The organism is Kangiella profundi, assembly GCF_002838765.1.
GTDB classification, from domain to species: Bacteria; Pseudomonadota; Gammaproteobacteria; order Enterobacterales; family Kangiellaceae; genus Kangiella; species Kangiella profundi.
In genome coordinates this window covers 1038086-1153428 of the sequence record NZ_CP025120.1, presented here as the reverse complement: position 1 = coordinate 1153428, position 115343 = coordinate 1038086, and the positions used below count along the sequence as shown (strand labels likewise).

The following is a 115343-nucleotide window of genomic DNA, read 5'->3' as shown; positions in this document are numbered from 1 at the left end:
TGCTGCATATAGGCTGGCGACAACCGTTAATGGATAAGTCAGATACTCCCTGGTTAGCTTATTCAACAGAGGATGCTCCCGAAGAAGCTGGTCTGGATATCTTCAATGGCCTTATTCGCTTCAGCCGCAATCAAGGTTTATTAGTAGAACACAAAGTCACAGGTTTTAAACCTTTAAACCTACCCGATGAATTTATGCAGCCAACGGAAGATCAAAATACTGCCTATGAGTATGACGACGTAGAGTCCTTGGCGGCAACTCCAATTGAGCAGCCAATGGTGGATATGCAAATGCCCGAACAACTCCATGGCTATTTCCTGCTCTCCGAAAATCGTAAAATCAAACTGGATGAGCTGCATTACTTCGACCATCCAAACATGGGAATTTTATTGAAAGTCACGCCATACAAAGCCAGCCTTGAAGAGCAAGAAGCTTTAGACAACCCCAAATAAGTCATTAAAACAAATACAGATTCAGGAAGAGTTATGAGTAATATTTTAGTCATTGGTGGCGGAATGGTCGGAAGCGTTATCGCTCGTGACCTATCCGAGAAATATGACGTTACTGTTGCGGATGTCAGCAACACACGCTTGAAGCTTTTAAAAAAACGTAATCCTTCATTTTCTACTCTTGAGCTAGACGTGCTCAATCTAGAAGAGTTGAAAAGTGCCGTAGATCCCTTTGATATTGTTGTCTGTGGCGTGCCTGGCCATTTGGGCTTCAAGGCACTGAAAAACATCATTGAAGCTGGTAAGAATGTAGTCGATATTTCTTTTTCACCAGAAAACTGTCTTGAGCTTGATTACCTTGCTAAAAAACACAAGGTAACAGCGGTAATCGATGCAGGTGTTGCACCTGGTATGGATAACCTTCTTCTAGGGTTTCACAATACCCGTATGGAAGTTAGCCATTTTGAATGTCTGGTTGGTGGCCTACCTAAAATTCGTAAAAAGCCATTTGAATACAAAGCTGCCTTCTCACCGATTGACGTCATTGAAGAGTACACCCGCCCTGCTCGCTTTTTTGAGCATGGCAGAATGGTTACCCGTGAAGCATTGAGTGATCGCGAGCTTGTTGAATTTGATAGAATTGGTACCCTTGAAGCATTTAATACTGACGGTCTTCGCTCTCTCATGTTCACTATGAATAATGTACCTAACATGAAAGAAAAAACACTACGCTATCCTGGACATGTCGAAGCCATTCGAACGCTTAAGGCCAGCGGTTTTTTCAGTAAAGACAAAGTATCAGTTCGCGGCCTTGAGATTTCGCCTCTAGAAGTAACCTCTGAGATTTTAATCAATGAGTGGAAACTTAAACCAAAAGAAGAAGAATTCACCATTATGCGTGTGACAATTCGCGGGCTAGAAGGCGAAAAGAATAAAGAATATATCTACACCATGTATGATGAATATGACAAGGTTAAGCAAGAAACTTCCATGGCTCGTACTACAGGCTTCACAGCTAATGCGGTTTGCCAATTGCTACTGAAAGAAAAATTTGATAAAAAAGGTGTGTTTGCACCTGAGCATATAGGCGGTCATACCGACTGCTGCAAAACGGTTCTTGACTATCTAGAAGAACGAAAAGTCAGATACCGTTTAGAGGAAACTGTTTTATCAACCTGAGGCCAATGACGGCCTCATTTGTGAGACGACAACATGTCAACTAAAACGCAAAACATGCTTCATCTACGAGTAGAGCTGGAGCACCTAAACCTTCCTGTTTGGCGCGATATTATTATTGACCCGAGCGCAACCCTTGAAGACCTTCATTATGCTATCCAGGCTATTTTTGGCTGGGAAGACTATCAGCAACACGAATTCCAGAAAGATGGTAAACGATATGGTTATATTGATCCGGAAGGTGATGGCGATGAAGAATGGCAAAATGAAGCAAACATTGCCATAACGGATGTGCTAGCCAACAAAGAAGAGAGTATTGAATATACCTATGACTTTGCCGATCACTGGCATCATAAAGTCACTTTGATGGGCTTTAAAGAACCTAAGTCAGATGTATACGTTGAGTGTATTGATGGTAAAAATGCCTGCCCACCTGAAGATGCTGGTGGCGTTGCTGGCTACGAACATTTGCTCAATGTATTACGCTCCCCTAACCACTTTGAGCATGAAGAAGTTAAAGAGTGGTTTGGTGAAGGATTCTCACCCAATCGTTTTAGCGTCGCTGAAGCAAATGCCAGCCTTCAGGACAGTTTCACCTATGAGGATGAATAAGCCACTAAATTCAATCAAGCACCAATAAGAATGGAGACCCAATGAAGCCATTAACTGATCAACATATTCAAGAAGTTAAAGAACATTTTGATTATTTCGATACTGATAACAATGGCCAAATCGATCTCAAAGAATTCGAACGTTTGCTTAAAGTACTATCCCCGGATGCAACCGACGAGCAAGTTAGACGTGGTTTCGATTTAGTCGATAAAAATCACGATACGCATATCGAGTTTGATGAGTTTCTCGAGTGGTGGGAAACCTGTTGGTGGGAATTTTAACTAATCAATTTTTCTCATTTATTTATTCCTTAGTTTAGGGGCGGCAAATTCAAATAGCCGCCCTTTTCATTAATAAATCTAATCAATAAGTTAAAAGCCATAACCCCTGCCCATATAACAGCTCTGACCAGCGCAACCATTGACTAATCTTTAATCAGCAAAACCAAAATTAACTGGCGAAAAATGCCCTCTGGTGGTATGGTAGCGCCGCAAAATTATTAATCGCCAAAGCAATTATAAATCAGTCGCTTTGGTGCAGTTTTAACCGAATTTAGAGGTATTTATGGATTTTTTGAAAGAGCTAGGTATCGAAGCCGTCAACCAATCAGCTAGTTGGGGCCAAGGTTACACCGACACTCAAGATGCAGGCGTAATTGAGTCTATCAACCCTGCAACTGGCGAAGTTATTGCAAAAGTAAACGCCAGTTCTGCAACCGATTACGACAAAGTTATGCAGGAAGCCGAAGCTGCTTTTGAAGAGTGGCGTAAAGTTCCAGCTCCTCTACGCGGTGAGCTTGTTCGCAAAATCGGAAATGCCTTACGTGAGCACAAAGATGCTTTAGGTAGCCTTGTTTCTGCCGAAATGGGCAAAATCAAAGCTGAAGGTGACGGTGAAGTTCAGGAAATGATTGATATGGCCGATTTCGCCGTAGGTCAATCTCGTATGTTGTATGGTAAAACTATGCACTCTGAGCGCCCTGAGCACCGCATGTACGAACAGTGGCATCCGCTAGGTATCACTGGCGTAATGTCAGCTTTCAACTTCCCTGTTGCCGTTTGGTCATGGAACGCTTTCATTGCTGCAATCTGTGGTAATACAGTTGTTTGGAAGCCATCTCCAAAAACTCCTTTAACAGCAATCGCTGTTCAAAACATCTGTAACAAGGTTCTAGAAGAAGAAGGTCTTAAAGGTATCTTCTGTTTATTCATCGATACTGAAGAGAATAAGTTATCACAGCGCTTCATCGAAGACGCTCGCGTTAAGAAAATGTCTTTCACTGGTTCAAGTGAAATTGGCCGTATGGTTGGTGTTAAAGTTGCTGAGCGTATGGGCAAAAGCTTGCTTGAGCTTTCAGGTAACAATGCGCTTATCCTAGATAAAACAGCGGATATGGACATTGCCGTTCCAGCTATCGTATTCGGTGCAGTAGGTACAGCCGGTCAACGTTGTACATCAACTCGTCGCTTAATCGTACACAAAGACGTTGCTGATCAAGTAATTCCAGCAATCGTTAACGCCTACAAGCAAGTTAAAATTGGTAACCCATTAGATACTAATACTTTGATGGGCCCGCTAGTTGATGCTAACGCTGTTAAGAATTTCGAGAATGCGGTAGCTAAAGCTAAAGAAGCTGGCGGTGAAGTTCTTGCGGGTGGTAAAGCGATTGATGGTCCAGGTTTCTTCATCGAGCCTACGGTTATACGCGCAGAAAACCACTGGGATGTTGTTCAGACTGAAACATTCGCTTCAATTCTTTACGTAATGACTTACGAAACAACTGAAGAAGCGATTGCCATGCAGAATCATTCTAAAGCTGGTCTATCTTCAGCAATCTTCACTCGTGATATGAAAGTTGCCGAAAAATTCCTATCAGCGCAAGGCTCTGATTGCGGTATTGCTAACGTCAACATCGGTACTTCTGGTGCTGAAATTGGCGGTGCATTCGGTGGCGAAAAAGAAACTGGCGGCGGTCGTGAAGCCGGTTCTGATGCATGGAAAGCTTACATGCGTCGTCAAACCAACACCATTTTCTGGGGTGACCAACCTACACTAGCTCAGGGCATTAAGTTCGACCTGGGATAATCATTGTTTTTAATTGAAGCCGCAACTGTTGCGGCTTCCCTTGTTTATATCCTTATTAAAGGAGATCTTTATGGCAGTTTTTAATCTACGTGCATACGACGATCACGAACAAATCGTCTTTTGTCGTGATGTTGAATCTGGCTTAAAAGCCATTATTTGTATCCACAACACTAACCTGGGTCCTGCGGTTGGTGGCTGTCGTATGTGGGATTATAACTCTGACGAAGGCGCATTGATTGATGCATTGCGTCTATCTCGCGGTATGACCTATAAAAATGCTATGGCTGGCCTACAAATGGGCGGCGGTAAATCGGTCATTATTGGCAACTCTAAAACTATGAAGTCGGAAGAACTGTTCCGTGCTTTCGGTCGCTTTGTTGAGAAGTTAAGCGGTAAATATATCACTGCGGAAGATGTTGGCATCAACCCAAATGATATGGCTATCGTGAACAAAGAAACCAACTATGTTTTAGGTTTGGAAGGCAAATCTGGTGACCCTTCTCCTGTTACAGCTTATGGTGTTTACAAAGGTATTAAAGCTGCTGTAAAGCATAAACTTGGGCGTGATGACTTAGATGGTCTTAAAGTTGCAGTACAAGGTCTTGGCCACGTTGGTTATTACCTATGCAAACACTTAAACGACGAAGGTGCAAAGCTTGTTGTTACTGACATCAACAAAGAAAACGTTGATCGTGTGGTTAATGAGTTTGGCGCTGTGGCTGTTGATGTAAACGAAATCTATAGCCAGGATGTAGACGTTTATGCTCCTTGTGCTCTTGGCGCAACTATCAACGACACTACTATTCCTCACATCAAAGCATCGATCGTTGCTGGCGCTGCCAACAACCAGCTTGCTGAAGATCGCCACGGTGATATTCTGCTGAGCAAAGGTATTCTGTATGCACCTGATTATGTGATTAATGCTGGTGGCATTATCAACGTATCATTCGAAGAGAACTATAATCGTGATGCTGCGTTGAAAAAAGTTGATGAGATTTATGGCACTTTGACTGAAGTGTTTGAAGCCTCAAAACTAAGCGGTCGCCCAACTAACGTAATTGCTGATGAGCTAGCTCGTCAACGTGTGGCAGCTGCCAAGAATAAATAAGCATTTTATTTGTTCAAAAAAAACGGGCTAAATAGCCCGTTTTTTTATGTCTGAAAATAATTGGATCAATCGATTGCGTACTGGAAATAAATTCGATAAGCCGTTGACCATATCGGATAGTCAACTCTAACCAGATAAGCCGCATAATTCTTGCGATCACATCCTGTCACCGTAAACAGCGTATCAACTAATTCGTTCGCCATGGGGTATTTCAGTTTTTCAGAGAAGTTGGCGTCATGGCTCGAAAGAACCAGATCAGCCTCATCATGAAAACGATCGTACCAAAGTGCATCAGGGCTGGTGATCATGGTTGCCAATTGAGTATTCATCGAATAGATACCGGCGTTGGCAACGCTACGCATAGCATAACTACGCTCAAGGAAACACACCATGTATAAACTTTTAACTGGCGTTCTCACCTGAACGCTAACGCAGCTGGCTTTCTTACCGCCATAAAATGGCCCCAGCTGTTCCTCTGGATAGTTTTTCATGGCGGCGATATTAATACCAGTTTCTTGGTCAGGAGTAGCTGGAATAATGACCGAGCTTTCGCCACGAGTGAACTCATTGATACTTTTCACCACACTGCTACTGGTCAACTCTTCTATTAGCGATAGATTACCTAAGTTGCTGCCTAATTCATCATCCTGAGAAATAAGCTCTGGCTTTTCAAGTTCTAGCTTTTGCTCACAAGGACCAATTGGAATAACCAAAGGACGGGCTGTTTCTGTCTTCTCGCAATTATCGAAGAAAGTTAAAGTATATTGCTGAAGAAATTTATGATCCTGCTCATTTTCTTTCAGGATACAAGCAAAGAACAAATTCTCCATCTGCTCGCCTGTAACCATTCTCGATGCTTCGAAAAGAGCTTTACGCTGATCAGTCTTATTGCCCTGACTTTGCTTACTTTTATCTGACGCCTTTATCAGCGCCTTAAGAGCTGAGTGGCTGCGCGAATATTCATAAATAAGGTTTTCAAACCTTACGACCATGGATCTGGCTTCTTCAACCAGTTTAGCATTTACTTTGTGTTTTTCTGCCAGTTCAATGAAACCTCGAAGGCCAGCTGGCCCGGGCAATGACTGAATGACCTGCAGTCCATCAACTGCCTTGTTGATAGTTTCAACCATACGCTGGCAGGTGGATTTGTTGGCATTAAGCCAATTAGCCATCCCAGTGATTGTCTTGGCATGATTAGGAAAGTCATCAACAAGGTTAGATAGACCATTTTTGATGCGCTCCCCTTCTCTATCGATAAGTGCTAATTCTGAGCGGGATAATGTTTTACTCACAGTACTGCCTTCTAGTAATACTTTGCTTTATGTAATTAGATACATTGTGACACAATGTTCTGTATATCTCATATACAACAAGATACTTGCTGTGCAAATTTACATTATTATCATCATTTGGCAAGTCACAATTGCATCACTGCATTATTTATCCTTAAGAAATCAGTGCAGAAGAATAACATCCTGTTATGCCTAGATGCACTATATCTGCTTATTTAGCAAGCAAAAGTGGCACTTTGGCTTGTGAAGAATATCAATTAAATACAAAAAGATACAGTATTAGATACAGATATGATGCATCTAGGATAGTTTGAGGTAATTGAAAAATCTAACCCGAGCTCTGGCTTCGCCAACGAAACCAGATCCCCAAAATATTAGCGAACAGTATCAATCCCGCTCCAAGCAGCTGAACTGGGGATAGCACCTCATCCAGAAAGACAAAGCTGAATAGCATGGCAATCGGTACATATAAATAGTAAACAACCGATGTGACGACATGATTGAGCTCGGTACTGACTTTGATCCAGAGACTATGCGCTACCAGAGTACAAACTACTCCTAGCACTATAAGCCCTAACCAGCTTTCGCTCGGAATTGCCCAATCTGCCTGCGGTAGACCAAAGCTGAATATCACCATAGCCACAAAAAATTGACCAAAAGTCCGACGCTCACCATTGATATGTCGGTACTTTTGATGCATCAAGGGCAACAAGGCGTAGAGAAAACCGGAAATTACAGCAAGGATTAGACCAATGGTCATTCCATCAGCAAGATTAAAGTCAGGAACTACTAAATAGACGCCCACAAACGCTAGTAAGACACAAAATAGCTCTAGCCAATGCGGTGGCTGGCGATGAACAATCCAACCCAGTAACAACAGGTGTGCGCCAAAAGTCGAAACACCAATAGCGGCAATCGAAGCTGTTGATAATTGAATGCTATAAAAATATGTCAGCCAATGGATTGCGAAGACCAAACCTAATAAAAAGATAAAAATCCAGTTCTCTTTTCGAGCAATCAGCGGTCTTCGAGTTATACCTGCAAGCAGTATTAAACCAACTACGCTAACGGACAGTCTGAAGGCTCCGATTAGCCATGGATCAACCTCAATATACTTGATGATAACCGGTACCATTGCCATCAAAAAGACAGCCAAAACCGCTAGTAAAATGAGCCGCCAAAAGCCTGTATTCATTCTATTAAAATCAATTGGTTAAGTCCGAAACTTGAGAATGAATTTAAATTAATCTCAAGCTATAAAGCCGGCATTCTTTCATAACTGCTTTATAACCGATAGTTTTTTTCATATTTCCAATCGAATTTTCTTGCATTTTTCGCTAAACAAAGTATAAAGCACATTCCATTTTGTGCTGATTGACTATTTTTTGCTCATGCCAGTCCATAACGGACCAACATGACATAATTAGCACGCCTGGTAGGTCTGGGAAGTTTCTATCGTTACGCCCCCAGAAATTTGTAAATAAGCTTGTTTATGGCTTCCCTGTATAGGAGATTAAAGAAGTGTATAAAGACTTCGACTATAACCAAGAGATTGATCCTACTGGCGCAACAGAAACTCAATGGCCTTCTTTTAAGAACGTCAACGAGAACGATGAGCGAAACGATCATTTCATACACAGAAACGGCAAAATCTTTGCGGGTACTCATCTGATCATTGATCTGTGGGGCGCGTCAAAGCTTGATAACCTACAATTGATGGAGCAGGCGTTCCGTGAATCAGTAGTAGAATGTGGCGCTACCCTGCTTCACATTCATATGCACCACTTCACACCAAACGGTGGGATTTCGGGCGTTGCCGTACTTGCTGAATCTCATATCAGTGTGCACACCTGGCCTGAACGCGATTATGCCGCGTTTGACGTCTTTATGTGTGGTGACGCTGAACCTCATAAAGCAGTAGAAATTTTACGCAAAGCCTTCCTTCCTTCAAAAATCGAAGTGAGTGAAATATTGCGTGGACAAGTTGAGAAATAAAGCCTAAGGCAATTAATCGACATGGCAAAAAGATTTATCGAAACCCTGTACAGCACTTACGGGCAGAGCTTCATTGTTGATGAAGTTCTGTTTGAAAGTAAAACCGAACATCAGCATCTGATCATTTTTAACAATGAGCAGTTTGGTCATGTTATGGCGTTGGACGGGGTCATCCAGACCACCAAGAAAGACGAGTTCATCTATCACGAGATGCTGACTCATGTGCCTCTATTTGCACATGGCAATGCAAAACGTGTTTTGATCATTGGCGGTGGCGATGGCGGAATCTTGCGCGAAGTGTTACGTCATCCTGAAGTTGAGCATGTCACCATGGTAGAAATTGATGCTGCGGTTGTAGATATGTGCAAACAATACTTCCCTAAACATTCAGATGGCGCTTTTGATGATCCTCGAGTCAATCTGGTGATTGCTGACGGTGTCGATTTTATTGTTAACAACGCTAACTCAGAGAATGGCGACAAGTTTGATGTCATCATTTCTGACTCGACTGACCCGGAAGGCCCAGGCGAGGTGTTGTTCACATCGCGTTTCTACAAAGGATGCAAGAATAGCCTTAACGAGGGTGGCATTTTAGCAACCCAGAATGGTGTCAGCTTTATGCAAATTGATGAGGTTAAAACAACATTCAACCGTTTTGAAGGCTTATTCAACGATCGTTGGTTTTATGTAACAGCTGTACCCACTTATGTCGGTGGTAACATGACCCTTTCCTGGGGTTCTGATGATGCTTCATTACGCCAGCATTCAGTTGAAACGATTCGTGAACGATTTAGTAAAGCTAATTTTAGTACGAGGTACTATAACCCTGAACTGCACGTCGCCAGCTTTGCCCTGCCCCAATACGTTGTTGAGGCGCTCAAGTAAAGCGTGCAAAAGAACACAAAGGCGAACTTTTACAGTTCGCCTTTTTTGTATCCGGCGTATAGAAATGATAGTTTTATGTTCCTACAAGGTATATAAAGTTTATCTATTTTAATGGTATCGACAGACATCTGTCGGACTTTAAGGAGAACAAAGCCCAATGGCATTAGAGCAACAAGACGATTGGTCAATTGACAAAGCTCGTACACACTACAACCTTCCTTACTGGAGTGAGGGTTATTTTGATTTGAACGAACAGGGGAACTTGGTCGTAAAACCGGATCGTAATCGCCCGGAGTTTAACTTTGAATTGACTGAAATTTGCAAAGAGCTTCAGAAGAAAGGCTTCCAGATGCCTGCTCTTCTTCGTTTTAGCGACATCTTACACAATCGCGTCAACAGCCTTTGCGAAGCTTTTAATCAAGCCATCAAAGAGTATGAGTTCAAGGGCCATTATACTATCTGCTATCCGATTAAAGTTAATCAGCAGCGTCGCGTTGTAGAAGAAATTGTGCAAAGCCAGGCAGCTATCAATGACAACAATAATAAGCAGATTGGTCTTGAGGCGGGCAGCAAGCCCGAATTAATGGCTGTGCTTGCCTTATCCGAGCATACAAACTCGACTATTGTCTGTAATGGTTATAAAGACCGCGAATATATACGCACAGCGCTTATCGGCACTCAGCTTGGCCATAAGGTATACATTGTGGTTGAGAAATTGACCGAGCTACAGTTAGTACTGGAAGAAGCCGAAAGTATGGGCGTTAAGCCAACAATTGGTGTGCGAGCACGACTAGCCTCTAAAGGTGAGTCTAAATGGCAAACCTCGGGCGGTGATCACTCCAAGTTTGGTTTATCTGCCAGCCAGATTTTGCGTTTGGTTGAAACGCTTCAAGCCAGTGACCAGGTGGATATATTTAAATTATTGCACTTCCACTTGGGTTCACAAATCACGTCCATTCGTGACATCCAGAACGCGCTTAAAGAGTGTGCCCGCTTTTATGCCGAGCTGCACGCGCTTGGTGTGCCTGTTGAGACTGTCGATGTAGGTGGCGGTCTTGGCGTGGACTATGAAGGTACCCGCAGTCAAAGCCATTGCTCTATCAATTACAGCTTATCAGAGTACGCAAATAACGTTGTCTGGGCGTTTTATGATGTAGCCAATGAAAATGAGTTGCCGCACCCGAATATTATTACCGAGTCAGGACGGGCATTAACGGCACACCATGCGGTTTTAATCGCCAATGTTATTGACTCTGAAGCGCCCGAGAAAGTTGATTTAGAGGCTCCTTCCGAGGAGGCACCATTAGTCTTACAAAACCTATGGGAAAGCTATCAGGAAGCCATTAACACTAAAGACAACCGCAAACTTATGGAAAGTTTCCATGATGCCGGTTACCTACTAACAGAAGCTCAGGGCATGTTCAGCCACCAGGTTTTATCCTTGGCTGAAAGAGCAATGGCAGAGCGACTGCATCGTATGATTTTGATGCTGGTTAAGGAGAAATTAGTTCCAGAAATTCAGGAACATCAGAATATTCTGGATGAGCTTAATGAAAAATTGGCCAGCAAGTATTTCGTTAACTTTTCGATTTTTCAGTCTCTGCCTGACGCATGGGCAATCGATCAGATTTTCCCGGTCATGCCGCTGCTGGGTCTTAATGAAGAGCCAACCGAAAGCGTTATTATTCAAGATATTACCTGCGACAGTGATGGGGTTTTAGAGCAGTATGTTAATGGTCAGGGCATTACTCCAACCATTCATTTACCGCCCTACAAGCCTGGCGATGAGTATTTGCTCGGATTCTTCATGGTAGGAGCCTATCAGGAGATTCTTGGAGACATGCATAACCTGTTCGGTGATACCCACACTATTGATCTGGTACTGACCGAAAAAGGTGAAATCCAGATTACGGGTACGGACTATGGTTCGGGTGTAGACGAGATGCTTGAGTATGTTGATTTTGATGCCAAATCATTATTGGAATCATACCGTCGTCAACTAAAATCGAGCAACCTGGAGCAGGCGCAGCAACGCCAATACCTAGCGGAATTGCGTGAAGGTATCTATGGTTATAGTTATCTAGAGGATTAATTGGAATGACTCAATTAACAAGACGCTGGCCAGCTGAATGGGAAACGCATAAGGCAACTTGGATGGCCTGGCCGTGCCGCACCGAAATTTGGACAAACGGGCTTGAAAAAGCCCAGCTTGCCTTTGCAGAAGTCGCTAACACAATTGCAGATTATGAGCCGCTGTTTATGTTAGTAAAACCTGAGCACAAGGCATTTGCAACCAAGAAGCTTAGTAGCTCTGTAACACTGGTAGAAATGGCAATTGATGATAGCTGGACACGAGATACGGCCCCCATTTGGATTGAAGAAAATGGGCAGGCTGTAGCTTTAGATTTCCAGTTTAATGCATGGGGAAACAAATTTTCACCCTATGGTAATGATGCCAAAGTGGCTGAAAATATTATCAAATATACCGGTTGCCAATCACGAAAGTTTGACATGGTACTGGAAGGTGGAGCTGTTCATTCAAATGGTAAAGGCATACTCTTAACTACCAAAGAATGTCTCTTAAACCCAAACCGCAATCCGTCATTAACTCAGCAACAAATTGAGGCAGTGTTGTTAGAACAGTTTGGTGCAGAAAGAGTCGTGTGGTTAGACAAAGGGGTTGCCGGAGATGTTGATACCGATGGTCATATAGATAATATTGCCTGCTTCGTTGATGAGGATTTAGTGATTAGCCAAAACTGCGATAAATTGAGCGAAAACTATTCTATCTACGAGGAAAACCGCGCTATTTTGAAGGAACATAATATCAAGCTTGTAGAAATATCAGAGCCAGAAGCACGTTATGAAGATGGTCTTCGCGCGCCACTGTCATACATCAACTTTTATATTGCTAATGATGCAATCATTATGCCGTCTTTTGGCTGCAAGCAGGATGATGAAGCAAAATCCGTTCTGACTGACCTCTTCCCTCGTAGAAGTGTTCATCAGATCGATGCTAATGAAATTTTAGTTGGTGGCGGTGGCATACATTGCATCACCATGCAACAACCCAAGATTTAACAGCTCAAACATTTGAGCAAATTTAGGTGAAACACTATGAGAAATGTAACATTTGCAGCAACTCAATTTGCAGTCAGTTCAAACTTTGATGAGAACATTGCTAAGGGTGAAGCTTTAGTCAAACAAGCTGCTGAACAAGGTGCAAACGCTATTCTTTTGCAGGAACTGTTTGCAGGTTATTACTGGTGCAAAGATCAGGATCCCAAGTATTTTGACTGGGCAGAACCTTATCCTGGAAGTCGTGTTCTACAACACTTTTCGACCGTAGCAAAACAACTGGATGTTGTTTTGCCGATAAGTTATTTCGAAAAAGCCGGTAACGCACATTTTAATTCACTTGCCATGATTGATGCTGATGGCACCATTATGGATAACTATCGCAAAATGCATATCCCTGATGGCCATGGTTATCAGGAGAAATATTACTTCTCGCCCGGCGATAATGGATTTAAAGTATGGGACACAAAATTTGGTCGCATGGGTGCCGCTATTTGCTGGGATCAATGGTTCCCTGAAGCCGCGAGGATTCTTGCACTTCAGGGTGCTGAAGTCATATATTACCCGACCGCTATCGGCTCCGAACCACAAGACCCGAACTGGGATTCGCGTGAGCACTGGCAACGTGTTATGCAAGGCCACAGTGGTGCAAATATGGTGCCTGTTGTGGCATCTAACAGAATAGGTACCGAACAAGGCGAAACCTGTGGCATCACTTTCTATGGCTCGTCATTTATCACCGATCCCTTCGGTGCAAAGGTACAGGAAATGGATAAAACCAGTGAAGGTGTCATCTGTCAGCAATTTGACCTAGACAAGGTCGCAAAACAGCGTGCTAGCTGGGGACTGTTTAGAGATCGTCGTCCTGAATACTACGGACGAATCACTCAGTTCTAACGACGCGTATAAAAAAAGCCCAGCAAATAGCTGGGCTTTTTAATGGCTTGGAACCTCAATTGTTAAGGCATCTGCCATAACTCAATTTTGTTTCCTTCTGGGTCAACAAACCAGGCAAACTTACCAAAGCCGTCTTCTTCGCAAACCTCCCCTATTTGCTGGCCACCATTAGCTATAACCTGCTTTATACAAGCCTCAACATCATCGACCATCAAATTCAGCATAAAATCTTTAGCTGAGGGTGCAAAGTAATCCGTATCTTCCTTGAAAGCTCCCCAAACTGTATAGGCTCCCTCTGGCAAGTCTTTTTTAGGGAAACTGGTGCCACCATAGCTGGGGTCAATATTAAATCCCAAGGCCTTTTCGTACCACTTGCCTAAAGCATCTCTATCATTGCATTTGAAAAAAATTCCACCTATTCCTAATACTTTTCCACTCATTATTAATCCATAAGTTTGTACAGACTTTCTTCATTCACACCATTAATGACATTGGTATAACCCATTGCTTCGAGTTCTGCTTTAGCTTTTCCAGCACGATTACCACTACGGCAATAAACAATGAAAGTTTCGTCTTTTGAAAGTTTAAGCTCTCCAATTCGACTACCGATTTCATCCACGGGTATATGCACTGCACCAGAATAATGACTATTGTTGTACTCACCATCGGTTCTGACATCAATAATGGTAATATCTTCTAATGAACCTTCCTCAGCAACAACCAACCTAGCGGTGAACTCATCAGGGCTTAATATGTTGCCTTCTGATGGCAACGGGTCAAAAGACATTAGTCCAAACTTAATATTTTCAAATGAATGAACAGAATTTTCGGCAGTATCTAAAGTGAATGATTCTGCAGTTGATGGAGTCAAATAAATAAAGCTTAAAGTTGCTGCACCTTCAGTTACGCACTGAACACCTTTAGGACATCTTGAATCATTAACAATTTTCAAAAACTCAATTGAAGAATCCTTAAATCGAACAATATCTCCGGTAGACATTAAATATTCGTTAGCATGAGGTTTCTGAGCAACATCTGACCCACCCTCAACGCTGGGTGCAGATGCACAAGATATCAGCAAATAAGGAATTGATAATAAAAAAATATAGTTTAGAGATTTCATAAGCCCCCACAATCATTATAAATATTCAACCCCATTGTGATACGTGAGCTCATGAGAATCAAGAATGAAATGGCACCCCCGACAGGATTCGAACCTGTTACCTTCCCCTTAGGAGGGGGACGCTCTATCCAGATGAGCTACGGGGGTAGAGCAGATTTGCATTATAATATTTTTTGGAAAAAAAACGCCTCATTTCTGAGGCGTTTTTGTAACACTATTCTTAATTAGAATGTGTAAGTTGCTTCTAGATAAAGTTCTCGTCCTATACCAGCACCGGCATAAACAAAATGGTTATACCATGGATAGTCATAGAATAAGAAAGTTTCATCTTTAGGTGGCTTTGCATTAAACAAGTTTCTTACTCTTAAACCTGTTGAGAAGTCTTCTGTCCAGTTATAGTTAGCCGTAAAGTTATACGTAATGTATGGACGCATACGGTAATCACTATCAGGATCTCTCTGACTTGGACGCCATGCTGTAACACCGCCACGACGGAATGCTGTAAGCGCTAATCGATAATCATCACCACTCCAACTTAAAGTCGTAGTTACACGAGAGCGAGGATCCCAGCCGCCTGAGATTTCGTCATCACGCAAATCGATTTCTTCACTAGTATCACTAGCACGATACTTGTTTGATAGCATATGACTGTAATCAACATCAAAAGCTAGATAGCCTGCATCAAACGGGTGTCCCCAACGAAGATTAGCATCTAGAGAGTCAATTTCCTGCTCAGACACATTCAGAGGAGAAACATTGAAACGTGACACATAAGAAATACCAGTATTTGGATCTGTTTCACGGTCAATACGAGCATCGATGTAGTCACAACGTGACTGACTGACTTCACCACTATTCGTGTAACACTCATACTCTTGACGAAGTAATTGAGAAGCACTTTCCGTCTGAACACGATCTTCTAAATTTACACGATTTAGAGTAGCCATTAATGTAAGGTTTTCTGCAAGCTCGGCAGAGAAGCCAAACCATGCTGAGTAACCTGTTTCATCTTTAAGGGGTTCACCACCTAATTCTTGTGAGCCTACACGGCGAACAAAAGATGAACTTGATGTACATGAGCTTGGATCAAACCCAGCAGAACTTCCATTAATAAACTCATACTCTTGCAAACACTGAACTAAGTCGGTAGTTCCTGTAAAGAAGCCAGTGGTTGTATAAACCTGATTTAAGTCTGGAGCACGGAAACTTTCTGAATAACCACCACGAATTAACAAGTCTTCAATAGGTCTCCACTCAAAACTGATCGAAGGAGTAGTACGAGTGCCGATAGAAGATGAATCACTATCATACTTATCCACACGGGCAGCTAAATTGATATTTAAAGTGTCGTGCATTGGAATCAATAACTCGCCACCTACAGCAACGCGAGAGCGATCACCTTCACCTTGGTAACCAGTTAATTTCCACCATCCAGAACCAGGTAAATTAGGTAGTGGCGGATCCTGGCTAATACGCTCATCAGGAACAAATTTAAAATCCTGCTTTTCGTACTCTAACACAGCAGCATACTGTACTGTTCCTTGCCAGTTGTCGAACCAGTCACCACTAATATTAAACTGAGCACTTGTTGATGATGTTTCGTTACCATAGGTATGGTTACCAATTGCATCATTAACTAGAGCTCTAGTAGTGTCGTCCAATGGTGTGAACAAGTTATCTCTTAAACCTAATGGACCTGTTCCTGACCACCAGTCTGTACCATAAAAACTGGTACCGTAGTAGTCACCAAGGAATAAGCTGATCACATCTTCTGCTTTCCACCAAGGGTTCTTAGACGTATATTCATAGTCCGAGCGATTTAGAGACACTTCCCATTCGTGTTCTCCCCAGAAGCCAGTTGCTCCTACGCTAACATTCAATGAGTCATCTTCAAAAGTAGTATCGAGATTTCTGCCTAACTCTTCTTCAGTGAATAAACGTTGTGCAACAAACCAGTCGTAATAATTACCAATTACGCCAGTATCGACAATATTTGTTGTATCTAAAATCTCTTCTGATACAAAAAGGTAACGACTATTATTGGCTGATTCACTTTGATAATAAAGAATATCTGCAAATAGCTGAACATCATCACTCAGCTGATAGTCGCCATGCAAGAAGATAGAGTGAGACTCCTTCTGATTTCTGAATGTTGTCTCTGCTGCATCATCAGAGCCACAGAAGTACCCTGAATTTGGTCGGAATGAACGAACAGTTCCGTTCCCCATAGCTTCACATGTTCCAGCACCAGGGTCTTGGTAGCCAAGCTCTCCCCTGAATGGAGCCCATCGATTCAAATCTAGAACATATCGAGTTAATACCCCATCACCATATGGATAATCTAAATCTGAGTCATAATCGTCAAACTCACCCGCTTTAATAAGCTCTCTATCGGTATATTGATAAGCTAAAGTAACATTACCATTATCAAAAGATTTGCCAGTAACCAACTTAAACTGTGTATCTAGTGGATTTGAGTCAGACTCTGTTGGAGTGCCCACTATTAAGTTAATTGTTGTTTCGTCTACACTATCTTTCAAAATAATATCGACAACACCAGCTACCGCATCTGAACCATAAATTGCAGAAGCACCCGTACTCAAGACACGAATTTCTTTAACGGCCGCTGCAGGAATTGCACCAAAGTTAAAAACTGAAGTGTCAGATTGATACGCCGCAGGATATGAAGAAATTCTGCGACCATTCAAAAGCATTAAAGTGTTACCAACACCAAAGCCACGCAAATTCAGTGTCTGAACATCTGGTGTGAAGCCGCTAGAAAACTCAGGGCCTTCAAACTGAAAACTACTGTTTTGAGTTAAGTTTGTTAATGCATCAAATACTGTCACATGACCTTGCTTTGCCATATCCTCAGTAGTGATCACGGTAACAGGCTGAGCACCCTCAACGTCTGTTCTCTTGATACGAGAACCTACGATAGTTACCTTTTCTACTTTTTCTTCCTCTGCTTCCTCTTCCTGCTCTTCCGCAGCATTTACTGTGGCAGTCAAAGCCAAAGAGGCAGAAGCAGTTGCTAATAGAGCCATTTTCACAGCTTTAGCAATTAGATTACTTCTTATTGTCATCAGAACCCTCTCTTTATTAATAGTATTAAACTTCCCAAAAAATTTGCGTGGTGACCAAGGTCAGAAAACACACAAACTCGCTAAGTTTATTCAATTACTATGCAAATGTGAAGACAGAATTAGATATTTTGATGATGGCCATTAGATTTTTTAGGAATAAGACCGCAATAACTTGTTTTATATGGGTTTTAATTGAATCTGATCTTGAGATTTGTTGGATAAAATCCGGGGAAATGTAAAAAAGCCCAGCTTAGCTGGGCTTTTAGTGTTGAGGCTTTACCTATCGAAGATAAGTCTTCAAAACTTCTGGAATACTAATAGTTCCATCTTCATTCTGGTAGTTTTCTAAAATGGCTACCAGTGTTCGCCCTACTGCCAAGCCTGAACCGTTTAGAGTGTGTAACAGCTCGGGCTTACCAGTTTCTGGATTACGCCAGCGAGCCTGCATGCGACGCGCCTGGAAATCTGCAGTGTTACTACAAGAAGAAATCTCGCGATAAGTATTCTGGCTTGGTAGCCATACTTCGATATCGTAGGTTTTGGTTGCGCCAAAACCAATATCACCAGAACAAAGTGTTACTACTCGATACGGAAGCTCCAGCAGCTGCAGGACTTTCTCGGCATGGCCAATCAGTCGCTCTAACGCATCCATTGAATCTTCAGGCTTGGTAATATGCACCAACTCAACTTTCTCGAACTGGTGCAAGCGAATAAGACCTCGTACATCCCGCCCGTAAGAGCCTGCTTCGCTACGGAAGCACGGGGTATGTGCAACAAATTGTAGTGGAAGCTGATCAGCTTCAACAATCTCGTCACGAACCAAGTTAGTGACTGGTACTTCTGCAGTTGGGATCAGGTATAGAGGGCGGTCATCCTGATTCTTACCTTGAGCTTTGAAAAGGTCTTCTTCAAACTTCGGTAACTGACCAGTTCCGGTTAAGCTTTCAGCATTAACCATATAAGGAACATAGACTTCTTCGTAACCGTGTTCTTTACCATGTAAATCCAGCATGAACTGAATCAAGGCTCTATGTAGCTTGGCAACCAGACCTTTTTTTACGATAAAACGGCTGGCAGAGATTTTTGCGGCGCTTGCAAAGTCCAGACCATTGAGAGCTTCGCCAACTTCAACGTGATCTTTTGGCTCAAAATCAAATTGACGTGGTTCACCCCAACGGCGGATCTCGACATTCTCGCTTTCGTCTTTTCCCTCTGGGACTGAATCGTCCAGCAGGTTTGGAATACCATAGTGAATATCATCAAGTTGCGCCATAACTTGGTTGAGTCGCTCTTTGGCAGCATCTAGCTTGCTACCTAAATCGGCAACTTGATCCAATAAAGGCTGAATATCTTCACCACGCGCTTTGGCCTGCCCTATAGACTTGGAACTGGAATTACGTTGATTTTGTAATTCCTGTGTTTCAACCTGAATAGCCTTGCGCTCTTCTTCCAGCTTGTTATAAAGCTCTACATCAAGCTCAAAGCCGCGCTTTGCCAAGTTTTTAGCAACTGCGTCAATGTCAGTACGTAATAGTTTAGGGTCAAGCATTGTCTTTTTAGAGTCCGTTATGGTTTGTGGTTAAATTTCAGGCGGCCATTCTACCACCAAGCCATGCGCCAAAAAACACGAAAAGCATGCAAAGTATCAAATTGGCGCTGATATTAAGCCCAGCTTTAAGCCATAACTGTTGCTGCATTAGCTGGAAGGTTTCAACAGAAAAGGTCGAGAAGGTAGTCAAAGCCCCTAGAAAGCCAATAACCACGCCAAAGCGTACGCTATTAGAAACTTGAGCTGCCTGCCAAAAAGTTAATAGGAAGCCTGCAATAAAGCAGCCGATAACATTAGCAATCAAAGTACCCCACAGGTAATGTTCACCAAACGCCCACTCAGCTAGATCTCTACATTTGAATCTCGCAATAGCACCTAGCGCTCCCCCCAGACCAATGCTGGCAATAACTGCAATATTCATAATTAGCCCTTATTAAATTGTTCGCTTTTAGCCTTAAGCCAGGTGAGTTTTTCAGCAATCTTCTTTTCAAGCCCTCTATCCACCGGGTGATAGTACTGGGTTTCCCCTTTTTCATCGGGAAAGTAAGTCTGTCCTGCTGAAAATGCATCCGGCTCATCATGGTCATAGCGGTAACCAGTACCATAATCCAGTTCTTTCATTAATTTGGTAGGGGCATTTCTGATATGCATGGGAACTTCATAAGTCGGTTCATTCTTAACATCGCGCAGTGCATTGTTATAAGCCATGTAGACGGCATTACTTTTTGGCGCGCAGGCGAGATATATAATAGCTTGGGCGATAGCCAGTTCCCCTTCTGGGCTACCCAACCGTTCTTGCACATCCCATGCATTGAGAGCAAGTGTCAGCCCCCTTGGATCAGCATTACCAATGTCCTCACTGGCCATGCGCACCACTCGACGTGCTACATATAAAGGGTCGCAACCACCATCAATCATGCGACAAAACCAATATAGTGCCCCATCAGGATTACTACCACGAACCGATTTGTGCAAGGCTGAAATTTGATCGTAAAAATGCTCACCACCCTTATCAAATCTTCGCAGGGTTTGTGTTAGTGTTTCCTCAAGTACTTCATCATCAATGACAGGAGTATCCTCGTTTTTTGCTAACGCAAGTTCGCTGGCAAGTTCGAGGAAATTTAGTAAGCGACGCCCGTCACCATCAGCCGCATCGATTAAATGTTTACGACTTTCTTCTGCGATGGAAAGATGATACTTACCCAGACCAAGCTCTTCATCGTCCAGTGCCCTGCTAATTAATTTATCCAGCGCACTTTCAGAAAGATCTTTTAAGACAAACACACGCGCTCTGGAAAGCAGTGCGTTATTCAGTTCAAATGAAGGGTTTTCGGTTGTAGCACCAATGAAGGTTAAAGTGCCATCTTCAACATAAGGTAAAAAAGCATCCTGTTGAGCTTTATTAAAACGATGGACCTCATCGACGAATAAAATAGTTGGTTTGCCTTGTGCCTGATATTGCCGAGCCTCATCCACTGCGGCGCGAATATCTTTAACACCGGCCAAAACCGCAGAAATAGTAATAAAATGGGCATTTGAGCTTTGTGCAATTAAACGGGCGAGTGTCGTTTTACCGGTTCCGGGAGGCCCCCAGAAAATTAATGAAAACGGACGCTGAGTATCTATTGCCTGACGAAGTGGTTTGCCGGGAGCTAGCAGATGCTCCTGCCCAACGTAATTTTCCAAAGACGTCGGACGTAGGCGGTCTGCCAACGGAGCATTGAGCGCAGAGTCTGAAAATAAATTAGATTGCCCACTCATGAGATATTAGAAGTCACCTTTCTCTAGAATGTCACTTTTCTCTAGTGCGGCGCCTTCAATTGAGTTTCGGCTATCAATGACATCTATGCCTTCTGGAATAACAAACTCGAAGTGGTCATCTTCAAATTCCGGGTTCATGATAACATTGGTAAAGTCTACCAGTGTTGCTTGGCCAAGATTGTCTTTAACTTGCAAGGCAACCAGATCGGAGCTATGGAATTCTAAAATCAAAACCTCGTACAAGGCATCAGGATCGCGTGGCGTCAGGTGATAGATTAATACGCCATCACCCTCACCTTTAACTGCAGCCACTTCATAATTTTCTGCAACATCTAATTGTGCCTGACTCAATAAAGCTGCTGGCGAATTAGCCAGCGTTTGATCAAGACTTGAAACATTGATTTGCTCAATATCCATATCAAACTGCCAAAGATTAATGCCATCAGCAACGATTTGCTGCTCAAAAGGTTCTTCAACGACCCAGCGGAATAACTGTGGGCGCTTCAGCTCAAAGTGGCCAGATGATTTATCGATTAGAGTGCCGAACTCATCCGTAATAACCTGGCTGAAATCAGCTTTAAAACTATCAATTGCAGTTAATTTCTTTTCCAGTTCCTGAGGCGCATCTGCTTGAGCAGCAATACTCAACCCGATTAAAGCGACAGCTGCAGTTAACTGGCTAAATTGCTTCTTTATACTTTTAATCATTTCGTTACCATAATTCGGTCAAATGTAATCACGTTATAACTGCCCAATACTGAATTAGGCCTTAATAACTAGTCTGTTGCTTCATGCCCTTTTGAGCGTCAACAGTGTTCTCTATCCAACTATTATCAACACTTGGTCACCTATCCAGCGTCAGTGGTACCGCCAAGACACGGCGTACTTAATCATTTAGTGAGGAGTTTACGCTTCTTAAATGACGACACAAAATGATTAAAAAAAACAAAGCTATACTCACCCGCCCCTTTGAGCGTTAATCCAAGTATGATCAACACTTGGACATTTATCCAGCGTCAGTGGTGCCGCCAAGACACGGCGTACTTAATCATTCAGTGAGGAGTTTACGATTTTGTAAATGACGATACTGAATGATTAAGTACAACAAAGTATTGGCAAACAAACTAGCTGTATCAGTCTTTAGGCGGCGGCGGTGCTAATACCTCCCTCGCCCCATTCGAACCCATCTCAGACACAATACCTGCCGCTTCCATAGCCTCGACCATACGGGCTGCTCGGTTATATCCAATTTTTAAGCGACGCTGGATGCCTGAAATAGATGCTCTTCGAGTTTCGGTAACAATGGCGACAGCCTGATCAAATAGCTCATCTTGCTCGCTATCACCGTCTGCTCCATCCATACCCGGTATACCCGGCACCGGTACTTCACTGGTACCACTTATCACTTCATCAAGATACTCTGGTTCACCACGTTTTTTCCAATCTTCTACAACGCGGTGCACTTCATCATCATCAACAAAGGCACCATGGATACGCGTAGGAATATTCGAACCACCAGGAAGATACAACATGTCACCCATACCTAATAGCTGTTCGGCTCCCATCTGATCCAGAATGGTTCTAGAATCAATTTTTGATGACACCTGGAAGGCAATGCGAGATGGGATATTCGCTTTAATCAAACCGGTAATAACATCAACCGAAGGACGCTGAGTAGCCAGAATCAAGTGAATACCCGCGGCACGTGCTTTCTGAGCAATTCGTGCAATCAACTCTTCCACTTTCTTTCCGACAATCATCATCATATCGGCAAGTTCATCAATGACAATAACAATTGAAGGTAGCTTTTCCAGTGTTGGCGGTTCTTCCTCCAATCCGTCCGTGGGCTGCCACAATGGATCTTTAATTGGCTCGCCCGCTTTTATCGCATCCTGCACTTTCTTGTTAAATCCTGCCAAGTTTCGTACACCCATCGCAGACATCAACCGATAACGGCGTTCCATTTCACCTACAGACCATCGCAACGCATTGGCAGCGTCTTTCATGTCAGTCACCACTTCACACAACAGGTGTGGAATGCCTTCATATACGCTTAGCTCAAGCATCTTTGGGTCGATCATGATTAAGCGGAGATCTTCCGGCGTGGCTTTATAAAGCATGCTGATAATCATCGCATTAACACCGACGGACTTACCGGAACCTGTAGTACCGGCTACCAGCAAGTGGGGCATTTTTGCCATATTGACTACGATTGGATTGCCCGCAATATCCTTACCCAGTGCCATACTTAAAGGTGATTTCGATTTTTCAAATTCATCACAGGCCAATACTTCGCGCAGCCTTACAACCTCACGAGACTCATTCGGAATCTCAATGCCGACATAGGTTTTTCCCGGTATCACCTCAACAACTCGAACGGAAATAGTCGAAAGTGAGCGCGCCAAGTCTTTGGCCAAGTTTGAAATTTTGCTAACTTTGACTCCAGGAGCCAACTCAATCTCAAAACGTGTAATCACTGGCCCAGGGTGTACCTCCATGACCTGCGCTTCGACTCCAAAATCTTTTAGCTTTAACTCCACAAGGCGTGACATTGCCTCTAGAGCTTCCTCGGAAAAATGATTTTTTGGTGGCTCTGGTTCATCGAGCAATTCCATGACTGGCATCGGCCCAGTTGGAATATCATCAAACAAGGGCTTTTGCTTTGCCTTTTGCACTGCCTTCGGTGGAGTCGAAGGCTGCATAACCTTAGGCTCTATCTTCACTGGACTGCGCGTTTCTCTTTTTACCTTCTCCTGCTTCAACGCCTCCTGACGTTTCACCACAGACTCTTTTACAGACTTCTGCTCTAACTTGCGATCTTTGAAGTTTTCATACCATTCCAGCAATTTGCCCCATGACTTAATAACCCAGACACCTACTTTGTCCATGGTTCTAAGCCAGGAAATACCGGTGAACAAGGTTAATCCTGAAAGAAACAATGCTAAAAGAATCAAGGTTGTTCCATACAGGCCTAAACCGTCAATAATCAGGCTGATAATGAACTCGCCCAGAATCCCGCCTGAGCTGTAACTGGGCTGGATAGCAGGATCAAAAAAGTGAAGGCTGCAAAGTCCTGCGCCACCGACTACAGCCATTAGCAAACCCAGGCCTTTTACTGCCCAAAAAGCTTTTGGATGCTCATGTTCAATGTTGCGCTCTACGTAAAGCAAATAACCTGAGTAAGCAAAAATAATAGGGATCAGGAAAGCTAAATAGCCAAATAAATGAAGAAAGAAGTCAGCGAACCAGGCACCACCTTTTCCAGCGGCATTTTGGATAGGACCACCGCTACCATTGGTAAATGAACCCGGGTCATTAGGATTATAAGTCAATAAGGCCAGCAAAAAGAACAAAGCCAAGGTAACTAACAGGATCATGCCGCCTTCGCTCAGACGTCTGCGTAGGATCGCTTTAGACTCCAGCGACTGGGGAGACTTTCGAGTAGCAGATTGTTTAGTTTTTGTTTTACTCAAAACACTTTCCTTTCATAGTTTGCAGTTATTCTAAAGCAAGTTTCAGCTATCTCAAGCAGTTAATTGTGGCGAATTCTGAACTGTGAACAAACTTATCGTCTATCAAGATTTATCGGTAATAAATTAGTTTCTTTAACCTCTTCCATCACCATGTAGGAGCGAGAAGCGCTAACACCTGGCAGCATAAGCAGCGTTTCACCTAGCAATTTACGATAGGCTTTCATGTCGGCTACTCGAGCTTTCAACAGATAATCGAAGTCGCCTGACACCAGGTGGCACTCTAAGATCGTAGGAAGCTTGGTTACCGCCTGTTTGAATTCCTCGAAAACATCCGGAGAAGTCCTGGAAAGCCGAATCTCAACAAACACCAGCAATGACGCCGCCAGTTTCATGGGGTTTAGTCGCGCAGAATAGCCTTCGATAAAGCCATTGGCTTCCAGTCTCTTGACGCGCTCAAGACAGGGGGTTGCACTAAGGCCCACTTTCTTCGATAGCTCTACATTTGAAATGCGACCATTTTGTTGCAATTCATTGAGTATCCTGAGGTCAATTCGATCCAGTATTTGCTTGCTGTCACTCTGAACTTTCAAAGCACTTTCCTTGCCAAAATCAAAATTTATTAGTGATTTATACTACAAAAGCCCCAATAACAGCAAATAATTCTTCTTCTTCATCATTATAATAGTGCATCCCTCTTCCGAGGCAAACCTTGATTTATTGGAGCTAGAAATATGTTGATTGGGGTCCCTAAAGAAATTAAAAACCACGAATATCGCGTGGGAATGGTACCGGCAAGTGTTCGTGAAGTAATTGCACATGGGCACGAAGTTATCGTAGAAACCAATGCTGGTATCGGCATCGGTTTTACCGACGAAGATTATCAGGCTGTGGGTGCGACGATTGCGCCATCTGCCGAAGATGTGTTTGCTAAAGCAGACATGATTGTGAAGGTAAAAGAACCTTTAGCCGAAGAGCGCAAGCGTTTACGCGAAGGTCAAATCCTATTTACCTATCTTCACCTTGCTCCAGATATGCCTCAGACCGAAGACTTGGTTAAATCAGGCGCCGTCTGTATTGCTTATGAGACCGTAACCGGGGCTGCTGGCGGCCTACCATTGTTGGCGCCTATGTCTGAAGTTGCTGGCCGTATGTCGATTCAGGCTGGCGCAGAATGCCTGGAGAAATCTAATGGCGGTCGCGGCATGTTGTTAGGTGGCGTACCTGGCGTTCAACCAGCCAAAGTTGTAGTTATCGGTGGCGGCGTGGTTGGTACTAACGCAATTAAAATGGCGGTTGGTATGGGTGCTCGTGTGATCGTGCTTGACCGCAATGTAAACGCTCTGCGTCGTATTGATGCTGAATTCGGCTCTCAGGTTGAAACCGTTTACTCAAGCCATGATTCCCTTGAAAAGCATGTCATATCAGCTGATCTTGTTATCGGCGGCGTACTGATTCCTGGTGCTGCAGCGCCAAAACTGGTCACCGAAGATATGGTTAAGCGTATGCAGCCTGGTGCCGTATTGGTTGATGTGGCAATTGATCAGGGTGGGTGTTTTGAAACTTCAAAAGCAACTACACATGCAGATCCAACTTATATTCTGCATGATGTTGTCCATTACTGTGTTGCAAACATGCCTGGCGCTGTACCTCGCACTTCAACCTTTGCCTTGAACAACGCAACCTTGCCTTTCATTATTAACATCGCCAATAAAGGCTACAAAAAGGCGTTAGCTGATGACCCACATTTGCTAAACGGTCTTAACGTTTATCGCGGTAAAGTAACAGAGCGTTCTGTTGCTGAAAACCTGGGCTTTGATTATGTAGAGCCAACAACAGCTTTAGGTATCAGTACTGATACACTATAACTGCAAAGGTTGATAGACATAGATAAGAAAGCCACTCTATTGAGTGGCTTTTTTTATTTGATGATAGTTAGTCGGTAACGACCGGAACCTGAATAGGAGTAAACCACCATCCGATAATAACCTGAATTGGCACTATAGCTTATGTTTTCGCTCGAGCTTGGACTTTCTGAAACAGCAACCCGCTGCCAGCCATAACCATTCCAACGCTCTAACCGAACATCAAAATCGGCGTTATCCGGGCCAGTTAATTCGGCTGAAATGGTCCCTCCATTATAATAGAACCAACTACCATCTGGCTGGATATGATAAGCACGGTGACTCAAGTAATCACTATAAACTTCTCCTTGCTCTGGAGTTCCTGAGTCCGTAACTCCGTAGTTATAAATATTAGACCACGCACAGTACTTATAGCCATTTCTGGACAACCAGAAGTAGCCGCAGTTGGAGTCATAACTGCTTCGTCCGGTGCGCACTTCATAACCTGAAAGCTTGATGCCATTTAAATGATAAAACTGACCATCTTTTTTAAGTGAGAAATGAAGGTGTGGACCTGATGACTGACCTCCATTGCATAACGCCTGAGTCGTATCATTTGCATAATTGGCAATTCGAGAATTTCTTTGCAGGTTGCTACCTGTCGGATATTGAATATTTTCGATGTGATAATAAGTCGTCGACCAACCATCATCATGGATGATTTCAGAAAAGCACGACGAATGGTTTTTTATAACCCCAGGTGCTGAAGCAGAAACCCAGATATGACTTAAATTATCGCCCCAGTATCCACCAGCATTAAAGTCTAATGATGACTGAGGATAAGTACCACTTCCATGATTGGTATGACTTCCCCCGTTTCTCCATGACTCCCCTACTCGAAAAGGAAGCTGAAAATAATTATTGATGTCAGCAATAGTCAACGATTGCGTCTGCGTAGTGCTTTCCTCTTTTTCCGATTTCTCAAATAAAGTTCTATGAGTTCGACTCACTTTTTTACTTGAGCCTTTGGTACCGCGCTCTCGATTTATTTCAAAAGCCTCTTCAGCCTGCTCAGGAATGATGGCCTCAATTGCACGATAAACATCCTCATCAGTAGTCATGACTTCATTGCTGCCGGTGTCGCTATAGGAATATCCGCTATAAAACTCTTTGGCAAGTCGAGTACTGATATCTTTAACTTGCTCTTCAAAGCCAATTTTTGTCGATAGGTCACCAAAGGGGCGCGTAATCGTTGTTGCGCTTACAGGGCTAGTAATTATTCCTGTCTGTTGCTCCATAATTGCGATAAGCACCTTCGGACTAATCGATGAGTACCCTGCATAGTGGGATATAATTTCGGCATAATCCGCTAGATGCGGAGCCTGTGTCTCTAGATATTCTGCAATGTCGAAATTCAACATCTCATCATAACTATAAACAAACTCTTCTTTGGTAATTAATTCATCTTCGCTAGCTTCTTCCTGCTCAGCCAGAGCAGCTGCAGAAAATAGACTGACATAGAATAAACAGCTTACCCCTAATAACTTTCTAACAGCCCCCCAAATGGTAGACATCGTTCCCCTTCCTTAATTTGATTATATAGAACTGGTAACCGATAAGAGTAAGGTGGACAAAGGGAATCATCAACTGAAAGCAACTAACTTCATGAGTAAAATCAGTGGTGGGTCAAATATGTACCTTTTGATACAGATGAGATAAAACTAGACGGTCAATTATGGTGTTAAAACTTGATGGTGGCTGCAACAAATAATAAGACAATGACAACTGCAATGCAGACATCCCTGACTAAATGACTTTCTGATTGAGCAGGCTCATGATAAACATCCTCATCATCAGCAAATAAGTCCGCCTCATCACTAACAAATTCAGCTGATTGCCAGTCATTAATAATTTCACGGGCAGCTGCATAATCCTCATCATTCACCCAGACCTTTACATTATTCATAGCTGCGGCCTCTCCAACTGCTCCCTGAAGACCTTCGCCACGAACCTGGGCGAAAATACCAGCAGACTCAATCACTCCTTTAACAATATTGGCATCCATCCCGTTTTCTGCGTGATAAACAATTTTCATAAACAACAACCTTGATCATTTTCTATATTGATAAAATCTGTGCATAAAAAAACCGCGCCATTGACGCGGTCTTTTTAGATCTGAATGTACAATTCTATAAATTATACTTTAGTTACGTTAGCAGCTTGAGCGCCTTTAGGGCCTTGCTCGATATCGAACTCAACACGTTGGCCTTCTGCTAAAGTTTTGAAACCGTCACCTTGAATAGCACGGAAGTGTACAAATACATCTTCGCCTTGCTCTTGCTCGATGAAACCAAAACCTTTAGATTCGTTGAACCACTTAACGGTACCAGTGATCTTAGACATAATAAAACTCCAAAGCTAATTTGCTTAAAAAATAAAGTTGTTGCCAAAACGGCGGTCTTACTGAGATAAAATTGACACTAACTTAGGTAACAAATAGCGAGGTACGACTTGAAGTGAATCTATGAAGCTAAGGCCCACTGATTTACTCGGTGTATCATCGAAAATGTATCCATTCGATAGCTGTTATTTTAACCAGCGATGAAAAGAATACTATAACCACCGAATAAGTAAAGTGTTATTTTAGTATTTCATGCAAAAGTAACGCTTCTGTCATAAGTCAAAATATGTAATAGTTTCATGAACCTAGTCCCTACTCTTCGTAATCATTAAGGACAATGCTATGGCCAAAGCTGACAATAAAACTCAACCAACAAAAAAGGATGTAGCAACCTTCCTGCAGCAGGTTGAACCGGCACAAAAACGCCAGGATTGCCAGGCTATCTTAGAGATGATGCAACAAGCCACCAAGGCAGCCCCCAAAATGTGGGGCGATAGTATGATTGGCTTCGGCGAGTATCATTATAAATATGCCAGTGGCCGTGAGGGCGATTGGTTCCTGACTGGCTTTGCTCCTCGCAAACAGAATATCAGCCTATATATCATGGCTGGATTTAAGCGCTACGAGGAACTGATGGGCAAGCTAGGAAAATATAAAACTGGCAAGTCCTGTCTCTATATTAACAAACTGGCCGATGTTGATGAGGCGGTTTTGAAGGAGCTGATTCAGTTATCAGCGAGTTATATCAAAGAAAACCAGTCAGGCTGTTAATGAGCCTGTTGATCTTTGAGTTCGTTGTCAGCGATTTGCTGAAGAAGCGCAGAAAACCAAATCTGCTTAACTCTTTCAGCATCTAAGCCATATAGACTGACATCGCTGGCGATTTGCTTAATAGCGCTATCAATTTCTTTTTCTTCAGTCAGATACTCTTGTGTCATAAGAATCTCCAATGCATAAGCCTATAATTCAGGGTAATGCCAATTTGAAACTTTATCAATGCATATTTGCATCAGAGGAGGCTCAACAGCCTTATAACTAAGCTGCTGCTCTATTGGAGCAATAGATTAAGATTATCGAATAAAGGTTTATTTTTACCCTTTAAATCCCTACAATTTGCCCTTAAAAATCATTAATAGACAAGAATTTAGCGGAGAAACCTAATGAGCGAAACTCGCCATATTAAGTGCTTGATTTTGGGTTCTGGCCCTGCAGGCTACAGCGCTGCTGTTTATGCTGCACGTGCCAATTTGAACCCTGCCATTATTACTGGATTGCAACAAGGTGGTCAGTTAACTACCACCACTGATGTTGATAATTGGCCGGGTGATCATGAAGGTGTTCAAGGCCCAGATTTAATGATTCGCATGCAAAAACATGCCGAACGCTTTGGAACCGAAATAATTTTCGACCATATCCACACTGTTGATCTGAAAAATCGCCCATTCACGCTTACTGGCGATAGCGGTACTTATACTTGTGACGCATTGATAATCTGTACTGGCGCTTCAGCTAAATACCTAGGCCTTCCTTCTGAAGAAGCCTTCATGGGTAAAGGTGTTTCTGCCTGTGCGACTTGTGACGGTTTCTTCTACCGCCAGCAAAAAGTTGCAGTAGTTGGTGGCGGTAACACCGCAGTCGAAGAAGCTTTATATCTTTCAAACATTGCCAGCGAAGTGCACTTAATTCACCGTCGCGAAGAGCTGCGCTCCGAAAAGATTCTACAGGACAAACTGTTTGAAAAAGCCAAAAACGGTAATGTTGTTCTGCACTGGAACCGCACTCTTGAAGAGGTGGTTGGTGACGACATGGGCGTTACTGGCATCCGTATCAAGAGCACTGAAGATGACTCTATTGAAGAGCTGGAATTACAAGGCGTCTTCATTGCTATTGGCCACAAGCCAAACACAGATATTTTTGACGGACAGCTTGAAATGAAAGATGGTTATATCATTGTTAAAAGTGGTTTGGCTGGTAACGCAACGGCTACTTCAGTAGAAGGTGTTTTTGCTGCCGGGGATGTTTCTGACCATGTTTATCGTCAGGCGATTACATCAGCAGGAACAGGCTGTATGGCTGCTTTAGATGCAGAGAAATATCTTGACCAATAATTTGAGTTAAGCATCAGAATAGAAAAAGGCCGCATTTGCGGCCTTTTTTGTTGAGCTCAATTTTAGTGAATTAAGCATACTGCTTTGCTAGTGTCATCCAGGATGCCTTTTGCTCTTCAAAGCGCTTACGTAGCTGATGATAATTTTCCATTAGTCTTGAATGTTCTTGCTCATAGCTTTCAATCAGCTTGTTTTTCTTAGCTTCCAGCCATTGCTTCTGTGCTTCATACACTTCTGCAAGGTGCTGAACCAGCTTTTCATACTCATCATGAAGCATCTGTATGACTTCTTCTGCGTTAGGTAAATGAGCAACTCGGTCTTTAGCTTTCAACAATAATGTTTCTGCTTTAGCTTTTTCAATTTTCTCGACTGGCACCTTCTTCAGGTTCGACGTAATACCAATCCAGCTTAATGACTTTATCCACCATTTTGATGGATCAAAATGCCACCAGCGAATACCGTTTCGATAATCATACTGAAACTTGTGGTGGTAATTATGGTAGCCTTCACCACCGGTCAATACGGCCAATACCAGGTTATCACGGGCTGAGTTTTCTTCAGTATATGGACGAGAACCCCACATATGAGCCAGTGAATTAATGAAAAAGGTCAAATGGTGCGACCAAACAAGACGTAAAACGCCTGCTACCAGCATCATTTCCCAGAACATGCCATAAGCAAGCCCCAGTACCGCAGGAACCAGAATATTAAGACCAATACTTAGTGGCCAGTAAAACTTGTGCTGGAACATCACAATTGGGTCACGCTGAAGATCTTTGCAGCGGTCATATTGCTCATTGTAGCGGCCGTTATCTCGACGCATTAATAGCCAACCAATATGCGAGTGCCAGAAACCTAAGCTGGCTGAATAAGGATCTTTCTCATCGTGATCGACGTGCTTGTGATGAATACGGTGATCTGAAGACCAGTGCAATGCACTGTTTTGCAGAGCCAGACAGCCTCCAATGGCAAGAATTACTCTTAAAACGGGATGCGCCTCATAGGCACGGTGCGACCACAGGCGATGATAGCCCATAGATATTGCTGTACTGGAGAATAGCCACAGCCCTACTCCCCAAGCCCAGCTTGAGAAATGAAAGCCATATTGGATGCCATACCAAGGAACCAGGGTTATTGCGGCTAAAAAGCTTAATCCGAAAAAGATTATGTTTGCCCAGATTGGTTTGGCTTGCGATTGGGTCGAGTCTGTCATGAATTGCCTCTAACTAAAAAACAGCGTACAGTTGTACGCTAAAACTTTGGCTAGTATAACACTGAATAAGACAATTGCAATCCAGCGTACACCTGTACACTTAAGCCATTGCTTTCTATACTGACAAAAATTACTGAGGAGAACAGCATGGCTGGAGCGCGTGCTTTACAGAAAGAAAAGACCCGTCAGGCGATCATTGACGCGGCACTGATGCACCTGTCTGCTGAACACAGTTTTGCCAGTATGAGCTTGCGCGAAGTAGCCCGTGAAGCAGGCATTGCGCCTACCTCTTTTTATCGACATTTCAATGACATGGAAGAGCTTGGTCTGACACTAGTTGATGAGTCAGGTCTGACATTGCGTGAATTGATGCGTAAAGCCCGTCAGCGTATCGAGAAAAATGGTAGCGTGATTAACACCTCAGTGGAAACCTTTATGGAGTTCGTTGAGCGAAACCCTAATATTTTTCGCCTATTGCTACGTGAGCGCAGTGGAACATCGGTTAAATTTCGTGAGGCGGTAGCTCGCGAGATAAGCCACTTCAAAGATGAACTCACCGAGTATTTAATGGCAGAGTCAGATTACTCACAAGAATATGCATTTACTCTAGCTGAAGGCCTAGTTACTTTGGTATTTAATGCGGGCGCAGAAGCTTTGGATCTAAATCCTATTGAGCGTGAGAAGCTTAAAGAGCGAACGATTTTACAGCTACGGTTCATCACGTTTGGCGCAGCCAGTACAAGAGAAAAAGCCTGACAAAAATCTAGCCAGGCTTTCTTGTAATTCGCTGACTTATCAGGCGAAAAAAGCTTTAACCTGCTCTTCGATGTAATCGATATCCGCATCACTAATATTTAAATGCATCACCCAGCGCATGGTTTCAGCTGGAATAATGGTAATACCTTTATCTTTCAGGAACTTTGCCAGCGATTCAGCAGTATCCATTCGCGTTTTAACAAACAGCATATTGGTTTGTACCAAATCCTGATTAATTGAAAGCTCTTCGATACCCTGCAATCGTTGCGCTAACTGCTTGGCATGTCGATGGTCTTCCGCTAAGCGCTTAACGTTATTCTGTAATGCATAGATTCCAGCGGCTGCCAAAATACCTGCCTGACGCATGCCACCGCCAACCATCTTACGCCAGCGACGTGCCCATTTAATTAATTCTTTGCTTCCACATAACACTGAACCAACTGGCGCACCCAGCCCTTTTGACAGACATATCGAAACAGAATCCGCATATTGTGTTAATTCATGAAGTTCACAACCAAGCTCAGTGATCGCATTAAAAGCTCGCGCCCCATCGAGATGCACCGACAAGTCTTTCGACTTTGCAAAATCAAAGGCAGACTTCATGTATTCAAGACTTATCACTTTGCCATTATGGGTATTTTCCAGGCAAAGTAATTTGCTGCGAGCAAAATGATAATCGTCTTTCTTAATAACAGCTTCAATCTTGGCAAAGTCCAGAGTGCCATCTCGTTCTACTGCGATGGGCTGCGGCACTACACTGCCTAACACAGGCGCCCCACCAGCTTCATACAGATAAGTATGATAGCCCTGACCTACTATATACTCTTCGCCACGTTGACAATGTGCGAGTAAAGCCACTAGATTAGACATGGTTCCAGACGGTACAAACAAGGCAGCTTCTTTGCCTGTCATGTCTGCCATCATCGCCTCAAGTCGGTTCACTGTGGGGTCATCATGAAAGACATCATCACCCACCGCAGCGGTCGACATGGCGCGACGCATCTCTTCTGACGGAACTGTCACCGTATCGCTTCGTAAATCAATCATAGAGTTATTATGTTGAGTAAAGATTTATTCATTGTAGATAAATAGATTTTTCTGGCAACAAAAAAGGCGCCCGCAGGCGCCAATCACTCTCAAAAATTTAATAATATTTAAGCCACTTCCCTTTTGTCCATACGAACGCTGTAATCCCTTTGAGTAAATAAGTCCAACCCACACTCCAATTTCGAAATCCAGTCAAGAAACTGTCTAACACTCAGCTCTCCTTTAAATGGCGAGCCATGCTGCGGCACAATCATTTCAACATCCAAATCTGCAATCATATTTGCCCACAGACGACAGGCTTTATTGGCAACCATATAGCGCTGATGGAAGCCTTTCATATACTTGGTATGTTCTGCGAAGTCCTTTACCCCACTAAAGTCATCATCATCAACAATAGATGCGCCCATATCACCTGAGAAAAGGATCTTGCTGACCGGGTCATAGACCTGAAAATTACCAACAGAGTGCAGAAAGTGAGCCGGTACAGCATACAAAAGGTTATCACCTAGTCGTATTGCACCGCCCTCATCCTCTAGTCCAATGATTCGTTTTGATAATTCGGTTTCATTGACCTGGTTATAGAACGATGACGCAAAATGCGGCAGGAAGCGCTCCCATAGCTTAGAGCAGATAACCTTAGCCGGAGTTTGCATCATCCAGCGGCCTATCGAAGCAATAATGTCTGGGTCTTGATGTGACGCGATAATGTAGTTTAATTGATGACTTGGCGACAGCTTTTCAATCTCAAGTTTTAACTTGGCATATGTCAGATCGCCGCCAGGATCAAGTAAGGCAGTTTTGTCACCGTCGATAATCAAAAACTGGTTAGCCTGTACCGCTTCGCCAGTGACCAGGTTATTGAAGGCATAACATTTGTGATGCCCATCGTTGTATAACTCAATCGCCTTACTTTTAAACATATCGTCAACCTTGCTTCTGCCCGATTTTTTTAAGTGCGTTCAATATAATTGAGGGCAACTTTTATGGCTTGATCTGGATCAAGCCTATGATAACTAAGGCAATCTTTTGTATAACTTTTAGACGACGATTAACGGCTGACGCTACGTGTATGGATATGCTAATCTAATCAGGTTAAAAGAACGATTTCCAAGCATGACCATGATCAAATCTGTGAGTAACCATGAGTAAAGTTTCCATCCTTAAGCCGAGCGGCCAATATTCCGACATTCCTTTGTATTCGGGAAAAATATCTGCTGGATTTCCCGGCGTTGTTGATGAGCACATGGAAGATACTCTCAGCCTGGACCAACTGCTTATTCAAAACCCAGCTACTACTTTTTTCGCTAAGGTCGAAGGCGATTCAATGATTGGTGCGGGCATATTTCAAAATGACATTCTGGTAGTTGACCGCTCTTTAACAGCGAAAGACAAAGATGTAGTCGTGGCCATGCTGGATAATGAATTCACCGTGAAACGACTGCGTACCAGCGGTGCTTTGAGACTGCAGGCTGAAAACCCTGCTTATAAGGACATCCCCATTACTGGCGAAAGCGAGCTTGTGATCTGGGGTGTCGTTACCGGATTGGCTCGGAGCTTACGCTGATGAGCAAGCATCAGGCAACCTACGCGTTGTGTGACGTTAACAGCTTTTATGTTTCATGCGAACGTATGTTCCGCCCTGATTTATATGGCAAACCGGTTATCGTTCTGAGTAATAATGATGGCTGTATCATTGCTTTGTCTGATGAAGCTAAGGCGCTCGGCATACAGATGGCCACACCTTATTTCGAAGCACGCTCAATTATTCAGAAACATAAAGTCATCTGTTTTTCCTCCAACTATGGCCTGTATGGTGATATCTCCAAACGCTTTAACTGGGTGCTGGAACAGCATTGCGATCAGGTTGCTTCCTATTCCGTTGATGAGTCATTCATGCGCTTTGAAGGGTTTGATGATGACTTAACGCAGCGGGCGCAAACGATACGCTCGGAACTGTGGCGGACCCTTTCATTGCCAGTCTGTATTGGATTGGGCCCTACAAAAACACTGGCAAAGGTCGCCAACCATTTTGCAAAGAAACATAAAGCCACAACACATGGTGTCGTAGATTTATCGATTCCTAAAATTCGAGAGTGGGCGCTCAAGCAAATAGCGGTACCCAAAATCTGGGGCATTGGTCGACAGCTGTCAAAAAAACTAATCATGCAAGGTATTCATACTGCCTGGGACTTGCATAATGCCGACTACAAAACTTTACAACGACTGTTTTCAGTAAATATGGAGCGCACCATTTTAGAGCTTCGCGGTCAGCCCTGCTTAACGTTTTCTGAACTGCCAGCGCCTAAAAAATCCATCCTTAACTCGCGTTCTTTTGGTAAACCGCTCAGCACTTACTCGGATTTGAAAGAAGCCGTTGCTCACCACACCAGTCGTTGCTGTGAAAAGTTGCGTAACCAGTCATCACTGGCATCATCCATTACCGTATTCCTTTATGGCCAACGCAAAGAACTAGTTTACTACAACCGACCAAGCATCACGCTACAGCTTCCTGAACCAACTGACGATACCAGTATTTTCCTACAGGCCGTAGAACAAGGCTTAAGACGCATTGTGAAACCAGGCGAGTCTTATAAAAAGGCTGGAGTTATGCTTAATGGTATCGTCGATAGTCGTGGTTATCAGCCCGACATTTTCGAGGCAGTACCACAAAGACCAGAACTCATGCAAAGTCTCGATAAAATCAATCGGCGCTATGGACAGGATACTGTTAAATTTGGAAGTCTCGGCTTTGCCAAAAACTGGGCCATGCGAGCGAACTCCTGCTCACCGCACTACACTTCCCGCTGGCAGGATATATTAAAAGTTAGCTAGAACAGATTCTAAATCTCAAACAAAAAAGGCGCCAGATGGCGCCTTTCGTTTTTACAGCGAAATAATCAATTAGATTAATTCCAAAGCACTGTTTAAGGTAGCGCTTGGACGCATCGCCTTAAAGCCAAGATTATCATCAGGCTTGTAGTAGCCGCCGATATCCATTGGTTGGCCTTGAACTTCATTGAGCTCAGTAACGATCTTATCTTCGTTGCTGGTCAATGCTTCAGATACTTTTGCAAAAAGCTCTTTCAACTCGGCATCATCAGTTTGGCTGGCAAGCTCCTGTGCCCAGTACATTGCCAGATAAAAATGACTGCCACGGTTATCAAGCTCTTTCACTTTACGCGAAGGCGATTTACCATTATCTAGGAATTTACCAGTAGCGCGATCCAGTGTATCCGCAAGTACCTGAGCTTTCTTGTTATTGGTTGTCTGAGCCATGTGCTCAAAAGAAACAGCCAAGGCCAGGAACTCGCCCAATGAATCCCAACGCAAGTGATTTTCTTCCATAAACTGCTGTACGTGCTTTGGCGCAGAACCACCAGCACCAGTTTCAAATAAACCACCGCCATTCATTAGCGGAACAATCGACAACATTTTGGCACTGGTACCCAACTCAAGAATTGGGAATAAGTCAGTCAGGTAATCACGCAATACGTTACCTGTAACCGAAATCGTATCTTTACCATCCTTCATGCGCTGAAGCGTAAACTTAGTTGCTTCAACAGGAGACATGATATGAATTTCAAGACCACTGGTGTCATGATCTTTAAGATAAGTTTCAACTTTCTTGATCAGTTGAGCGTCATGAGCACGGTTTTTATCCAACCAGAATACTGCTGGCATGCCACTTAAACGCGAACGGTTAACGGCTAACTTCACCCAATCACGGATCGGGGCATCCTTAACTTGGCACATACGCCAGATATCACCCTCTTCAACCGCATGCTCAAATAGAACATTGCCATCTTTATCAGTAACACGCACATGACCATTACCTGTCATTTCGAAAGTCTTATCATGTGAACCATATTCTTCAGCTTTTTGCGCCATCAGACCAACGTTAGGTACAGTACCCATAGTACGTGGATCGAATGCTCCATGCTCTTTACAGAAGTCAATGGTTGCGCTGTAAACACCTGAATAACTACTATCAGGGATGACTGCCTTTGTATCTTTTGGTTGACCATCCGGTCCCCACATTTGACCAGAGTTGCGAATCATAGCTGGCATGGATGCATCAATGATGACATCACTTGGAACGTGTAAGTTGGTGATACCTTTGTCAGAGTTAACCATGGCTAACTCAGGATTCTTAGCATAAACCGCCTCGATATCAGCCATAATTTCGTCGCGCTTTTCAGCTGGCAAAGTTTCAATGGCGGATAATACATTACCAAAACCATTATTTGGATTAGCGCCAACCTGTGCTAATGCATCGGCGTGCTTTTCAAACACATCTTTGAAGAAAACCTTAACGCCATGACCGAAGATGATAGGATCAGAGACTTTCATCATGGTCGCTTTCATGTGCAATGAGAAAAGCACATCCTGCTGCTTGGCTTCTTCGACCTGCTCAGCTAAAAACTTAACCAGAGCATTTTTGTTCATCACTGTTGCGTCAACAACTTCACCAGCTAATAGCGGTGTTGATTCTTTAAGAACTTCTACTGAACCATCATTACCGAAAAACTCAATTTTCACGTCATTGTCAGAGTCTACGGTTACAGATTTCTCATTTGAGAAAAAGTCACCTGACTGCATGCTAGCAACATGCGACTTAGAGTCTTTGCTCCACTCGCCCATTGAATGAGGATTCTTTTTTGCATAATTTTTAACCGCATTTGGCGCTCGACGATCCGAGTTACCTTCACGCAAAACAGGGTTTACTGCACTACCCTTGATTTTGTCATAACGATTACGAATCTCTTTTTCTTCGTCAGTTGATGGGCTATCAGGATACTCTGGTAGTGCATAGCCCTTTTCTTGCAATTCTTTAATAGTCGCTTTCAGCTGAGGGATTGAAGCACTGATATTAGGAAGCTTGATGATGTTAGCTTCAGGCTTCTTAACAAGCTCGCCCAATTCAGCTAAAGCATCAGGAATGCGTTGTTCTTCTTTAAGATATTCAGGGAAACTGGCTATGACTCGACCGGCCAAGGAAATATCGCTGGTTTCAACTTCGATACCAGCAGCTTTAGCAAAAGCCTCAACAATCGGTAGCAAAGAGTAAGTTGCTAGAGCTGGGGCCTCATCAGTTTTAGTGTAAATAATCTTTGAACTTGTCATGATGCATCCTAATTAGTGTGCGGCTAAAAGTAGCAAGCACGTGATGAATTGAAGTCCCGGGCGCCTTCAATCAAGCACCCTGACGATTGGTGGCGCAAATTATACGCGAAAATTTCATTGCCTGCATGTAGTGTGAGCAAACTTAACATTCAGTTACTGATATTGGTCAATAGAATGGTTACAATCGAATGGCAGCACGGATATTTATCCAACCAACTGGGCAAAATTTAAACAAATCGTATATGAGTAAACTGGTTCTTTTCAACAAGCCATTCAACACTCTCTGTCAATTTACGGGTGAACCTGGGGACAGCACTTTGGCTGACTACATAGATATACCTGATGTCTACCCAGCAGGAAGGCTTGATAAAGATTCAGAAGGATTACTCCTATTAACTGATGATGGTCAACTACAGAACCAGATTGCCAGCCCCAAACATAAAATGGAAAAAACCTATTGGGTGCAAGTTGAAGGCGCCCCTGATGATGATGCGCTTGAGCCTCTAAGACGTGGCGTTAACATTCAAAACTATAAAACCAAACCGGCAAAAGTCAGACTTATATCCTCTCCTGACGTTTGGCCAAGAGATCCTCCAATTAGAGAACGTAAAAATATTCCAACAAGCTGGCTGGAAATTATTATTAGCGAAGGTAAAAACCGACAGGTCCGCCGAATGACTGCGGCAATAGGTTTCCCAACCCTAAGACTTATCAGAGCCCAGATAGGCCCATGGAGACTGGATGATCTCACCGTTGGCCAATATTCGATTATCGACGTCGAAAGTCCAAAACAGGCCGTAAGAACAAAGCATCGACCATCAAAAAGGTTTAGCGAGCGACGTAAATAAGCTAAAATAGCCGCTCATTTCAATCCTGTATCTTAATAGGCTTGCATGCTACCTGTACATGTCACAGTTGCTGCTGTAATCGAGCATAACAACCGCTTTCTGATGGTTGAAGAACGAACCTCCCGAGGAGAGATCGTCTTTAATCAACCTGCTGGCCATCTGGAATCAGAAGAAAGTCTGATCGAGGCAGTTATCAGAGAAGTTAAAGAAGAAACCGGTCTACTGTTCACCCCGACAGAACTAGTTGGAACCTATACACTTAATCCAGCTTCTAACAGTCAGTATTACCAGCGCTTCTGTTTTACTGGCACATTTGAACAGCCCTTCACATTGGCACCTGAAGATGACGATATTATCGCTGCACACTGGATGACGATTGACGAAATATTAGCAAAAGTTCCTCAGCATAGGACCGGGCTTATCGTGCAATGCCTCAAGGATTACATTAAAGGCCAGAGATTCGCACTTGATTCAATCCTATGCAGTCAGGATGAGCTTTCTCTACAAAGAGACGGTATTAACTTTTTAAAGCAGATTGTAAATAAGTAAGTATAGAATGACTGAAAAAGCACCAGAAAACACACACGTAATCGTTGGCATGTCCGGCGGCGTAGATTCCTCTGTATCAGCTTACCTGTTAAAACAACAGGGTTATCAGGTTGAAGGTCTGTTTATGAAAAACTGGGAGGAAGACGATACCGATGAATACTGCTCCGCAGCTGAAGATCTGGCCGATGCACAAGCTGTATGCGACAAACTGGGAATAAAATTAAGAACCGTCAACTTTGCTGCAGAATATTGGGATAGAGTGTTCGAATACTTTCTTGAAGAATACAAAGCTGGGCGAACACCAAATCCAGACATTATGTGTAACAAGGAAATAAAGTTTAAAGCCTTCCTGGATTATGCTCAGTTACTTGGTGCTGATTATATAGCAACTGGGCACTATGTTCGTCGCGGTGAAGCCAATGGCAAAGCAACCTTACTAAGGGGCTTAGACAGTAACAAGGATCAATCATACTTTTTGTATGCGGTAAGCCACGGCAAAATCGAAAAAACATTGTTCCCAGTTGGCGAGATCGAAAAGCCCGAAGTCAGAAAAATTGCAGAAGAACAAGGGTTAGTGACCGCAAAGAAAAAAGATAGCACTGGCATCTGCTTTATTGGTGAGCGTAAGTTTACGGATTTTCTGCAACAGTACCTTCCCGCACAACCGGGTGATATAGAAACTCCTGAAGGTGAAGTGGTAGGTCGACATAATGGACTGATGTATCACACTCTAGGACAACGCAAAGGACTTGGCATCGGTGGAAGACAGGATGCTTCAGAAGAGCCATGGTTCACTCTGGATAAAGATCTTGAAAGAAACGTTCTAATCGTTGGCCAAGGGCATGAGCATCCTTTATTGATGAGCCATAGTCTAGTTGCTAACAAATTGGACTGGGTTGCTGGAGAAGCGCCATCAGACAAGTTTAGATGTACAGCCAAAACACGTTATCGCCAAGATGACGTAGCCTGTACCGTGAAACGCTTGAATGAGTCAGAGTGGCTGGTAGAATTTGACGACAAACAAAGAGCTGTTACTCCTGGACAATCAGTCGTTTTTTACCAAGATGAAGTTTGCCTTGGTGGCGGAATAATTAAAGAAATCAAACGATAATATGAATCAATCAAACTATCCCAATATTGTTCTAGCTCTGGCAGGCATTTGCCAGGCACTAGAATGTGTACGAACAATCGCAAGAACTGGTGAAGCTGATCCAACAGACGTTGAAATCATGCTTGAAAGCGTATTGAAAACAGATGCAGATAAAGCCGAAGATATTTATAAAAATCATAAATATCTACACACTGGATTTAAAGTCCTCATAGAGCAATTATCCGGTAGTAGAGCTGATGCAGACTTCGGCAGGTACCTGGTGGGCGTACTCAATTTAGCAAAGCGATTCCTATCAGATTCTAAGATGAAGGAAGTGATGGCTTCCAGAGTCAAGCAAGCAAACAGACTTCATGAATATCATGAAGGTATTAATCACGACCTGATTGAGCAGTTGGCGAATATTTATAAAGACACCATTTCAACTTATTCAGCAAAAATCCAGGTCACAGGAAATGGGCGATATCTTGAGCAGGCTGCCAATCAGGCAAAAATTCGTGCTTTACTATTAGCTGCAATACGCAGTGCTGTACTTTGGGATCAGGTTGGCGGTAAAAAGCGACAATTTTTATTCAGTAAAAACAAAATCCTTGAAACCGCAAAAGCCTACTTAACTTAAGTAGGCTTTTCTTATATCTAGATTCGAGTGTCTCTAAGGCCGGCACTTAGACTCAGATACTTTCCAAACCACAGGCTCCCAGTAAGCTTCATCGACTAAATTTAGTCTTTTTTCAGGCTCAAACTGGGCAGCTATGTGATAGGTTTTATCAGGTTCAATCATCACCTCAAGAGTTTTTGCTTTCTCTATACCAGCCTTACGACGAGGCAACATATGCTCAGGAATGTATTCATGTACTTTTAGAGTATGTTGGCCAGCAGGAAGCTTAATCGTTTCACGTAAATGAAACCCAGTTTCTCCATCCACTTCAAATACCTTTGCAGGGTATTGATATTGAGTTCCAGGCGGAGTGAAGAATACAGAAACATAGCCACAGCCTGTCATCTGAACACTTGCAGAATTAACTTTTGTAGATGATACCTCAAGAGTCCAGGCAGGAATAATTTTACTCTTAGCCGTAGTATGAAGTGATATTGATTGGTCATTACCGGTTCGGATTACTTCAGCCAAGATTTTATTTCCTGCTTTTAATTGTATTCCTTCAGAAAAATCAGTAATTCTTTCTTCATCGATTTGTAATACTGATATCTTATCACCGACTTTTAGGCCTAAGGCTTCCGCATTCGAGTGAGGACTCACAGAAAGCACTACCTTAGATACAGGATCGAGTACAGCACCTAAGTTGATAAAAGAAAAGCTTGGCTGAGATAATGAGACTGTAAATCCCTCGGCCTCTTCAAGTTGTTCAAGACGACGAATTTCTGCGAGAGTTTGATTAATTTCCCGTTTTAAATTTTCTGCCAGTATCTGAGCTTCCGCGCTTTTAAGTTCAGAAACATTATTGGCGAATGCCTGTATTGGGAGACACAAACAGAAAATTAACACTGTATATTTAATTAACATGATTTGGCTCCTATATATGAGTGACATGGTAGTTATCTGCATTAGTCATAAGGGCTGTTAGTTTAGACAATGTTCTATTTCTCTGATGCCACAGTTGTAATTTCTGTTGCAGATTATCCTGCTCAAGGTAAGCTTCTGCCAAACGATTATTAATTGAGTCTAATTCAGCCTCAAGCTGGAACTTTTGAACGTATACAAACTTATTAAAATCTTTGTTCTTTAGTTTTTCAAAGTCAGCATCCAGCTTATTGGATTGCTCAATAGCTGTAAGCAGAAGTTTATTAGCATTAGACACCTCACCTGCCCCCAAAAACTTCCACGAAATAAAAACAACCAACAGACTTGCAGCAATGGCAGAGAACCATGGCAGGGTAGACGACTTTTCTGGTTGGCGCTTTCTTGCGTGATAATCTTCAAATGCTTGTTGTAGTGAGCTTTGAACCTGCTCATCATTGTCATGCGGAACCGTGCGTTCTTGTGAGCTTCGCCACTTGCTTAAAAACTTTTGTTCAATTGTTTTCTTAGTCATATGAACCTACCTTATTACCACTATAGCGCTCCAACTCTGCTAATTGTGATAACTTTTTTAATGCTCGACTGTATATTTGCTTTGAATTACTTTCGCTGATACTTAACATACTTGCAATTTCCTGATGAGTATATTCCTCAACAGAGAAAAGAATTAACACGCTTCTCTCTCTAGCGTTTAAAGTACTCAAAAGAACGTCTAGATCATAATCATCAAATGAAATATGTTGAGGAGCTAAAAAGTCATCGGCAAAATAATCGTCATTAATACCAAGAGATTCACGGCTGTTAGCTCGGATATAATCAATGACACAATTGTAGGTTATTCTCTTAATCCAAGAGCCAAGCTTTGTGTGATCATTGATATCATCTAACCTCGTCATAACTTTTAAAAACACCTGCTGTAATATATCTGAAGAAGCATCTACATCTTGTAACATTCGATAGGCTAAACTATAAACCGGTTGCTTATAGGTATTATAAATTTGAGCAAAGGCAAACTTGTCTCCTGCCAGAGCCTTTCTAATTACTTTTTTTGGACATAGTGCTACAAATGACACAAATGTAATCCTTCATTAAGTTACCATTTAGACGGGTAAGCTTAGATATAAGTGACAATAAATTACCTTAGCATGAAGAAAATTACATCACATTACTTAGAGTTTTTTTGGTAGATATGAAAAAGGCCACTATGTGGCCTTTGTTTAACTTATACACTGTGTATAGAAGGTCCCGTTCGGCTCTTTCCACCAACTGCTTGACTGGCCGCTACTAAGCGCTTCTTCAACAATAACTCGGTTATTTTTATCAAGTAACCTGCATTTTCGAGTAAAGTTGGCATTGTTTTGAATGCTTACTTTCCAGGTACCACTAGAAAGCTTGCTATAGACAGAGTAGCGAGTTTCACTATAACGATTTTGTAGCTTCGCTGCCCGCTCCCATGCTCGACAAGTTGCTTTTAAATAACCATTATTCATTTGAGCTATAAACTTTTCATCGACAGTTTGTCTAGGGCCAGCAAATACACTATTTACAGGTCTACCATCTAAAGTATGGGAGCACTTTATGGTGAATTCACTGTTATTTTTCAGTGTACCCAGCCATTGATTACAATAGCCTCCAAACTCATAAGTATATCCTTCGCCATATATGGTTTGGTAATCAGCTTCGTACTGACAAGTTCGTTGGCCACCCATACCGGCGTTAAATTCGTCTAATGATCGTAAAAATAAATCCCCACAACCTGAAAGTAATAAAGATAATACAATTAAACTTATATATTTATACATGACCAATGCACCCCCGCTTCTAATATCTAGAATCATAATGTGAAATACATCACGTTTCAATAATTGCTTAGAAGCTTATCTTTTGGCAACTGGTATTAGATAGTAAAGATCTGGGCTAGCAAGGGTAAAAATTATTGGAAATTAAAATTAATTATATGCAGGCAATAAAAAACCCCGACCTTTCGGACGGGGTTTTTGTATAAGCGCTCTCGTGCCCTTTAGGGTATGGCGAGGGTCTGCCCCAAAGGATATGACACCTAAAGGTAGGGTCTAGCCCCCTGGCTATTCCCTCCCGCCTTGTAAAGCAAGGATGTCGGTCGCCTACGACCACCAAGGATGGTGGGAGTACAAGAAAAGCAAGGAGCAGTTTCTGGTCAGGGAGCAAGCTTTCCATGAGACGTTATCTGTAATGCTGTAGTTCTCATCAGCTACCATGTCCTAAACAAATAAAAATTGGTCCTCAAAACCATTGATGCAAAGAAAAAGGGCCCACCTTGCGGTGAGCCCTTTTCTTTGTATAAGCGCTCTCGTGCCCTTTAGGGTATGGCGATGACCTACTCTACTCGTATCATCCGTGATACTCGCCTCTTCGAGGCCGCCCTTCGGGCGTTCAAATTTGCTCCAGGCAAATTTGTCACAGGGGAGTCCTAGGTATGTAAAATAATTATCTCAACCCTATAACAAAAAAGCCCCAGCATTTCTGCTAGGGCTTTTTCATTATAAGCGCTTGGCGATGACCTACTCTCACATGGGGAAGCCCCACACTACCATCGGCGATGAGTCGTTTCACTTCTGAGTTCGGGATGGGATCAGGTGGTTCCAACTCTCTATTGTCGCCAAGCATAAAACGTTGAGTATTTATGCTTGCTACAAGTCTTTCAATTTGGCAGAAGAAGTTAAAATCTGTATGCAGTATTCACCAGTGTTGTGTTTTTCAGTTATTTGCTACATAACAAACCACTTGGGTGTTATATAGTCAAGCCTCTCGAGCAATTAGTATCAGTTAGCTTAACGTCTCACAACGCTTCCACACCTGACCTATCAACGTCGTAGTCTACAACGGCTCTTCAGGAGACTTAAAGTCTCAGGGAGATCTCATCTTGAGGGGGGCTTCCCGCTTAGATGCTTTCAGCGGTTATCCTGTCCGAACATAGCTACCCGGCAATGCCACTGGCGTGACAACCGGAACACCAGAGGTTCGTCCACTCCGGTCCTCTCGTACTAGGAGCAGCTCCTCTCAAATCTCCAACGCCCACGGCAGATAGGGACCGAACTGTCTCACGACGTTCTGAACCCAGCTCGCGTACCTCTTTAAATGGCGAACAGCCATACCCTTGGGACCGGCTACAGCCCCAGGATGAGATGAGCCGACATCGAGGTGCCAAACACTACCGTCGATATGAACTCTTGGGTAGTATCAGCCTGTTATCCCCGGAGTACCTTTTATCCGTTGAGCGATGGCCCTTCCATTCAGAACCACCGGATCACTATGACCTACTTTCGTACCTGCTCGACGTGTCAGTCTCGCAGTTAAGCTGGCTTGTGCCATTACACTAACCTCATGATTTCCGACCATGATTAGCCAACCTTCGTGCTCCTCCGTTACTCTTTGGGAGGAGACCGCCCCAGTCAAACTACCCACCACACACTGTCCTCGATCCGGATAACGGACCTGAGTTAGAACTCAAAACATACCAGGCTGGTATTTCAAGGTCGACTCCACACACACTGGCGTGCATGCTTCAAAGTCTCCCAGCTATCCTACACAAGCAGGTTCTAAGTCCAGTGTGAAGCTGTAGTAAAGGTTCACGGGGTCTTTCCGTCTAGCCGCGGGAACACTGCATCTTCACAGCGAGTTCAATTTCACTGAGTCTCGGGTGGAGACAGTGTGGCCGTCGTTACGCCATTCGTGCAGGTCGGAACTTACCCGACAAGGAATTTCGCTACCTTAGGACCGTTATAGTTACGGCCGCCGTTTACCGGGGCTTCGATCAAGAGCTTCTCCGAAGATAACCCCATCAATTAACCTTCCGGCACCGGGCAGGCGTCACACCCTATACGTCCACTTTCGTGTTTGCAGAGTGCTGTGTTTTTGATAAACAGTCGCAGCCACCTGGTATCTTCGACCAGTCTCAGCTCAAGGAGCAAGTCCTATCACCAAAACCGGCGCACCTTCTCCCGAAGTTACGGTGCCATTTTGCCTAGTTCCTTCACCCGAGTTCTCTCAAGCGCCTTAGTATTCTCTACCTGACCACCAGTGTTGGTTTGGGGTACGGTCGGTGTATATCTGAAGTTTAGAAGATTTTCCTGGAAGCCTGGCATCAACCACTTCAGTCCCGTAGGACCTCGTCGTCAGCTCTCGGCCTTAAGAACCCGGATTTGCCTAAGTTCTCAGCCTACCACCTTAAACGCGGACAACCGTCGCCGCGCTGGCCTAGCCTTCTCCGTCTCTCCATCACAATATACACCGGTACAGGAATATTAACCTGTTTCCCATCGACTACGCATCTCTGCCTCGCCTTAGGGGCCGACTCACCCTGCTCCGATTAACGTCGAACAGGAACCCTTGGTCTTCCGGCGTGCGGGTTTTTCACCCGCATTAACGTTACTCATGTCAGCATTCGCACTTCTGATACCTCCAGCAACCTTCTCAAGTCACCTTCAACGGCTTACAGAACGCTCCTCTACCAATATACTAAAAGTATATTCCGCAGCTTCGGTGTATCGCTTAGCCCCGTTACATCTTCCGCGCAGGCCGACTCGACTAGTGAGCTATTACGCTTTCTTTAAAGGGTGGCTGCTTCTAAGCCAACCTCCTAGCTGTCTAAGCCTTCCCACATCGTTTCCCACTTAGCGATAACTTTGGGACCTTAGCTGGCGGTCTGGGTTGTTTCCCTTTCCACGACGGACGTTAGCACCCGCCGTGTGTCTCCCACGCTGTACTCCTAGGTATTCGGAGTTTGCATCGGGTTGGTAAGTCGGGATGACCCCCTAGCCGAAACAGTGCTCTACCCCCTAGGGTAATACGTGAGGCTCTACCTAAATAGATTTCGAGGAGAACCAGCTATCTCCCGGTTTGATTAGCCTTTCACTCCGATCCACAGTTCATCCCCTCATTTTGCAACATAAGTGGGTTCGGTCCTCCAGTTGGTGTTACCCAACCTTCAACCTGACCATGGATAGATCACCGGGTTTCGGGTCTACCTCCAGCAACTAAGCGCCCTATTAAGACTCGGTTTCCCTACGGCTCCCCTATTCGGTTAACCTTGCTACTGAAGAGTAAGTCGCTGACCCATTATACAAAAGGTACGCAGTCACACGACTAAATCGTGCTTCCACTGCTTGTAAGCATGCGGTTTCAGGGTCTATTTCACTCCCCTCACTGGGGTTCTTTTCGCCTTTCCCTCACGGTACTGGTTCACTATCGGTCGACAGAGAGTATTTAGCCTTGGAGGATGGTCCCCCCATCTTCAGTCAAGATAACACGTGTCCCGACCTACTCGTTTTCACTTCCAATTCGCTTTCGTGTACGGGGCTATCACCCTGTATCGCCAGACTTTCCAGACTGTTCCACTAACTCACTAGAAACTTAAGGGCTAATCCGCGTTCGCTCGCCGCTACTAACGGAATCTCGGTTGATTTCTGTTCCTACGGGTACTTAGATGTTTCAGTTCCCCGCGTTCGCCTCTTACACCTATGAATTCAGTGCAAGATAACCAGCTTATACTGGCTGGGTTTCCCCATTCGGAAATCCTCGGATATAACGTTTGTTGTCAACTCCCCGAGGCTTATCGCAGACTACCACGTCCTTCATCGCCTTCTGTCGCCTAGGCATCCACCGCATGCTCTTAGTCACTTGACTATATAACCCCAAATAGTTTGAAGTCATACAGCACAAACAACTGTTTTTATCGTTATGCGTCCGACTTATGACACATAACGCCAACATGATGAATACAAATTTGCTTACAAATTTTTACTCGCTTCTGCCAAATTGTTAAAGAACTCGTTCTGGTCATAAATACCCAGATGAATAAGTTTTCCTATTCATCTTGATACTTAAACTTGATCGTAAATGGTGGAGCTAAGCGGGATCGAACCGCTGACCTCCTGCGTGCAAGGCAGGCGCTCTCCCAGCTGAGCTATAGCCCCATTTGATATCGGTGATTTCGGCCTCTCAGCCTAATTTGGTAGGTCTGGGCAGACTTGAACTGCCGACCTCACCCTTATCAGGGGTGCGCTCTAACCAGCTGAGCTACAGACCTATTATCTATATCTGTTTTGTTACAGACGCTACTGGCCTGCACAACCGATCAAGTTCCAGTGAAATAAGACAATTTGTGTGAACACTTATGAGACGTGTAATCTTAGTCTGTAAGGAGGTGATCCAGCCGCAGGTTCCCCTACGGCTACCTTGTTACGACTTCACCCCAGTCATTGACCACACCGTGGTAACCGCCCAATGTTAAGCTAGCTACTTCTGGTGCAAACAACTCCCATGGTGTGACGGGCGGTGTGTACAAGGCCCGGGAACGTATTCACCGCAGCATTCTGATCTGCGATTACTAGCGATTCCGACTTCATGTACTCGAGTTGCAGAGTACAATCCGGACTACGAACAGCTTTAAGAGATTAGCTCCCCCTCGCGGGTTGGCAACCCTCTGTACTGCCCATTGTAGCACGTGTGTAGCCCAGGTCGTAAGGGCCATGATGACTTGACGTCGTCCCCACCTTCCTCCGGTTTGTCACCGGCAGTCTCCTTAGAGTTCTCAACTTAATGTTAGCAACTAAGGACAAGGGTTGCGCTCGTTACGGGACTTAACCCAACATCTCACGACACGAGCTGACGACAGCCATGCAGCACCTGTCTCAGAGTTCCCGAAGGCACCAATCCATCTCTGGAAAGTTCTCTGGATGTCAAGACCTGGTAAGGTTCTTCGCGTTGCATCGAATTAAACCACATGCTCCACCGCTTGTGCGGGCCCCCGTCAATTCATTTGAGTTTTAACCTTGCGGCCGTACTCCCCAGGCGGTCTATTTATCGCGTTTGCTGCGCCACTAAGTATCTTAATATACCCAACAGCTAATAGACATCGTTTACGGCGTGGACTACCAGGGTATCTAATCCTGTTCGCTACCCACGCTTTCGCACCTCAGCGTCAGTATCAGCCCAGGGGGTCGCCTTCGCCACTGATGTTCCTCCAGATCTCTACGCATTTCACCGCTACACCTGGAATTCCACCCCCCTCTTCTGTACTCTAGACGACCAGTCTCAAATGCAGTTCCCAGGTTGAGCCCGGGGCTTTCACATCTGACTTAATCATCCGCCTACGCGCGCTTTACGCCCAGTAATTCCGATTAACGCTTGCACCCTCCGTATTACCGCGGCTGCTGGCACGGAGTTAGCCGGTGCTTCTTCTATAGGTAACGTCAATCCAAGCAGGTATTAACTACTTGGCCTTCCTCCCTATTGAAAGTGCTTTACAACCCGAAGGCCTTCTTCACACACGCGGTATTGCTGGATCAGGCTTGCGCCCATTGTCCAATATTCCCCACTGCTGCCTCCCGTAGGAGTCTGGGCCGTGTCTCAGTCCCAGTGTGGCTGATCATCCTCTCAGACCAGCTACAGATCGTTGCCTTGGTAGGCCATTACCCCACCAACAAGCTAATCTGACGCAGGCTCATCGAATAGTGAGAGCTTTCAAGAAGAGGCCCTCTTTACACCGAAGTGCACATGCGGTATTAATCCGGATTTCTCCGGGCTATCCCCCGCTACTCGGTAGATTCCTACGTGTTACTCACCCGTCCGCCACTCGTCATCAAAAAAGCAAGCTTTTTCATGTTACCGTTCGACTTGCATGTGTTAAGCATACCGCCAGCGTTCAATCTGAGCCATGATCAAACTCTTCAGTTTAAAGTTTTTCGAAGACCGAAATCTTCTAAATATCTTGACTCGATGAATCACCAACTTGAATTACATTTTGTTCTATATAGAACGAATTGTCTTTCAGGGTGTTGGTCACTCAATCGATAAATGGATTACATCATCGACATAAGTGCCCACACAAATTGTCTTATCTTCTCTGTTAAAGAACGTCTTGGCGAAGAACCTGCTCCGCTCAAGTGGGCGCACATTATATATCGCCCCAACCTCCTGTCAACATCTTTTGATAATCTTTTTTAACTTTCTGTTAAACAAACAATTATCAACCATTTCGCTTCCTTGAAATGCCTCCGAGTTTCCTCAGAGCCGGCGCGCATTATAGAGCGCCATAACTTCCTGTCAACACCTTTTCAAAAACTTTTTTTAACGCTTCCGAAACCGCCCTTCCTGGACTTTCCTTCCAAGACTTCTGCCTCGAAAGTGGTGCGCATTATAAGCACCATTTCTCACTTCGCAAGCTCTTTTTGAAGGTTTTCAAAAGTTTTTTGCGAGCTGATCATTATAACGCCAAAAAGGATAAATTTTAAACAGGTTTTTGTGGTTTAGATAAGTAGAACTAATGATTTAAGCTGAATTTTATAAGGTTTTACATTTGAGTATTAGCAGAGGCACATGTTTATGCGCCTCTCCCTGCTCAAGAATAGTTATTTCGGGTTATTTTCCTCGGAATCTTCCTTGATTTCGGATTGGTCGGCTTCCTCTAACTTGCGCAACCGCCTTTCTTCTTTAATATCCTTTATACGCCATAAGGTCATAACAGGACCCGATAGAGCATATATGGCGAAACCGCTAAATAGTACCAATGGTGGTTCAGAGGCGACCAATACGAATATGAGCACGATTAACAACACACCAATAAAAGGAATCTTGCCTTTCCAGTCAACCTCTTTGAAGCTCGAATAGCGGAAGTTGCTAACCATTAGCAAACCAACCACCATGGTCATAATAGCTATATATATACCCCAAGGCTTTGAATCCCACTCATAGTCAGATCCTAACCACACTAAACCGGCAATAATCGCAGCGGCTGATGGACTCGCCAATCCCTGAAAATATCGCTTGTCTGCTGTAGCAACCTGAGTATTGAATCGGGCAAGTCTTAATGCAGCACCAACTACATAGACAAATGCAGCAAGCCAACCTATTTTACCCGTGTCATATAAAGCCCAGTTGTAGATAACAAGTGCGGGAGCAATACCGAAAGAGATCATATCGGCCATTGAGTCATATTCAGCGCCAAAGTCACTTTGAGTATTAGTCATGCGCGCAATGCGGCCATCTAGACCATCCATAATCATCGCGATGAAAATAGCGACTGCAGCACTGGCAAAAGCTCCTTGCATTGAAGCCACTACTGCATAAAAGCCAGCGAACAGCCCCGCTGTGGTCAATAAATTAGGAAGAAGATAAATACCGCGTTTATGTGCTACTTGCTTGTTGGCTTTCATTAAAATTGTTACCTAGTGAATCTAAATCGTTGATGTCGTTACATTAACACACACAAGAACAGCTGGAGAAGTGTTTTGTAGAGTGTTACTTTATAGCTTCAAACCCTTTGCATACATATGGGTATATTGACAGCGGCGACGATTCTGTCAATATACGCGCAACTTATCAAGTAAAAGCCAGATATGAGCGAAACGCAAACCAGCAAGCGCTTTATTATTAAAGGAAGAACAGAAACTGGGGAAACATTTAGACCTAGTGACTGGGCCGAGCGAATGTGCGGTAATCTATGCACCTTTCGTAACCGCAGAATGGTTTACTCTCCCCTTTTAAGGCCAGCAGTTATTGATGGCGTTAAGTGTGTGATAATTTCTAACCAGTTATCATTAGAACACCCCAATCTATTCAAACAGTTGCTAGATTTTGCCAAAACGAATAAATTAGTGCTTATTGAAGAAGATGCCTGAGTCATTGATTTCAAGACTCAGCCTTTGTAACCAACATCAAAATGAGAATGGAAAGTTATGGCTAAAATCAAATACATTATTTTGACCGCCATTTTAGGGTTAGGTTTATCTGCTATGGCAAGCGCAAATCAACCCATTTACAAATGGAAAGATGAAAAAGGAAATATCAAGTATACTCAAACTAAGCCGCCCCACGGTGTTAGCTATGAAACCATAAACCAAAGAGTAAGCGACTCAAAACCTGTTTCAGAGCGTGGTAACGAGCAGAGTGCAGAAGCTGCAAACACTATGGCCAGCTCACAAGATGATGTTATTGCCAAGCAAGAAGCCCAAAAGAAAAGCATTGAAGCACAGAATAAAGAAATTGCCCGCAAAAACTGTACAATCGCGAAAAATAATCTGGAAGTATTAGAAAGCAGAACTCGCGTTCAAATAGAAGAAAATGGCGAGCGCAGAATGCTGACTGATACAGAGCGTGAAGAGCGATTGAAGCAGGCTCGTGAAAACGTCACAAAATATTGTGATGAAAAATAATACATAGTTCGTTAGATACAAAAAAGCCCTCAACTTTGAGGGCTTTTTCTTTTCCTGTAGCTAGAAAGGATATGAAGAATACCAGAGAACCCAGGTATATTGAGTTGCTTCTGAACTTGTTCTTCTGCCGTCATCCCAGTAGCCAGTTCTTTTATATTTAACCAACTCATAAGAAACAGAAGTATTACCAGCCTGTGCATGACGAATCTTATCGTCTTCAAGGCGTATTAAGTATGAACGAGAAGCTGCTCCATAAGCTGAACCCACGGAGGAGTTTAGCATTAGAACACCATATAATGGTGTCTGGCGATCTCCGATGTAAATTCTCACTTTTTTCGCACCACAGCTCAGCGCATCTTGCGCCTGAGTTAATAGTGTATTATTTGAGAATCGACGGCAGTAGCCAGTCCAAATATTATTTTGGAATGGTGATGTAAAGCGCTCGCCACCTTTAAGTTCAAAGGAGCCATCTTCTGCAACAATACGAATACCCTCAGCAACTGTTCCCTGCTGGATTGGTACAATTCTCATGTCGGTTGTATCAGTATGGTAGGGTTCAGAACCCATAGCCAATAACAGAAACACCGATAGCACAATTGTGCTAATCAATGACTTTTGCCAAACTTTCATTACTTACTCCTCTGGATTAAAATTTTAAAATTAAAGCGTTATTAGCCCAGCTATAACTACCAAATTGTGACCCTTTATTGATAACTACCTGTTCTGAGCCAGTGAATCCCGATACAACTACTCCATTAATTGAAGCAACTTTTGAACATTTAAATTGACTCACTTGTGAGCCATGTAATCTAGAGTCAGCCTGATCGCCCAGCAACCTTGAGTCAGCCTGATCGCCCAACATCCGCTGGTCAGCTTGATCGCCATGCAATCTTGAATCAGCCTGATCACCGAGCATCCGCTGGTCTGCCTGATCGCCATGCAATCTAGAGTCAGCCTGATCACCGAGCATCCGCTGGTCTGCCTGGTCTCCATGCAACCTCGAGTCAGCCTGATCACCAAGCATCCGCTGATCTGCCTGGTCACCATGCAATCTTGAATCAGCCTGGTCGCCCAACATGCGCTGATCAGCCTGATCGCCATGCAACCTTGAATCGGCCTGATCGCCTAACATCCGCTGGTCAGCCTGATCGCCCAACAACCTTTGGTCGGCCTGATCTCCATGTAGCCTGGTTTGTTGGCAAATATCAGGAAGAAGGTAGTAGGCTTGATTTACTACAAGATATGTTTCATCAATTGCGGGTTTGTTATTGGAAAAAATAAGAGGAGTGGTCCCCTTCGGGGTACTGGAATAAGTGCGCTGAGTTTCAGCCATGAAACATCCGTTCAACAGCAAGCAGCTAAGCGCTAAGCCAGCAAGACTGACATTTTTCATATTTTTAATTTCCTTATTACTTACTGTCTTCTTTGTACTGCAAAGAACCACGCAACAATAAGTAGGTTAATAATGTAGAAACTGCCCCAGCCAATAACGAATAAAGCCAATCAAGATGATCATACGTCCCATTCGTCACCCCAAAAAACTGAAGCGTTTCGTAAAAAATAGCACAGGCCATTCCTAGTGGCAATAATTTTGAAAGTGAGAACTGGTTCGCCCATAAGCCTACTAAAACTGAGGCGCAGGCACTTGACCAGAGAATATCAGGTAAGTGGTGAGCTACCCACCCCTGCTGGTATAACAATGGAAGTCGCTGGGCTGCATCAGTCAGCAAAGACATTACCCCAGGCAAATGTTTTGCAAGCATGGCAAAGGCTACCAACTCATTACCTGACTGGAGGTAGATAAGTACACCGATGAAAAGTTGAAGGGCAATAAAAAGCAGCCAGAGACTATAACGGACGATCATATACATTCGATTTATGTTTTTTATCATTGTATCCATGATCTTGATTCTTGAAAGGATAATTTAAACAAATAAAGATGTATTTTTTTTACTTCTTTAATTTATAATAGAGATGAGAGTAACAATCCATCTACGAGAATTCTTCAATATGCAAATACTAGACTCGCAAAAAGAAAACGCAATCTGGCCATTATTTCGCTTGGGTTTCCGGGTTTTCTTCCTGGGAGGAGCCTTGGTAGCAACGGTATCCATGGTTTTATGGCTTCTACTGTTGTCCGGAGGTAATTATTTGCCGGGAATTCAAAACTCAATCTGGTGGCATGCCCATGAGATGCTGTTTGGGTTTACTCTGGCGATAATAGCAGGCTTTGTATTAACGGCGATGCAAAACTGGACGGGTATTCCAGGTGTTCGCGGCTGGCCACTGGCCATAGCATCCTGTTTGTGGTTTTTGCCAAGAGCCTTGCTGCCAATTCTGGGCGAAAAAAACTGGCTGGTGATGATTTTGGACATAGCATGGTTACCGCTCGTAGCAATATTTCTCGCTCGACCAGTCATTCAAGTCAGGCAGTGGCGAAACTTGTTTTTTGTACCATTAATGCTACTTTTCACAGTACTCAACGGACTAAGCTATTACGCTGCATACATTAATGACTGGCTACTATCAGAAAGAATTTTTATTACTACGGTCTTGGCTATAACAGCACTGATCACGGTCATGGGTGGCCGAGTAATCCCCTTCTTCACATCTAGAGCAACCAATACTGACAAACCTATGCCAATTCTGGCACTCGAATGGGTGTGCTTAGGCTCTATCTGGTTAGCGACTTTCACCTGGTTAGTATTACCAAGAACTGAAAGCATGAATATGATTGTTGCTTCTCTAATGATTCTAGCGGCAGTGGCCAACATTGTGCGGATTCTACGCTGGAAAACCATTCCGGCGCTTAAAGTCCCGCTATTATGGATTTTGCACCTTGGCTATTGGTTTATACCAATAGGCTTATTAGTTTTTGCAAGTGCTTTGCTGGAGCACACAACGACTTATTCTAATGCATCTCACCTGCTGACCGCAGGTGCGTTAGGCTCTGTCGTACTGGGTATGATTGCACGCGTTTCATTAGGACATTCTGGCCGACCACTTCAACCCAGTAAATGGATGACTGTCGCCTTTGCTATCGTATTATTGGCAGGGCTGATTCGTGGATTTACGGCCTTAATCTTTCCAACTTATCTTGCGGAAAGTTATCAGGTTAGCGGAAGTCTATGGATTCTGGCTTATGGCTTATTCGTCGTGTTTTACTGGCCAGTTTTAACCAAGCCGCGAATTGATGGTCGTCCGGGCTAGACTCATCACATAAAAAAGCTCCAGAGTTAAATGCTCTGGAGCTATGCTTTTACCTCAGTAATCAGGCTGTAAATTATTGCTTAATTGACAACAAATTTCCTTCAACATCAAGAGTCAAAGTTTTGCTGACATCAACCTTACCGGCCAATATGGCCTGTGCCAATGGGTCTTCAACTTTATGTTGAATGGCACGCTTTAAAGGTCTGGCCCCAAACACCGGGTCGAAACCGGACTCTGAAAGCAGATCAAGCAACGCATCTGTCACTTCTACCACAAAGCCCTGATCGCGCAGTCTTTGCAATAAACGCTCCATCTGAATTGCAGCAATCGACTTGATTTGCTCTTTGGCCAAAGGATGGAACACCACAATTTCATCGATACGGTTGATAAACTCTGGGCGGAAATGCTTGCCAATCACATCCATCAGCATGGTCTTCATTTCATCATAATCCTTATCTCCATCACCAGACTGTCCGCTATGCGCCTGAATCAAATCCGATCCCATATTCGATGTCATGACAATCACGGTATTTTTAAAGTCTACTGTTCTACCCTGACTATCGGTTAAGCGACCATCTTCGAGAACCTGTAGCAACACATTGAACACATCCGGATGCGCCTTCTCAACCTCATCAAAAAGAATCACTGAATATGGTTTACGACGTACCGCTTCGGTCAGATAGCCACCCTGCTCATAACCAACATAACCAGGAGGCGCTCCAATTAAACGGGCCACAGCATGTTTTTCCATAAACTCTGACATATCGATGCGAACCATATTATCTTCACTGTCAAACAGGAACTTGGCCAAAGTTTTGCATAACTCTGTTTTACCGACACCGGTTGGTCCAAGGAACAGGAAAGAGCCATTTGGGCGATTTGGATCAGACAAGCCTGCACGTGAGCGACGAATGGCATTGGATACTGCGGTCACAGCCTCATCCTGACCCACAACATTGTTGTGCAGTACCTCTTCCATGCGCAATAACTTCTCACGCTCACCTTCCAGCATTTTGGATACCGGTATCCCTGTCCATTTCGAAACCACTTCCGCAATTTCGACATCGGTAACTTTATTACGCAACAACTGCATTTCTACGGTATCCTGCTCGGAAACCTTGGCCAGCTTAGCTTCTAATTCAGGAATGGTGCCGTACTGCAATTCAGACATACGAGTTAAGTCACCCGCACGCTGAGCAGCTTCAAGTTCAACTCGTGCTTTGTCCAGGTCAGCCTTAATATTCTGAGCTCCATGTACCGAAGCTTTTTCGGATGACCAGATTTCATCTAACTCTGCGAACTCTTTTTCCATCTCGACAATTTGCTGCTCCAAATCCTGCAGACGTTTTTTTGAGCTTTCGTCTTCTTCTTTTTTCAGCGCCTCTCGCTGAATTTTCAACTGGATCAAACGACGCTCTAGCTTATCCATAGCCTCAGGTTTCGAATCAATTTCCATACGGATACGACTGGCTGCCTCATCGATCAAGTCAATGGCTTTATCGGGCAATTGACGATCGGTAATGTAGCGTTGAGACAAGGTGGTCGCAGCAACAATCGCAGGGTCAGTAATTTCAACACCATGATGCACCTCATAGCGCTCTTTCAAACCACGAAGAATGGCGATGGTGTCTTCGGTAGTTGGCTCATCAACCAACACTTTTTGGAAACGACGCTCCAGAGCTGCATCTTTTTCAATGTATTGACGGTATTCATCCAGAGTTGTAGCACCCACGCAGTGAAGCTCACCACGTGCGAGCGCAGGTTTTAGCATATTACCGGCATCCATTGCGCCTTCTGCTTTACCCGCACCAACCATAGTGTGTAGCTCGTCGATAAATAGAATGACACGCCCTTCTTCCTTGGCCAGATCATTGAGCACTGCCTTTAGACGTTCCTCAAATTCTCCGCGGAATTTTGCACCGGCAATCAAAGCGCCCATATCCAGCGATAACACTCTTTTATTTTTTAGGCCTTCAGGTACTTCACCATTAACAATTCGTTGGGCCAGGCCTTCCACAATGGCAGTTTTACCCACACCAGGAGCCCCAATGAGAACAGGGTTATTTTTGCTACGACGCTGCAACACCTGAATACAGCGACGGATTTCATCATCTCGCCCAATAACCGGATCCAGCTTGCCACTTTCTGCGCGGGCATTAAGATCGATGGTGTACTTTTCAAGTGCCTGACGATTGTCTTCGGCATTGGGATCATTCACAGCCTGACCGCCGCGAATCTGTGCAATGGCATCCTCCACCATTTTGGTAGTTACGCCCTGAGTTTTAAGCAACTTACCTAAAACACTTTTATCTTCAAGCGCTGCCAATAAGAATAACTCAGAAGAAATGTATTGATCCTGACGTTGCTGAGAGATCTTGTCGCAAACATTAAGAAGTTTTCCAAGATCTGGAGAAATATGGACTTCGCCACCTGTCCCACTAACCTGCGGTAGCTTGGCCAGTTCAGCATCAATGGCATTGATTAATTGACCGGCGGGAGCGCCAATCTGATTCAAAATAGCCGATACACTATTGCCTTGCTGCTGCAACATCGCCAGCATTAAATGTAACGGCTCGATATATTGGTGATCCTTACCTAGCGCCAGGGATTGAGCATCCGCCAACGCTGATTGAAATTTACTGGTAAATTTATCCATTCTCATGCAAAAACCTCTCTTGAGTCATTGTCACTGTTTGTGCGCAAACTCGATATAAAACACTATGTCTTACAAAATGTGGGTTTATTACTCCTTTTCAAGAGCTTACAGCTTATTTTGATTAAATTTCGTTCGAATGAGTTGATATTTGTCAGGGAAAAGGCAGAAAGGAGGTATTGAATAGGGTTGTGAAAACCTTTGGGAAAATGATTAAAAGCTCTGGAACTTATACATTACAGAGCTTCGTTAGTGCTTTTCAGTATCTTTTGAGAATGGATTTCGATGGCCCAATAAAACCTCGCCCAAGCGGTGAAGACTTTCATCATGATGGAAATAATGATGGGTGATGGTCGGAAACTGCACAATTTTGGACTCTGAACGTAAAAACAGCGGAGTGAATACACTGCCCTGCCCGCGCACGCCAATAATTCTACAAACAAATATGGAATGCCTGGTAAGTTCAGCCAGTTTTTTTATTCCAGGCTTTACACGAAATGGTTCTTCATCGTCTAGATGAATACGGCCATGGGGGAACAAAGCTACAATTTCACCTTGTTCAAGGGCCCGTCTAGCCTGGCGAAAAGCAATATCCGCGCGTCCGCTACGATTCACCGGAATACAGCCAGCACCTTTAAATAACCAGTTTAGGCCGAATCGATTGTACTCTTCCGTTGCTATCATGAATCGAATCGGACGATTACTGGCAGCAATCAAAAGTAACGGATCAAGGCCTGAAATATGATTTGAAATTAGGATGGCACCGCCTTCTGTAGGAAGCGAAAAGCGCTCATAATCAAGTCTATGAAAGCGAATACAGTAATAACGGCTTAGGCCATCGATGAAATTAAGAAAAGGCGAACCCCAATCAATATGATTATACTTTTTAGCGCCCTTGAGAAGTTTGACTATGAGTGCAGTTAGAATCAAAACTACAGCCAGCAGTACCCACCAAAAAATCGTCATGCTTTAACACATACCTTTATCTAAATAATATTATTCTGATATCCAAATCATACTGGCCATACGCCCGGTTTGACCATCCCTGCGGTATGAATAAAACTGATGGTCATTGCTAAAAGTACACAACTGACTCAGATAGACCGCAACGCCCAAAGTCTCCAACTGCTTTTTGGCAAGGCCTGCCAGGTCTGCCTGCCAACGGCCTCGGTAATTTTGCACAAAGTAAGTTTGATTACTGGCATCAACTTCAAGGAAAGCCTCCCTTACTTCAGAGCCCACTTCAAAGCATTTTTGACTGATAGAAGGGCCAATCCACGCCATCAAAGGTTCCGGTCTATCATAACTTGAAACGGTATTTACTAATACTCCATCCGCCAAACCACGCCATCCTGCATGTGCAGCTGCAACCCAATTACCAGAGGAATTGGTCATGAGAACCGGCAAACAGTCCGCTGTCATAACCGCGCAAGTTGCCGAGGATTTACTGGTCACTATGGCGTCAGCTTCAACTAACTGATCTGCCCCAGAATATTCCACGACCTTGTTACTATGGATCTGATTGAGCCATTGTACCGGACGGTGGGCTGTTAATTTCTGAAGCCGCTGCCGATTTTTCATAACAGAAACTTCGTCATCACCAACATGCAGCCCAAGATTTAAACTGTCAAAAGGCGCTTTACTAACACCGCCTACACGAGTTGTGCTAAACGCTCGTATATTTACGGGGGCCGACCAATTGGGCTTAATAAGCTGGATCATTCTGCTGCTTCGAAAGTATCTCGGTTTTCTCGTAACTGTTCTAGTAGATCGGAAATATCCTGAGGCAAAGGAGCTCTCCACTCAATGTATTCACCGGTTTCAGGGTGATTAAGTCCAAGCAAACTGGCATGAAGCGCTTGTCTTTTAAAACCATCCAGCGTTTCTCTTAATATCGGTGTTATTCTTGTTGGCACACGATAACGACCACTATACAAAGGATCGCCAACCAGAGGGAACTTAAGATAAGCCATATGTACACGAATCTGGTGAGTACGACCGGTTTCCAGGCGAAGTTTTAGGTGAGTATGATCGAGAAACTTTTCAACAACTCGGTAGTGGGTTATGGCTCTTTTACCATCAGGAACAACAGCCATTGATGTGCGTTTTGTTGGATGTCGGCCAATAGGTCGATCTATGGTGCCACCTGAAACCATCACACGATTTACCACAGCATCATATTCACGAGTAAAAGCACGGTTTTGTAATTGTTCGACTAGATTGGTATGCGCTGCAATGGTTTTGGCAACAACTAACAAACCTGTTGTCTCTTTATCAATACGATGAATAATCCCAGCTCTGGGTAAGTTGGCAAGCTCAGGACAATGGTGCAATAGAGCATTAACCATGGTTCCGTCCTGATTTCCAGCGCCAGGATGAACAACCAGACCAGCAGGCTTATTAATTACTAATAGAGCATCGTCTTCGTAGACAATATCAAGGTCAATTGCCTCGGGCTTCCATTCACCAGCAACCTCAATTTCAGCATTGATTTCGATATCTTCGAAACCGGCCATTTTATACTTGTTAGATGTTATAACTTCGCCATTAACTTTTACGAAGCCATTTTGGATCCATTCTTGAATACGCGAACGGGAATAATCGCTAAATTGCTGAGATAAAGCAGCATCAAGCCTTTTTCCGTAAACTTTTTCGTCGAATATGTGTCTGAGTTCAATAGATTGGGTGGTCATTGTAAAATCACGTAAAAAGATTGGCCTATAACTGATGGTCAGTTAGAATGAGCCACATTGTATCAGGCTGAACACAAACAGAAAGAATTAAATATGCAAAAAAACAGTATTATCGTCCTTGTTCTATTAGTACTTTCGCTAGCTGGATGTTCTAGCACCCCAAAGGAAGACTCCCTTAAAAACACTAAAATATCTTCAATGACAGCTCAGGAGCTGTTTGACGGTGCTAAAAACTCAATGCGTTCAAGCAACTTTACGCGTGCCATCGAGTTATTAGAGGAAATCGATACACGCTATCCATTTGGTCGAATTTCTGAACAAGCAAAATTAGAGTTGATTTATGCCTATTTTAAAAAAGGTGATTATGAATCAGGTCAGGCGTTAGCCGATCGCTTTCTTCGTCAGCACCCTCAACACGAAAATGCAGATTACGTTTATTACATGAAAGGCGTTATGCATTATGAGCAAGAGGTCGGCACATTCAAAGAAGTCTTTACCGCTGACATTGAAAAACGTGATACCACCAATATCAAAGCGGCATTCGATAATTTCAAAGCGCTAGTTGAAGTTTATCCAGAAAGCAAATATGCGCCTGATGCACGTCAACGCATGATTCAAATCCGAAACATGCTGGCTGACTACGAACTTCACGTTGCCCGCTACTACATGCAAAGAGACACATATATTGCTGCGGCTAATCGTGCCAAATACATCGTGGAAAACTTCCCTAAAACCCCAGCAGTACCAAGCGCGTTAGAGATTTTAATTAACTCATACAATATATTCGAACTGCCTGAAATTGCTGAGGAGTATCGTAGGGTTCTATTGCTAAATTATCCTGACTATAAACTCGCAGAATTCTAATTCAGAAAGTTTCACTCCCAGTAATTAAAAAAGCGGGCTATTACAGACCCGCTTTTTTTGTGCTTGAAATTGAAAAATCTGGCTAAATTGCATCCTCGCCTTCTTCACCAGTACGAATACGAACCGCCCGCTCTATATTAGTGACAAATATTTTTCCGTCACCAATCTTACCGGTACGAGCAACCTCAATAATAGTTTCCACACATTTGTCGACCAAGTCATCGTCAATAACCACTTCAATCTTGGCTTTAGGCAGAAAATCCACCATATATTCTGCGCCACGATAAAGCTCTGTGTGGCCTTTTTGTCGTCCGAAGCCTTTTACTTCAGTGACTGTCATACCATTGACGCCCAAGTCAGTCAGAGCTTCACGGATATCATCAAGCTTGAACGGTTTGATGATGGCTTCTATTTTTTTCATCAGTGTTTCCTTCTCAAACAATCTGCTTTATTTAGATTTAAACTGTCGGCCAAAACCTGAAGTTATCGGATAACGGCGATCGCGACCAAAGGCTCTTTGCGTGATTCGAATGCCCGGAGGTGTCTGGCGACGTTTATGCTCATTAATATCAACCAGCCAAATCACTCGTCGGACATCAGCTTCGTCATAACCCATGGCAACAATATCATCAATGCCTTTATCCTGCTCGACATAAGCTTCCAATATGGCGTCAAGGATATCATATGGCGGTAAATTGTCTTCATCCTTTTGGTCTGGGGCAAGTTCAGCAGAAGGTGGCCGTGTAATCACACGCTCCGGAATGACTTCTGAAATAGTGTTCCGATACCTCGCCAGACGGTAGACCATGGTTTTAGAGACGTCTTTGAGCACATCGAGCCCGCCCGCCATGTCACCGTATAAGGTGCAATAGCCCACTGCCACTTCAGACTTATTGCCCGTTGTCAGTACCAGGCGTCCGAATTTATTCGATAGCGCCATCAATAAGGTTCCGCGACACCGTGCCTGAATATTCTGCTCAGTCAGATCGGTTTCAGTCCCTTCAAACTGACTCGATAATTGGGACATGAAAGCTTCATACATTGGCTCAATTGAAATAACGTCAAATTCGATACCTAACGCCTTAGCTTCCGCTTCAGCATCTTCGATACTCATGCTGGCGGTATAGCGAAACGGCATCATAACTGCATTGACGTTCTCTTTACCCAATGCATCAACTGCTACAGCTAAAGTAACGGCTGAATCTATACCACCTGACAATCCTAATAAAGCACCCTTGAAGCCATTTTTTTGTGCATAATCGCGAACACCCAAAACCAAAGCCTGCCATATTTCTTCTTCGCCATGGAATTGGTTTAGGTAGCCTTTACTTGGCTTGATGGCACCCGAAGTCTTGTCAAAGTCAATAAATGCAAAGTCTTCAGCCATTTCAGCCATTTGAAAAACTCTCTGCCCTTCTTCGTTGTAAACCGCTGAGCAGCCGTCAAAGATTAGCTCGTCCTGTCCACCAATCTGGTTAACGTAAACAATCGGCAGTTCGTTCTCTCTGGCACGGGACCCCATTTCAGCACTGCGTAAAGCTCCCTTACCATAGCAGTATGGTGATGCATTGGGGCTTAAAAGGATATCAGCGCCAAGGGCTTTAACTCGCGCTGTTGGTTCTGGATACCACAAGTCCTCACATACCAACAGGCCTACATTGACGCCTTTAAATGCAAAGACACAATCTTCTGAGCCAGACTCAAAATAACGCTTTTCATCAAATACAGAATAATTAGGTAGGAGCTGTTTTCGATATTGCACCAATATTTTGTTTTGGTGGATGACAGTGGCAACATTAAACAGACCTTCTGGCTCTTTAATCGGATGCCCTATTACCATGGCGACACTTGAGTTGAGACTGAGCAACTCTTCAATTGCATCATCAATAATTGTATATAAATCCGGACGTAGCAGAAGGTCTTCTGGAGGGTAACCACAAAGCGAAAGCTCAGAAAACACCACAATATCGGCATTATCTGATTCTGCCTGCCTCAACGAGGACTTTATTAGCTCAAGGTTGTGGCGTATGTCGCCAACCGTGTAATTGTTTTGCGCAATCGCTATTCGCATCGCCGAACTCAACTGATAATTTGCCCTATATTTTCCAGCAATTACAAATTTTTTCAATGAGTTATACAGCCAATGCTTGAAATCATCACAAACTCAACATAACCTAAGTGACACATATCGAAAGTTCAGGATGCTTAGTGTTTGATAACAATAAAAAAATAGACTTCGGATGGCAGTTTTTACGCTACTACTCGGTGGCGCGTCTGGTTATTGCCCTGCTACTTTTTCTGCTTCCTTTTATCGCCAAATCTCAAGGCGGATTATATGACCAGGACGTCTACACCACCGCTGCGATAAGCTACGTTATTCTGGCAAGCTTGCTCCTCTTTCTTTCCTTTGTTGAACACCAGTTCCATATCCAGGCCTACAGCCAACCCTTTACCGACATTCTGATGTTAAGTCTGCTCGCCTATGCGGGACAATCTGACAGTGCCGGCTATATTGTTCTAATGGCACTGGTTGCTATCTTTGCATTGTTACTGGTTCGTAATCGCCTGGGTATGTTGTACGGCATACTGGTAAGCATTGGATTGGTACTGGTCTACCGCATTCGCGAGGGAGAGTTTGATCAGACATTCTACTCAGAAGTCAGCTTACAGATTGCTGGTATTTTAGTGGTCACCCTATTAGGTAACATACTGGCCAGAAGGTTAACCTACTACGAAGAAGAAACTGCCGAGCAACAACGTTCAATTGCTCATATGCACCGGTTGAATAGCCAGATCATTGAGAAGATGAATCGAGGCATTATTGTAGTTGATGATCAAAACCGAATTCGTCATATCAATCAAACAGCATGGTATGGGCTTGGGTTGCCAGACACCCCAATTGGCAAACCACTAGCTGCCATTACAGATGATCTGGACTACCAATTAAAAAGAGCCAACCGTACGTCGCACGAAGGATTACCATTCCGTGCAACCAGTACTGGCCCGCAGTTACTACCCCGCTTTATTCCGCTTAATACCAATGACATGACTTTAATCTTGCTGGATAACTACTCAGATGTCATCAAGAAAGCACAGCAGTTAAAACTGGCTTCACTCGGTCAACTGACCGCAAGCATCGCCCATGAAATTCGGAATCCTTTGAGCGCCATTAACCAATCGATACAGATGCTTTTGGAAAGCGTCAGCGAAAACCCACAGGAACAGCAGCTGATGGAAATTATTGAGCGACAGTCAAAGCGCATCAATGAAATTATCGACAATATCCAGAAAGTATCGAAACGTAAACCTCCGGAGCGTCAGATATTAGTAATGGACAGATTTTTACCCAGTTTTATTAAGGAATACCAACAAGGGTTGCAGGAACCAGCTACCATCACAACCGAAGGGGTTGAGTCAGGCCTCAAAGTGGCATTTGACCAGTCGCAGTTGAAGCAGGTTCTATCGAATCTTTTCGATAATGCGCTGAAGTACAGCCATCTAAATACTAATCAGTACCAACTCCATCTAGCTGCAGGCCGTGATCCACTCAGTGGCGACCTGTTTTTAGACGTTATAGATGAAGGTGTTGGTGTTTCAATGGAAGAAAAAGACAAAATATTTGAGCCTTTTTATACGACCCATCATAGCGGCACAGGGCTAGGACTATATATATCAAAGGAACTCTGTGAAGCCAATCAGGCAAGACTGGATTGCATCCCGGTAGCTTTTGGCGGAGCCTGTTTTAGAATAAGCTTTGATACCAGCAGCTTTATGATCGATGCAGAACTTGCAGAGCAGCTTGCAGAAATTGAATCTGAAGATGCAGGCAATCTAGGCAATTCAACTCCAAAAGAAGACAGGCGACGTTAATTGTCCAATAAGAATCAGACCATGAATCAAAATAAACCCAAAGTTCTAGTCATTGACGATGAAGCAGATATCAGACACCTGCTGACAATGACATTAATTCAAATGGGACTTGATGTTTCAAGCAGTAAAGATTTGACTGATGCAAAAAAGCAACTGTCTGAAGAACAATTCCATTTTTGTCTTACCGATTTGAAACTACCGGATGGCAACGGTCTCGACTTTGTTAAGTATGTTCGAAAGCAATATCCTCACATGCCAATTGCCGTAATCACAGCTTTTGGCAGTACCGATAACGCAATTGAGGCCATGAAACTCGGCGCATTCGACTTCCTGGCAAAGCCAATTGACTTGTCACATTTACGCCAATTATTGAAGCACGCATTCAAATACGTTGATGGGAAGCAGGTTGAACCGCAGGCGCCCTTCACATTTCTTGCTGGCAGTAGCGAAGCCATAAACAAATTAAGAGAAAAGATGGTCAAGATCAGGGGCTCGCAAGCTCCGATAGTTATTGAGGGTGAAAAAGGCACAGAAAAAGAACGACTAGCACAGATCCTTCACGAGCAAAGCTCACGCTCCGATCAGGCAGAAGTCTTTTTAGATTGCTCCAGCGAAGAACAGGAAGAACTCGAGCATCTACTCTTTAATAAGGATGAACAGCATGATTGCCTGCTGTTTCAGGCAAACAACAGCACATTAATTTTAAGCAACATCCAAAACCTTTCGATAATAACTCAGAAAAAGTTGCTGCATGCCATCGAGCAAAAGAAGTTTCCCATTGAGTCTGAGCATTCTGATCAGCCAATGGATATTCGCATTATAATATGCACTGAGAAGCCATTAATTGATTACGTTCATACCCACCAATTGAGGGACGACCTCTTCTTTAGGTTAAATGTAATACAACTTAAAATCCCGTCGATTACTCAAAGGCTATCTGATTTAGATATACTGATAGACAGTTATCTGGAAGAGTTATCAGATGGCAAAAAAATTAGCACTGATGCGAGAGACGTGCTGAAAAACTATGAGTTTCCTTTTAACTACAGAGAACTTGAAAACATCCTGGAAAAAGCCTGTGCACTCTCTGAATCGGACACCATAGAAGCGTCAGACCTTATTATGGCTCAGGGTGATGAAATTGAATCAACTAAGCCACGCCAGGAACAGGTTAAGTCAGGTTTTAGTCGCGGTGATCTTCCTCTTGATCAGTTTATTGAAAAAATTGAAAAAGCTGAAATCGAAAAAGCGCTCAATGAAACTCGCTGGAACAGAACAGAAGCTGCGAAGTTATTGGGCATAACCTTTAGAACCATTCGTTATAAGATGAAAAAACTAGGTATCGAATAGAGGCTTAAGTTTTAAAAAGTAATCTTGTAAGACACTCTTTTAAGATAAATCGCACATCACTATCAGTAATGTTGGCTAGTCTAAATAAGGCAGCTCTATTAGCATCCCACGCTGAACTGTTAATGGAGTTAATGGATGATAAAAAGAGTTAAAGGATTAACATTAATTGAACTCGTTGTTACTTTAGGGCTGGTCACAATCTTATCGGCGATAGCGATACCTAGCATGCAAAAATTCATCGCCAGTCAACAAGTCAGTGCAGATCTATTAAAATTAAAAAGCACAATCGAAACTGCTAGAAACCAGGCCATTTCGCAGAAAGTAACCATTCATATTTGCGGCATCAGAAAAAAAGTAACTTTAAATCCAAATGATACCTTAGATTGCATATCAGATTGGTCAAAGCTCATGGTGGTAAAAACCAAAGGAGAAAAAGTTGAGGAAATTTTACATTACCAACTACTAGAAGAAGATTATAAGCGAGTCAAGTGGAGTGCCTTTCAACGAAAAGCTTACCTTGAGCTCACTCCTTACGGATTTACCAATCATCAAAATGGCACCCTATATCTCTGTCACAACCATTATAGTCATCTTCACAGGGCTGTAACCATAAGCAAAACGGGACGAGTTAGTATCAATAAAGATAACCGCAACATAAAAACCAAGTGTGCTTCTTAAAACAGTAAAATTCCCGATTCTATCCGAGCAAGAGATATTGTATGCTGATGATGGAACTTAAAATAATAACTAAACAATTCTAAGCCACCAAAATAGGTAATAATGAATAATATGACCCAAGCAATTCAATCACAATATATTGATACTGAAATTACTGCTGAGTCTGGTCTTGAACTCTTGACGAATGATGAAATTCAGAGGCTAAGCGACCATACGACTGGAAACGACTATGAACTGCTAAAGAAATGTACGCTCGCAGTATTGAATAGCACCAATATCACTGACGATATCAGTTTTATCCAGGAGCAGTTCGACCACTTCAACATTGAGATATTACAGCTCAACAAAGGAGTCAAACTGAAGATTAAAAATGCGCCTTCAGGTGCATTTGTTGACGGGGTGATGATTCAGGGTTTAAAGGAGCAGGTCTTCAGTGTTTTGCGTGATGTGGTTTTTTTAAAGCAGGAACTTGAAACAAACTCTCGAATAGACTTCAACTCCAGTTCCGGCTGTACCAATGCCATTTTCCATATATTACGCAATGCCAAAGCACTAAAACCTGGTGTCGACCCCAATATGATCGTCTGTTGGGGAGGTCATGCAATCCCACACCATGAGTATGAGTACACTAAAGAAGTTGGCTATAGGCTTGGGCTTAGAGGTCATGACATTATTACTGGTTGCGGCATAGGTGCGATGAAAGGACCTATGAAGGGAGCCTTGGTCGGCCACTCCAAGCAGCGCATTACCAAGGGACGTTACATCGGCATTACAGAACCCGGAATCATTGCAGCAGAATCTCCTAACCCTATCGTTAACGAACTGATTGTGATGCCAGATATCGAGAAGCGCCTGGAAACTTTTGTTCGCATGGGTCATAGCTTTGTCGTATTTCCGGGAGGCGTTGGTACCGCTGAAGAAATTCTCTACATACTTGGAATACTGCTTCATCCCCAAAACCATAATATTCCTTTCCCACTAATTTTTACCGGCCCAACAGAGTCAGCGGATTACTTTAAGCGCATTGACCAGTTTATCGGCAAAACTCTTGGTCCAGAGGCGCAGTCCAAATACCAGATTATCATTGATGATCCTGTCAAGGTGGCAAAACGTGTCCAATCAGGAGTTACTGAAGTTCGCGAATACCGTAAAAAGGTTCAGGACGCCTATCACTTTAACTGGCAACTGCATATAGACTGGGACTTTCAGGAAAGTTTTGACCCAACCCATCAGAATATGGCTAGCCTTAACCTGCATCCGGAACAACCTCTGCATTTATTAGCAGCCAATTTAAGAAAAGCGTTTTCTGGTATTGTTGCCGGTAATGTTAAAGAAAAAGGGATTGCTGAAGTTAAAAAACATGGCCCTTACCAATTAGACGGCAATCCAGACATAATGAATGAATTGGATGCACTGCTAAAAGCCTTTGTTGAACAGAAACGGATGAAGCTCGACTACAAGGGTTATGTACCTTGCTATCAACTTCGATAACATCTGCACACTATGACATCACTAAGAGAAAAGAAAAAACAGCATAGTTACCAGACAATCTATCAAACAGCCCTTTCGCTGTTTGAGGAATATGGTTTTGATAAGGTATCGGTTGCCCAGATTGTTAAACAGTCTGCGATCGCCAAAGGAACCTTTTTTAACTACTTTCCTAACAAGCCAGATATACTCGCCCAGTGGTTTGATGACATAATGTCAAAAGCCATTGAGCAACCCATTCCGAATGACGCGCCACTAGAGCAAAGAGTTCTCCTTCTTGCCAAGCACATTTTGCAGGCCGCACAGCAACAACCAAACTTGTGGCAAGCTAAAAATGCCTACGCAGGTCAAAGTGATTCCATTCAAAAGGTTGAGTCGAGAATAGATGAAAGAATCCATTCCAGGGTCGAGCATTTCATAGAGCAGTCTGCCTTGCGTATGGATACAAATAAAAACTCAGATCTCGCAGAATTAATCGTTACCCTGATGACTGGAACCATAGTTGAAGCAAATCGCAGGGGGCATTCTGATGATGCTATGGCACTAATAGAACACAAATTATCCATCCTACTATCTCTCGCTAAAGGCTAATTCATTTGACAGATTGGCTAAAACACATAAAATATGACCACGGTCATATTTTGATTAAAATCATGAACATTCATCTTCTTAGGCTATTTGTACCAATAGCTGCCCTACTCATCTTCTCAACAAAGAGTTTTGCAGAAACAATCCAGCTCAATGAGGCCACTTACCCAAAAGCAAACGGCATCTGGCTTAACTCGGATTATGGCTGGTTACTGAAGGTAAATTCTTCTGGCCTGGAGAGATGGCAAATTACCCCAAACTTCTGCTACCCCAGTAAACAGGAAGGTCAAACTGCCATGAGCAGTATTGAATACCGTTACTTTGAGCGGTTGGATGATAAAACAGCAAAATTTGAGTATTTCCCAGGCGATGGGCACACACTATTCACTAAGCAAGACAGTATGCCGGAGCAGTGTAACAAGACAATTGGCGGTAGCCTCCAAGATACCTTTGAGGTTTTTGTCGACATTTTCGCCCACCACTATGCTTTTTTTGAAGAAAGAGAAGTCAATTGGGGTGAGTTAACTGATAATAAACGAAATGAGTTGGTAAAAATTACAACAAAACAAGAGTTGTTTGAGCTGCTATCAAGCATGATCGAACCCTTAGGTGACTCTCATACCAAACTGATAGCGACTATCAACGGGGATAAGAATCGTTATCAGGCAGGCTTTAAGCAAACACTTCCAGCGATACAAAGTGGCATCGGAGAACAGGAGTGGTTAATTGGGCTGATAAGGCAATTACAGGAAGATATTTTAGATGAAGGCTCTGTACACACTGCCAATGAGCGAATGGTAATCGGCTCAATAGATAATAGAATTGGTTATATACAGATCTTCACCATGGGCGGCTTCAGCGAAGATTTTGAGTTTGGCAGCGTGGAGTGGGCAAAAGAGGAAATGCGATTACTCGATTATTATCTCAGCGAAGCCATAAAGTCCTTCAAAGGCTATGAGGCGGTCATCATTGACTTGTCTAACAATCGAGGCGGCTTTGACCAAGTAGCCAGAGGAATAGCGGCACACTTTACGGATGAGCCATTTGAGGCTTATAGCGTCAGGACTGCCTGGAACTCACCGCCAACAATTACTTACACCATAAAACCTTCCAAAACTGCTCGCTTTACCGGCCCAGTATACTTGATGACCAGTGATGTCACCGTCTCTGGAGGTGAGATAGCAACAATGACTCTTAGAAACTTGCCTAATGTGACTCATGTTGGCCAAACCACCCGAGGTTCTTTTTCTACCCCATTAGCTAAACCACTGCCTAATGGTTGGTATCTAGAGCTTTCTAATGAAATTTTTGCCTCTCCAGAAGGCGCTGTATATGAAGGTCAAGGTATCCACCCGGAAATTCCAATTGAGGTATTTGAGTTAAATAGCCCCATCCAATCTCATGCATTAGCCATTCAAGAAGTCGTAAATCTTATAGACTCGGCTACCTCTGAGGTTCAGTAGTTAGCAGAAAATTTGTACAAGTGTTCTGGGGTGATATAGAATATGCACCCTTTTTCAGGCACTCCAGAGCACCTTGTAACTTATGGCAACAACCCCTTCTCACAAATCAAACACCACCAACAGAGTCGGCTTTATAAGCCTTGGCTGTCCTAAGGCCCTGGTTGATTCAGAGCGAATCTTAACCCAGCTTAGAACCGAGGGTTATGACATAGTGCCAACCTATGAAGATGCAGATATTGTTGTTGTGAATACCTGTGGCTTTATTGATGCTGCCAAGCAGGAGTCATTAGAAGCTATTGGTGAAGCACTGAATGAGAATGGCAAAGTGATTGTAACAGGGTGTCTTGGTGCTCAAGAGAATGACATTCGTGAAATACACCCAGGTGTATTGAGTGTCAGTGGTCCAGCTCAATATGAGCAGGTTTTAACCGCAGTACACGAGCACCTACCACCTAAAGCAGAACATGATCCGTTTGTAGACTTAGTACCTCCACAGGGTATTAAATTAACGCCACGTCATTATGCCTATTTGAAGATATCCGAAGGATGTAATCACAAATGCAGCTTCTGTATTATCCCTTCAATGCGAGGAAAACTGGATAGTCGCCCAGTAGGCCAAGTTCTGGATGAAGCAGAACGCTTGGTCAAGGCTGGAGTAAAAGAACTATTAGTCGTTTCTCAGGATACCAGTGCATACGGAGTTGATAAAAAATATGCTTTAGACTTCTGGCAAGGTCAGCCGGTTAAAACTCGCATGAAAGAGATGTGCGAAGCATTGGGCCAATTGCAAGACGTCTGGGTTCGCCTCCACTATGTTTACCCCTACCCTCACGTCGATGAGATTATCCCATTGATGGCAGAAGGCAAAATTCTGCCCTACCTGGATATTCCATTCCAGCATGCCAGCCCAAGAATTTTAAAACTAATGAAGCGCCCGGGCGACATTAACAATGTTTTGGAGAGAATCCAGAAATGGCGTGACATCTGCCCGGATATTACTATTCGAAGCACATTTATTGTGGGCTTTCCCGGTGAAACTGAAGAAGAGTTTCAGGAGCTATTAGACTTCCTTGAAGTAGCACAGCTGGATCGTGTTGGTTGCTTTAAATACTCGCCAGTAGAGGGCGCAACGGCTAACGAATTGCCCGACCCAATTCCCGAAGAGGTCAAAGAAGAACGTCTAGCTCGCTTTATGGCTGTTCAGGAAGCTATCAGTGCTAAGAAACTTCAGCAAAAGATTGGCAAAGTGATGACAGTTCTTGTCGACGAGCTATACGAAGATTGCGCTCTTGCACGCTCAAGTGCAGATGCTCCAGAAATTGATGGTAAAGTCATTATTGATGAAGGATTTGAAAACCTTACAGAAGGACAGTTTGTTGAGGTTACTATCGAAGCAGCCGATCAGCATGACTTGTTTGCTTCAGTAAACAAGTAACTTTTCCTACATAAGTAGACCTACATAAAAAAGGAGGCTCTTGCCTCCTTTTTTGTCACTGCTTCATTTTTATCAGACACTACTTTTTATAAACACCAAGATATTTAGTTTCTTCCAGTGGATCACGTTCACCATACTCAATGACTGGCCTTTCCGCTTTTGCAATGTAAACCACCCAATAGTCGATATGGGGACTATACCATTCTTCAGCATGACCCACTCCTATTTCGTATTGCTCCATATAAAAAGGATGCTCGCCGAATATATGGATACGATGCGCATAGGAGTTAGCAAAATAATCCAGAGCTTCTTCGGCATGAGATGTGCCCCCCATAACGGATTCAACATGGTTATTGCCGATTACAGCCGTTGGTAAAGATAAGGGATATCCTGCGTCAACTAATCGCTTATCGGGTGTCCCACCTGGGCCATCATGGGATACTTTTCCTAGCTTAGCCATTTCCTTGGCTTTCTTATCAGCAATCTCTGCCAATAAAGCATTGCACTGTAATATCGGCCGCTTTTGATCTTTGTGAGTTATTATTAACTTAGCTAGCTCTCTTGCTTTATCATTTAGCCCGCAAGACTCATAAGAACCTTCTTTTGCGTGCAGATTTAAAGAGAACAGTAATAATAAGAAAAGACTAATCCTTTGCAACAGGAAACTCCTTTACATACAAATCGTGCTTTGAATATGGAATCTCAATACCTTTCTCTCTGAAGGTTTTATGGATGTCCATAATCAGCTTGTGAGTTATTAATCCTTTTTGTTCTGGATAGTTAATCCACGCCATAAGCTGTAGATCAATACTGGAAGCACCGAAGGCGCGATAACGAACTCTTGGAGTTGGATTGTTAGCAATGTCATCGCGCTCCTTAACTAGCTCCATAAGAACATCATGCACGAAATCAAGGTCGGAATCATAAGACACTCCAACGTCAACGCGAATACGTGTTTTCTCCCAGGGCCCACCACTTTCATTGACAATTTTGGCGTTACCAATCACAGAATTTGGGATTGTGATTTCTACATCATCACGGGTCAGCAGACGAGTGCTACGAATACCTACATGGGTTACCCTTCCCCGTTCGCCAGTATCTAGAATAATGTAGTCACCTAATTTATAGGGGGAGTCTGCAACGATAAAAAAGCCCGAGAAAAGATTAGCCAATGTATCTTTTGCCGCAAAACCAACTGCGATACCTATAATACCTGCTGATGCCAGCCATGCCGTTGGATCAATTCCCCAAGATAAAATAAGGAAGTATAGAGCAGCGCCAACTATCAGAATTTTTGATGAAATATCGAGAATCGGTATGGTTCGCTCTTCAACAAACTTAAATCGATTTTTGCTGTTTGCAAGCGCATTGAGGATTAACTTTGTGGCTTTTAATAATTTCGACATCAAAGATAATATGAGTATCGAAACCACAAATCGCTTCAGAAACCTGTCGATTGCTTCGGAAAGATCCAACGCTTCAATTGAAACAATAACCGTTAAAAAGAAAATAAAAGTAAAGGCGGTTTTGCTAAGTAATGGCGCCAACTTATCATCAAAGTCGCCCGGTGTTTTCTCGGCAATTTTTCCTATAAGTGACTTGATGAACCACTGAACGCCCTTAGCGATAAAAAAACCCAGAACTAAAACGATAATAGAGAGTATCCAGGGGTTGGTCTGTAACTTGTCCCAAAGAGGGATAATGGATTCTGGCAGGTACGACTCTATGTTGCCAAGCGTTTGTTCTGCAAGAGAACTGCTAGTATCTGGTTCTTTTGATTGGTTCGGTTGTTCAGCCATCACTTCAACTTAATCCTTATAAATAAAAAACGGCTTAGATTTTCATTCTAAGCCGTTTCAATATAAAAGAAAGTGTCAAGAATAACAATTATAGCGCATCGAACTCCTCGCCCTCTTTCTCAACTTCTGGTGGCATCAAATCTTCTTTACTGACGCCCAGCGCAAGTGTGGTAGGACTTGCGATAAAGACTGATGAGTAGGTACCGATAAGAACACCAACGATAAGTGCCTCAGCAAACGAATGAATAGTCTGGCCACCAAAGAAGAACAAGGCCAACAAAACTAACATCGTGGTTAAAGAGGTCATAACCGTACGCGACAAGGTTAAATTGATAGAGTTGTTGATAACCTCTTCCGGAGTTGCCTTACGCATCAAGAGGAAGTTTTCACGAATACGGTCAAAGACAACGATAGTATCATTCAACGAGTAACCGATTACTGCCAGCAAGGCCGCCAATACTGTCAAGTCAAACTCTACCGAAGTTATGGAGAAGAAACCGACGACGATAATAACGTCATGTGCAAGTGCTGCTACGGAGCCTACGGAGAATTTCCACTCGAAACGCAATGCCACGTAAATCATGATACAGATTAACGCCACAATCATGGCTAGTCCGCCCTGCTCTTTCAGCTCCTCACCGACAACAGGACCAACAAACGATTGGTCACGTTTAATAACCTTTGAGCCGTCGCTGGCTAATGCGGCAAGCACCGCATCACTAACTTTGGCATTCTCAATATGGTCCTGTTGCGGCATTCTGATCTGCACAACCTTGGCAGAGCCAAAGTTTTGTACCACCGCACCATTGATATTGATGTCATCAAGCTGTTGGCGAATTTTTGGTAAATCTGCATCTTGCTCATAGCCTACTTCCACCAAAGTACCACCGGTGAAGTCTAAGCCGTAGTTTAAACCTTTGGTAAAAAAGGACACTATTGAGGCAATAATCAAAATGGCCGAGAGAGCGAAAGCAAACTTACGGACCTTGAGGAAATCGTAATTAGTATCTTCATTTAAAAAACTCATCGTAATACTCCTCTTAGATCCAGACTTTGGATGGCTTTTTACCATGCCCGCAAGTCAGGTTTACAATACCGCGGCTGACAAGTATTGCCGTGAACATTGAAGTTAAAATACCGATGAACAAGGTGATGGCGAAACCTTTGACTGCACCTGTACCGACCGCATAAAGAATAATCGCTGCAATAGCCGTCGTGATATTAGCATCAGCAATGGTTGATAATGCCTGCGAGTAACCCTTGTCAATCGCCTGTGCAGGAATAGAGCCATGTCTTAACTCTTCACGAATACGCTCAAAGATAATAACGTTGGCATCAACGGCCATACCCACTGTTAATACGATACCAGCGATACCTGGCAAGGTTAAAGTTGCTCCTAGAATAGACATAACAGCAACAATGGTTACCACATTGAGCAGCAAGGCAATATTGGCGACAAGACCGAAAGCCTTGTAATACAGCAGCATAAACAGTACAACGGCTGAGAAACCGATGATGACTGACATAATCCCTTTCTCAATATTTTCAGCACCGAGAGAAGCACCGATAGTACGCTCTTCAACAATAAATGTTGGTGCAATTAAGGCGCCTGAACGTAATTGAGTAGCCAGGTCCTTTGTATTGGCAGGAGTAAAGTCAGGACCTTCGATAAAGAAATCTGTGCTAAAAGCACCATTAATACGCGGTGCGCTTACTAATGTCTCAACAACGTTGGATTTAACCAGTTCACGCTTACCATCTTTAATTTCAAAAACCGGCACTGACTCTTTTAGAATCATAGCCAGCGAGTTTCCGCGATTAGCAGTAGTCGTGCGAAGCATACGCGCACCACCTTCCCCATCTAATCTAACCGATACAATCGGTTGATTGTTTTGGGGGTGGAAGCTGGCAAATGCATCGGTCAGGTGATCACCTGATACCTGCACTTCGTCATAAACAACGATAGGGCCACGATCCGATTCAAATAGCTTACTACCAGCAGGAACACGACCTTGTTGAGCAGCTACCACATCCGCCTCATGATTAACCAAGCGGAACTCCAAAGTCGCGGTTGCACCAAGGATTCGTTTTGCCAATGCAGAGTCTTGCACGCCGGGCAGTTGAACAACAATCCGATCGCTACCCTGACGCTGAATCAAGGGCTCTGCAACGCCTAACGAATTAACGCGAGTGCTTAATATCAATCGATTCTGATCAATCGCATTATCTTGAATTTCTTGCAATTTAGTTTGATTGAAAATAGCGCGAATAACCGGACGGCCACCTTGTGTAGCCAAATTAATATCAATACGATCAATAAAACTCTTATAAAGTGCTGAGTATGCCCGCTCAGCATCTTCATCACTTCTAAAACTTACCAACAAACCATTATCTATCGTCTCAACTCGACCACGAATCGATGGCTTTTCAGCAGTCAGTGTTTCAATAAAGTCACGACGCAACTGCTCTTGTTGACGAGCCATAGCCTGTTCCATGTCAACCTGCATCAGGAAGTGGATACCACCACGCAAGTCAAGGCCAAGCTTCATCGGCTTTCCGCCAAGAGAAGCAAGCCAATCCGGTGTAGCCGGTGCAAGGTTAAGTGCAACAACATAATCTTGTTCATCCAAAGTAGGATTCAAAATTTTGTTTGCAATTTCCTGAGCCTGGAGCTGAGTCTCATTGGACTGGAAGCGAGCTATTACCAGCTTGTCACCTTCGCTCTCAATTGATTTTGGAGTTAAACCCTCTTCCTGCCAGGCAGATTCTATCTGCTCTATCTGTTGTTCAGAGATAGTGGCATCACGCAATGCAGATAGCTGCACCGCAGGGTCTTCGCCATAAATATTGGGAGCTGCATAAAGAAGTGAAATGGCAATAACGAAAACAATCAATACATACTTCCATTTTGGATAGGTATTGATCGGTAATAACCTTTGGTTGGGTTGATCAGTAAACATAGCTTATGTCCGGATTAAAAACGAAACCGCCCGAACATGCTAGTAACAAGTCGGGCGGCTAATATTATTCGTCGATTGACTTTATAGTGCCTTTTGGCAGAGTTTGTGCAATGGATGCTTTCTGGAATTTAATCTCGATACCATCAGAGATAGTCACTACGATAAAGTCATCTTTGATTTTACTGACGCGACCAAGAATACCACCGGTGGTCATAACTTCATCGCCCTTCTCCAGGCTAGAAACCATTTCTTTATGCTGCTTCATCTTCTTTTGTTGAGGACGAATCATCATAAAGTACATGATGAGAATTAAAGGAACGAACATCACAAGGAAGCTCATCAAACCACCACCTTGTGGTGCAGCAGTTGCTAGAAACATCAGGAATTACCTCTATTGTTTAATATTATCAATTAGTTAATTATTCACTCATAGACGGAACAGGCTTGCCCTGTTTCGTATAAAAATCTTTAACAAAGTCGCACAATGTACCTGTTTCGATGGCCTTTCGCAATCCACTCATCAGATTTTGATAGTAGCGCAAATTGTGGATGGTATTGAGCTTGGCACCCAATATTTCATTACACTTATCCAGGTGATGCAGGTAAGCGCGACTGTAGTTTTTACAGGTATAACAGTCACAGGCCTCATCCAGCGGGCCGGTATCCGTTTTATTGTGGCTATTGCGCAGTTTTACAACCCCTGTACTGGTGAAAAGATGGCCATTACGGGCATTTCGGGTTGGCATAACGCAATCAAACATATCAACGCCGCGACGCACTGCCTCAACGATGTCTTCAGGTTTTCCAACCCCCATCAGGTAGCGCGGTTTATCTTGCGGCATATCGCCAGTCAGATTATCCAGCACTTTCAGCATTTCATCTTTGGGCTCGCCAACAGACAAACCACCTATCGCATAGCCATCAAAACCAATATCGGTCAAACCGGCCAAAGACTCTTTACGCAAATGAGGGTACATGCCACCTTGTACAATTCCAAACAAGGCTGCTGCATTTTTGGCTTCATGAGCCACTTTGCTTCGTTTGGCCCAGCGTAGAGAAAGCTCCATTGAATCACGTGCCTCGGATTCTGTTGCCGGGTAAGGTGTACACTCGTCGAAAATCATAACAATGTCCGAACCAAGCTTACGCTGCACTTCCATTGCCTCTTCGGGGCCTAGAAATACCTTGGAGCCATTCACTGGCGATCGGAACTCGACGCCTTCCTCAGTAATTTTGCGTAGTTTGCCGAGACTAAAAACCTGGAAACCACCGGAATCAGTCAAAATAGGCTTATCCCAGTGCATAAAGTCATGCAGATCGCCATGCATTTCAATAATGTCAGTGCCTGGGCGCAACATAAGATGAAAGGTATTGCCCAGGATAATTTCAGCGCCAATTTCCTTTAACTCTTCTGGAGTCATCGACTTTACCGTGCCGTAAGTTCCCACAGGCATAAAGGCAGGTGTTTGGATGGTCCCACGCTCAAAAGTAATTTCACCACGGCGTGCCATGCCATCTGTTGTATTTAATTTAAATTGCATCGGTACTCTCTCTAGAGCTGTCACTGCTGACAGTCTTTTTTGATTCATTGCGTTTTGACTCTTCCAGCCTTGATTCTAGATGAATTTGATGAATAAACATCGAATCACCATAACTAAAGAATCGGTATTGCTCTTTAACAGCCTGTGCATAAGCATTCAAGATGTGGTCTTTACCGGCAAAGGCGCTGACCAGCATCATCAAGGTCGATTCTGGCAAATGGAAATTAGTAATTAATGCATCTACTGAGCGGAACTGATAGCCAGGATAAATAAAGATATCGGTTTCACCGACATGAGGGGCAATAAAACCAGCCATTGAAGCAGACTCCAGACATCGAACAGAAGTTGTGCCAACTGCTATGACACGGCCACCTTTTTGACGGGTCTCAATAACTTTGTCGCACACTTCCTGTGAGACCTCAAACCACTCGGAATGCATTTTGTGTTCAGTGATGTTATCAACCCGAACTGGACTGAATGTACCAGCTCCTACGTGAAGAGTGACAAAGGCAGTAGAGACACCCTTATCTGCAATCTTCTGTAGTAACTCATCATCAAAATGAAGCCCTGCCGTTGGTGCTGCAACAGCTCCATCAACCTTGCTGTAAACGGTCTGATAACGCTCTTTATCAGAAAGCTCATCTTCACGGTCAATGTAAGGTGGCAAAGGCATGTGACCGACCGATGTCATGGCCGTCTGCCAATCTCCTTCCTGAAGCTGCAAAGTAAATAGCGCCTCTTTACGACCAGTAATCAAGACCTTAAAGCCGTTTTCTAAAACAAACTCTGAGCCAGGCTTAGGGGTACGATTGGAACGGATATGAGCTAACGCCTCAACATCCGAATCCAGGCGCTCAATCAAGATCTCAAGCTTGCCGCCTGTGATCTTCTGACCAAACAGACGTGCTGGAATGACACGCGTGTTGTTAAACACCAATAGGTCGTTGGGGCTCAGTAAATCAACCAGTTGGTAAAAGTGCTTATGCTCAACAGCGCCATTTTGGCCATCAAGACACAAAAGTCTGCTAGCTGAACGCTTTTCGGTGGGATAACGAGCAATTAGCTCGTCAGGTAAGTCAAAATGGAAGTCTTCTAAACGCATGTGAACTCTGACCTTACGGGGTCATAAGTAAAAGTGCGCATAGTTTAACCACTGACGGAGAAAAGACAAGAGTTACCTTGTCTGAATATAAAATGGGCACACAATGCGCCCATCGAGATTATAACTGTTGGTATTAACTTTGTTTCTGCTCGAGGGCCTGTTCATATTGCGCAAGTTTCTGCTGCATATATTCAGGAACTCGCTTTATCTTTCTGATGACTTTATTCGCTTTTTCTTGGCTATCTACCGCCAATTGATACTGACCATTCAAGAAGTAAAGTTCAGCAGCAAACTCATGATGCTTAACTGGGTAAGAGAACTTATCAAGGTCCGCTTCGTTAAGTTGCTTAATAATTAAATCAAGCGGATATTTTGGATCATTTAGTTCATACAAATACTCAGCTAATTCTAGAGCTATTTCTGAATCATTTGATGCAATTGCCTTATCCAACCAGAAGTACGCCTTCTCTTTATCATCAACTTTAAAGAAGAGCTTTGCCAGTTTGAATTGCGAACGCCCAAGATTTCCTGAAGCAGATTGTATTAACCATGAAATAGCTTTTTCCTTGTCCTCTTCGCATCCTTGACCTGCCAGTAGCTTTTCGGCCAACTCATACTGAGCATCTGCGACACCTTGTTGGGCGGCTTTGTAGTACCAGATAGCTGGATTGAAATCAGGATTGTTTTCTACCATTGGAGCATATTTTGCATAGTAATATTGCGCCAACGGGTCGCCTTCCTCAGCCTTTTCTTTAACTTCTGAAATGATAGATTTATTTTTCCTAGAACTTTTATCTAAATGGAAGCTAAGCTTATACTTATATACTTTACTCAAATGTTGCTGGTCTTTAGGCAATTCAAAACTCCATTTTGTAACTGCTTTTAATGATGGTTTAACAAACACGTCGCCAGGATGTGCTGCAATTACTTGAATGTCGGTTGGAGTTCCTTCCCTATCAAGCTTAAAAGCAAACTGTACCCAACCTTCTACCCCTTTAAAAGCGGCCTCTAAAGGATACTCCGGAGGGAATTGTTTTATGGGCTTCGCATCGTAATCGCCTTTACCCTCTTTTACAGCAACTGGCTTATATACAGGCTCCAGTGCCAATTTTAAGGCTTCTTCACTAAAAGAGTTATCAAGGCTATTGAAATAAAATTCCGCTTCTTTTTGCTGTTCAGCGTTAAGCTGCTCACGGATTTCGTTAATAAATGCCTCTTCTTTTTGCGCTTTTTTATCAGCTAATTTAATCCATGCATAAGCTTTTACAGGATCAGCCTCAACAGCTGTGCCTTCAAGAAACATTACACCCAAGTTAAACTGTGCTGCTTTATGGCCGATTTCAGCAAGTGACTGGAACTCCATAAAGGCTTTTTGGTAATGACCCTCTTCATATTGCTTAACAGCATCTTCAAAGGTTGCGTGGGATATAAATGAAGTTATTAATAACGTTATTAAGCAAGCTATCTTCGCAGCTATTTTCATAGTGAGTCCTTTTGTATCTGTAATAATCCGCTTGGAAGTATATTAATTGATATCCATTTATTCAACTGAAGTGTGGGCATTAAAAAGCCCGGTCTTAGCCGGGCTTGTTTTATAAGTATGATGTATTGATAAGATTACTAAATAGTTTTCCTAAACATGGAATGATTAAATATAAGCTTTCATTCCATTCGTCGTAAACGCCTCTCGGCCCTCTCGCCAACCGCCTAACCATTCCTCTCGAGCATTAAGTTCTTCAAATGGACAGTTCTCTTTTGACTGACCTTGAAGTGCGGCATTGAAACCTTTGGTATGGGCTCTTTGAAGTTTATCTCTTTTTTGACGTTTCATATGATATCGTCCCCTTTCATGTTTACTTGATGTATTGAACGCATAAAAAAAGCCGACGGCTCTTGCGAGCGATCGGCTTTATTCTAAAATTCTCTTGGTATCTGTCATTAAACGCTTAGTCACTGTCTAATTTTTAACTCTATAGGTTTAACTTACACCTAAGTTAGAGGGCTTGGCAATTGATAAGTTTCACACTTTGATCATATTTTCTTCATATCAATCAGTTAGGCTAAAAAGTTATCTTTAATTGAAGAAATCCACTCAATTGATTGATTTTTGGTCAGTTTAATAGAAGATCAATAAGTTAGTGATAGCATCATTCAATTAACTGGTCTGATCTGGGGTATTTTGAATTTGACGAAGTTTACGTTTGCGTAAAGGTAAGGTATGATTTTGGCTCATTTATCAGAGTTAACGAGCTTATGTCAGGCCAGACAGCACAAAGCATCAGCGAGAAAGAATACACCATTAGCGACCTGGCTAAAGAGTTTGGTATTACTTCACGTTCAATTCGTCATTACGAAGATGAAAAGCTGATTTGCCCTGAACGTCGTGGCGTTCACAGAATATACAGCGCCAGAGACAGAGTTCGTTTACAGCTGATTCTTCGCGGTAAGCGTCTTGGGTTTTCACTTGCCCAAATCCGCGAAATTATCGATTTATATGATTTGCCTGAAGGTAAGCAAAAGCAGGCAAAGCTTCTCATAGAGCTTATTCAGAAGCGTCGTGATGCCCTGCTCCAACAGCGTAAAGATATTGAACATATGCTGAAGGAACTGGAAATGCTCGAGCAAAAGCTGGACTAAACCGATTACCATTGAATTGTTGAAATTAAGATAGAGGAACAAGCATGTATCCATCGTTGAACTTTGACCTAGGTGAAACCGCCGACATGATCCGCGAAATGGTTCGTGGATTTGCTGAGAAAGAAATTGCTCCAATTGCTGAAAAGACCGATCACGATAATCTGTTCCCACATCATTTATGGCAGAAATTTGGTGAGCTAGGTCTATTAGGCATAACCGTCGAAGAAGAATACGGCGGCTCAGGCATGGGCTACCTTGAACACGTTGTGGCGATGGAAGAAATCAGCCGCGCCAGCGCTTCAATCGGCTTAAGCTATGGTGCTCACTCTAATCTGTGTGTTAACCAGATCCGTCGTAATGGCTCAGAAGAACAAAAGAAAAAGTACTTACCAAAATTATGTTCTGGTGAGCACGTTGGCGCATTGGCCATGTCTGAACCAGGAGCAGGTTCTGATGTTGTGGGCATGAAATTACGTGCCGAGCTGAAAGGCGATAAGTACATTCTTAATGGCAACAAAATGTGGATTACCAATGGTCCAGAAGCCGATGTATTGGTTGTTTATGCCAAAACCGAGCCAGATGCAGGTTCAAAAGGCATCACAGCATTCATCATCGAAAAAGGCTTCAAAGGTTTCTCAACAGCGCAAAAACTGGATAAGTTGGGTATGCGCGGTTCAAACACTTGTGAATTAGTTTTTGAAGATTGTGAAGTGCCTGCCGAAAACGTCATGGGCCCTGTTAATGAAGGTGTTAAAATCCTAATGAGCGGTCTGGATTATGAGCGTGCTGTTTTAGCCGCTGGTCCTCTCGGTATCATGCGCGCCTGTATGGATGTAGTTGTTCCTTATGTGCACGAGCGTAAGCAGTTTGGTAAGCCAATCGGCTCTTTCCAATTAATCCAAGGTAAAGTCGCAGACATGTATACCACTATGAACGCCAGTCGCGCGTATGTTTATGCTGTTGCCAAAGCCTGTGATCGTGGTGAAACCACTCGTAAAGACGCAGCTGCAGCGATTCTATTCGCAGCAGAAAATGCTACTAAACTAGCATTAGACGCGATTCAGGTACTAGGCGGTAATGGTTACATCAACGAATACCCAACAGGTCGTTTATTACGTGACGCCAAATTGTATGAAATCGGCGCGGGTACTTCGGAGATCCGCCGTATGTTGATCGGTCGTGAGTTGTTTAACGAAACAGCCTAAAATGTTTAAATTTACCAACTCATTGTTAAAAGTTAGTTCGAAGTGCTCATTTAGTTTACTAAACTCCGCGCTTCTCACTAACTTTTGCCGCGATTTGGCTGCATTTAATTCACTTTAAATATGCATCTAAACGGAAAGAAAAAAAATTAGTAAGAGAAGTTATCGAGCGATGCTAGAACGCGGCAAATGATAACTTCTCTAGTAAACATTTAAATTCACTTTGTAGAAGAAGTGAGCGAGCGAAGTTAAGACAAGGCAAAAAGTTTTGAAAATGCGCAGTGGACATAAGGTCCATGAACACATTTGATAAACTTTTTAACGCAGTATTAGCAAGCACAGCCACTTCGGAAGAGGAAATACTTATGTCAGATCCTATCGTAATTGTCAGCGCTGCTCGTACGCCAATGGGCGGATTCGGCGGCGCACTATCAACTGTCAAATCAACTGAACTTGGCGCTACCGCTATTAAATCTGCAGTAGAGCGAGCAGGTATCAAAGCCGATGATGTTCAAGAAGTCATTATGGGCTGTGTTCTTCCTGCTGGTGTCGGACAGGCTCCGGCTCGCCAGGCTTCATTAGGTGCTGGCCTGCCAAAAACCACTGGTGCTACTACAGTGAACAAAGTATGTGGCTCTGGCATGAAAACCATTATGCTTGCACACGACCTGTTAAAAGCTGGCACCAACGACGTTATGGTTGCTGGCGGCATGGAGAGCATGAGTCTTGCTCCTTACCTATTGCCTACAGGTCGTTTTGGTCAACGCTTTGGTCATGGTAAAACTTTAGACCATATGGCTTTTGACGGCTTGGAAGATGCTTATGAAGGTCAAGCGATGGGCGTTTATGCTGAGCAGACAGTAGAAAAGTACGGCTTCACTCGTGAAGACCAGGATGCTTACGCGATTGAGTCATTAGCTCGTGCAAACAAAGCAATTGAAGAAGGCTCATTCAAAAACGAAATCGTTCCTGTCACAGTAAAATCTCGCAAAGGTGACGTTGAAGTTGATACTGACGAGCAACCACTAAAAGCCCGTCCAGACAAGATCCCTTCATTGCGCCCTGCCTTCAAAAAAGACGGTACTGTTACTGCAGCTAACGCCAGCTCTATTTCTGATGGTGCAGCAGCAGTTGTCTTGATGCGTCAGTCTGAAGCTGAAAAGCGTGGTTTAAAACCTCTGGCTAAGATTGTTGCTCAATCAACCAATGCCCGTATTCCAGCTGAGTTTACCATTGCTCCTGTTGGCGCCATCCAAAAAGTATTGGATAACGCTGGCTGGTCAAAAGATGATGTGGATTTATTCGAAATTAACGAAGCATTCGCTGTAGTCACAATGGCGGCGATGAAAGATTTAGAACTTGACCACGCTAAAGTCAATGTTCATGGCGGTGCCTGTGCACTGGGCCACCCAATCGGCTGTTCTGGTACGCGTATTGTTGTGACTTTGATTGAAGCTTTGCGTAAATATGGCAAGTCAAAAGGCGTTGCATCGTTATGTATTGGTGGTGGTGAAGCAACAGCATTGGCCATTGAGCTCATCTAAATGGCCTTTTTATCCAATAGCATTTAAAAATTATCTTTTTACTTTAGCGCTTTGTTGGTTGTGTTCTCGAAAAGCATCATGGACTATAGTCCACTCAGCCTTCTCCGAGCACAACCGTCGCGCTCTAAAGCAAAAATCTTAATTTTAATGTGTAAAGTAAGATGAATTTTTATAAATCGGAAGAAGAACCTTATGATTCTGACTGAAGAACAAACAATGATTCAGGATATGGCCAGGGGCTATGTGCAAGAGCGCATTGCCCCTTTTGCCGAAGAATGGGACAAGAATAAAACCTTCCCTGCAGAGGCCTTAAAAGGTCTGGCTGAATTAGGTTTTTACGGCATGCTGGTACCTGAGCAATGGGGCGGCTGTGAGATTGGTTATGTCGCTGCAGCTCTAGTGTTAGAAGAAATTGCTGCGGGTGACGGTGCCTGCTCTACCATTATTTCGGTTACCAATTCTGTTGGCTGTATGCCGATTTTGAATTTCGGTACTGATGAGCAAAAAGAAAAGTTCCTTAAGCCACTCGCTTCAGGTGAAAAGCTCGGTGCATTCTGCTTAACCGAACCGCATGCTGGTAGCGATGCTTCAGACCTTAAAACTAAGGCTGTCAAAGACGGTGATTCGTACGTTATCAACGGTTCCAAGCAATTCATTACTTCCGGTAAGAACGGCGATATCGCAATTGTTTTTGCAGTGACCGATCCGAGTGCGGGCAAAAAAGGTATTAGCGCCTTTATCGTACCAACAGACACACCTGGCTACATTGTCGCCAATATCGAAGACAAAATGGGTCAGAATGCATCGGACACAGCACAGATTGTTTTCGAAGATTGCAGAATCCCAGCTGAGAACCTATTAGGTAAAGAAGGCGAAGGTTACAAGATTGCTCTTTCTGGTCTTGAAGGCGGACGTATTGGTATCGCAGCTCAGGCTGTGGGTATGGCTCGTGCGGCTTATGAGTATGCACTTCAATACTCAAAAGAAAGAACCTCATTTGGAAAACCAATCAATCAACATCAGGCAGTGCAATTTAAGCTGGCCGATATGGCAACACAGGTTGAAGCTGCTCGCCAGATGGTGTTACATGCTGCGGAGTTACGCGACAATAACCTGCCCTGCCTCAAAGAAGCCTGTATGGCAAAATTATATGCTTCGGAAGTCGCCGAAAAAGTATGCTCAGACGCTATTCAGGTCTTGGGCGGCTACGGCTATCTAAAAGACTATCCAGTAGAGCGAATTTATCGCGATGTTCGTATCGCGCAGATTTACGAAGGTACAAGCGAAGTTCAGCGCATGGTTATTGGCCGCGCTATCGCATCAGAATAACATTAGGACAGACATATGCCTGTAATTAAATCGTCACTCAATCCTCGTAGCGCAAGTTTTACCGAGAACGCCGAAGCCATGACGGCTTTGGTCGATGACTTGCGTGACAAGATGGAATATATCACCCAAGGAGGTGGACCAAAGTATCAGGAAAAGCACCTGTCTCGCGGTAAACTTTTACCTCGCGAGCGCGTACGCAAACTTCTTGATGTGGGCTCGCCATTTTTGGAAATTTCACAAATGGCTGCATGGGATTTGTATGATAACAAAGTTCCCGCAGCTGGATTGATTGCGGGTATTGGCCGCGTTTCTGGCGTCGAGTGTATGATTGTTGCCAACGATGCAACGGTTAAGGGCGGTACCTACTTTCCTGAAACTGTAAAAAAGCATTTACGCGCACAGGAAATTGCTGAGCAGAATAATCTGCCTTGCATATATCTGGTCGATTCAGGTGGTGCTAACCTGCCTCAGCAGGATGAAGTGTTCCCGGACAAAGAGCACTTTGGTCGAATCTTCTACAACCAGGCCAATATGTCTGCTAAAGGGATTCCTCAAATCGCGGTAGTCATGGGCTCATGTACAGCCGGTGGTGCTTATGTGCCGGCTATGGCTGATGAGTCGATTATCGTCAAAGAACAAGGCACCATTTTCTTAGGTGGTCCACCGCTAGTTAAAGCAGCAACCGGTGAAGTCGTTTCCAGCGAAGACTTAGGCGGTGCCGACGTTCACTGTAAAACTTCAGGTGTGACTGACCATTATGCCTTGAATGATGAGCATGCCTTAAAATTAGCGCGTCAGGTTGTGTCTAACTTGAATCGCAAAAAAACTCCTTCTGTTACTCTAAAGAAACCAGTTGACCCGCTATACCCTGCTGAAGAACTGTATGGCGTGATTAATAAAGACCCACGGAAACCATTTGATATTCGTGAAATCATCGCGCGTATTGTTGATGGTTCTGAACTGGACGAATTTAAACCATTATATGGCAACACTTTGATCTGTGGTTTTGCCCGCATTCATGGTTATCCCGTAGGTATCGTTGCCAATAACGGTATTCTATTCTCGGAATCAGCATTGAAAGGCGCACACTTTATTGAGCTTTGCTCACAGCGTGGCATTCCTTTGGTTTTCCTACAGAACATCACTGGCTTCATGGTTGGCCGTAAATACGAAAACGAAGGTATTGCCAAACATGGCGCTAAGATGGTGACAGCTGTTGCCTGTGCTAAAGTGCCAAAGTTTACTGTAATTGTTGGTGGTAGTTTCGGTGCTGGTAACTACGGCATGTGTGGTCGTGCATATAGCCCTCGCTTCCTTTGGATGTGGCCAAATGCTCGTATCTCTGTAATGGGTGGCGAACAGGCTGCTAACGTATTGGCGCAAATTAAGCGTGATAATTTTGAGCGCGCTGGCCAGCCAATGTGGTCCGCAGAAGAAGAAAAAGAATTTAAGCGTCCGATTGAAGAGCAATATGAAAAGCAAGGCCACCCTTACTATTCCAGTGCTCGCTTGTGGGACGACGGTATTATCGATCCAGCAGATACTCGTATGGTGTTAGGTCTAGGCCTATCTGCCGCCATGAACAAAGAAGCCGAAGAAACCAAGTTCGGCGTCTTCAGAATGTAAGTCAGGACTGATCATATGAGTGAAGCATTAAACATTACCATTGATACCAATGAACTTGGTAAAACCGGTCGCGGTGTGGGTTACATTACCCTCACCCGCCCTGAAATTCACAATGCCTTTGACGACAAATTAATAGCCGAGCTGACTGAAGCATTTTCTGCCATGGAAAATAATTCTGAGGTAGAGGTGGTTGTCTTGCGCGCAGAAGGCAAAAGCTTTTCAGCTGGCGCTGACCTGAACTGGATGCGTCGCATGGCAGATTATTCCTGGGAAGAGAACTATCAGGACTCTCAGGCTCTGGCTACTTTGATGAACACCATCTACAGCATGAGCAAAACTACTGTCTGTCAGGTTCAGGGCGCTGCTTTTGGTGGCGGTGTCGGCCTGGTTGCTTGTTGTGACATCGTCATTGCATCCGAACGTGCCAGCTTCTGTTTATCGGAAGTAAAGCTTGGTCTGATTCCTGCAGTTATCAGCCCTTATGTCGTTAAAGCGATGGGTGAAAGACAGGCACAGAGATATTTCACTACTGCCGAGCGTTTTAAAGCTGATAAAGCAGCTGAGTTTGGTCTGGTCCATGAAGTTGTTGCTGAAGAATCATTGGTTGAAAAAACCAATGAAGTCATTGCAACTTTGTTAAGTAATGGTCCACAGGCTGTTAAAGCAGCAAAAGATTTAATCAGAGCTGTAGCGAATCAAACCATTGACCAATCCTTGATGGATGAAACGGCACGTCGTATTGCTGACATTCGTGCCAGCGAGCAAGGTAAAGAAGGTTTGAACGCTTTCCTCGAAAAACGTACTGCCGATTGGTCTATAGGCCAGTCTGAAAGCAGCTCACAATAATTGGTTAAGGAAACAGCGAACATGTTTACGAAAATATTGATTGCTAACCGTGGTGAGATTGCTTGCCGCGTCATAAAAACGGCGAAAAAACTGGGCATCAAAACCGTTGCCGTTTACTCGGAGGCCGATAAAGATGCCATGCATGTGGCGATGGCTGATGAAGCGGTTTACCTTGGCCCTGCTCCTGCGCGTGAGTCTTATCTTAAAAGCGATTTGATCATCGAAGCCTGTAAGAAAACAGGCGCACAGGCAGTTCACCCAGGTTATGGCTTCCTGTCAGAAAATGCAGATTTTGCTAAGAAACTGGCTGAAAACGATATCGAATTCATTGGCCCGCCTGAAGGCGCCATAATTGCCATGGGCTCAAAGTCCGCAGCCAAGGAAATCATGGAAGAAGCCAAGGTACCTTTGGTTAAAGGCTATCATGGCGACAATCAGGACGCTGACTTCCTGAAGTCACAGGCAGATGAGATTGGTTACCCAGTCATCATCAAGGCTACAGCTGGCGGTGGCGGTAAAGGCATGCGCATCGTCTGGAAAGAAGAAGAGTTTGCTTCTAGCCTAGCTTCCTGTAAGCGTGAGTCTGCAGCGTCCTTTAGCGATGACAAAGTCTTGGTGGAAAAATACATCACTAAGCCTCGTCACGTTGAGATTCAAGTATTTGCCGATAAGCATGGTAATGCGGTGCATTTATTTGAGCGTGACTGTTCAGTGCAACGTCGTCATCAGAAAGTCATAGAAGAAGCTCCAGCGCCTGGTTTAAGTGAAGATACTCGCTCCAAGATGGGGCAGGTTGCAATTCGTGCTGCTCAGGCGATTGGTTATGTGGGCGCCGGTACGGTGGAATTCCTATACGATGAAGACGAATCATTCTACTTCATGGAAATGAACACGCGCTTGCAGGTAGAACACCCCGTTACTGAAAAGATTACTGGCCAAGACTTAGTAGAGTGGCAATTGAAAGTTGCCGCAGGTCAGGAACTGCCAATGCAGCAGGACGAATTAAGCATCAATGGTCATGCTTTTGAAGTGCGTATCTATGCTGAGGATCCTAATCAGGACTTCCTGCCAGCAACCGGTACATTGCTGCATTTAAATACTCCTGACGAAACTGAACATGTTCGGATTGATACCGGTGTCACTCAAGGCGATACAGTATCAGTACATTACGATCCAATGATTGCCAAGCTAATCGTTTGGGACCAGGACCGTAATGCAGCACTGGCTCGCCTACGCGGAGCATTAGCTCAGTATCAGGTAGTGGGCTTAACCACTAACGTTCCTTTCCTTTCGGCATTGGCACACTGCCAGGGCTTTGAGGATCTTGATTTAGATACTAACTTTATTGAGCGCTACAAGGATGACTTAATCCTTGATGAAGAAGCAGCTGATGATGATACCCTGGTCGCAGCAGCGGTTTATCAACTGTTAAAGCGTGAGCAAACTGCCGCAGAAAATGCAAAGAACAGCGAAGACCCCTACTCACCCTGGCATTCAGTTAATGGCTGGCGTTTGAATACCGACAACCATCATACTTTTGAATATCTGGACAAAGTGGATGGCATTGCAAATGACGTAGAAGTGGTTGTTCATTTCCGCAATGATGGCTATTTACTCGATCTGCCAAATGGCGAGCTACCTGTTAATAGTGCGACCTTGAATGGTCATATTCTTCGTCTTGATGCCAACGGCAAACGTTACAACGCCACAGTGGTAGATGATGGTGCTAACTTGCACATTTTCATTCACGGTCATTATAAAGTGCTAGAAAAAGTTGAGCGCGGTCTGGCCGGTGACTCAGAGGACTCAGGTGGCAGTCTGACTGCACCAATGCCGGGAACTGTGATTGAAGTTCTGGTCAGTGAAGGTGATCACGTTGAGTCAGGTCAGCCTTTGGTTATCCTTGAAGCGATGAAGATGGAACACACCATTAATGCACCGAGCGCTGGTGTGGTCAGTGAGATTCACTACGCAGCTGGTGACCTGGTTGATGATGGTGCTGAACTGTTATCACTGGAGGTGGCTGAATAATGGTTATGGTCTCGGACAACCCTGCCCTGCCCACGCACGTTAAAATCGTTGAGATGGGCCCACGTGATGGATTACAGAATGAAAAACAGCCAGTTTCAACAGAAGTTAAGCTTGAGTTGATTCGTCGTTTAATCGATGCTGGTGAAAAACATATTGAAGCGACAGCATTTGTGTCACCTAAATGGGTTCCACAAATGGCGGACCACCATGACATAATGGCTGGCCTTAAAGTGTTTCCTGAAGCACAGGACGGAAGCGTCTGGTTTCCAGTGTTAACCCCAAACCTTAAAGGTTTTGAAGGTGCTTTGGCGGGTGGCGCCAAAGAAGTGGCTGTTTTTGCCGCAGCATCTGAAAGCTTCTCGCAAAAAAACATCAACTGTTCTATCGCAGAATCGATTGAGCGATTCAAGCCCGTTATAGAAGCCGCCAAAGAACAAGGCATTAAAGTACGCGGCTATGTTTCCTGTGTACTGGGCTGCCCATTTGAAGGCGATATAGCACCAGAAAAAGTTGCTGAAGTAGCCAAGGCATTGTATGACTTAGGCTGCTACGAAATTTCTCTGGGCGACACCATTGGCGTTGGTACACCGAACAAGGCGCGCGCTATGATAGCAGCGGTTGCCGAGCATGTACCGACCAATAAATTAGCCTGTCACTTCCACGATACTTATGGTCAGGCATTAGCCAATATTTATGCATGCCTTGAGCTTGGAGTTGCCACAGTTGATAGCTCAGTTGCAGGTTTGGGCGGTTGCCCTTACGCACCAGGTGCTACCGGCAATGTTGCAACAGAAGATGTCGTTTATATGCTTAACGGTTTAGGGATTGAAACCGGTATCAATTTAAATAAACTGGTCGAGGCTGGTGCTTATATTTCAGAGCAACTGGGTCGTCGACCCGTATCCCGCGCGGCTAATGCATTATTAGCCAAGCGTAATTAGTCATAAATAATAATCAATTCATTCGATTTGACGAGGATTAAACATGTCAGGTTTTGATAAAGTCGTACACAGTTACGAGGAAGCCTTAGAAGGCTTTACCGATAATATGACCGTCATGGTCGGCGGATTTGGCCTATGCGGTATTCCTGAAGGCTTGATTGAGCAAGTCTATAAAATGGGCTGCAAAGGCTTAACAGCCATTTCCAACAACGCAGGCGTTGATGGGTTTGGTCTAGGTAAATGGTTAGAGAAACGTCAGATCAGCACCATGATTGGCTCCTACGTTGGCGAAAATGAGCTGTTCGAAAAGTTGCTACTGTCTGGCGAGATGGAAGTGATTTTGACACCGCAAGGAACATTGGCTGAAAAAATCCGTGCTGGCGGTGCTGGTATCCCAGCTTTCTTCACAGCGACAGGTTTTGGTACTCAGGTCGCTGAAGGCAAGGAAACACGCAACATTGACGGTCGCGATTATGTTCTTGAACCTTCTTTAACTGCTGACTTTGCCTTAATCAAGGCTTGGAAAGCGGACACTATGGGCAACCTGATTTTCAACAAAACAGCCATGAACTTTAACCCAATGATGGCGACGGCCGGTAAGATCACCGTTGCTGAAGTTGAAGAAATTGTTGAGCCTGGCGAACTAGATCCTAACTTCATTCATACTCCAGGCATTTATGTACAGCGCGTTATCAAAGGCGAAAACTTTGAGAAACGTATCGAACAACGCACAGTAAGGTCATAAGGAGCGCATCATGGCATTAACACGTGAACAAATCGCCATGCGAGTGGCGCAAGAACTTGAAGACGGTTTCTACGTAAACCTGGGTATTGGTATCCCTACTCTAGTTGCAAACTATATCCCTGAAGGCGTCAAAGTAATGCTTCAGTCTGAAAACGGTTTGTTAGGCATGGGCCAGTTCCCTACCGAAGAAACAATTGACCCTGACTTGATTAACGCAGGCAAACAGACAGTAACTGCAGTGACTGGTGCAGCTTTCTTCTCTTCAGCGGAAAGCTTTGCAATGATTCGCGGTGGGCACGTTGATTTAACTGTACTGGGTGCTTTTGAGGTCGATCAGGAAGGCAATATCGCGTCCTGGATGATTCCTGGCAAACTGGTTAAAGGTATGGGCGGCGCAATGGATTTGGTAGCAGGTGCTGAAAACATCATTGTTACTATGACCCACGCTAATAAACATGGCGTTTCAAAAATCTTGAAACAGTGTACGCTTCCCCTTACCGGTGCTAAATGTATTAAGCGCGTGATTACTGAGCTTGCACTGATGGAAATTAAAGACGGTGCCTTCCACCTTCTAGAGCGTGCACCGGGTGTATCCGTTGAAGAAATCAAAGAGAAAACTGAAGCAGATTTGGTTGTTCCAGATCATGTTCCAGAAATGAAGTTGAATTAAGAGTATTAGTTTTAATTTAATACCAGATATAACAACTCTTAAGAGCCGGCTCAACTGCCGGCTTTTTTGTAATATTTATTAACACTTTTCCGAAATTACGCATTAGAAATCTATGGCTAATGCTTTAGGATTAATCGGTTATTCTTTTAACAACAAAGTAGAGAGTCCAATGAAAAAATTATTGATCACTGCGGCTTTATCACTTGCTGTTTCGCCCTTAATGGCGGACGAAGGCATGTGGCAGCCTCATCAGTTACCAACCATTAAAAAACAGCTAAAAAAAGCTGGCATCAAAATTAACCCTAACAAGCTTACCGAACTGACTGAATTCCCAATGGGAGCTGTTATTAGCCTGGGTGGCTGTACAGCATCATTCCTTTCGCCTCAAGGTTTAGTAGCAACCAATCACCATTGTGCTTACGGCAGCATCCAGTTTAATTCGACTGCAGAGAATAACCTTTTAGATAAAGGTTTCCTTGCTGAGTCACTTGATAAGGAACTTCCTGCAGCACCCGGCTCACGAGTTTACGTTACTGTTAATGTCAGCGATGTGACTTCTAATGTGAACGCAGCCAGCGGTGAGCTTTCTGGTCTTGATCGTTATAAAGCTATTGAGAACACTGAAAAAGCATTAGTTGCAGAATGTGAGCAGGATGCCGGCCACCGTTGTAACGTTGTTTCTTTCCATGGCGGTTTAGAGTATTACCTGATTAAGCAATTGGAAATTAAGGATGTACGCCTAGTTTACGCGCCGTCTTCTCATATTGGTAAGTATGGCGGTGATGTCGATAACTGGATGTGGCCACGTCACACCGGTGATTTTGCTTTCTATCGCGCTTATGTCGATAAAGATGGCAACCCAGCCGAATACTCTGAGGATAATGTCCCTTATGAGCCAGAGCACTACCTCAAAGTCAATAAAGAAGGGGTTGATAAAGGCGACTTCGTGATGGTTGCAGGTTATCCAGGAAGCACAAACCGCTATCGCACCAGTGCTGAAGTGAAAAATCAGTTTGAGTGGTGGTATCCGACATTCCGAAATACGCTACAGGAATATATCAGCCTGATTGAAGAAACGGCTCCAGAGGGCACAGATGCACGTGTTAAATATGCAAGCACACTGGCTGGTCTTAACAATGCCGAGAAAAACTGGGGCAGTATGATTGAAAGCTATGCCAAAGGTGATCTTTTGGAGCGCAAAATTGCTCTCGAAAATGATCTTAAAGCATGGCTTGAAGCAAACCCTAACATGCAGGCAAAACATGGCGATGCCATTGATGCATTGAATGCACTGATTCTTGAAAATATCGCTGAACAGGAGCGCACTCTTCGCTCATGGGCAATTAACCGCGATACACTGACTGGCACTGCAGCGCGCCTATATCGTCTAGCGCTCGAAAAGCAGAAGCCTGATGCAGAGCGCGAGCCTGGTTATCAGGAACGCGATATGGTTCGCTTCAAGGAAGGCCTGAAAAGTATGGAGCGTCGCTGGGATGCAGATGTTGAAAAAGCACTGTTGAAGCATTTCGCACCTTTATATGCTGAACTACCTGCCGATCAACGTCTTAAGTCTTACGATGAATTTATGGGTATTGGTGAAACGTTTGATGCTGAAGCTTTTGGCAAAAAAGTAGATGTGATGTATGCCAAAACCAAATTGAATGATCTTGAAACTCGTCTTGCCTGGATGGACAAGTCAGTTGAAGACTTCAAACAATCTAATGACCCATACATTCAGCTTGCTGTAGCGACCTATGATGAAAAGTTCGAACGTGAACTTGAAAGCAAAGAGCGTGGCGGTAAATTCCAGGAGCTTCGTCCTCAATACATGTCAGCAATTATTGATTATTACAAATCGATGGATAAACCTGTCTATGCTGATGCCAATAGCACGCTTCGTGTAACTTACGGTAATGTTAAAGGCTACTCGCCAAAAGATGGGCTTTATGCCACTCCTTTCACGACACTTGAAGGCATTGCGGCTAAGCATACCGGGGAAGAACCTTTTAATTCGCCACAAAATCAACTGGATTTAATCAAATCTAAAAAATATGGCGATTACCTGGATAAAGATCTAGGCAGCGTACAGGTAAACTTTCTGACCACACTGGACGTCACCGGTGGTAACTCAGGTTCCCCTACTCTGAATGCCAATGCTGAGTTTGTTGGCCTGATTTTTGATGGTGTCTATGAGTCAATTATCGCGGACTGGGACTATAACGATGATTTGAACCGTTCTATCCACGTTAGCAGTGCTTATATGCTGTGGGTTATGGAGCACGTTGATAACGCTCATAATCTCATCAAAGAAATGGAAATCGTTGATTAAAAATAACTATTTGTTCTGTTTCAAGCCGGCTCCTGTAGCCGGCTTTTTTGTGAGCGCTATAAATTGGATAAAAACTAAACTTTTCAAAAGGTTAGTCTGCCAATCTCAACAATTATATTGCACAATTTTATAATTAAAGCTAAGGTGGTTACGTCTATCTGGAGGGCCTACTTTGTTGTTGAAAACTATACGCTTTTGCACATTAGTCATAATCACGCACTTTACCCTACTTGCAGGCGTTTTGAGTGCAGCTGAAGCTCAGCCAACAAAAACATTAAGAGTTGCCATTCTGGATGCACCCCCTGCTCTTATCCCAAGCGACAGCGGTAATCACTCTGGTTTTCTGGTCGACTTCTTAGAGGAAATAGCAGAGCGCGAAAACTGGCGCATTCAGTGGCTCTATCTTAAATGGCCAGAGATCATCAATACCGCTAAAAGAGCGGAACTTGACCTTATTCCATTCGTCGCCTACTCCAGGCAACGCGCAGAGTTTCTCGACTACAACTCAATCAGCTATATCACCGGTTGGGGACAGGTTTACATTCACCCAGATGAGCAGTTACTTGAAAACATTTTTGATTTTGAAGGCAAGACTATTGCAGTAGTAAAAGACGAAATCTACGCCATTCAATTTGCCAACCTCTGTGCCCAGTTCGATATCATTTGTCACCTTAAAGAAGTGCAGGACTACAAGTCCGCCTTTGCTTTATTGGATAAGCGTCTAGTTGATGGAGCTGTAAGTGGTAACCTGGTTGGCTATAGCTTTGAGAAGCGGTTTAATATTGAGCGTACACCAATCGTTTTTAATCCTTCAAAAGTCCTTTTCGCAAGCCCCAAGGGTAAAAATGCGGATGTATTACAGACCATAGATAACTATCTTGATGAATGGAAAGATAACCCCTCCTCCCCCTATTATGAAATCAATGAACGTTGGCTAGGTAAAGACAATACCAACACATTTCTTCCAACATGGCTCCTCTACAGTCTTGTCGGATTATTGGGTTTACTCATTATTACCGGACTTGTTGTTCTAATTCTGCGCAAACAGATTCGAAAAAAGACGGCGGATCTTGCAGATAAAACTGACCAAATCAAACAAATTATAAACTTAGTTCCGCACATGATTTACGCCACTAATGCTAACGGTGAAGTCATACTGGCAAACCGATATGCGGCCAACTTTTTTGGTTTAACCCAGAAAGAATTTGATGATATAAATATTGAGCAACTTAAAAACCAAATACCAGAAGCAAGCAAACTGTTTGAGGATGAGGAGTACCTGCTAAGAAAAGATGCTGTCGCAGTGGATAAGCAATTGAAAGTAAAAGCCAGCAATAACAAAACAACCTATTTCAATATATCTAAAGTCCCTTTTGTGGGTCGCTATAGCCGTGTTCCAGCAGTGGTGACCGTCGGTGTCGACATCACTGAGTCAAAAGAATTTGAGCAACAAATTCAGCATATGGCACAGCATGATTCCTTAACAGGATTACCAAACCGACTATTGCTCAATGACCGCATCAATCAATCTATCGCCCTCTCGCTACGCCACCATCATAATGGAGCAGTACTGTTTATTGATCTGGATTTCTTTAAAAACATTAATGATTCCATGGGGCACATGACCGGCGATAAATTACTGGTTGAGGTAGCTAAGCGCCTGGAGGATAACGTTCGTTCAGGAGACACCGTTGCTCGCTTGGGCGGTGACGAATTCATCATTCAACTCAGTGAGTTAAGTGATAATTCAGAAGATGCAGAGCAAGATGCGATAATAGTGGCTAAAAAGTTGCTTCAAACGCTGGGTAAAGGGTTTCGAATCAATGGTCAATCGCTTCATATTACTGCCAGTATAGGCATCGTAGTGTATCCTCGAGATGGTGACAGCCATGAGCTAATCATGCAGCGCGCAGATACAGCCATGTATCACGCCAAAGCCAAAGGACGTAATGGTTATGCCATTTTCAAGTCTGACATGGAAGCTGTAATCATGAGGCGTCAGACCTTGGAAAATGATTTACATAGAGCAATCTTTAACAATGAATTTTTCCTGTTGTATCAGCCACAGATTAATGGCTCAAATGGCAAATTATTAGGTGTTGAAGCCCTCATCCGCTGGAATCACCCCGAGCAGGGAATAATCTCGCCGCTCGAATTTATACCGATAGCAGAAGATAATGGCACCATTGTAAACATTGGTAGCTGGGTACTTGAGAAGGCATGCCAGCAGATAAAGTTCTGGATTGATGAGTATGGCAGTTCGCCTGTTATTTCGGTCAATCTATCATCTATTCAGCTTAGTCATGGTAATCTGGTTGAGACCATTTCCGGCTTGCTTCAATCAACCAAGATCCCTGCAGAATTACTAGAGCTCGAGGTTACAGAGACTCTGATAATTTACGAAGAGAAACGCTCTATTGAACTATTAAAAGCCCTTAAAAAACTTGGCGTTCGTATCTCCATCGATGATTTCGGTACAGGTTATTCATCTCTTAATCACCTTAAAAAGTTACCGTTGGACAAACTTAAAATTGACCGAACTTTTGTTAATGATATTCCGGGGGATCCAGACAGCGAAACCATCGTCAAAACGATCATTCGCATGAGCCAGGACCTTGGTTTGGAAGTGACAGCTGAAGGTGTAGAGAACATCGAACAGTTAGAGTTTTTAAAAGAAGAGCACTGCCCACAATTCCAGGGGTATTACTTTGATAAGCCTATTAGCCCAATGGTCATTCAGGATAAATATCTGGAACAAAAATAAACCACCCCGCCACATAGGACTGGGTGGTTTACTGTTAGTTTGAAATGATTAAGCTGCGGCGTTAAAGCCAATAAAGTAACCGATTAAATAACCAGAAAGTACTAACATCACCAGCCAGGTCAAAATCACACCATAAAAACGGCCAAATGATTTACCCACACTTTTTGACAAGCCTGCAGCATGCAATACCCTACCGAGAAGCAATGCTATGCCAGTACCATGCATAAACCACGTTGAGGCTCCCTGAATTTCTGCTAGCGCCATTAATAAAAGACAGATTGGGATATATTCAACCGCATTGCCATGCACTCGAATCGCTCTGGCTAAAACTTTTTCGCCATGCGAACCGATTCCAACCTGAAACTTTCTACGTAACATGACCACACGATACGATAACAACAAAATCAGTAAAGCTAACAGCCCAGCGTATAACGATGTAATTTCGATACTCATGTTGACCCCAGTTATTGTTCATTATTAATGAGCTACAATCTAGCAGACAGCTAGACATAAAAAAAGCCCACCGAAGTGGGCTTTCATTTTTAGCTAGTATAAAGCTAAAGCATTAAGCACCTACAGTTACTTTATTGGCAACTGGAATAGTGACTTTAGCAGCTTTTGCCTTGTACTCTTCCATCTGATGGAAGTTCATGTACTTATAGATATCTTTCGACAATGAGTCTAGCTTGCTGGCATAGCCCATGTACTCTTCAACAGTTGGTAAGCGACCCATTACCGCGGCAACAGAAGCAAGTTCCGCAGATGCCAGATAAACATTGGCACCTTGGCCCAAACGGTTAGGGAAGTTACGAGTTGAAGTAGAAACAACCGTTGACTTTGGAGCTACACGTGCCTGGTTACCCATGCACAATGAACAGCCCGGCATTTCTAGACGCGCACCCGAACGACCGAAGATGTTGTAGTGCCCTTCTTCCATCAATTGGTGCTCATCCATACGTGTTGGTGGAGCAATCCATAGCCGCGTTTCCAGAGTACCTGCTTCAACACTTTCCAGTAACTTAGATGCTGCGCGGAAGTGGCCAATGTTAGTCATACAAGAACCGATGAACACCTCATCAATCTTGTCACCAGCAACATCACTCAATAGACGCGCATCGTCTGGATCGTTCGGTGCACACAAGACTGGCTCTTTTAAGTTATCCATATCAATTTCGATAACAGCAGAATAGTCAGCGTCTTTGTCAGCTTCCATCAATGATGGGTTGGCCAACCACTCTTCCATCTTCTCAATACGACGTGAGATTGTACGCTCATCGCCATAGCCATTAGCAATCATCCACTTCAACAATACGATGTTAGATTGCAGATATTCTGCTACTGACTCTTCGCTCAACTTAATGGTACAACCTGCAGCTGAACGCTCGGCAGATGCATCAGACAATTCAAACGCCTGCTCAGCAGTCAAATGTTCAAGGCCTTCAATTTCAAGAATGCGTCCAGAGAAGATGTTTTTCTTGCCTGCTTTTTCAACGGTTAATAAGCCTTCTTTAATCGCCTGATAAGGAATCGCATGAACCAGATCACGCAATGTGATACCTGGCTGCATTTTACCCTTGAAGCGAACAAGAACTGATTCCGGCATATCCAATGGCATAACACCAGTCGCAGCTGCGAAAGCTACCAGACCAGAACCTGCAGGGAAAGAGATACCTAGAGGGAAGCGAGTATGCGAATCACCGCCAGTACCAACGGTATCTGGAAGTAACATACGGTTTAACCAGCTGTGGATAATACCGTCACCTGGACGTAACGAAACACCACCACGGTTCATAATGAAATCAGGAAGTGTGTGTTGAGTGTCAACGTCTACTGGCTTTGGATAAGCTGCTGTATGACAGAATGACTGCATTACCAGATCAGCCTGGAAACCTAAACAGGCCAGATCTTTCAGCTCATCACGAGTCATAGGACCGGTAGTGTCCTGAGAACCGACCGTAGTCATCATTGGCTCGCAGTATTGGCCTGGACGAACACCTTCAAGACCACAAGCCTTACCAACCATTTTTTGCGCTAACGTAAAGCCTTTACCAGTGTCATTAACTTCAGCAGGAGCGCGGAAGAAGTCAGCAGCAGGCAAACCTAAATAATCACGGGCACGCGTTGTCAAACCACGGCCAATGATCAACGGAATACGGCCACCGGCTTGGACTTCATCAAGTACAACACCTGTACCCAGGTCAAAAGTAGCAATAACCTCGCCACCCTTTTCAACCTTACCCTCATAAGGATAAATGTCGATAACATCACCAGTTTCCATTTTCGAAACATCAAGCTCTACAGGCAAAGAGCCGGCATCTTTCATGGTGTTATAAAAGATTGGAGCAATCTTGCCACCAAAACAGAAACCGCCGGCACGCTTGTTTGGAACATAAGGGATATCCTCACCCATGTGCCATAAAACAGAGTTTGTCGCAGATTTACGCGAAGAACCGGTACCTACAACATCGCCAACGTAGGCTAATGGATGGCCTTTTTCTTTAAGCTTTTCAATCGTTGAAATTGGACCAATTTCGCCCTCTTTGTCTGGATTGATGCCTTCACGCTCATTTTTCAACATAGCCAAAGCATGCAATGGAATATCAGGACGTGACCAGGCGTCTTGAGCTGGCGACAGGTCATCGGTATTGGTTTCGCCTGGAACCTTAAATACGGTTAAGGTGATTTTTTCTGCCAATGATGGCTTTTCTTTAAACCACTCGGCATTTGCCCAAGAATCAATCACAGCCTTGGCAATCGCGTTGCCTTTGTCTGCTTTTTCTGCAACGTCATGGAATGCATCGAACATCAATAGGGTGTGCTTTAATTTTTCACCAGCTAACTCCGCTAACTCAGAATCATCCAGAAGCTCGACCAAAGTTGCGATGTTGTAACCACCTAGCATAGTGCCTAACAACTTAGTTGCATGAGCTTTATCAATCAAAGGAGACTCAGCTTCACCCTTAGCAACGGCGGCAAGGAAAGCTGCTTTTACGTATGCAGCCTCGTCAACACCAGGCGGTACACGATGTGTTAATAATTCGACCAGAAATTCTTCTTCACCGGCTGGTGGGTTCTTTAATAACTCAACCAGTTGGCTCACTTGTTCAGCATTTAATGGTAAAGGCGGAATGCCTTGCTCGGCGCGTTCTGCAACATGATTTCTGTAAGCTTCTAACACTTAGGATTCCTCGTTGTTCGATGTTTGTTTTACCGCTGATATATCCGCTCTAGATCAGGCGGACGGCTCAGGGAGTCTCTCTAAAAAGGTGGCCGATTATAACACAGGCTTTATAGAATGTGAGCCATATCTTATATAGCTGAGGGCTAGTAAGATGTCGGTCAAGATACATCGGATGTGAAAAGCCCCTCATAAGGCCATTAAGTCAATATTCAGTTGCAAGTTGCTATGCTATATTCGAGCTTACCAAAATCAATGAGGTATCATAATGAAGTTGATAAAGCCCCTATTGAGTATGACAGCTATAACATTAGTGCTAGGTATTTCAAGCAGTTATGCGATGTACAAAGGCCCAAAAAACAACCAGGGCAATAGCCAGAACCAAGCTAATGTCGCAGCAAAAGCTGAACGTGGCGGTATTTTCCACGATGATGAAATCCGCATTATTCGTGAGTATTATCATGACCATGATTATGGTGGTAAGCAGAAACAACTGCCTAAAGGTCTTAAGAAAAAATACGAAAGAACTGGTGAACTGCCTCCAGGCTGGGAAATGAAACTGCAGCGAGGAGAGGTGCTTTCAGAAGATGTATATCGCTATGGACGCCCCCTACCATATGATTTACGCCAGCGACTGCCAATTGGTCCGGTAGGTAGCAAGATTATTGAGGTGGAAGGCAAAATTATCCGCGTCATGGAGAATACTCGGGAGATTATCGATATTTTAAACCTGTAAGACGACCTTTTCTATCGACCATAAAAAAGCCAGCATCTGCTGGCTTTTTTATTTGAATCAATAAGTTATGAATTTGACTTAATTAAGCTAATCAGCGTCTTATTGTAAGCAGTTGCAAAATCACGTGTTTTTACACGAAGTTCTGCATGACGTGAGTTATAAACGACATCGGACATTCCGGCTAAAACCTCATAGTCACCGTTAGTGACTACCATTTCAGAAACATCTTCAGCCAACCCTGGGATCAAGATCTCACCATCATTAAGTACCGCTAAAAAGCGTTTAGACGATTTAAGCTTCTGCTTTGCTAATAGCTCAATATTGGCATCTTCAACCCATTCCATTTGCTCAATCAGCTCTTTACTTTCTTTTTTGGTGGCTTTACCTTCAATACCCACTGACTGCCCATCATCACATGCTGTCAGGGTCAATACAATCAGACCTGCCAATACCCACCACTTAATCATAAATCTACTTGCCTTGAGCAACTAAACGAGTTGCCGCGGATATTGACAAAAAAGTCACTAAAATAAAACCGAATATTTCCATATTTTTGTAAAGAATTGTCACATTAGCCCATCAATATCTCTCAGACCCAGTTTTATAGATGCCAAAAAGCGCCAGTTGCGGTATGATCCGCGTTTCGAAAAAAGCCATGCACAATTGGGCTGGCGGGTTCTAATTCTGTAGGCCGAATCGAATGGCCAAGCAACGAATCTGCCCAAATTTCATTCAGTTCTTCTTAAAGTTTGGAAACCAGTAACGGGAAACATCTCATGCAACTTTCAGCACTAACCGCAATTTCACCTGTCGATGGCCGCTACGGCTCAAAAGTCACTGATTTACGAAGTATTTTTAGTGAATTTGGTCTACTCAAATACCGTGTAACGGTTGAAGTCCGCTGGCTACAGGCTCTAGCTCAGGCAGATGCCATTAAAGAAGTTCCAGCGTTTTCTGATGAAGCCAACCAGCTGTTGAACACTATAGTTGAACATTTTGCAGAAAGTGATGCAGAAAAAATTAAGGAAATTGAGCGTACCACTAACCATGACGTAAAAGCTGTTGAGTATTTCCTCAAAGAAAAAATTCGCCATAGTGATGAATTGGATAACGTCAGTGAGTTTATTCACTTCGCTTGTACCTCTGAAGACATCAATAACCTGTCATATGCCTTAATGCTGAAAGAAGGTACTGAAGCGCTGGCTAAATACCAGCAGGAGATTTGCCAATCTATTAGAAGCCTGGCGGATCAGTTTGCAGAAATTCCAATGATGTCACGTACTCATGGTCAGCCAGCCTCTCCTTCTACCATGGGCAAGGAAATGGCTAATGTGGTCTATCGTCTTGAGCGTCAGCTAAAGCAGATTCAAAGTCAGGAAATCTTAGGCAAAATTAATGGTGCTGTCGGTAACTACAATGCCCACCTTTCGGCTTACCCAGAGTTTGACTGGCAGTCATTCGCGCAAGAATTCGTGACTTCTCTAGGTTTAACTTGGAATCCCTACACAACTCAGATCGAGCCACACGATTATATGGCCGAACTGTTCGATGCCATTGCTCGTTTCAATACAGTTGTGATCGATTTTGACCGTGACGTCTGGGGTTACATTGCATTAGGCCACTTCAAGCAAAAAACTGTTGCTGGAGAAATTGGCTCATCAACCATGCCGCATAAAGTAAACCCGATTGACTTTGAAAACTCAGAAGGCAACTTGGGTATTGCTAATGCATTATTTGATCACCTTGCGATGAAACTACCGATTTCACGTTGGCAGCGCGACCTGTCTGACTCAACTGTACAGCGTGTTCTAGGCGTTGGTTATGCGCATAGTGTTATCGCCTATCAAGCAACTCTAAAAGGTATTTCGAAGCTTGAGGTTAACGAGAAATCATTGCTGGACGAACTAAACGCTAACTGGGAGTTGCTGGCTGAGCCAATTCAGACTGTCATGCGTCGATATGCAATCCCTAATCCTTATGAAAAGCTAAAAGAGCTTACTCGTGGTAAGCGAGTGACTCGCGAAGATATGCAGGCTTTTATCGACTCACTCGAGTTACCAGAAGATGAAAAGCAACGTCTGAAGCAACTGACGCCGGCAACTTATATTGGTAATGCTATCAGCCAGGCGAAAAACATCTAAGTCATGACAGGCTGTTTATGAGCAAGATTCTCGGTGACATTAGTACTGAGCAATTCCTGAAGGAATATTGGCAAAAGCGCCCCTTGTTAATCCGAGGGGCGTTTTCTTCTGCACTGGTGTCAGGCGAAAACGCACTGATAACCGCAGATGAACTAGCTGGTTACAGCCTTGAAGATGACATTGAGTCTCGATTGATCCAGTGCGATGGACAGAATTGGCAGCTGGAACACGGTCCTATTGATGAGACCAGATTTGCCGAGCTAAAGGATGAAAATTGGACTTTGCTCGTACAGTCACTGGATTATTTTCATCCGCCGCTATCTGAGTTAATTAAGGCATGCAACTTTATTCCTCGCTGGCGACTGGATGATGTCATGGTGTCTTACGCGACAAATGGTGGCGGTGTTGGACCTCACCTCGATAAATATGACGTTTTCTTAATCCAGGGGGACGGACAAAGGCGCTGGCGTGTTGGGCATAAAAACCAAAACACCATAGCAGTCAGCCCTCATCCACAAATCGCTCAAATTGAGCCTTTTGATGCGGAAATAGATGTAATCGTCAATCCAGGTGACATGCTTTATATTCCACCGAATACACCACACTGGGGTGAATCGATAGGCAACAGTATCTGTTACTCCGTCGGCTTTCGCGCTCCGAATATTGGCGGCATCATTCAAAAGCTGATGCAGTTGCCCCACACAGAATTAGACCAACTGTGGAGCGACGAAAACAAACTGACTGTTGAGTCTAATGGCGGTGAATTGTCTGACGATATGAGCAAATGGGCACAGCAGCAGCTTAGCCAGCTTTGGACATCAGATGATTACCTCACAGCTTTTGGTAAAGAAGTTACAGAATTAAAGTACCCCGATTTATTAGAAGTGCCGTTAGAAGATGAACTAAGCAACTGGATTGCTCTTGCTCTAGATGAAGGTATAAAAGCTGATCCCTTGGCGCGTATAACTTACATTGAAAAGCAAGATGGTCTTTGGTTATTTATCAATGGTGAATACCAACCGATGGACTCCAGACTGACTCCAGTCGTCACTCAATTGAATCGGACATTAGAGTGCTCTTCAGAGCAATTGGCATCGCTGGATAAGAACATATCAAATGATTTTCTAGCATTTGCCCTAGGGCTGGGTGCGATAAAACCAGCCTCATTCGATATATAATAAATAGCCCTCGTCGAACGAGGGCTTTTGTGAATCACAGTGAATTAATTAGACAGGTTTCTCATGGCAGATTCTGCTGACAACAAAACATCAAATCACAGCAGTCACTCATGGCAAGATATTCGCCATGAAACCAGTGCGATTATCAGAATTGCCATACCTGCCATTCTTGCCCAGTTAGCCCAGATGTCACTTGGGGTGATTGATACCTTAATGGCAGGTAACTACAGCAGCAATGCCCTCGCCGCTGTCGGTACAGGCTTTAATGCCTTTATGATTATCTTTTCCCTATTCATGGGATTGATGATGGCCATCAATCCCATGGTGGCGCACTTTAACGGTCAGGGCAAAATGGAAAGCATTGGCAAGACATTCCAGATGGGCATGTTTCTGGCCATTATTTTCGGCATCATCACCTTTATATTGCTACGCAATGTGGATCCTTTCCTAACGCTGCTGGGGGTAGAGGAAGCTATTGTCGAAACCACTGGTGGCTACCTTAAAGCACTCAGCTGGGGCTGTGTTTTCGCCTTCTTATTTATTGCCCTACGCTCTGGTAATGAAGGGTTATTTTCTACCAAAATCATTATGATTTGTTCCTTCATGGTGATTCCATTCAACTTACTGTTTAATACCTGGTTCATTTATGGCGGCCTTGGTGTTCCAGCCATGGGAGCCATTGGTGTCGGCTATGCAACCAGCGTTGTCTGGACCCTGCTGTTTCTATTTTTATTATTTTTTACCTGGCGTAACCCATCTTTTGCCAGCCTCAATATTTTTAAGAAAGTTCGCCTTCCCACCTGGAAGTTAATTAAAGAATTTTTCTCAATTGGCACACCGATGTCGCTGGGACTGCTGATGGAAGTCAGCATGTTTGGCATGATCGGGATTCTGGTTGCTCGCTATGGAGTAGACCTGACAGGTGCTCATCAGATTGCTATGAACATTGCCACGGTTGCCTTTATGGTGCCCTGGGGTTTGTCGATTGCGATTACCGCTCGCGTTGGCTATTGGATGGGCAGACAAGACTATCGCCAGATGCGTCTTTCGGGCTTTTGTGGCATTGGTGCGAGCCTATTTTTCCAGGCAGTATCGGTAACCATAATGCTCTTCTTCCGTTATGAGCTGGTAGGAGTCTACACCGATAACCAGGCGATCATCGAGATTTCTGCTTCATTGATATTCCTAGCCGCCATTTTCCAATTCTCAGATGGTCTGCAAGTTAACAGCGCAGGCGCCCTACGAGGTATGAAAGATACTAAAATACCAACGGTATATATGGCCATTGCCTATTGGCTAATTGGATTTCCGATTGGAATTTATTTGGCCGACCACATGGACCTTAAAGTTCAAGGCTTCTGGATAGGTATCATTTTTGGCCTTACCGTTGCGGCAATCCTGCTGCTTGGACGTTTCATTCACCGATCCAAGCAGACCATAGCATTTGCAGAATCTGGCAAAAGCTAATCAATTGTTCCATTTCAAAAAAAAAAGCCGCTCACAATTGCGAACGGCTTTTTAGACAACCAATATACTGGTAATTATTTCTGCTTTATAAAACCATCACCTAACTTAGGACTAACTCTTGGTTTGCTAGCAGGTCTTGGACTTGGTGTCGGCTGAACTCTGACTTCAGGTTCAGGACTACGTGGTTGAACCCTTGTTTTTGGCATCGGCGGATCATTTGGCTGTTTATCAAGGTTCGGATCAACACGCGGTTCATAATCTCGAATCACACGATAACGATAATAGTAAGGCCAATGGTAAGGACGGTGATAGAACCAGTATGGATCCCACATTGAATAAACTTCAACATATTCACGACGTGGACGTTCTTTCCACAAATAATGACTTCGTGTATCTACCACCGGGAAATTGATCTCATGTTTCCCAACTTTGCCTGGCATGGGTTCACCCAACATACCAACAAAAGTGATTTCTTTACCTTTCTGGTAGATCATGGGATCAAGGAAGCCTGGAACGCGTGCGATGAAGCGGCCACCGGTCTGGCTGTCTTTAACTGGACGAGCTTGACGGTCTAACGGCAAGTTAACAACTTCTATCAAAGTATCTTTTTCAAGATTTTCCACTCGGGCAATTACACCACCCCAGCGAACCTCTTCTCCAGCGTAGGTTGCAGGGCTTTGAGCTACCTGAGCAAAATCAACTCGGTTAGCTTTATCAAGCTCAATTGATTCCGGCACATTAGCACAAGCCGCTAACAAAGCAGCCATTGCACCAACTGATAAAAATTTTAAATACTGTCGCATTAAATGCCTCCCTTTATCTGGTCTGTCTTAATTCTAGAGAGTAATTAAAATCAGACACTTAACTCATATTGCTTTATGTGTAACACAAAGTCTATGAACACTTCCTGAATTTTAGAGATTCATGCAGGCTTGCCCTGCTCTGAGACTTTTTTTGCTACATTGTTACGCAAATATACGGGTTGAGCCTGCTCTGCGTCGACTGCTGCTCCCTTCGCTAACTGCTCTGAAACCCAGGGCAACATTTTCTCAGCATCAGGAAAAGAAACCGTTTCTTCAATCACCAGCGATACATTGCTTCGTTGTGCAAGCTGATCTGGATAAGTTTGCCAGCCGCTGCCAACAGCTCTATAAATGATAGACGGTTTTAACTGACTGATAGTGACAGAATCTGGCTCTGCAACTTCTTCATCACCAACTAATGTCATCAGACCATCCTGAAATTGATACACCCCCCAATAAACCTCGCCCATTCGTGCATCAATAGCCGACAAGATATTCTTCTCACCAGTGCTTTGATAGGCCGCTTGCGCCATTGCCTGCAAACTGGATACTCCTACCACTGGCACACCGGCGCCATAAGCAAGTCCCTGCACAATACTGATGCAAATACGCAGACCGGTAAATGCTCCTGGACCTTGTCCATAACCTATAACATCAAGTTCGCTAAGCTTTATCTGCGCCTGCTCCAACAAGCTATCAATCATGGGTAAAACCAGCTCGCCATGTTGGCGAGGTGCAACTTTATAGTTTGAATAAACTTGCTCACCTGACTGTAGTGCAACCGAGCAGGCTTCTGTAGAAGTATCAATGACAAGGATATTTGACATGGAAATTGTTTAATCTTGTGTTAGATTTTCAAGAAATTCTATCACAGTCTTCTGTTCACGCGTACGCCGCATTGGCGGTAAGCTACGCAAAAAGCGTTTGCCATAAGCATTGGCGATTAATCGTGGATCACAGAGAACCAGCACGCCGCGATCACTCTGATCTCGAATCAAACGACCAGCACCTTGTTTTAGGGCAATAATGGCTTCGGGAATCTGTAGGTCAAAAAATGGATTCTTACCGGACTTTCGCATCGCCTGAATCTTTGCTTCAATCAAAGGCTCATCAGGAGCTGCAAACGGTAATTTATCAATGATGACACAGCTTAGTGCAAGGCCTTTAACATCCACCCCTTCCCAGAAGCTTGAAGTTGCCAGCAATACCGCGTTGCCAGCTTCTCTAAAATCTTCAATCAATTGATTTTTAGGCTTTTCACCCTGCATCAGTACCGTTTTATCTAATAACTGATCTTTCCATAATTCCTGAACCTGGTGCATGGCTGAATAACTGGTGAAAAGCACAAATGTACCACCCGGATTAGCCTCAACTATCGGTAGTACAGCCTTTTGCCAGCTATTGATAAAATCTTTTGACCTCGGATCTGCCAAGCCACGAGGGATGTGGAGTAAAGCCTGAGAGTCATAATCAAAAGGACTAGGCAATTCAAGTTCACACGCTTCATCAAGACCAAGTCGCTCTTTAAAATGCTTAAAGTCACTGACACCCTTACTACTGGCCTGAGTGATAGTTGCCGAAGTAAAAACCCAGGTGCGGGTTGATTGCTCACGGCAGCTTTGCGCAAAGGCTTGAGATACATCGAGCGGTGTTTCCAGTACAGCAAATCCTTGTCGGTAGGTTTCAACCCAGCGAACGGCTGTTAGCTCCTGATCCTTATCGCTGAAAAACGCCAATGTATGCAGACACTCTTCAGATCGCTTATGACACGAGTCCAAACCTTTAGATCGGGAAGCATGGCGCTCAAGTCGGCTATGCAAAGCACTCAATTCTTTTTTGAGTTCAGTAAATAATTGTTTGCGCTGTGGGTTAACAATCTGTTGCCAGTTTTTCTTTTGGCCAGACTCGCCAAGACTCAATCGAATCTCATTAACGGCGCCTTCTACGCGACGGACAGCTACAGACAACTGACGATCATCTTTGGCATTGGTCAAAGCTTCAAGCTCTGTGTCACGACAAATTTCCATCAGCTGTCGGCTGGTCAGCCGTCTACCGTAAAAGCTATGAGCTATATCAGCTAGCTGATGCGCCTCATCAACAACAACGATATCTGCATCTGGTAATAACTCACCAAAACCATCCTCTTTGAGCACCATATCAGCCAACAACAAATGATGGTTTACCACCACCACGTCGGCTGAAACCGCTCTTTGACGGGCTTTGGCAACAAAGCATTCGGCATAATCTGGGCATTCTGAGCCAAGGCAGTTTTCATTGGTCGAAGTCACATAAGACCATAGCGGGTCATTATCAGCCAGATCCGTACATTGAGTAAGGTCGCCGCTGGAGGTTTGAACGGACCAGTCATTCACACGACTTAAGGTATCCACCATTGAGCGGCTTTGGAAACGCCCGCTTTCAAGGCTTTGCTGCAGGCGATATTGGCATAGATAGTTATTGCGCCCTTTTAATAAGGCAATTTTTGGTGAGATAGACAGTGCTTTACAGATATCAGGAAGGTCCCGAAAATACAGCTGGTCCTGGAGATTCTTGGTTCCGGTAGAGACAATGATTTTACTGTCTTGCTCATACCAGCTCTTCAAAGCAGGCACAAGATAGGCAAAGGTTTTGCCAGTTCCGGTTCCTGCTTCAATACAGATTGAGGCTTCTTCTTTAATGGCAGATTCAATCGACTGCGCCATTTGCTCCTGCTCGGAACGTCGGACAAAGCCTTCAAAATAATCAGCCAAAAGGCCATCAGCAGAAAAGAGTTCTTCTAGGGAAGCTAATGAAGCCATTGGTCAGAAATGCTTAATGAGCTATTTAAGCAAACGCTGCTCAATCAATGTGAGCATCATTTCAACATGGGCATCATCATCATTTAAAGCAGGAATGTATTGGTAATGCTTACCGCCATTCTCAATAAAGACTTCTTTATTTTCTTCAGCGATTTCTTCAAGAGTTTCAAGGCAATCGGCACTAAAGGCCGGGCAAACAACCTGTACCGACTCAACACCCTCTTTGCCCCAGGTTTCAAGAGTGGCATCGGTATACGGTTTAATCCATTCTTCCTTACCAAAACGCGACTGGAAAGAAGTCAGATAATCACCTTCTTCCAGACCGAGTTCCTTGATGACCAGCTCAGTGGTTTTATGGCACTGTTGCTCATAAGGGTCGCCACCTTTACTGAAACGCTCAGGGACACCATGGTACGAAAACAGTAATTTATCTGCCTTGCCATGCTCATTCCAATGACGTTGAATCGAATCAGCCAGCGCTTTGATATACAAAGGATGATCATGATAATCACCGACAAAGGTGAACTCAGGAACAAAAAACTCTTGCTTCATAGCCTTAGCCACCCGATCAAAAATCGAGGCTGTCGAGGCAGAACTATACTGAGGATAAAGTGGTAACACGATGATTCGTTCGCAACCCTGATTCTTCAGTGCTTTTAAAGCCTTCGGAATTGATGGGTTACCATAGGCCATGGCTATTTCAACTGGGATATGCTTGCCGTATTCCTGCTCCACAAAACGATCATTCATCATGATTTGAAGCTTTTTACGTTGGCGCTGGGTAATCGCAAGTAAAGGCGAGCCTTCTCGAGTCCAAATGGACTTATAGAGTTTAGCTACTCTGGCAGGACGAATACGCAAAATAATACCGTGCAGGATAAGACACCAGACCCAACGGGTAAGCGACACTACACGGTAATCATGAAGAAACTCGGCTAGATAGCGACGAACCGCTTTGGGAGTCGGTTCGTCAGGTGTTCCTAAATTACAGAGGAGAACTCCTTGTTTTTTCAAAAACAGCCTCTCTTATTCGATAAAACTAAAGGTGAGTGGATTATGATTCCAAACCCGTGAAAATTGCGTCACGAATATCTTCAACCGAACCAACACCCTTGACTTTAACGTACTCTGGAGCTGCCTCAGCATCTTTGGCTGCCCAGTCAGAATAGTACTCAATCAAAGGCTTAGTCTGCTCAACGTAAACCGCTAGACGGCGACGAATGGTATCTTCTTTATCATCGTCACGCTGAATCAATGGCTCACCCGTTACATCATCTTTACCCGCCTCTTTAGGAGGGTTATAAGTCACATGGTAAACGCGACCCGAAGCAGGATGTACACGACGACCACTCAAACGCTTAACAATCTCTTCGTGATCAACATCGATCTCAACCACATAATCAACATCGATATTGTTTTCACGCATGGCGTCAGCCTGAGGAATGGTGCGAGGGAACCCGTCAAGCAGGTAACCATTAGCACAATCGGCTTCTTTTACACGCTCTTTAACGATACCAATGATAATGTCGTCTGACACCAACTCACCAGCATCCATCTTTTGTTTGGCCTGTAAACCAAGCTCAGTTCCGGCTTTGACCGCCGCGCGTAACATATCCCCGGTCGAAATCTGAGGAATATCGTACTTTTCTTTAATGAATTGAGCCTGTGTACCCTTACCAGCACCTGGCGCGCCAAGCAAAATTATGCGCATCTGCGAAATCTCCTACAAGTAGTCGCAAAGTATGAGTTATAAGGCGCTAAAGATACTTGGAATGGCATGGTATCTCAAGTAAAAAATCCCCCAATTTCCCGTTTTACGAGCCATTGCAGGGAATTGCAGTCATAAGTGGGTGGCAGGGAGAGCGCTTAATAGGATGGGTTAGCAAAATTGCGTAACCCATCTATAATTAGGAGGATGTATAGCTTTCCTAATTACTTGAGACTTAAAAAATGCGGACAGGCACATTGGCCTGCCCCTACCTTAAATCAGTAGTACTTGTCATCCCGCGGCTGTGACCGCGGGATCCAGTGCCTATTTAATTGTTATTTGAACACCTTATTTCAGGAATTAGGATAAGTCTCTTATTCCTTCACCAGGTACGGCTTCAACAAGAACCCAACCACAACACCGGTCAATACACCCAGCGAATTGGCCAGCAAATCCAGCCACTCAAAACCACGGTTCGGAATAAACTGTTGTAGAAATTCAATAAAGAGAGAAAAAAGAATACAGCCAATCACAATTTGCCAACTGGGGTGCTTCTTCGAACCCATCCTCGCAAGAAACGCCAGACCCGCGTAACCAATAAAATGCAGAGCCTTATCCCAAGGTAAATCCTTCGGCAACTGCTTGCCCGGCATTAACGACATCGCAAAAATCGCCAAACAAGCAATCACAAACAAAACTTTAAATAATCGACTGTTTAAAAACTGAACCATAAAAAAACCGCCAAAGGCGGTGGAACTGTAGAGTTAGCAAGATTCTAACAACTAATAATTGAGGTTACTAGAGACTTATGACTGTAGGGTACCCAGGGGGCAGACCCTACGTCATAACGCACCAGTATCGCTTCGGTGTATTTTAAGACTAAACTTTTCTTAATCACCCATCATTTTAAATGCAACACTATCATTGTTAGTTTGTAGCGCCTTCTTCTTACGGCCGAGTTTAAAGATATTAATACCCGCCCAAAGTGTTAGAACCGCGCCAACAGCAACCAGTGAATAGACAACAATATTATTTGCAAGTAAAGAATGAATGTTTGCTCCCTCTCCAGTTATTAGCGAATAAGCACCGAGTCCTAGAATGATATTAGCAGGGACATCTAAGATGATGTACTTCTTGATTTGCTTGTCTATAGTTTGAATAGATGTTTCCGTATCTGTAGTCATAATAATCACCTCGTTGTTATTAACAATTTAAATATCGAACCGCGAATTATAACGCTTCGCATCAACGGCAGCCAAAATCGGCGCGACGAAGAAGCGACGCTTTTGGCTGTCCGAGTGCATGCATTTGTTAGGCATTATCTTCTGCCCGACCTTCGCTTTCTTGTTGGTTGGCACGATTTGCATTCCAAAAGGTGTTAAATATAAGACGAAAAGTAAGCCACCAAGCATAGATTGAATATATATTTTGGCTTTCCTCATACCCGATAAGACCGTGCGCTAATTCATTTCGTAGATTAGGTCCGAAAGGATCACAAAATATTGCTTTTAATTCGAAGGAAAGATCTTTTCCAAAGATATCTTCTACCTTTGGATTATCCATTAGCGTGCTAAGACCGTTTTCGTTCTCTATGCCGTTAATGTCTATATTGGTTGTCTTTTCCCCATGTTGTTTTAGGTGATATCTAACTAAGTTTTCTATCTGGGGGATAAGCAAATGCA

101 protein-coding genes, 3 tRNA genes and 3 rRNA genes (2 of these 107 running past the window's edge) are annotated in these 115343 nt (G+C 43.7%); 48 read left to right on the top strand and 59 right to left on the bottom strand.

Annotation, left to right across the window (positions count from 1 at the left end; all coding sequences use genetic code 11):
• The 6 genes from CW740_RS05450 to CW740_RS05425 all read left to right on the top strand — a co-directional run.
• Positions 1-452, top strand: the 3' portion of a protein-coding gene (locus tag CW740_RS05450) for a CsiV family protein (protein WP_106646577.1). The gene continues 277 nt to the left of window position 1, outside the view; only the last 452 of its 729 coding nucleotides appear in the window; its start codon lies beyond the left edge, outside the window; the stop codon is at positions 450-452.
• Between the two features lie 33 nt (positions 453-485).
• Positions 486-1628, top strand: a complete 1143-nt coding sequence (locus CW740_RS05445) for a saccharopine dehydrogenase C-terminal domain-containing protein (protein WP_106646576.1) — start codon at positions 486-488, stop codon at positions 1626-1628.
• Between the two features lie 33 nt (positions 1629-1661).
• Entirely contained in the window at positions 1662-2237 is a 576-nt protein-coding gene (locus tag CW740_RS05440; RefSeq protein WP_106646575.1) for a plasmid pRiA4b ORF-3 family protein, read from the top strand.
• Between the two features lie 41 nt (positions 2238-2278).
• On the top strand, positions 2279-2518 hold the full coding sequence (locus CW740_RS05435) for an EF-hand domain-containing protein (RefSeq protein WP_106646574.1): 240 nt from the start codon (positions 2279-2281) through the stop codon (positions 2516-2518).
• Positions 2519-2801: 283 nt separating this feature from the next.
• On the top strand, positions 2802-4322 hold the full coding sequence (gene amaB / locus CW740_RS05430; RefSeq protein WP_106646573.1) for an L-piperidine-6-carboxylate dehydrogenase: 1521 nt from the start codon (positions 2802-2804) through the stop codon (positions 4320-4322).
• Between the two features lie 70 nt (positions 4323-4392).
• Positions 4393-5430 (top strand): Glu/Leu/Phe/Val family dehydrogenase, encoded by a 1038-nt coding sequence (locus CW740_RS05425; protein WP_106646572.1) that lies wholly within the window; start codon positions 4393-4395, stop codon positions 5428-5430.
• Between the two features lie 65 nt (positions 5431-5495).
• Here CW740_RS05425 and CW740_RS05420 read toward each other — a convergent pair whose 3' ends face one another.
• Together CW740_RS05420 and CW740_RS05415 are read right to left on the bottom strand one after the other, a co-directional pair.
• Complete coding sequence (locus tag CW740_RS05420) at positions 5496-6722, bottom strand: hypothetical protein (protein WP_106646571.1); 1227 nt, start codon at positions 6720-6722, stop codon at positions 5496-5498.
• 328 nt (positions 6723-7050) lie between these two features.
• Positions 7051-7917, bottom strand: a complete 867-nt coding sequence (locus CW740_RS05415) for a DMT family transporter (RefSeq protein ID WP_106646570.1) — start codon at positions 7915-7917, stop codon at positions 7051-7053.
• Between the two features lie 326 nt (positions 7918-8243).
• Between CW740_RS05415 and speD the strand changes: the two genes are divergently transcribed.
• The 5 genes from speD to aguB all read left to right on the top strand — a co-directional run bounded on the left by speD (position 8244) and on the right by aguB (position 13577).
• Positions 8244-8717, top strand: coding sequence for an adenosylmethionine decarboxylase (speD, locus tag CW740_RS05410; protein ID WP_018625058.1), 474 nt, complete (start codon positions 8244-8246; stop codon positions 8715-8717).
• A 21-nt stretch (positions 8718-8738) separates the two neighbouring features.
• Positions 8739-9602, top strand: coding sequence for a polyamine aminopropyltransferase (speE, locus tag CW740_RS05405; protein ID WP_106646569.1), 864 nt, complete (start codon positions 8739-8741; stop codon positions 9600-9602).
• Between the two features lie 157 nt (positions 9603-9759).
• A complete protein-coding gene (gene speA, locus CW740_RS05400) occupies positions 9760-11694 on the top strand; it encodes a biosynthetic arginine decarboxylase (RefSeq protein WP_106646568.1) in 1935 nt (644 codons plus the stop codon).
• A gap of 5 nt (positions 11695-11699) precedes the next feature.
• The gene (locus CW740_RS05395; RefSeq protein ID WP_106646567.1) at positions 11700-12683 is read left to right on the top strand and encodes an agmatine deiminase family protein; all 984 of its coding nucleotides are present in this window, start codon (positions 11700-11702) and stop codon (positions 12681-12683) included.
• 36 nt (positions 12684-12719) lie between these two features.
• Positions 12720-13577 carry an N-carbamoylputrescine amidase gene (aguB, locus tag CW740_RS05390; protein WP_106646566.1) on the top strand — a complete coding sequence of 286 codons (858 nt, stop codon included), beginning with the start codon at positions 12720-12722 and terminating at the stop codon, positions 13575-13577.
• Between the two features lie 62 nt (positions 13578-13639).
• On the opposite strand, the gene CW740_RS05385 is transcribed toward aguB, so the two are convergent.
• The 10 genes from CW740_RS05385 to lrp all read right to left on the bottom strand — a co-directional run bounded on the left by CW740_RS05385 (position 13640) and on the right by lrp (position 25159).
• Positions 13640-14017: a VOC family protein gene (locus CW740_RS05385; RefSeq protein WP_106646565.1), complete on the bottom strand. Its 378-nt coding sequence runs from the start codon at positions 14015-14017 to the stop codon at positions 13640-13642.
• 2 nt (positions 14018-14019) lie between these two features.
• The gene (locus CW740_RS05380; RefSeq protein ID WP_106646564.1) at positions 14020-14700 is read right to left on the bottom strand and encodes a rhodanese-like domain-containing protein; all 681 of its coding nucleotides are present in this window, start codon (positions 14698-14700) and stop codon (positions 14020-14022) included.
• A 70-nt stretch (positions 14701-14770) separates the two neighbouring features.
• Positions 14771-14847: transfer RNA gene (locus CW740_RS05375), tRNA-Arg, on the bottom strand.
• 77 nt (positions 14848-14924) lie between these two features.
• Positions 14925-17786: a TonB-dependent receptor plug domain-containing protein gene (locus tag CW740_RS05370; protein WP_106646563.1), complete on the bottom strand. Its 2862-nt coding sequence runs from the start codon at positions 17784-17786 to the stop codon at positions 14925-14927.
• 280 nt (positions 17787-18066) lie between these two features.
• Positions 18067-19335 (bottom strand): serine--tRNA ligase, encoded by a 1269-nt coding sequence (gene serS, locus CW740_RS05365; protein WP_106646562.1) that lies wholly within the window; start codon positions 19333-19335, stop codon positions 18067-18069.
• A 37-nt stretch (positions 19336-19372) separates the two neighbouring features.
• Positions 19373-19756, bottom strand: a complete 384-nt coding sequence (gene crcB, locus CW740_RS05360; protein ID WP_106646561.1) for a fluoride efflux transporter CrcB — start codon at positions 19754-19756, stop codon at positions 19373-19375.
• 2 nt (positions 19757-19758) lie between these two features.
• A complete protein-coding gene (locus CW740_RS05355) occupies positions 19759-21096 on the bottom strand; it encodes a replication-associated recombination protein A (protein ID WP_106646560.1) in 1338 nt (445 codons plus the stop codon).
• Positions 21097-21102: 6 nt separating this feature from the next.
• On the bottom strand, positions 21103-21804 hold the full coding sequence (lolA, locus tag CW740_RS05350; RefSeq protein ID WP_106646559.1) for an outer membrane lipoprotein chaperone LolA: 702 nt from the start codon (positions 21802-21804) through the stop codon (positions 21103-21105).
• 425 nt (positions 21805-22229) lie between these two features.
• Positions 22230-24569, bottom strand: a complete 2340-nt coding sequence (locus tag CW740_RS05345) for a DNA translocase FtsK (protein WP_106646558.1) — start codon at positions 24567-24569, stop codon at positions 22230-22232.
• 92 nt (positions 24570-24661) lie between these two features.
• On the bottom strand, positions 24662-25159 hold the full coding sequence (lrp, locus tag CW740_RS05340; RefSeq protein WP_018625070.1) for a leucine-responsive transcriptional regulator Lrp: 498 nt from the start codon (positions 25157-25159) through the stop codon (positions 24662-24664).
• A gap of 141 nt (positions 25160-25300) precedes the next feature.
• On the opposite strand from lrp, the gene ald reads away from it, so the two are divergent.
• Positions 25301-26434 (top strand): alanine dehydrogenase, encoded by a 1134-nt coding sequence (gene ald / locus CW740_RS05335; protein ID WP_106646557.1) that lies wholly within the window; start codon positions 25301-25303, stop codon positions 26432-26434.
• A 53-nt stretch (positions 26435-26487) separates the two neighbouring features.
• Here the strand turns inward: ald and CW740_RS05330 are convergent, their stop codons facing one another.
• The 3 genes from CW740_RS05330 to cspE form a co-directional block, all read right to left on the bottom strand.
• Positions 26488-27984 carry a M23 family metallopeptidase gene (locus CW740_RS05330; RefSeq protein ID WP_106646556.1) on the bottom strand — a complete coding sequence of 499 codons (1497 nt, stop codon included), beginning with the start codon at positions 27982-27984 and terminating at the stop codon, positions 26488-26490.
• 167 nt (positions 27985-28151) lie between these two features.
• Positions 28152-28505: a putative signal transducing protein gene (locus CW740_RS05325; protein ID WP_106646555.1), complete on the bottom strand. Its 354-nt coding sequence runs from the start codon at positions 28503-28505 to the stop codon at positions 28152-28154.
• A gap of 101 nt (positions 28506-28606) precedes the next feature.
• Complete coding sequence (cspE, locus tag CW740_RS05320; RefSeq protein ID WP_012801047.1) at positions 28607-28813, bottom strand: transcription antiterminator/RNA stability regulator CspE; 207 nt, start codon at positions 28811-28813, stop codon at positions 28607-28609.
• A 340-nt stretch (positions 28814-29153) separates the two neighbouring features.
• Here cspE and CW740_RS05315 point away from each other — a divergent pair, with 340 nt between their 5' ends.
• Positions 29154-29582: a DUF1801 domain-containing protein gene (locus CW740_RS05315; protein ID WP_106646554.1), complete on the top strand. Its 429-nt coding sequence runs from the start codon at positions 29154-29156 to the stop codon at positions 29580-29582.
• Here the strand turns inward: CW740_RS05315 and CW740_RS12485 are convergent.
• Positions 29579-29749, bottom strand: a complete 171-nt coding sequence (locus tag CW740_RS12485) for a hypothetical protein (protein ID WP_188459666.1) — start codon at positions 29747-29749, stop codon at positions 29579-29581. The genes CW740_RS05315 and CW740_RS12485 overlap by 4 nt on opposite strands.
• Before the next feature lie 222 nt (positions 29750-29971).
• On the opposite strand from CW740_RS12485, the gene trxB reads away from it, so the two are divergent.
• Positions 29972-30919 (top strand): thioredoxin-disulfide reductase, encoded by a 948-nt coding sequence (gene trxB / locus CW740_RS05310; RefSeq protein ID WP_106646553.1) that lies wholly within the window; start codon positions 29972-29974, stop codon positions 30917-30919.
• Between the two features lie 70 nt (positions 30920-30989).
• Here the strand turns inward: trxB and CW740_RS05305 are convergent, their stop codons facing one another.
• Entirely contained in the window at positions 30990-32132 is a 1143-nt protein-coding gene (locus tag CW740_RS05305; protein WP_106646552.1) for a fatty acid desaturase, read from the bottom strand.
• 147 nt (positions 32133-32279) lie between these two features.
• On the opposite strand from CW740_RS05305, the gene fabR reads away from it, so the two are divergent.
• Positions 32280-32888 carry an HTH-type transcriptional repressor FabR gene (gene fabR, locus CW740_RS05300; protein WP_106646551.1) on the top strand — a complete coding sequence of 203 codons (609 nt, stop codon included), beginning with the start codon at positions 32280-32282 and terminating at the stop codon, positions 32886-32888.
• A gap of 39 nt (positions 32889-32927) precedes the next feature.
• Here the strand turns inward: fabR and ltaE are convergent, their stop codons facing one another.
• Positions 32928-33935 carry a low-specificity L-threonine aldolase gene (gene ltaE, locus CW740_RS05295; RefSeq protein WP_106646550.1) on the bottom strand — a complete coding sequence of 336 codons (1008 nt, stop codon included), beginning with the start codon at positions 33933-33935 and terminating at the stop codon, positions 32928-32930.
• Between the two features lie 107 nt (positions 33936-34042).
• Positions 34043-34855, bottom strand: coding sequence for an oxygen-binding di-iron domain-containing protein (locus CW740_RS05290; RefSeq protein WP_106646549.1), 813 nt, complete (start codon positions 34853-34855; stop codon positions 34043-34045).
• Positions 34856-35076: 221 nt separating this feature from the next.
• On the opposite strand from CW740_RS05290, the gene CW740_RS05285 reads away from it, so the two are divergent.
• Together CW740_RS05285 and CW740_RS05280 are read left to right on the top strand one after the other, a co-directional pair.
• A complete protein-coding gene (locus tag CW740_RS05285) occupies positions 35077-35499 on the top strand; it encodes a LexA family protein (RefSeq protein ID WP_106646548.1) in 423 nt (140 codons plus the stop codon).
• Positions 35499-36767, top strand: a complete 1269-nt coding sequence (locus CW740_RS05280; protein ID WP_106646547.1) for a Y-family DNA polymerase — start codon at positions 35499-35501, stop codon at positions 36765-36767. The genes CW740_RS05285 and CW740_RS05280 overlap by 1 nt, the downstream gene beginning before the upstream one ends.
• Positions 36768-36836: 69 nt before the next feature.
• On the opposite strand, the gene CW740_RS05275 is transcribed toward CW740_RS05280, so the two are convergent.
• Complete coding sequence (locus CW740_RS05275; protein ID WP_106646546.1) at positions 36837-39059, bottom strand: NADP-dependent isocitrate dehydrogenase; 2223 nt, start codon at positions 39057-39059, stop codon at positions 36837-36839.
• 242 nt (positions 39060-39301) lie between these two features.
• On the opposite strand from CW740_RS05275, the gene CW740_RS05270 reads away from it, so the two are divergent.
• From CW740_RS05270 to hflD, 4 genes are read left to right on the top strand one after another with little or no spacing between them, the layout of a single operon-like run.
• Entirely contained in the window at positions 39302-39907 is a 606-nt protein-coding gene (locus tag CW740_RS05270; protein ID WP_106646545.1) for a pseudouridine synthase, read from the top strand.
• Between the two features lie 45 nt (positions 39908-39952).
• A complete protein-coding gene (locus tag CW740_RS05265; RefSeq protein ID WP_106646544.1) occupies positions 39953-40456 on the top strand; it encodes an NUDIX hydrolase in 504 nt (167 codons plus the stop codon).
• 7 nt (positions 40457-40463) lie between these two features.
• Positions 40464-41567, top strand: coding sequence for a tRNA 2-thiouridine(34) synthase MnmA (mnmA, locus tag CW740_RS05260; protein WP_106646543.1), 1104 nt, complete (start codon positions 40464-40466; stop codon positions 41565-41567).
• A 1-nt stretch (position 41568) separates the two neighbouring features.
• Positions 41569-42183, top strand: a complete 615-nt coding sequence (hflD, locus tag CW740_RS05255) for a high frequency lysogenization protein HflD (protein WP_106646542.1) — start codon at positions 41569-41571, stop codon at positions 42181-42183.
• 33 nt (positions 42184-42216) lie between these two features.
• Here the strand turns inward: hflD and CW740_RS05250 are convergent, their stop codons facing one another.
• From CW740_RS05250 to pssA, 10 genes are all read right to left on the bottom strand, one after another.
• Positions 42217-43086: a PDZ domain-containing protein gene (locus tag CW740_RS05250; RefSeq protein ID WP_106646541.1), complete on the bottom strand. Its 870-nt coding sequence runs from the start codon at positions 43084-43086 to the stop codon at positions 42217-42219.
• A gap of 10 nt (positions 43087-43096) precedes the next feature.
• Positions 43097-43615: a hypothetical protein gene (locus tag CW740_RS05245; protein ID WP_106646540.1), complete on the bottom strand. Its 519-nt coding sequence runs from the start codon at positions 43613-43615 to the stop codon at positions 43097-43099.
• On the bottom strand, positions 43608-44174 hold the full coding sequence (locus tag CW740_RS05240) for an RNA polymerase sigma factor (protein WP_106646539.1): 567 nt from the start codon (positions 44172-44174) through the stop codon (positions 43608-43610). The genes CW740_RS05245 and CW740_RS05240 overlap by 8 nt, the downstream gene beginning before the upstream one ends.
• Positions 44175-44318: 144 nt before the next feature.
• Positions 44319-44963 carry a hypothetical protein gene (locus CW740_RS05235; protein ID WP_157826396.1) on the bottom strand — a complete coding sequence of 215 codons (645 nt, stop codon included), beginning with the start codon at positions 44961-44963 and terminating at the stop codon, positions 44319-44321.
• A gap of 665 nt (positions 44964-45628) precedes the next feature.
• A 5S ribosomal RNA gene (gene rrf, locus CW740_RS05230) occupies positions 45629-45744 on the bottom strand.
• A 131-nt stretch (positions 45745-45875) separates the two neighbouring features.
• Positions 45876-48765: ribosomal RNA gene (locus tag CW740_RS05225) — 23S ribosomal RNA — on the bottom strand.
• Positions 48766-48979: 214 nt separating this feature from the next.
• A tRNA-Ala gene (locus CW740_RS05220) sits at positions 48980-49055 on the bottom strand.
• Positions 49056-49091: 36 nt separating this feature from the next.
• Positions 49092-49168, bottom strand: a tRNA-Ile gene (locus CW740_RS05215).
• A 110-nt stretch (positions 49169-49278) separates the two neighbouring features.
• Positions 49279-50817 (bottom strand): 16S ribosomal RNA (locus CW740_RS05210).
• Together the 16S, 23S and 5S rRNA genes with 2 tRNA genes alongside form the textbook arrangement of a ribosomal RNA operon.
• Before the next feature lie 674 nt (positions 50818-51491).
• Complete coding sequence (gene pssA, locus CW740_RS05205) at positions 51492-52295, bottom strand: CDP-diacylglycerol--serine O-phosphatidyltransferase (protein WP_106646537.1); 804 nt, start codon at positions 52293-52295, stop codon at positions 51492-51494.
• A 183-nt stretch (positions 52296-52478) separates the two neighbouring features.
• Here pssA and CW740_RS05200 point away from each other — a divergent pair, with 183 nt between their 5' ends.
• Together CW740_RS05200 and CW740_RS05195 are read left to right on the top strand one after the other, a co-directional pair.
• Entirely contained in the window at positions 52479-52760 is a 282-nt protein-coding gene (locus CW740_RS05200; RefSeq protein ID WP_018625775.1) for a DUF3579 domain-containing protein, read from the top strand.
• 57 nt (positions 52761-52817) lie between these two features.
• The gene (locus CW740_RS05195) at positions 52818-53294 is read left to right on the top strand and encodes a DUF4124 domain-containing protein (RefSeq protein ID WP_106646536.1); all 477 of its coding nucleotides are present in this window, start codon (positions 52818-52820) and stop codon (positions 53292-53294) included.
• 60 nt (positions 53295-53354) lie between these two features.
• On the opposite strand, the gene CW740_RS05190 is transcribed toward CW740_RS05195, so the two are convergent.
• From CW740_RS05190 to CW740_RS05180, 3 genes are read right to left on the bottom strand one after another with little or no spacing between them, the layout of a single operon-like run.
• Positions 53355-53924: a hypothetical protein gene (locus tag CW740_RS05190; RefSeq protein WP_106646535.1), complete on the bottom strand. Its 570-nt coding sequence runs from the start codon at positions 53922-53924 to the stop codon at positions 53355-53357.
• Between the two features lie 16 nt (positions 53925-53940).
• Positions 53941-54687, bottom strand: coding sequence for a hypothetical protein (locus tag CW740_RS05185; RefSeq protein ID WP_106646534.1), 747 nt, complete (start codon positions 54685-54687; stop codon positions 53941-53943).
• 16 nt (positions 54688-54703) lie between these two features.
• On the bottom strand, positions 54704-55195 hold the full coding sequence (locus tag CW740_RS05180) for a hypothetical protein (RefSeq protein ID WP_106646533.1): 492 nt from the start codon (positions 55193-55195) through the stop codon (positions 54704-54706).
• Positions 55196-55304: 109 nt separating this feature from the next.
• Between CW740_RS05180 and CW740_RS05175 the strand changes: the two genes are divergently transcribed.
• Positions 55305-56504, top strand: a complete 1200-nt coding sequence (locus CW740_RS05175) for an NnrS family protein (RefSeq protein ID WP_106646532.1) — start codon at positions 55305-55307, stop codon at positions 56502-56504.
• Positions 56505-56577: 73 nt separating this feature from the next.
• On the opposite strand, the gene clpB is transcribed toward CW740_RS05175, so the two are convergent.
• From clpB to rluD, 4 genes are all read right to left on the bottom strand, one after another.
• Complete coding sequence (gene clpB, locus CW740_RS05170; RefSeq protein WP_106646531.1) at positions 56578-59166, bottom strand: ATP-dependent chaperone ClpB; 2589 nt, start codon at positions 59164-59166, stop codon at positions 56578-56580.
• 240 nt (positions 59167-59406) lie between these two features.
• Positions 59407-60123: a lysophospholipid acyltransferase family protein gene (locus tag CW740_RS05165; RefSeq protein WP_106646530.1), complete on the bottom strand. Its 717-nt coding sequence runs from the start codon at positions 60121-60123 to the stop codon at positions 59407-59409.
• 30 nt (positions 60124-60153) lie between these two features.
• Positions 60154-60879, bottom strand: a complete 726-nt coding sequence (pgeF, locus tag CW740_RS05160) for a peptidoglycan editing factor PgeF (protein WP_106646529.1) — start codon at positions 60877-60879, stop codon at positions 60154-60156.
• Positions 60876-61850 (bottom strand): 23S rRNA pseudouridine(1911/1915/1917) synthase RluD, encoded by a 975-nt coding sequence (gene rluD / locus CW740_RS05155; RefSeq protein ID WP_106646528.1) that lies wholly within the window; start codon positions 61848-61850, stop codon positions 60876-60878. The genes pgeF and rluD overlap by 4 nt, the downstream gene beginning before the upstream one ends.
• A 93-nt stretch (positions 61851-61943) precedes the next feature.
• On the opposite strand from rluD, the gene CW740_RS05150 reads away from it, so the two are divergent.
• On the top strand, positions 61944-62714 hold the full coding sequence (locus tag CW740_RS05150) for an outer membrane protein assembly factor BamD (RefSeq protein ID WP_106648046.1): 771 nt from the start codon (positions 61944-61946) through the stop codon (positions 62712-62714).
• Between the two features lie 82 nt (positions 62715-62796).
• Here CW740_RS05150 and CW740_RS05145 read toward each other — a convergent pair whose 3' ends face one another.
• Entirely contained in the window at positions 62797-63135 is a 339-nt protein-coding gene (locus tag CW740_RS05145; protein ID WP_018625764.1) for a P-II family nitrogen regulator, read from the bottom strand.
• A 27-nt stretch (positions 63136-63162) separates the two neighbouring features.
• Complete coding sequence (locus CW740_RS05140; protein WP_188459769.1) at positions 63163-64797, bottom strand: NAD+ synthase; 1635 nt, start codon at positions 64795-64797, stop codon at positions 63163-63165.
• A gap of 125 nt (positions 64798-64922) precedes the next feature.
• On the opposite strand from CW740_RS05140, the gene CW740_RS05135 reads away from it, so the two are divergent.
• The 7 genes from CW740_RS05135 to rimO all read left to right on the top strand — a co-directional run bounded on the left by CW740_RS05135 (position 64923) and on the right by rimO (position 73586).
• Entirely contained in the window at positions 64923-66584 is a 1662-nt protein-coding gene (locus tag CW740_RS05135) for a sensor histidine kinase (protein ID WP_106646526.1), read from the top strand.
• A gap of 21 nt (positions 66585-66605) precedes the next feature.
• Positions 66606-67934: a sigma-54-dependent transcriptional regulator gene (locus CW740_RS05130; RefSeq protein WP_106648044.1), complete on the top strand. Its 1329-nt coding sequence runs from the start codon at positions 66606-66608 to the stop codon at positions 67932-67934.
• A 135-nt stretch (positions 67935-68069) separates the two neighbouring features.
• Positions 68070-68612: a pilus assembly FimT family protein gene (locus tag CW740_RS05125; RefSeq protein WP_106646525.1), complete on the top strand. Its 543-nt coding sequence runs from the start codon at positions 68070-68072 to the stop codon at positions 68610-68612.
• A gap of 111 nt (positions 68613-68723) precedes the next feature.
• Positions 68724-70103 (top strand): nucleotide 5'-monophosphate nucleosidase PpnN, encoded by a 1380-nt coding sequence (gene ppnN, locus CW740_RS05120; protein WP_188459752.1) that lies wholly within the window; start codon positions 68724-68726, stop codon positions 70101-70103.
• Positions 70104-70115: 12 nt separating this feature from the next.
• Positions 70116-70691 (top strand): TetR/AcrR family transcriptional regulator, encoded by a 576-nt coding sequence (locus CW740_RS05115; RefSeq protein ID WP_106646524.1) that lies wholly within the window; start codon positions 70116-70118, stop codon positions 70689-70691.
• A 62-nt stretch (positions 70692-70753) separates the two neighbouring features.
• Positions 70754-72151: a S41 family peptidase gene (locus tag CW740_RS05110; protein ID WP_157826395.1), complete on the top strand. Its 1398-nt coding sequence runs from the start codon at positions 70754-70756 to the stop codon at positions 72149-72151.
• Positions 72152-72233: 82 nt separating this feature from the next.
• Positions 72234-73586 (top strand): 30S ribosomal protein S12 methylthiotransferase RimO, encoded by a 1353-nt coding sequence (rimO, locus tag CW740_RS05105; RefSeq protein ID WP_106646522.1) that lies wholly within the window; start codon positions 72234-72236, stop codon positions 73584-73586.
• A gap of 79 nt (positions 73587-73665) precedes the next feature.
• Here the strand turns inward: rimO and CW740_RS05100 are convergent, their stop codons facing one another.
• The 9 genes from CW740_RS05100 to rmf all read right to left on the bottom strand — a co-directional run bounded on the left by CW740_RS05100 (position 73666) and on the right by rmf (position 82819).
• Positions 73666-74244: a CAP domain-containing protein gene (locus tag CW740_RS05100; RefSeq protein WP_106646521.1), complete on the bottom strand. Its 579-nt coding sequence runs from the start codon at positions 74242-74244 to the stop codon at positions 73666-73668.
• A complete protein-coding gene (locus CW740_RS05095; protein WP_106646520.1) occupies positions 74231-75385 on the bottom strand; it encodes a mechanosensitive ion channel family protein in 1155 nt (384 codons plus the stop codon). The genes CW740_RS05100 and CW740_RS05095 overlap by 14 nt, the downstream gene beginning before the upstream one ends.
• An 88-nt stretch (positions 75386-75473) precedes the next feature.
• A complete protein-coding gene (gene secF / locus CW740_RS05090; protein ID WP_106646519.1) occupies positions 75474-76412 on the bottom strand; it encodes a protein translocase subunit SecF in 939 nt (312 codons plus the stop codon).
• Between the two features lie 13 nt (positions 76413-76425).
• Complete coding sequence (secD, locus tag CW740_RS05085) at positions 76426-78345, bottom strand: protein translocase subunit SecD (RefSeq protein WP_106646518.1); 1920 nt, start codon at positions 78343-78345, stop codon at positions 76426-76428.
• A 64-nt stretch (positions 78346-78409) separates the two neighbouring features.
• A complete protein-coding gene (gene yajC / locus CW740_RS05080; RefSeq protein WP_018625751.1) occupies positions 78410-78724 on the bottom strand; it encodes a preprotein translocase subunit YajC in 315 nt (104 codons plus the stop codon).
• A gap of 40 nt (positions 78725-78764) precedes the next feature.
• Positions 78765-79886 carry a tRNA guanosine(34) transglycosylase Tgt gene (tgt, locus tag CW740_RS05075; RefSeq protein ID WP_106646517.1) on the bottom strand — a complete coding sequence of 374 codons (1122 nt, stop codon included), beginning with the start codon at positions 79884-79886 and terminating at the stop codon, positions 78765-78767.
• Entirely contained in the window at positions 79876-80988 is a 1113-nt protein-coding gene (gene queA, locus CW740_RS05070; RefSeq protein WP_106646516.1) for a tRNA preQ1(34) S-adenosylmethionine ribosyltransferase-isomerase QueA, read from the bottom strand. Before queA ends, tgt begins: the two co-directional genes overlap by 11 nt.
• Before the next feature lie 133 nt (positions 80989-81121).
• A complete protein-coding gene (locus CW740_RS05065; protein ID WP_106646515.1) occupies positions 81122-82471 on the bottom strand; it encodes a TonB family protein in 1350 nt (449 codons plus the stop codon).
• A gap of 165 nt (positions 82472-82636) precedes the next feature.
• Complete coding sequence (rmf, locus tag CW740_RS05060) at positions 82637-82819, bottom strand: ribosome modulation factor (RefSeq protein ID WP_012800996.1); 183 nt, start codon at positions 82817-82819, stop codon at positions 82637-82639.
• Positions 82820-83241: 422 nt separating this feature from the next.
• Here rmf and CW740_RS05055 point away from each other — a divergent pair, with 422 nt between their 5' ends.
• From CW740_RS05055 to CW740_RS05000, 12 genes are all read left to right on the top strand, one after another.
• Positions 83242-83625, top strand: a complete 384-nt coding sequence (locus CW740_RS05055) for a MerR family transcriptional regulator (RefSeq protein WP_018625748.1) — start codon at positions 83242-83244, stop codon at positions 83623-83625.
• 44 nt (positions 83626-83669) lie between these two features.
• Positions 83670-84830 carry an isovaleryl-CoA dehydrogenase gene (locus CW740_RS05050; protein WP_106646514.1) on the top strand — a complete coding sequence of 387 codons (1161 nt, stop codon included), beginning with the start codon at positions 83670-83672 and terminating at the stop codon, positions 84828-84830.
• Positions 84831-85192: 362 nt separating this feature from the next.
• Complete coding sequence (locus CW740_RS05045; RefSeq protein ID WP_106648039.1) at positions 85193-86371, top strand: thiolase family protein; 1179 nt, start codon at positions 85193-85195, stop codon at positions 86369-86371.
• A 192-nt stretch (positions 86372-86563) separates the two neighbouring features.
• Positions 86564-87700 (top strand): acyl-CoA dehydrogenase, encoded by a 1137-nt coding sequence (locus tag CW740_RS05040; RefSeq protein ID WP_106646513.1) that lies wholly within the window; start codon positions 86564-86566, stop codon positions 87698-87700.
• Between the two features lie 15 nt (positions 87701-87715).
• Positions 87716-89326 (top strand): carboxyl transferase domain-containing protein, encoded by a 1611-nt coding sequence (locus CW740_RS05035; protein WP_106646512.1) that lies wholly within the window; start codon positions 87716-87718, stop codon positions 89324-89326.
• Between the two features lie 15 nt (positions 89327-89341).
• Positions 89342-90172 (top strand): enoyl-CoA hydratase/isomerase family protein, encoded by an 831-nt coding sequence (locus CW740_RS05030; protein WP_106646511.1) that lies wholly within the window; start codon positions 89342-89344, stop codon positions 90170-90172.
• Positions 90173-90193: 21 nt separating this feature from the next.
• On the top strand, positions 90194-92203 hold the full coding sequence (locus tag CW740_RS05025; protein ID WP_106646510.1) for an acetyl/propionyl/methylcrotonyl-CoA carboxylase subunit alpha: 2010 nt from the start codon (positions 90194-90196) through the stop codon (positions 92201-92203).
• Positions 92203-93144, top strand: a complete 942-nt coding sequence (locus CW740_RS05020; RefSeq protein ID WP_106646509.1) for a hydroxymethylglutaryl-CoA lyase — start codon at positions 92203-92205, stop codon at positions 93142-93144. The genes CW740_RS05025 and CW740_RS05020 overlap by 1 nt, the downstream gene beginning before the upstream one ends.
• Before the next feature lie 43 nt (positions 93145-93187).
• Positions 93188-93889: a CoA transferase subunit A gene (locus CW740_RS05015; protein ID WP_106646508.1), complete on the top strand. Its 702-nt coding sequence runs from the start codon at positions 93188-93190 to the stop codon at positions 93887-93889.
• 10 nt (positions 93890-93899) lie between these two features.
• A complete protein-coding gene (locus tag CW740_RS05010) occupies positions 93900-94559 on the top strand; it encodes a CoA transferase subunit B (RefSeq protein ID WP_106646507.1) in 660 nt (219 codons plus the stop codon).
• A 169-nt stretch (positions 94560-94728) separates the two neighbouring features.
• Complete coding sequence (locus CW740_RS05005) at positions 94729-96888, top strand: S46 family peptidase (protein WP_106648037.1); 2160 nt, start codon at positions 94729-94731, stop codon at positions 96886-96888.
• Between the two features lie 241 nt (positions 96889-97129).
• Positions 97130-99652, top strand: a complete 2523-nt coding sequence (locus CW740_RS05000) for an EAL domain-containing protein (RefSeq protein WP_106646506.1) — start codon at positions 97130-97132, stop codon at positions 99650-99652.
• 48 nt (positions 99653-99700) lie between these two features.
• Here CW740_RS05000 and CW740_RS04995 read toward each other — a convergent pair whose 3' ends face one another.
• Together CW740_RS04995 and acnB are read right to left on the bottom strand one after the other, a co-directional pair.
• A complete protein-coding gene (locus CW740_RS04995; protein ID WP_106646505.1) occupies positions 99701-100105 on the bottom strand; it encodes an MAPEG family protein in 405 nt (134 codons plus the stop codon).
• Between the two features lie 112 nt (positions 100106-100217).
• A complete protein-coding gene (gene acnB, locus CW740_RS04990) occupies positions 100218-102830 on the bottom strand; it encodes a bifunctional aconitate hydratase 2/2-methylisocitrate dehydratase (RefSeq protein ID WP_106646504.1) in 2613 nt (870 codons plus the stop codon).
• A gap of 268 nt (positions 102831-103098) precedes the next feature.
• On the opposite strand from acnB, the gene CW740_RS04985 reads away from it, so the two are divergent.
• On the top strand, positions 103099-103566 hold the full coding sequence (locus CW740_RS04985) for a hypothetical protein (protein WP_227523900.1): 468 nt from the start codon (positions 103099-103101) through the stop codon (positions 103564-103566).
• Between the two features lie 65 nt (positions 103567-103631).
• Here CW740_RS04985 and CW740_RS04980 read toward each other — a convergent pair whose 3' ends face one another.
• The gene (locus CW740_RS04980; protein WP_106646502.1) at positions 103632-104033 is read right to left on the bottom strand and encodes a hypothetical protein; all 402 of its coding nucleotides are present in this window, start codon (positions 104031-104033) and stop codon (positions 103632-103634) included.
• 309 nt (positions 104034-104342) lie between these two features.
• Here CW740_RS04980 and purB point away from each other — a divergent pair, with 309 nt between their 5' ends.
• The 3 genes from purB (at position 104343) to CW740_RS04965 (ending at position 108352) form a co-directional block, all read left to right on the top strand.
• The gene (gene purB / locus CW740_RS04975; RefSeq protein WP_106646501.1) at positions 104343-105707 is read left to right on the top strand and encodes an adenylosuccinate lyase; all 1365 of its coding nucleotides are present in this window, start codon (positions 104343-104345) and stop codon (positions 105705-105707) included.
• Positions 105708-105724: 17 nt separating this feature from the next.
• Positions 105725-106885 carry a cupin domain-containing protein gene (locus CW740_RS04970; RefSeq protein WP_106646500.1) on the top strand — a complete coding sequence of 387 codons (1161 nt, stop codon included), beginning with the start codon at positions 105725-105727 and terminating at the stop codon, positions 106883-106885.
• 63 nt (positions 106886-106948) lie between these two features.
• Entirely contained in the window at positions 106949-108352 is a 1404-nt protein-coding gene (locus tag CW740_RS04965; RefSeq protein WP_106646499.1) for an MATE family efflux transporter, read from the top strand.
• Between the two features lie 74 nt (positions 108353-108426).
• Here the strand turns inward: CW740_RS04965 and CW740_RS04960 are convergent, their stop codons facing one another.
• The 8 genes from CW740_RS04960 to CW740_RS04925 all read right to left on the bottom strand — a co-directional run.
• Positions 108427-109155, bottom strand: a complete 729-nt coding sequence (locus CW740_RS04960; protein ID WP_106646498.1) for a Slp family lipoprotein — start codon at positions 109153-109155, stop codon at positions 108427-108429.
• 119 nt (positions 109156-109274) lie between these two features.
• The gene (gene tsaB / locus CW740_RS04955) at positions 109275-109982 is read right to left on the bottom strand and encodes a tRNA (adenosine(37)-N6)-threonylcarbamoyltransferase complex dimerization subunit type 1 TsaB (RefSeq protein ID WP_106646497.1); all 708 of its coding nucleotides are present in this window, start codon (positions 109980-109982) and stop codon (positions 109275-109277) included.
• Between the two features lie 9 nt (positions 109983-109991).
• Entirely contained in the window at positions 109992-111953 is a 1962-nt protein-coding gene (locus CW740_RS04950; RefSeq protein ID WP_106646496.1) for an ATP-dependent DNA helicase, read from the bottom strand.
• Positions 111954-111974: 21 nt separating this feature from the next.
• Complete coding sequence (hemH, locus tag CW740_RS04945) at positions 111975-112967, bottom strand: ferrochelatase (protein ID WP_106646495.1); 993 nt, start codon at positions 112965-112967, stop codon at positions 111975-111977.
• A gap of 40 nt (positions 112968-113007) precedes the next feature.
• Positions 113008-113664, bottom strand: coding sequence for an adenylate kinase (adk, locus tag CW740_RS04940; protein ID WP_106646494.1), 657 nt, complete (start codon positions 113662-113664; stop codon positions 113008-113010).
• A gap of 371 nt (positions 113665-114035) precedes the next feature.
• Positions 114036-114392, bottom strand: a complete 357-nt coding sequence (locus CW740_RS04935) for a VanZ family protein (RefSeq protein ID WP_106646493.1) — start codon at positions 114390-114392, stop codon at positions 114036-114038.
• A 159-nt stretch (positions 114393-114551) separates the two neighbouring features.
• The gene (locus tag CW740_RS04930; protein WP_106646492.1) at positions 114552-114845 is read right to left on the bottom strand and encodes a hypothetical protein; all 294 of its coding nucleotides are present in this window, start codon (positions 114843-114845) and stop codon (positions 114552-114554) included.
• Positions 114846-114972: 127 nt separating this feature from the next.
• Positions 114973-115343 carry the final stretch of a DUF4209 domain-containing protein gene (locus tag CW740_RS04925; RefSeq protein WP_106646491.1) on the bottom strand. 1492 nt of this gene lie beyond the right edge of the window, so only the last 371 of its 1863 coding nucleotides appear in the window; the start codon falls outside the window, past its right edge — the gene reads right to left on this strand; the stop codon is at positions 114973-114975.

Coding starts and splice junctions, on each gene's coding strand:
- CW740_RS05110 (WP_157826395.1), top strand. CDS start 70,754: ATGAACATTCATCTTCTTAGGCTATTTGTACCAATAGCTGCCCTACTC.
- secF (WP_106646519.1), bottom strand. CDS start 76,412: ATGAGTTTTTTAAATGAAGATACTAATTACGATTTCCTCAAGGTCCGT.
- CW740_RS05305 (WP_106646552.1), bottom strand. CDS start 32,132: ATGACAGACTCGACCCAATCGCAAGCCAAACCAATCTGGGCAAACATA.
- hflD (WP_106646542.1), top strand. CDS start 41,569: ATGAATCAATCAAACTATCCCAATATTGTTCTAGCTCTGGCAGGCATT.
- CW740_RS05280 (WP_106646547.1), top strand. CDS start 35,499: ATGAGCAAGCATCAGGCAACCTACGCGTTGTGTGACGTTAACAGCTTT.
- CW740_RS05380 (WP_106646564.1), bottom strand. CDS start 14,700: ATGAAATCTCTAAACTATATTTTTTTATTATCAATTCCTTATTTGCTG.
- trxB (WP_106646553.1), top strand. CDS start 29,972: ATGAGCGAAACTCGCCATATTAAGTGCTTGATTTTGGGTTCTGGCCCT.
- ltaE (WP_106646550.1), bottom strand. CDS start 33,935: ATGATTGATTTACGAAGCGATACGGTGACAGTTCCGTCAGAAGAGATG.
- CW740_RS05285 (WP_106646548.1), top strand. CDS start 35,077: ATGAGTAAAGTTTCCATCCTTAAGCCGAGCGGCCAATATTCCGACATT.
- CW740_RS05275 (WP_106646546.1), bottom strand. CDS start 39,059: ATGACAAGTTCAAAGATTATTTACACTAAAACTGATGAGGCCCCAGCT.
- CW740_RS05025 (WP_106646510.1), top strand. CDS start 90,194: ATGTTTACGAAAATATTGATTGCTAACCGTGGTGAGATTGCTTGCCGC.
- mnmA (WP_106646543.1), top strand. CDS start 40,464: ATGACTGAAAAAGCACCAGAAAACACACACGTAATCGTTGGCATGTCC.
- CW740_RS04995 (WP_106646505.1), bottom strand. CDS start 100,105: ATGAGTATCGAAATTACATCGTTATACGCTGGGCTGTTAGCTTTACTG.
- CW740_RS05385 (WP_106646565.1), bottom strand. CDS start 14,017: ATGAGTGGAAAAGTATTAGGAATAGGTGGAATTTTTTTCAAATGCAAT.
- CW740_RS05045 (WP_106648039.1), top strand. CDS start 85,193: ATGTCAGATCCTATCGTAATTGTCAGCGCTGCTCGTACGCCAATGGGC.
- CW740_RS05415 (WP_106646570.1), bottom strand. CDS start 7,917: ATGAATACAGGCTTTTGGCGGCTCATTTTACTAGCGGTTTTGGCTGTC.
- speE (WP_106646569.1), top strand. CDS start 8,739: ATGGCAAAAAGATTTATCGAAACCCTGTACAGCACTTACGGGCAGAGC.
- CW740_RS05445 (WP_106646576.1), top strand. CDS start 486: ATGAGTAATATTTTAGTCATTGGTGGCGGAATGGTCGGAAGCGTTATC.
- CW740_RS05195 (WP_106646536.1), top strand. CDS start 52,818: ATGGCTAAAATCAAATACATTATTTTGACCGCCATTTTAGGGTTAGGT.
- CW740_RS05270 (WP_106646545.1), top strand. CDS start 39,302: ATGAGTAAACTGGTTCTTTTCAACAAGCCATTCAACACTCTCTGTCAA.
- CW740_RS04930 (WP_106646492.1), bottom strand. CDS start 114,845: ATGACTACAGATACGGAAACATCTATTCAAACTATAGACAAGCAAATC.
- CW740_RS05095 (WP_106646520.1), bottom strand. CDS start 75,385: ATGGCTGAACAACCGAACCAATCAAAAGAACCAGATACTAGCAGTTCT.
- adk (WP_106646494.1), bottom strand. CDS start 113,664: ATGCGCATAATTTTGCTTGGCGCGCCAGGTGCTGGTAAGGGTACACAG.
- CW740_RS05030 (WP_106646511.1), top strand. CDS start 89,342: ATGAGTGAAGCATTAAACATTACCATTGATACCAATGAACTTGGTAAA.
- CW740_RS12485 (WP_188459666.1), bottom strand. CDS start 29,749: ATGACACAAGAGTATCTGACTGAAGAAAAAGAAATTGATAGCGCTATT.
- ald (WP_106646557.1), top strand. CDS start 25,301: ATGTTGATTGGGGTCCCTAAAGAAATTAAAAACCACGAATATCGCGTG.
- CW740_RS05165 (WP_106646530.1), bottom strand. CDS start 60,123: ATGACGATTTTTTGGTGGGTACTGCTGGCTGTAGTTTTGATTCTAACT.
- secD (WP_106646518.1), bottom strand. CDS start 78,345: ATGTTTACTGATCAACCCAACCAAAGGTTATTACCGATCAATACCTAT.
- CW740_RS04970 (WP_106646500.1), top strand. CDS start 105,725: ATGAGCAAGATTCTCGGTGACATTAGTACTGAGCAATTCCTGAAGGAA.
- CW740_RS05035 (WP_106646512.1), top strand. CDS start 87,716: ATGCCTGTAATTAAATCGTCACTCAATCCTCGTAGCGCAAGTTTTACC.
- CW740_RS05190 (WP_106646535.1), bottom strand. CDS start 53,924: ATGAAAGTTTGGCAAAAGTCATTGATTAGCACAATTGTGCTATCGGTG.
- CW740_RS05040 (WP_106646513.1), top strand. CDS start 86,564: ATGATTCTGACTGAAGAACAAACAATGATTCAGGATATGGCCAGGGGC.
- CW740_RS04985 (WP_227523900.1), top strand. CDS start 103,099: ATGAAGTTGATAAAGCCCCTATTGAGTATGACAGCTATAACATTAGTG.
- CW740_RS04960 (WP_106646498.1), bottom strand. CDS start 109,155: ATGCGACAGTATTTAAAATTTTTATCAGTTGGTGCAATGGCTGCTTTG.
- crcB (WP_106646561.1), bottom strand. CDS start 19,756: ATGAATATTGCAGTTATTGCCAGCATTGGTCTGGGGGGAGCGCTAGGT.
- CW740_RS05290 (WP_106646549.1), bottom strand. CDS start 34,855: ATGTTTAAAAGTAAGGCGATTGAGTTATACAACGATGGGCATCACAAA.
- CW740_RS05010 (WP_106646507.1), top strand. CDS start 93,900: ATGGCATTAACACGTGAACAAATCGCCATGCGAGTGGCGCAAGAACTT.
- CW740_RS05145 (WP_018625764.1), bottom strand. CDS start 63,135: ATGAAAAAAATAGAAGCCATCATCAAACCGTTCAAGCTTGATGATATC.
- CW740_RS05015 (WP_106646508.1), top strand. CDS start 93,188: ATGTCAGGTTTTGATAAAGTCGTACACAGTTACGAGGAAGCCTTAGAA.
- CW740_RS04965 (WP_106646499.1), top strand. CDS start 106,949: ATGGCAGATTCTGCTGACAACAAAACATCAAATCACAGCAGTCACTCA.
- queA (WP_106646516.1), bottom strand. CDS start 80,988: ATGCGTTTAGAAGACTTCCATTTTGACTTACCTGACGAGCTAATTGCT.
- CW740_RS05435 (WP_106646574.1), top strand. CDS start 2,279: ATGAAGCCATTAACTGATCAACATATTCAAGAAGTTAAAGAACATTTT.
- rluD (WP_106646528.1), bottom strand. CDS start 61,850: ATGACCACCCAATCTATTGAACTCAGACACATATTCGACGAAAAAGTT.
- serS (WP_106646562.1), bottom strand. CDS start 19,335: ATGCTTGACCCTAAACTATTACGTACTGACATTGACGCAGTTGCTAAA.
- CW740_RS05150 (WP_106648046.1), top strand. CDS start 61,944: ATGCAAAAAAACAGTATTATCGTCCTTGTTCTATTAGTACTTTCGCTA.
- fabR (WP_106646551.1), top strand. CDS start 32,280: ATGGCTGGAGCGCGTGCTTTACAGAAAGAAAAGACCCGTCAGGCGATC.
- CW740_RS05020 (WP_106646509.1), top strand. CDS start 92,203: ATGGTTATGGTCTCGGACAACCCTGCCCTGCCCACGCACGTTAAAATC.
- speA (WP_106646568.1), top strand. CDS start 9,760: ATGGCATTAGAGCAACAAGACGATTGGTCAATTGACAAAGCTCGTACA.
- ppnN (WP_188459752.1), top strand. CDS start 68,724: ATGACCCAAGCAATTCAATCACAATATATTGATACTGAAATTACTGCT.
- CW740_RS05395 (WP_106646567.1), top strand. CDS start 11,700: ATGACTCAATTAACAAGACGCTGGCCAGCTGAATGGGAAACGCATAAG.
- tgt (WP_106646517.1), bottom strand. CDS start 79,886: ATGCAATTTAAATTAAATACAACAGATGGCATGGCACGCCGTGGTGAA.
- clpB (WP_106646531.1), bottom strand. CDS start 59,166: ATGAGAATGGATAAATTTACCAGTAAATTTCAATCAGCGTTGGCGGAT.
- CW740_RS05355 (WP_106646560.1), bottom strand. CDS start 21,096: ATGAGTGGGCAATCTAATTTATTTTCAGACTCTGCGCTCAATGCTCCG.
- rimO (WP_106646522.1), top strand. CDS start 72,234: ATGGCAACAACCCCTTCTCACAAATCAAACACCACCAACAGAGTCGGC.
- CW740_RS05180 (WP_106646533.1), bottom strand. CDS start 55,195: ATGGATACAATGATAAAAAACATAAATCGAATGTATATGATCGTCCGT.
- CW740_RS05315 (WP_106646554.1), top strand. CDS start 29,154: ATGGCCAAAGCTGACAATAAAACTCAACCAACAAAAAAGGATGTAGCA.
- CW740_RS04950 (WP_106646496.1), bottom strand. CDS start 111,953: ATGGCTTCATTAGCTTCCCTAGAAGAACTCTTTTCTGCTGATGGCCTT.
- amaB (WP_106646573.1), top strand. CDS start 2,802: ATGGATTTTTTGAAAGAGCTAGGTATCGAAGCCGTCAACCAATCAGCT.
- CW740_RS05250 (WP_106646541.1), bottom strand. CDS start 43,086: ATGTTAATTAAATATACAGTGTTAATTTTCTGTTTGTGTCTCCCAATA.
- CW740_RS05125 (WP_106646525.1), top strand. CDS start 68,070: ATGATAAAAAGAGTTAAAGGATTAACATTAATTGAACTCGTTGTTACT.
- CW740_RS04980 (WP_106646502.1), bottom strand. CDS start 104,033: ATGATTAAGTGGTGGGTATTGGCAGGTCTGATTGTATTGACCCTGACA.
- CW740_RS05200 (WP_018625775.1), top strand. CDS start 52,479: ATGAGCGAAACGCAAACCAGCAAGCGCTTTATTATTAAAGGAAGAACA.
- CW740_RS05115 (WP_106646524.1), top strand. CDS start 70,116: ATGACATCACTAAGAGAAAAGAAAAAACAGCATAGTTACCAGACAATC.
- lolA (WP_106646559.1), bottom strand. CDS start 21,804: ATGATTAAAAGTATAAAGAAGCAATTTAGCCAGTTAACTGCAGCTGTC.
- CW740_RS05245 (WP_106646540.1), bottom strand. CDS start 43,615: ATGACTAAGAAAACAATTGAACAAAAGTTTTTAAGCAAGTGGCGAAGC.
- CW740_RS05185 (WP_106646534.1), bottom strand. CDS start 54,687: ATGAAAAATGTCAGTCTTGCTGGCTTAGCGCTTAGCTGCTTGCTGTTG.
- CW740_RS05425 (WP_106646572.1), top strand. CDS start 4,393: ATGGCAGTTTTTAATCTACGTGCATACGACGATCACGAACAAATCGTC.
- CW740_RS05330 (WP_106646556.1), bottom strand. CDS start 27,984: ATGTCTACCATTTGGGGGGCTGTTAGAAAGTTATTAGGGGTAAGCTGT.
- CW740_RS05065 (WP_106646515.1), bottom strand. CDS start 82,471: ATGAAAATAGCTGCGAAGATAGCTTGCTTAATAACGTTATTAATAACT.
- CW740_RS05175 (WP_106646532.1), top strand. CDS start 55,305: ATGCAAATACTAGACTCGCAAAAAGAAAACGCAATCTGGCCATTATTT.
- CW740_RS05265 (WP_106646544.1), top strand. CDS start 39,953: ATGCTACCTGTACATGTCACAGTTGCTGCTGTAATCGAGCATAACAAC.
- CW740_RS04935 (WP_106646493.1), bottom strand. CDS start 114,392: ATGGTTCAGTTTTTAAACAGTCGATTATTTAAAGTTTTGTTTGTGATT.
- CW740_RS05440 (WP_106646575.1), top strand. CDS start 1,662: ATGTCAACTAAAACGCAAAACATGCTTCATCTACGAGTAGAGCTGGAG.
- pssA (WP_106646537.1), bottom strand. CDS start 52,295: ATGAAAGCCAACAAGCAAGTAGCACATAAACGCGGTATTTATCTTCTT.
- CW740_RS05130 (WP_106648044.1), top strand. CDS start 66,606: ATGAATCAAAATAAACCCAAAGTTCTAGTCATTGACGATGAAGCAGAT.
- CW740_RS05005 (WP_106648037.1), top strand. CDS start 94,729: ATGAAAAAATTATTGATCACTGCGGCTTTATCACTTGCTGTTTCGCCC.
- rmf (WP_012800996.1), bottom strand. CDS start 82,819: ATGAAACGTCAAAAAAGAGATAAACTTCAAAGAGCCCATACCAAAGGT.
- yajC (WP_018625751.1), bottom strand. CDS start 78,724: ATGTTTCTAGCAACTGCTGCACCACAAGGTGGTGGTTTGATGAGCTTC.
- aguB (WP_106646566.1), top strand. CDS start 12,720: ATGAGAAATGTAACATTTGCAGCAACTCAATTTGCAGTCAGTTCAAAC.
- CW740_RS05055 (WP_018625748.1), top strand. CDS start 83,242: ATGTCAGGCCAGACAGCACAAAGCATCAGCGAGAAAGAATACACCATT.
- purB (WP_106646501.1), top strand. CDS start 104,343: ATGCAACTTTCAGCACTAACCGCAATTTCACCTGTCGATGGCCGCTAC.
- pgeF (WP_106646529.1), bottom strand. CDS start 60,879: ATGATCCAGCTTATTAAGCCCAATTGGTCGGCCCCCGTAAATATACGA.
- CW740_RS05050 (WP_106646514.1), top strand. CDS start 83,670: ATGTATCCATCGTTGAACTTTGACCTAGGTGAAACCGCCGACATGATC.
- CW740_RS05325 (WP_106646555.1), bottom strand. CDS start 28,505: ATGAAAATTGTTTATCACGCAGAAAACGGGATGGATGCCAATATTGTT.
- CW740_RS05370 (WP_106646563.1), bottom strand. CDS start 17,786: ATGACAATAAGAAGTAATCTAATTGCTAAAGCTGTGAAAATGGCTCTA.
- tsaB (WP_106646497.1), bottom strand. CDS start 109,982: ATGTCAAATATCCTTGTCATTGATACTTCTACAGAAGCCTGCTCGGTT.
- cspE (WP_012801047.1), bottom strand. CDS start 28,813: ATGTCTAAGATCACTGGTACCGTTAAGTGGTTCAACGAATCTAAAGGT.